97 protein-coding genes, 1 tRNA gene and 1 riboswitch (2 of these 99 cut by a window edge) are annotated in these 115,055 nt (G+C 71.9%); of the genes, 36 read left to right on the plus strand and 62 right to left on the minus strand.

Translation table 11 applies throughout. The annotated features are described in order from the left end of the window. On the minus strand, positions 1-3 hold the 5' portion of the coding sequence (locus OHT61_RS12790) for a stage II sporulation protein M (RefSeq protein ID WP_329043225.1). 1,005 nt of this gene lie to the left of the window's left edge; 3 of the gene's 1,008 nt are visible here — the first part of the coding sequence; it begins with the start codon at positions 1-3; its stop codon lies beyond the left edge, outside the window. 119 nt (positions 4-122) lie between these two features. Here OHT61_RS12790 and OHT61_RS12795 point away from each other — a divergent pair, with 119 nt between their 5' ends. Next, complete coding sequence (locus OHT61_RS12795; RefSeq protein WP_329037921.1) at positions 123-1,106, plus strand: RDD family protein; 984 nt, start codon at positions 123-125, stop codon at positions 1,104-1,106. Between the two features lie 185 nt (positions 1,107-1,291). Here the strand turns inward: OHT61_RS12795 and OHT61_RS12800 are convergent, their stop codons facing one another. The 9 genes from OHT61_RS12800 to OHT61_RS12840 form a co-directional block, all read right to left on the minus strand. Further along, positions 1,292-1,924 carry a hypothetical protein gene (locus tag OHT61_RS12800; RefSeq protein ID WP_329037923.1) on the minus strand — a complete coding sequence of 211 codons (633 nt, stop codon included), beginning with the start codon at positions 1,922-1,924 and terminating at the stop codon, positions 1,292-1,294. A 123-nt stretch (positions 1,925-2,047) separates the two neighbouring features. Continuing rightward, positions 2,048-3,505 (minus strand): adenosylhomocysteinase, encoded by a 1,458-nt coding sequence (gene ahcY / locus OHT61_RS12805; RefSeq protein WP_329037925.1) that lies wholly within the window; start codon positions 3,503-3,505, stop codon positions 2,048-2,050. A 261-nt stretch (positions 3,506-3,766) separates the two neighbouring features. Beyond that, complete coding sequence (locus OHT61_RS12810) at positions 3,767-4,759, minus strand: cation diffusion facilitator family transporter (protein WP_329037927.1); 993 nt, start codon at positions 4,757-4,759, stop codon at positions 3,767-3,769. An 87-nt stretch (positions 4,760-4,846) separates the two neighbouring features. Next, positions 4,847-6,016: a mannose-6-phosphate isomerase, class I gene (manA, locus tag OHT61_RS12815; RefSeq protein ID WP_329037929.1), complete on the minus strand. Its 1,170-nt coding sequence runs from the start codon at positions 6,014-6,016 to the stop codon at positions 4,847-4,849. A gap of 187 nt (positions 6,017-6,203) precedes the next feature. Beyond that, entirely contained in the window at positions 6,204-7,340 is a 1,137-nt protein-coding gene (locus tag OHT61_RS12820; RefSeq protein ID WP_329037931.1) for an SIS domain-containing protein, read from the minus strand. A gap of 39 nt (positions 7,341-7,379) precedes the next feature. Beyond that, positions 7,380-7,562 (minus strand): Trm112 family protein, encoded by a 183-nt coding sequence (locus tag OHT61_RS12825; protein WP_327117924.1) that lies wholly within the window; start codon positions 7,560-7,562, stop codon positions 7,380-7,382. A 188-nt stretch (positions 7,563-7,750) separates the two neighbouring features. Further along, positions 7,751-9,118 carry a phosphomannomutase/phosphoglucomutase gene (locus OHT61_RS12830; protein ID WP_329037934.1) on the minus strand — a complete coding sequence of 456 codons (1,368 nt, stop codon included), beginning with the start codon at positions 9,116-9,118 and terminating at the stop codon, positions 7,751-7,753. 62 nt (positions 9,119-9,180) lie between these two features. Next, a complete protein-coding gene (locus tag OHT61_RS12835; RefSeq protein WP_329043227.1) occupies positions 9,181-10,797 on the minus strand; it encodes an L-lactate permease in 1,617 nt (538 codons plus the stop codon). A 191-nt stretch (positions 10,798-10,988) separates the two neighbouring features. After that, the gene (locus OHT61_RS12840) at positions 10,989-11,360 is read right to left on the minus strand and encodes a DUF3499 domain-containing protein (protein WP_329037935.1); all 372 of its coding nucleotides are present in this window, start codon (positions 11,358-11,360) and stop codon (positions 10,989-10,991) included. A gap of 323 nt (positions 11,361-11,683) precedes the next feature. Between OHT61_RS12840 and OHT61_RS12845 the strand changes: the two genes are divergently transcribed. Further along, positions 11,684-12,112 carry a metallopeptidase family protein gene (locus tag OHT61_RS12845; protein ID WP_329043229.1) on the plus strand — a complete coding sequence of 143 codons (429 nt, stop codon included), beginning with the start codon at positions 11,684-11,686 and terminating at the stop codon, positions 12,110-12,112. Between the two features lie 117 nt (positions 12,113-12,229). Here the strand turns inward: OHT61_RS12845 and OHT61_RS12850 are convergent, their stop codons facing one another. The 3 genes from OHT61_RS12850 to OHT61_RS12860 all read right to left on the minus strand — a co-directional run bounded on the left by OHT61_RS12850 (position 12,230) and on the right by OHT61_RS12860 (position 18,282). Next, positions 12,230-13,831, minus strand: coding sequence for a DUF5719 family protein (locus OHT61_RS12850; protein WP_329037936.1), 1,602 nt, complete (start codon positions 13,829-13,831; stop codon positions 12,230-12,232). Further along, positions 13,828-17,763 carry a glycosyltransferase gene (locus OHT61_RS12855; protein WP_329037938.1) on the minus strand — a complete coding sequence of 1,312 codons (3,936 nt, stop codon included), beginning with the start codon at positions 17,761-17,763 and terminating at the stop codon, positions 13,828-13,830. Before OHT61_RS12855 ends, OHT61_RS12850 begins: the two co-directional genes overlap by 4 nt. A gap of 255 nt (positions 17,764-18,018) precedes the next feature. Beyond that, positions 18,019-18,282 carry a WhiB family transcriptional regulator gene (locus OHT61_RS12860; protein ID WP_031093859.1) on the minus strand — a complete coding sequence of 88 codons (264 nt, stop codon included), beginning with the start codon at positions 18,280-18,282 and terminating at the stop codon, positions 18,019-18,021. Between the two features lie 651 nt (positions 18,283-18,933). Between OHT61_RS12860 and OHT61_RS12865 the strand changes: the two genes are divergently transcribed. The 3 genes from OHT61_RS12865 (at position 18,934) to OHT61_RS12875 (ending at position 21,863) form a co-directional block, all read left to right on the plus strand. Next, positions 18,934-19,470, plus strand: a complete 537-nt coding sequence (locus OHT61_RS12865) for a cysteine dioxygenase (RefSeq protein ID WP_329037943.1) — start codon at positions 18,934-18,936, stop codon at positions 19,468-19,470. Between the two features lie 114 nt (positions 19,471-19,584). Continuing rightward, positions 19,585-20,541 (plus strand): 2-phospho-L-lactate transferase, encoded by a 957-nt coding sequence (gene cofD, locus OHT61_RS12870; RefSeq protein WP_329037945.1) that lies wholly within the window; start codon positions 19,585-19,587, stop codon positions 20,539-20,541. Further along, positions 20,538-21,863, plus strand: a complete 1,326-nt coding sequence (locus OHT61_RS12875) for a coenzyme F420-0:L-glutamate ligase (RefSeq protein ID WP_329037947.1) — start codon at positions 20,538-20,540, stop codon at positions 21,861-21,863. The genes cofD and OHT61_RS12875 overlap by 4 nt, the downstream gene beginning before the upstream one ends. Positions 21,864-21,869: 6 nt before the next feature. Here the strand turns inward: OHT61_RS12875 and OHT61_RS12880 are convergent, their stop codons facing one another. The 3 genes from OHT61_RS12880 to OHT61_RS12890 all read right to left on the minus strand — a co-directional run bounded on the left by OHT61_RS12880 (position 21,870) and on the right by OHT61_RS12890 (position 25,583). Further along, the gene (locus tag OHT61_RS12880) at positions 21,870-22,868 is read right to left on the minus strand and encodes a DNA-3-methyladenine glycosylase family protein (protein WP_329037948.1); all 999 of its coding nucleotides are present in this window, start codon (positions 22,866-22,868) and stop codon (positions 21,870-21,872) included. 80 nt (positions 22,869-22,948) lie between these two features. Then, positions 22,949-24,040 carry an NDP-sugar synthase gene (locus OHT61_RS12885; protein ID WP_329037950.1) on the minus strand — a complete coding sequence of 364 codons (1,092 nt, stop codon included), beginning with the start codon at positions 24,038-24,040 and terminating at the stop codon, positions 22,949-22,951. A 79-nt stretch (positions 24,041-24,119) separates the two neighbouring features. Next, positions 24,120-25,583, minus strand: coding sequence for an N-acetylmuramoyl-L-alanine amidase (locus tag OHT61_RS12890; protein WP_329037951.1), 1,464 nt, complete (start codon positions 25,581-25,583; stop codon positions 24,120-24,122). A gap of 139 nt (positions 25,584-25,722) precedes the next feature. Between OHT61_RS12890 and OHT61_RS12895 the strand changes: the two genes are divergently transcribed. The 4 genes from OHT61_RS12895 to OHT61_RS12910 all read left to right on the plus strand — a co-directional run bounded on the left by OHT61_RS12895 (position 25,723) and on the right by OHT61_RS12910 (position 31,653). Then, positions 25,723-26,475: a TIGR03089 family protein gene (locus OHT61_RS12895; protein WP_329037953.1), complete on the plus strand. Its 753-nt coding sequence runs from the start codon at positions 25,723-25,725 to the stop codon at positions 26,473-26,475. Positions 26,476-26,661: 186 nt separating this feature from the next. Then, positions 26,662-28,029: an LCP family protein gene (locus OHT61_RS12900; RefSeq protein ID WP_329037955.1), complete on the plus strand. Its 1,368-nt coding sequence runs from the start codon at positions 26,662-26,664 to the stop codon at positions 28,027-28,029. Positions 28,030-28,250: 221 nt separating this feature from the next. Next, the gene (locus tag OHT61_RS12905; RefSeq protein WP_329037957.1) at positions 28,251-29,948 is read left to right on the plus strand and encodes an LCP family protein; all 1,698 of its coding nucleotides are present in this window, start codon (positions 28,251-28,253) and stop codon (positions 29,946-29,948) included. Positions 29,949-29,997: 49 nt separating this feature from the next. Continuing rightward, on the plus strand, positions 29,998-31,653 hold the full coding sequence (locus OHT61_RS12910; protein ID WP_329037959.1) for an LCP family protein: 1,656 nt from the start codon (positions 29,998-30,000) through the stop codon (positions 31,651-31,653). Between the two features lie 72 nt (positions 31,654-31,725). On the opposite strand, the gene OHT61_RS12915 is transcribed toward OHT61_RS12910, so the two are convergent. Continuing rightward, positions 31,726-32,751: a glycosyltransferase family 2 protein gene (locus tag OHT61_RS12915; RefSeq protein WP_329037961.1), complete on the minus strand. Its 1,026-nt coding sequence runs from the start codon at positions 32,749-32,751 to the stop codon at positions 31,726-31,728. Between the two features lie 188 nt (positions 32,752-32,939). Between OHT61_RS12915 and OHT61_RS12920 the strand changes: the two genes are divergently transcribed. Next, entirely contained in the window at positions 32,940-34,439 is a 1,500-nt protein-coding gene (locus tag OHT61_RS12920) for an LCP family protein (RefSeq protein ID WP_443049420.1), read from the plus strand. A 132-nt stretch (positions 34,440-34,571) separates the two neighbouring features. Here the strand turns inward: OHT61_RS12920 and OHT61_RS12925 are convergent, their stop codons facing one another. Further along, entirely contained in the window at positions 34,572-35,120 is a 549-nt protein-coding gene (locus OHT61_RS12925) for an acyl-CoA thioesterase (protein WP_329037963.1), read from the minus strand. Between the two features lie 119 nt (positions 35,121-35,239). Between OHT61_RS12925 and OHT61_RS12930 the strand changes: the two genes are divergently transcribed. After that, complete coding sequence (locus OHT61_RS12930; protein ID WP_329037964.1) at positions 35,240-36,520, plus strand: LCP family protein; 1,281 nt, start codon at positions 35,240-35,242, stop codon at positions 36,518-36,520. Between the two features lie 81 nt (positions 36,521-36,601). Here the strand turns inward: OHT61_RS12930 and OHT61_RS12935 are convergent, their stop codons facing one another. Then, the gene (locus OHT61_RS12935; protein ID WP_329037966.1) at positions 36,602-36,811 is read right to left on the minus strand and encodes a DUF397 domain-containing protein; all 210 of its coding nucleotides are present in this window, start codon (positions 36,809-36,811) and stop codon (positions 36,602-36,604) included. After that, positions 36,808-37,686, minus strand: coding sequence for a helix-turn-helix domain-containing protein (locus tag OHT61_RS12940; RefSeq protein WP_329037968.1), 879 nt, complete (start codon positions 37,684-37,686; stop codon positions 36,808-36,810). The genes OHT61_RS12935 and OHT61_RS12940 overlap by 4 nt, the downstream gene beginning before the upstream one ends. A gap of 387 nt (positions 37,687-38,073) precedes the next feature. Here OHT61_RS12940 and OHT61_RS12945 point away from each other — a divergent pair, with 387 nt between their 5' ends. Next, complete coding sequence (locus tag OHT61_RS12945; protein WP_329037970.1) at positions 38,074-39,090, plus strand: helix-turn-helix domain-containing protein; 1,017 nt, start codon at positions 38,074-38,076, stop codon at positions 39,088-39,090. A 167-nt stretch (positions 39,091-39,257) separates the two neighbouring features. Here the strand turns inward: OHT61_RS12945 and OHT61_RS12950 are convergent, their stop codons facing one another. Further along, positions 39,258-40,415: an acyl-CoA dehydrogenase gene (locus tag OHT61_RS12950; protein ID WP_327122336.1), complete on the minus strand. Its 1,158-nt coding sequence runs from the start codon at positions 40,413-40,415 to the stop codon at positions 39,258-39,260. A 187-nt stretch (positions 40,416-40,602) separates the two neighbouring features. Between OHT61_RS12950 and OHT61_RS12955 the strand changes: the two genes are divergently transcribed. Then, positions 40,603-41,946 carry a UDP-glucose dehydrogenase family protein gene (locus OHT61_RS12955; RefSeq protein ID WP_329037972.1) on the plus strand — a complete coding sequence of 448 codons (1,344 nt, stop codon included), beginning with the start codon at positions 40,603-40,605 and terminating at the stop codon, positions 41,944-41,946. 60 nt (positions 41,947-42,006) lie between these two features. Here OHT61_RS12955 and OHT61_RS12960 read toward each other — a convergent pair whose 3' ends face one another. The 3 genes from OHT61_RS12960 to OHT61_RS12970 are packed head-to-tail and all read right to left on the minus strand — an operon-like array spanning position 42,007 to position 44,895. Further along, positions 42,007-43,215: a dipeptidase gene (locus tag OHT61_RS12960; RefSeq protein ID WP_329037974.1), complete on the minus strand. Its 1,209-nt coding sequence runs from the start codon at positions 43,213-43,215 to the stop codon at positions 42,007-42,009. Between the two features lie 7 nt (positions 43,216-43,222). After that, positions 43,223-43,759 (minus strand): 5-(carboxyamino)imidazole ribonucleotide mutase, encoded by a 537-nt coding sequence (gene purE / locus OHT61_RS12965; RefSeq protein ID WP_329037976.1) that lies wholly within the window; start codon positions 43,757-43,759, stop codon positions 43,223-43,225. Then, complete coding sequence (locus OHT61_RS12970) at positions 43,756-44,895, minus strand: 5-(carboxyamino)imidazole ribonucleotide synthase (RefSeq protein WP_329037978.1); 1,140 nt, start codon at positions 44,893-44,895, stop codon at positions 43,756-43,758. Before OHT61_RS12970 ends, purE begins: the two co-directional genes overlap by 4 nt. 190 nt (positions 44,896-45,085) lie before the next feature. Between OHT61_RS12970 and OHT61_RS12975 the strand changes: the two genes are divergently transcribed. Beyond that, on the plus strand, positions 45,086-45,604 hold the full coding sequence (locus OHT61_RS12975) for a GtrA family protein (protein WP_329037981.1): 519 nt from the start codon (positions 45,086-45,088) through the stop codon (positions 45,602-45,604). A gap of 69 nt (positions 45,605-45,673) precedes the next feature. On the opposite strand, the gene OHT61_RS12980 is transcribed toward OHT61_RS12975, so the two are convergent. Then, complete coding sequence (locus OHT61_RS12980) at positions 45,674-46,939, minus strand: ATP-binding protein (protein ID WP_329037983.1); 1,266 nt, start codon at positions 46,937-46,939, stop codon at positions 45,674-45,676. Between the two features lie 14 nt (positions 46,940-46,953). Next, positions 46,954-47,631, minus strand: coding sequence for a response regulator transcription factor (locus OHT61_RS12985; protein ID WP_267075308.1), 678 nt, complete (start codon positions 47,629-47,631; stop codon positions 46,954-46,956). Positions 47,632-48,126: 495 nt separating this feature from the next. On the opposite strand from OHT61_RS12985, the gene OHT61_RS12990 reads away from it, so the two are divergent. Then, a complete protein-coding gene (locus OHT61_RS12990; protein WP_329037985.1) occupies positions 48,127-49,617 on the plus strand; it encodes an oligopeptide:H+ symporter in 1,491 nt (496 codons plus the stop codon). A gap of 169 nt (positions 49,618-49,786) precedes the next feature. Here OHT61_RS12990 and OHT61_RS12995 read toward each other — a convergent pair whose 3' ends face one another. Continuing rightward, complete coding sequence (locus tag OHT61_RS12995) at positions 49,787-50,284, minus strand: ATP-binding protein (RefSeq protein WP_329037987.1); 498 nt, start codon at positions 50,282-50,284, stop codon at positions 49,787-49,789. A 198-nt stretch (positions 50,285-50,482) separates the two neighbouring features. After that, positions 50,483-50,851 carry an STAS domain-containing protein gene (locus OHT61_RS13000; protein ID WP_329037989.1) on the minus strand — a complete coding sequence of 123 codons (369 nt, stop codon included), beginning with the start codon at positions 50,849-50,851 and terminating at the stop codon, positions 50,483-50,485. Positions 50,852-51,144: 293 nt separating this feature from the next. Here OHT61_RS13000 and OHT61_RS13005 point away from each other — a divergent pair, with 293 nt between their 5' ends. Then, a complete protein-coding gene (locus OHT61_RS13005; protein ID WP_329037991.1) occupies positions 51,145-52,110 on the plus strand; it encodes an RNA polymerase sigma factor SigF in 966 nt (321 codons plus the stop codon). A gap of 144 nt (positions 52,111-52,254) precedes the next feature. On the opposite strand, the gene hutI is transcribed toward OHT61_RS13005, so the two are convergent. From hutI to hutU, 4 genes are all read right to left on the minus strand, one after another. Then, positions 52,255-53,436, minus strand: coding sequence for an imidazolonepropionase (hutI, locus tag OHT61_RS13010; protein WP_329037992.1), 1,182 nt, complete (start codon positions 53,434-53,436; stop codon positions 52,255-52,257). 110 nt (positions 53,437-53,546) lie between these two features. Further along, positions 53,547-54,917, minus strand: coding sequence for a formimidoylglutamate deiminase (locus OHT61_RS13015; protein ID WP_329037995.1), 1,371 nt, complete (start codon positions 54,915-54,917; stop codon positions 53,547-53,549). Next, positions 54,908-56,230 (minus strand): allantoate amidohydrolase, encoded by a 1,323-nt coding sequence (locus OHT61_RS13020; protein ID WP_443049423.1) that lies wholly within the window; start codon positions 56,228-56,230, stop codon positions 54,908-54,910. Before OHT61_RS13020 ends, OHT61_RS13015 begins: the two co-directional genes overlap by 10 nt. Beyond that, positions 56,227-57,891 (minus strand): urocanate hydratase, encoded by a 1,665-nt coding sequence (hutU, locus tag OHT61_RS13025; RefSeq protein WP_329037996.1) that lies wholly within the window; start codon positions 57,889-57,891, stop codon positions 56,227-56,229. The genes OHT61_RS13020 and hutU overlap by 4 nt, the downstream gene beginning before the upstream one ends. Before the next feature lie 415 nt (positions 57,892-58,306). On the opposite strand from hutU, the gene OHT61_RS13030 reads away from it, so the two are divergent. The 4 genes from OHT61_RS13030 to OHT61_RS13045 all read left to right on the plus strand — a co-directional run bounded on the left by OHT61_RS13030 (position 58,307) and on the right by OHT61_RS13045 (position 60,447). Then, positions 58,307-58,711, plus strand: a complete 405-nt coding sequence (locus tag OHT61_RS13030; RefSeq protein WP_329037998.1) for a hypothetical protein — start codon at positions 58,307-58,309, stop codon at positions 58,709-58,711. Next, positions 58,708-59,502 (plus strand): helix-turn-helix domain-containing protein, encoded by a 795-nt coding sequence (locus OHT61_RS13035; protein ID WP_329038000.1) that lies wholly within the window; start codon positions 58,708-58,710, stop codon positions 59,500-59,502. The genes OHT61_RS13030 and OHT61_RS13035 overlap by 4 nt, the downstream gene beginning before the upstream one ends. 38 nt (positions 59,503-59,540) lie before the next feature. Continuing rightward, a complete protein-coding gene (locus OHT61_RS13040) occupies positions 59,541-60,011 on the plus strand; it encodes a roadblock/LC7 domain-containing protein (RefSeq protein ID WP_329038002.1) in 471 nt (156 codons plus the stop codon). Between the two features lie 61 nt (positions 60,012-60,072). After that, positions 60,073-60,447 carry a hypothetical protein gene (locus OHT61_RS13045; RefSeq protein ID WP_329038004.1) on the plus strand — a complete coding sequence of 125 codons (375 nt, stop codon included), beginning with the start codon at positions 60,073-60,075 and terminating at the stop codon, positions 60,445-60,447. A gap of 134 nt (positions 60,448-60,581) precedes the next feature. Here the strand turns inward: OHT61_RS13045 and OHT61_RS13050 are convergent, their stop codons facing one another. After that, positions 60,582-61,430 (minus strand): MurR/RpiR family transcriptional regulator, encoded by an 849-nt coding sequence (locus OHT61_RS13050; protein ID WP_329038006.1) that lies wholly within the window; start codon positions 61,428-61,430, stop codon positions 60,582-60,584. A 148-nt stretch (positions 61,431-61,578) separates the two neighbouring features. Here OHT61_RS13050 and OHT61_RS13055 point away from each other — a divergent pair, with 148 nt between their 5' ends. Beyond that, complete coding sequence (locus tag OHT61_RS13055) at positions 61,579-62,160, plus strand: thioredoxin domain-containing protein (RefSeq protein ID WP_329038009.1); 582 nt, start codon at positions 61,579-61,581, stop codon at positions 62,158-62,160. Between the two features lie 40 nt (positions 62,161-62,200). On the opposite strand, the gene OHT61_RS13060 is transcribed toward OHT61_RS13055, so the two are convergent. Further along, entirely contained in the window at positions 62,201-63,004 is an 804-nt protein-coding gene (locus OHT61_RS13060; protein WP_329038010.1) for a maleylpyruvate isomerase family mycothiol-dependent enzyme, read from the minus strand. 123 nt (positions 63,005-63,127) lie between these two features. Between OHT61_RS13060 and OHT61_RS13065 the strand changes: the two genes are divergently transcribed. Further along, positions 63,128-63,547, plus strand: coding sequence for a hypothetical protein (locus OHT61_RS13065; RefSeq protein WP_329038012.1), 420 nt, complete (start codon positions 63,128-63,130; stop codon positions 63,545-63,547). Between the two features lie 318 nt (positions 63,548-63,865). Here the strand turns inward: OHT61_RS13065 and OHT61_RS13070 are convergent, their stop codons facing one another. Continuing rightward, positions 63,866-65,269 carry a cystathionine beta-synthase gene (locus OHT61_RS13070; protein ID WP_329043234.1) on the minus strand — a complete coding sequence of 468 codons (1,404 nt, stop codon included), beginning with the start codon at positions 65,267-65,269 and terminating at the stop codon, positions 63,866-63,868. A gap of 155 nt (positions 65,270-65,424) precedes the next feature. Here OHT61_RS13070 and OHT61_RS13075 point away from each other — a divergent pair, with 155 nt between their 5' ends. From OHT61_RS13075 to OHT61_RS13085, 3 genes are all read left to right on the plus strand, one after another. Then, positions 65,425-66,474: an SGNH/GDSL hydrolase family protein gene (locus OHT61_RS13075; protein WP_329043235.1), complete on the plus strand. Its 1,050-nt coding sequence runs from the start codon at positions 65,425-65,427 to the stop codon at positions 66,472-66,474. Between the two features lie 309 nt (positions 66,475-66,783). After that, complete coding sequence (locus OHT61_RS13080) at positions 66,784-68,004, plus strand: acetyl-CoA C-acetyltransferase (RefSeq protein WP_329038014.1); 1,221 nt, start codon at positions 66,784-66,786, stop codon at positions 68,002-68,004. 508 nt (positions 68,005-68,512) lie between these two features. After that, positions 68,513-69,361: a hypothetical protein gene (locus OHT61_RS13085; protein ID WP_329038016.1), complete on the plus strand. Its 849-nt coding sequence runs from the start codon at positions 68,513-68,515 to the stop codon at positions 69,359-69,361. Here OHT61_RS13085 and OHT61_RS13090 read toward each other — a convergent pair. Beyond that, positions 69,358-69,687 carry a hypothetical protein gene (locus OHT61_RS13090; RefSeq protein WP_329038018.1) on the minus strand — a complete coding sequence of 110 codons (330 nt, stop codon included), beginning with the start codon at positions 69,685-69,687 and terminating at the stop codon, positions 69,358-69,360. The two genes, OHT61_RS13085 and OHT61_RS13090, sit on opposite strands and share 4 nt — an antisense overlap. A 101-nt stretch (positions 69,688-69,788) precedes the next feature. Between OHT61_RS13090 and OHT61_RS13095 the strand changes: the two genes are divergently transcribed. Next, complete coding sequence (locus OHT61_RS13095) at positions 69,789-70,019, plus strand: DUF4287 domain-containing protein (RefSeq protein ID WP_329038020.1); 231 nt, start codon at positions 69,789-69,791, stop codon at positions 70,017-70,019. Positions 70,020-70,098: 79 nt separating this feature from the next. Here OHT61_RS13095 and OHT61_RS13100 read toward each other — a convergent pair whose 3' ends face one another. Next, positions 70,099-70,986: a Bax inhibitor-1/YccA family protein gene (locus OHT61_RS13100; protein WP_329038022.1), complete on the minus strand. Its 888-nt coding sequence runs from the start codon at positions 70,984-70,986 to the stop codon at positions 70,099-70,101. 145 nt (positions 70,987-71,131) lie between these two features. Continuing rightward, positions 71,132-71,218, minus strand: a tRNA-Leu gene (locus OHT61_RS13105). Between the two features lie 757 nt (positions 71,219-71,975). Between OHT61_RS13105 and OHT61_RS13110 the strand changes: the two genes are divergently transcribed. Then, positions 71,976-72,743: an ABC transporter ATP-binding protein gene (locus tag OHT61_RS13110; RefSeq protein ID WP_329038024.1), complete on the plus strand. Its 768-nt coding sequence runs from the start codon at positions 71,976-71,978 to the stop codon at positions 72,741-72,743. Positions 72,744-72,820: 77 nt separating this feature from the next. After that, on the plus strand, positions 72,821-75,352 hold the full coding sequence (locus OHT61_RS13115) for an ABC transporter permease (RefSeq protein WP_329038026.1): 2,532 nt from the start codon (positions 72,821-72,823) through the stop codon (positions 75,350-75,352). Positions 75,353-75,413: 61 nt separating this feature from the next. On the opposite strand, the gene OHT61_RS13120 is transcribed toward OHT61_RS13115, so the two are convergent. From OHT61_RS13120 to OHT61_RS13185, 14 genes are all read right to left on the minus strand, one after another. Further along, on the minus strand, positions 75,414-76,718 hold the full coding sequence (locus OHT61_RS13120) for a cyclopropane-fatty-acyl-phospholipid synthase family protein (RefSeq protein WP_329038028.1): 1,305 nt from the start codon (positions 76,716-76,718) through the stop codon (positions 75,414-75,416). 252 nt (positions 76,719-76,970) lie between these two features. Further along, on the minus strand, positions 76,971-78,371 hold the full coding sequence (locus tag OHT61_RS13125) for an NAD(P)/FAD-dependent oxidoreductase (RefSeq protein ID WP_329038029.1): 1,401 nt from the start codon (positions 78,369-78,371) through the stop codon (positions 76,971-76,973). Positions 78,372-78,820: 449 nt separating this feature from the next. Further along, positions 78,821-79,762 (minus strand): Ppx/GppA phosphatase family protein, encoded by a 942-nt coding sequence (locus OHT61_RS13130; RefSeq protein ID WP_329038031.1) that lies wholly within the window; start codon positions 79,760-79,762, stop codon positions 78,821-78,823. A gap of 34 nt (positions 79,763-79,796) precedes the next feature. Beyond that, the gene (locus OHT61_RS13135) at positions 79,797-80,330 is read right to left on the minus strand and encodes a DUF501 domain-containing protein (RefSeq protein ID WP_329043236.1); all 534 of its coding nucleotides are present in this window, start codon (positions 80,328-80,330) and stop codon (positions 79,797-79,799) included. A 94-nt stretch (positions 80,331-80,424) separates the two neighbouring features. Continuing rightward, entirely contained in the window at positions 80,425-80,895 is a 471-nt protein-coding gene (locus tag OHT61_RS13140) for an FtsB family cell division protein (RefSeq protein ID WP_329038034.1), read from the minus strand. 93 nt (positions 80,896-80,988) lie between these two features. Continuing rightward, entirely contained in the window at positions 80,989-82,275 is a 1,287-nt protein-coding gene (gene eno, locus OHT61_RS13145; RefSeq protein WP_014155837.1) for a phosphopyruvate hydratase, read from the minus strand. Between the two features lie 329 nt (positions 82,276-82,604). Continuing rightward, positions 82,605-83,279 (minus strand): transglycosylase family protein, encoded by a 675-nt coding sequence (locus tag OHT61_RS13150; protein WP_329038040.1) that lies wholly within the window; start codon positions 83,277-83,279, stop codon positions 82,605-82,607. Next, a riboswitch (cyclic di-AMP (ydaO/yuaA leader) is annotated at positions 83,280-83,451 on the minus strand. It abuts the gene before it with no gap. A gap of 289 nt (positions 83,452-83,740) precedes the next feature. Beyond that, on the minus strand, positions 83,741-84,700 hold the full coding sequence (locus tag OHT61_RS13155) for a LysM peptidoglycan-binding domain-containing protein (protein ID WP_329038042.1): 960 nt from the start codon (positions 84,698-84,700) through the stop codon (positions 83,741-83,743). A 105-nt stretch (positions 84,701-84,805) separates the two neighbouring features. After that, positions 84,806-86,113, minus strand: a complete 1,308-nt coding sequence (locus OHT61_RS13160) for a cytochrome P450 family protein (RefSeq protein ID WP_329038044.1) — start codon at positions 86,111-86,113, stop codon at positions 84,806-84,808. Continuing rightward, the gene (locus tag OHT61_RS13165) at positions 86,110-87,096 is read right to left on the minus strand and encodes a nucleoside triphosphate pyrophosphohydrolase (RefSeq protein WP_329038046.1); all 987 of its coding nucleotides are present in this window, start codon (positions 87,094-87,096) and stop codon (positions 86,110-86,112) included. The genes OHT61_RS13160 and OHT61_RS13165 overlap by 4 nt, the downstream gene beginning before the upstream one ends. Positions 87,097-87,200: 104 nt before the next feature. Next, on the minus strand, positions 87,201-87,857 hold the full coding sequence (locus OHT61_RS13170) for a SurA N-terminal domain-containing protein (RefSeq protein ID WP_329038048.1): 657 nt from the start codon (positions 87,855-87,857) through the stop codon (positions 87,201-87,203). A 170-nt stretch (positions 87,858-88,027) separates the two neighbouring features. Then, the gene (locus OHT61_RS13175; RefSeq protein ID WP_329038050.1) at positions 88,028-89,584 is read right to left on the minus strand and encodes a serine/threonine-protein kinase; all 1,557 of its coding nucleotides are present in this window, start codon (positions 89,582-89,584) and stop codon (positions 88,028-88,030) included. Continuing rightward, positions 89,581-90,246 carry a hypothetical protein gene (locus tag OHT61_RS13180; RefSeq protein WP_329038052.1) on the minus strand — a complete coding sequence of 222 codons (666 nt, stop codon included), beginning with the start codon at positions 90,244-90,246 and terminating at the stop codon, positions 89,581-89,583. Before OHT61_RS13180 ends, OHT61_RS13175 begins: the two co-directional genes overlap by 4 nt. Positions 90,247-90,344: 98 nt before the next feature. Continuing rightward, positions 90,345-92,453, minus strand: coding sequence for an N-6 DNA methylase (locus tag OHT61_RS13185; protein WP_329038054.1), 2,109 nt, complete (start codon positions 92,451-92,453; stop codon positions 90,345-90,347). Positions 92,454-92,662: 209 nt separating this feature from the next. On the opposite strand from OHT61_RS13185, the gene OHT61_RS13190 reads away from it, so the two are divergent. Continuing rightward, complete coding sequence (locus tag OHT61_RS13190; RefSeq protein ID WP_329038056.1) at positions 92,663-93,520, plus strand: DUF4190 domain-containing protein; 858 nt, start codon at positions 92,663-92,665, stop codon at positions 93,518-93,520. Positions 93,521-93,727: 207 nt separating this feature from the next. After that, a complete protein-coding gene (locus OHT61_RS13195; protein WP_329038058.1) occupies positions 93,728-94,330 on the plus strand; it encodes a HEAT repeat domain-containing protein in 603 nt (200 codons plus the stop codon). A gap of 70 nt (positions 94,331-94,400) precedes the next feature. Here OHT61_RS13195 and OHT61_RS13200 read toward each other — a convergent pair whose 3' ends face one another. From OHT61_RS13200 to OHT61_RS13215, 4 genes are all read right to left on the minus strand, one after another. After that, the gene (locus OHT61_RS13200) at positions 94,401-95,147 is read right to left on the minus strand and encodes an N-acetyltransferase (RefSeq protein WP_329038061.1); all 747 of its coding nucleotides are present in this window, start codon (positions 95,145-95,147) and stop codon (positions 94,401-94,403) included. Positions 95,148-95,252: 105 nt separating this feature from the next. After that, on the minus strand, positions 95,253-95,579 hold the full coding sequence (locus OHT61_RS13205) for a hypothetical protein (protein WP_329038063.1): 327 nt from the start codon (positions 95,577-95,579) through the stop codon (positions 95,253-95,255). A 50-nt stretch (positions 95,580-95,629) separates the two neighbouring features. Then, positions 95,630-96,367: an HNH endonuclease family protein gene (locus OHT61_RS13210; protein WP_443049425.1), complete on the minus strand. Its 738-nt coding sequence runs from the start codon at positions 96,365-96,367 to the stop codon at positions 95,630-95,632. Between the two features lie 158 nt (positions 96,368-96,525). After that, a complete protein-coding gene (locus tag OHT61_RS13215; protein ID WP_329038065.1) occupies positions 96,526-97,392 on the minus strand; it encodes an SCO6745 family protein in 867 nt (288 codons plus the stop codon). A 106-nt stretch (positions 97,393-97,498) separates the two neighbouring features. Between OHT61_RS13215 and OHT61_RS13220 the strand changes: the two genes are divergently transcribed. Then, on the plus strand, positions 97,499-98,083 hold the full coding sequence (locus OHT61_RS13220) for a TetR/AcrR family transcriptional regulator (RefSeq protein ID WP_329038067.1): 585 nt from the start codon (positions 97,499-97,501) through the stop codon (positions 98,081-98,083). A 65-nt stretch (positions 98,084-98,148) separates the two neighbouring features. Here the strand turns inward: OHT61_RS13220 and OHT61_RS13225 are convergent, their stop codons facing one another. After that, complete coding sequence (locus OHT61_RS13225; protein WP_329038069.1) at positions 98,149-99,450, minus strand: M48 family metallopeptidase; 1,302 nt, start codon at positions 99,448-99,450, stop codon at positions 98,149-98,151. A gap of 263 nt (positions 99,451-99,713) precedes the next feature. Beyond that, positions 99,714-103,244 (minus strand): transcription-repair coupling factor, encoded by a 3,531-nt coding sequence (gene mfd, locus OHT61_RS13230; protein ID WP_329038070.1) that lies wholly within the window; start codon positions 103,242-103,244, stop codon positions 99,714-99,716. A 184-nt stretch (positions 103,245-103,428) separates the two neighbouring features. On the opposite strand from mfd, the gene OHT61_RS13235 reads away from it, so the two are divergent. Then, on the plus strand, positions 103,429-103,671 hold the full coding sequence (locus OHT61_RS13235; protein WP_329038071.1) for a type II toxin-antitoxin system Phd/YefM family antitoxin: 243 nt from the start codon (positions 103,429-103,431) through the stop codon (positions 103,669-103,671). Beyond that, positions 103,671-104,045, plus strand: coding sequence for a type II toxin-antitoxin system VapC family toxin (locus OHT61_RS13240; RefSeq protein ID WP_329038073.1), 375 nt, complete (start codon positions 103,671-103,673; stop codon positions 104,043-104,045). The genes OHT61_RS13235 and OHT61_RS13240 overlap by 1 nt, the downstream gene beginning before the upstream one ends. A gap of 106 nt (positions 104,046-104,151) precedes the next feature. Here the strand turns inward: OHT61_RS13240 and OHT61_RS13245 are convergent, their stop codons facing one another. Beyond that, positions 104,152-106,734, minus strand: a complete 2,583-nt coding sequence (locus OHT61_RS13245; protein ID WP_329038075.1) for an ABC transporter permease — start codon at positions 106,732-106,734, stop codon at positions 104,152-104,154. Further along, on the minus strand, positions 106,731-107,519 hold the full coding sequence (locus OHT61_RS13250) for an ABC transporter ATP-binding protein (protein ID WP_329038078.1): 789 nt from the start codon (positions 107,517-107,519) through the stop codon (positions 106,731-106,733). Before OHT61_RS13250 ends, OHT61_RS13245 begins: the two co-directional genes overlap by 4 nt. A gap of 337 nt (positions 107,520-107,856) precedes the next feature. On the opposite strand from OHT61_RS13250, the gene OHT61_RS13255 reads away from it, so the two are divergent. From OHT61_RS13255 to OHT61_RS13265, 3 genes are all read left to right on the plus strand, one after another. Next, positions 107,857-109,473, plus strand: a complete 1,617-nt coding sequence (locus tag OHT61_RS13255; protein ID WP_329038080.1) for an MFS transporter — start codon at positions 107,857-107,859, stop codon at positions 109,471-109,473. Between the two features lie 144 nt (positions 109,474-109,617). Further along, positions 109,618-110,133 (plus strand): DUF485 domain-containing protein, encoded by a 516-nt coding sequence (locus OHT61_RS13260; protein ID WP_329038083.1) that lies wholly within the window; start codon positions 109,618-109,620, stop codon positions 110,131-110,133. Next, the gene (locus OHT61_RS13265; protein WP_443049426.1) at positions 110,130-111,737 is read left to right on the plus strand and encodes a sodium/solute symporter; all 1,608 of its coding nucleotides are present in this window, start codon (positions 110,130-110,132) and stop codon (positions 111,735-111,737) included. Before OHT61_RS13260 ends, OHT61_RS13265 begins: the two co-directional genes overlap by 4 nt. A gap of 43 nt (positions 111,738-111,780) precedes the next feature. Here the strand turns inward: OHT61_RS13265 and OHT61_RS13270 are convergent, their stop codons facing one another. Further along, on the minus strand, positions 111,781-112,680 hold the full coding sequence (locus OHT61_RS13270) for a cellulose-binding protein (protein ID WP_329038086.1): 900 nt from the start codon (positions 112,678-112,680) through the stop codon (positions 111,781-111,783). Positions 112,681-112,878: 198 nt separating this feature from the next. Then, positions 112,879-115,055: the 3' portion of an SUKH-4 family immunity protein gene (locus OHT61_RS13275; protein WP_443049427.1), read on the minus strand. It continues 211 nt past the right edge of the window; the window shows 2,177 of its 2,388 coding nt (coding positions 212-2,388); its start codon lies beyond the right edge, outside the window; its stop codon occupies positions 112,879-112,881.

Below are 115,055 nucleotides of genomic sequence, written 5' to 3' on the forward strand. Positions count from 1 at the left end.
CATGGTCGGCTTCTGCTCCATGCATGGGTGCGTACGGGTCCGTACTACTGCGGCGCGTCGCGGGTCAGCTTGGCAGACTGTGGTCCCGAGGGGCAGGGATGGGCGGCGAGGGGTGGGTGGCCATGGACGAGCTCGTGACCGGGGACGCGGTCGTACTGGGGTTGCAGCCTGCGAGGCTGCCGAGCCGGGCCCTCGCGATCGCCATCGATCTCGCGGTACTCCTGACCGTCTTCGTCCTGTTGTCCGTCGGTCTGGCCGTGGCGACCGTGACGCTCGACGAAGCGGCGACGGCCGCGATAGGCGTCGCCGCGTTCCTTCTGGTCCTGGTGGGCGGGCCCATCGCGGTCGAGACCCTCAGTCAGGGACGTTCGCTCGGGAAACTCGCATGCGGTCTTCGCGTCGTACGGGACGACGGCGGGCCGATCCGCTTCCGGCACGCTCTGGTGCGGGGCTCCATGGGCGTGGTCGAGATCCTGGGTACGTTCGGCGTCGTGGCCTGCGTGTCGTCGCTGGTGTCCGCCCGCGGCCGACGGCTCGGTGACGTGTTCGGCGGGACCCTCGTCGTACGTGAACGGGTCTCCGTCTCCCGGACGTTCGCCGTGCCCCCGCCACCGCCCTGGCTCGTGGGGCGCTTCCAGCAGGCGGACCTGTCCACCGTCCCCGACGGCCTCTGGCTCGCGATTCGGCAGTACCTGACGCGGATGCACCAACTGGACGCCGACGTGCGCCGGTCGATGGCCGAGCGGTTGTCGTCCGACCTCGCCTCGCTGACCGGGGCACCCGTGCCGCAGGGGGTCCCCGCGGCGGCGTATCTGGCGGCCGTCGTGCACGAGCGCCGGACGCGCGACACCCGGCGGGTGGCAGCCGCCGCGAACCGCGACGCACGGGCTCAGGCGCGGGTATCCCCCTCCGGGGCAGTCCTGTTCACGCCCGCGCACCAGCCCGGCGACCTGGCGCGGGGGGTGGCCGGTGACGCGCCGGTGGGCGCGCACCCGCCCCTGCCGGAAGGGGGTCGGCCCCAGGACCACCGCGGGAGCGACGAGGCGACGGTCCAGGTGGACGGCGCACAGGGGCGGCCGACGACCGGTTTCGCCCCGCCGGCCTGAATTTCCTGATTGGCCTGAATGCGGGTTGCCGTTGGCGGAGACCCAGTGGGCGGGGTTCACGTCGTTGCCACCGGACCGGTCGCCGGGGCGGGGCGCGCGGTGGCGGGACCACCTCCAGGACCGGCCCGGCGCGGTCGGCTCCTGCGTCGTCCACGCTCATCAGCAGGCGACCGGCCCCTGTCCGCCTAGCCCTCGCCCGCCCGGCGGGACATCGCCGAGGGCGGGGATTCGAGGTGTTCGAGCTCGATGCCCGGTGCGGCCAGCACCACGTCACCGGAGATGTGCACGGTGTGCCGCTCGCCCGTGTCCAGCGCGTCGACCTGGTATTCGTCCACGGTCAGCGGTCCGTTGTCAGTGGCGTGCGCTTCACTGTCGAGCAGGGACCAGGCCTGGTCGACGGTGCGGGGGGCGAGAACCGGGTCGGTGAAGGTGACCAGGCGGACGCGGGTGGCGGGGGATGCGGGGGTGAGGCGCAGGAGCCGGGCAGTGGCGACGAGGAACGCGGGGGAAGTGCCGGAGAAGGCGTGGGCGCGGACGTTGCCTTCGGTGGCGTCCGTGCCGGCCGGGTCGGTCCGCACCCATGTGACGCCGTCGATGGCGGCACCGCGGATCTGCCAGCCGCCGGCGTGCAGTTCGAGGCGGATGGGGCGGCCGAGTTCGTCCACGGCGAGATCGACGGAACCCAGGTGGGCGCCCGAGGGGTCCGTGGTCTGCGAGACGTAGCGCCAGCCGGACGGGCCGGGGGCGCAGTGGAAGTGTTCTTCACCGAGTGGGGTGTGGTCGTGGAGATCGTGGAGCGAATAACGGCCGCGGGGCATGGGGTCCTTCGGGTTCCTCGGGCTGTGCGGGCCCGGTACGGCGCAGGCCCCCGGCACGGGGGTGCGGGGGCCTGCGTTCGGACCTGCTGCTGAGGGTTCCGCCGGCCGGGGGCCGGCGGGTTCCTAGTAGCGGTAGAGGTCGGACTTGTACGGGCCCTCGACCGGGACACCGATGTAGTCGGCCTGTTCCTGGCGCAGAGTCGTGAGCTTCACGCCCAGCGCGTCGAGGTGCAGGCGGGCGACCTTCTCGTCCAGGTGCTTCGGCAGCACGTAGACGTCGGTCGGGTAGGCCTCCGGCTTGGTGAACAGCTCGATCTGGGCCAGCGTCTGGTCCGCGAACGAGTTGGACATGACGAACGACGGGTGGCCCGTGGCGTTGCCGAGGTTCAGGAGGCGGCCCTCGGACAGCACGATGAGGACCTTGCCCTCCTTGAACTTCCAGGTGTGGACCTGCGGCTTGACCTCGTCCTTGACGATGCCGTCGATCTTCGCCAGGCCGGCCATGTCGATCTCGTTGTCGAAGTGGCCGATGTTCCCGACGATGGCCTGGTGCTTCATCCGGGCCATGTCCGAGGCCATGATGATGTCCTTGTTGCCCGTCGTCGTGATGAAGATGTCCGCGGTCTCCACCACGTCGTCGAGCGTCGCGACCTGGTAGCCGTCCATGGCGGCCTGCAGGGCGCAGATCGGGTCGATCTCCGTGATGATCACGCGGGCACCCTGGCCGCGCAGGGACTCGGCACAGCCCTTGCCGACGTCGCCGTAGCCGCAGACGACGGCGGTCTTGCCGCCGATCAGGACGTCGGTGGCGCGGTTGATGCCGTCGATCAGCGAGTGGCGGCAGCCGTACTTGTTGTCGAACTTCGACTTGGTGACCGCGTCGTTGACGTTGATCGCCGGGAACAGGAGGGTGCCGTCGCGGTGCATCTCGTACAGGCGGTGCACACCGGTCGTGGTCTCCTCGGTCACGCCGCGGATCTCGGACGCAAGCTGCGTCCACTTCTGCGGGGACTCACCGAGGGTGCGGTTGAGCAGGGTGAGGATGTGGGCGAATTCCTCGCTGTCCGCGGTGGACGGGTCCGGGGCCGAGCCGGCCTTCTCGAACTCGACGCCCTTGTGGACGAGGAGGGTGGCGTCGCCACCGTCGTCGAGGATCATGTTCGGGCCGCCGGTGGAGGTGTTCGGCCAGGTCAGGGCCTGCTCCGTGCACCACCAGTACTCCTCCAGGGTCTCGCCCTTCCAGGCGAAGACCGGGACGCCCGCGGGGGCCTCCGGGGTGCCGTTCGGACCGACCGCGATGGCGGCGGCGGCGTGGTCCTGGGTGGAGAAGATGTTGCAGGAGGCCCAGCGGACCTCGGCGCCGAGGGCGACGAGGGTCTCGATGAGCACCGCGGTCTGCACGGTCATGTGCAGGGAGCCGGTGATCCTGGCGCCGGCCAGCGGCTGCGCGGCGGCGTACTCCTTGCGGATCGACATCAGGCCGGGCATCTCGTGCTCGGCGAGGGTGATCTCCTTGCGCCCGAAGGCGGCGAGGGAGAGGTCGGCGACCTTGAAGTCCTGGCGATTGGCGGCCGTCGTCATAACGGGCTGCTCCTCGTGATGGGTCGAGGGTGGACTGGCTGGCTCTGCGGCGGCCACGGGCACACGAATGCCCGGGCAATCCGCAGTGCAGTCCGTCGGAGGCCCTCTCTCCCTCGGCCGGCCCGCTCCAGCGGACCGATCGACCGCCATCAGCAGCGACGTCTGGTACTCACCCGAATCTACACCGAACGGCCCAGCGAACCCCAGCCCGCCCGGGCATCGGTGTGGGTCGCAGGGCCGTTCGGGGCCGGTCCTCAGGGGTCAGTGGCCGGATCCGGCCGGTTCGCCGGAGGGGTCCGGGCCACCCGGAGCCTTGCCCGGGTTGACGCCGGCCTCGGCCGCGGCCTCGTTGTAGATGTCCGGTTCGAGATAGATGACACGGGCGATCGGCACGGCCTCGCGGATCCGGGTCTCGGCGGCGTTGATCGCGGCGGCGACCTCGGCGGCCGTCTCGTCGTGGCGTACCGCGATCTTGGCGGCGACCAGGAGTTCCTCGGGGCCGAGGTGGAGCGTGCGCATGTGGATGATGCGGGTGACGGTGTCACCGTCGACGACCGACGCACGGATCTTCTCGACGTCCTCGATACCGGCCGACTCGCCCAGCAGGAGCGACTTCGTCTCCGCCGCGAGGACGATCGCGATGACGATCAGCAGGACGCCGATGCACAGGGTTCCGATGCCGTCCCACACACCGTCGCCGGTGCCCAGCGCCAGGCCGACCCCGGCGAGGGCGAGGACGAGGCCGACCAGTGCGCCGAAGTCCTCGAGGAGTACGACGGGGAGCTCGGGCGCCTTGGCGCGGCGCACGAACTGCGTCCAGGTGAGCTTGCCGCGGGTCTGGTTGGACTCCGCGATCGCCGTGCGGAAGGAGAAGCCCTCGGCGATGATCGCGAAGACGAGGACGCCGACGGGCCAGTACCAGGCCTCGATCGCGTGCGGGTGCTTGATCTTCTCGTAGCCCTCGTAGATCGCGAACATGCCGCCGACGGAGAACAGCACGATGGACACGAGGAAGGCGTAGATGTAGCGCTCGCGCCCGTAGCCGAACGGGTGCTCGGGCGTCGCCTCCCGTTTGGCCTTCTTGCCGCCGAGCAGCAGGAGCCCCTGATTGCCCGAGTCCGCGAGCGAGTGGACGCTCTCGGCCAGCATCGACGACGAGCCGCTGAAGAGGAACGCCACGAATTTGGCCACCGCGATCGCGAGGTTGGCGGCGAGTGCCGCCACGATCGCCTTGGTTCCGCCTGACGCGCTCATGGGTGCCTGGTGTCCCTTCCTCGGTGCTGCGGCTCGGGCGCCGCGTTACGGCCGGACATTGTTGCAGTCACTGGTGCGGGCGGTACGTCAGACGACGACGGTCGCCCGGAAGAGCGTTCCCGTACCGGACGCTTCGACCGATTCGTCCGCCGGGACGAACACGGATTCGCCGGGTGCGAGGGTGGTCTCGCCCACCTGCGGGGATCCGGCGGTGCAGAGCAGGATCTGCGGGGCGCCGGCGGCCAGTTCGACCGGAGCGCCGCCGGCGGACAGGACGTAGCGCGACAGCCGGAACTCGTCGACCGGTGTCTCGTAGAGCTCCTCACCGGCGGGCGATGCCTCGGGCCGGAGGATGCCGGGCTCGCTCGCTTCGAAGCGGACGATGCGCAGCAGTTCGGGGACGTCGATGTGCTTGGGGGTCAGTCCGCAGCGCAGCACGTTGTCGGAGTTGGCCATGATCTCGACGCCGAGACCGCCGAGGTAGGCGTGCGGCACCCCCGCCCCGAGGAACATGGCCTCGCCGGGCTGGAGCCGGACGTGATTCAGCAGCATGGCCGCGATGACGCCCGGGTCGCCCGGGTAGTGGTGGGCGATCTGGGCGTACGGGGCGTGGGCGCCGCCGAGCCGTTCCGCGGCCTCGGCGGCCTCGGCGACCGTGCCGGCCATGTCGTCCGGGTCGGCGGTGAGGATCGCCGTGAGGACCTCGCGCAGCGCCGCGTCCTCGGGGCGGGCGCGCAGCAGGTCCACGTAGGGCTTGAGGGAGTCGACGCCGAGGGCGGCTATCGCGTCCGCGGCTTCGGCGGGCCTGCGGAATCCGCAGAGGCCCTCGAAGGGGGTGAGCGCGCAGATCAGCTCGGGCTTGTGGTTGGCGTCCTTGTAGGTGCGGTGCGGCGCGTCGATGGCGATGCCCCGGCGCTCCTCGTCGGCGTATCCCTGTTGTGCCTGCGCGAGGTCGGGGTGGACCTGGAGGGAGAGCGGCGCTCCGGCGGCGAGCAGCTTCAGGAGGAAGGGGAGGCGGGGGCCGAAGGCGCGGACGGCCGCGGGGCCGAGTTCGCGCTCGGGGTCCGCCGCGATGACGTCGGTGAGGGACCGCTCCCCGGGGGCGGTGGGGCGGTCGATCCTGGAGGGGGCTCCTGGGTGGGCCCCCATCCACATCTCCGCCTGCGGTTCGCCGGTCGGGGCGGTGCCGAGCAGTTCGGGAATGGCTGTGGTGGACCCCCAGGCGTAGGGGCGCACGGTGTTGGACAGGCGGTCCATGGAGATTCGTCCTCGTGGTTGTGCGGGGGCTGTGGTGCCCCTTGGGAAGGCGGGCCGTCGGACTCCGTTGTCCTCGGCGGGCGGTCGGCCCTGCGCGGAAGCAGTGCTTTCGCGCCCTGTGGGGTGCGGGCTCTCGCGCCCTGTGCGGGAGGCTGGCGGTCGGGCCATGTCGTCTCGGGCCAGGGAGTCAGACCCTGTTGTCGGAGGCCAGGGAGAGGTAGACGGCGGCGAAGTCGGTGACCGCGAGGAGTTCGGCGAGGGCTTCGAGTTCGCTGCCCTCCTCGGGTTCGAGTTCGCTGATGGCCGTGTCGTGGCCGAGGGCCAGCTCCCGGGCCGCCGGTCCGGCGGTCAGCCCGCCCGCCGGCCGGTCGCGGAGCAGGACGACCCGGGCCCGCATGGCCTCGGGCTCGTCGACCCGGTCCCGGAAGAAGTCGTCGGGGTCGGCTCCCGCGGCGAAGGCTCCGGCGAGCAGCGCTCCGTGGGAGGGCAGGGCCTCGGGCAGCTCGGCGACCAGCGCCGGGCGTCCGGCGAGCTCCGCCAGGACGGCGGCGAACCGGCGGCCGACGGGGCCGGCGGCGGCGCCTTCCGTCCACACGAGGGGCAGGCTGTCGGCGAGCTCGGCGGCGAGGGTCTTGGCCGGGTTGCTGTACGTCGCGAGGGCGGGCCCGCAGCGCTCGGCGGTGCGGTCGAGGCGGTCGGCGACCTTCTGCAGCACGTCGGCGGGCGCGTCGACGAGGCCCACCCGGTCGAGCAGGGCCAGCAGCGGCGTGAGCAGGGCCCAGAGCGTCCCGGGGCCCGCGGCCGACGTCTCTGCGTCGTACTCGCCGTGCGGGGCTGCCGCCATCGGGACGACGAGTCCGTGGACCCCGTCGACGGCTTCGCGCAGCGGGGAGCGGACGGGGGCTACGGCCACGACGGTGCAGCCGCGGCGGTACGCCTGCTCGGCGAGGCGGGCGAGGCCGGGTTCCGATCCGTCGGCGGTGGCGATCAGCAGAAGGTCCACGGATCCGGCCCAGCCGGGAAGCGTCCAGCGCAGCGCGCCGGGGGCCGCCGCGACCCCGGTGGGGCGGATCGCGGTGACCGGCGCGGCGGCCCCGGCGAGGGCGCCGATCAGGTCGGCGACACCGGACGCCGCGGTTCCGGGCCCCGCGACGAGGACGGCGCGTGGCCGCCCTTCCGGTGCCAGCGCACCGATGCCCGCCTCGGCGGCGTGCAGGGTGGCGGTACGGACGCGGGCCCCGGCTTCGGCGGCGCCGCGGAGCAGTCCGCGCCGGTCCGCCCGGGCCAGGGCCTCCGGGGCGTCGAGCAACGACTCGTCGAGCATGTCGGTGGGCCTCCGATCACCGTGCTGATCAAGGTGCGGTTATGCGGGGCGCCGGGCCTCGTCGACGAGGAGGACCGGGATGTCGTCGCGCACGGGGTAGGCGAGACCGCAGTCCGCTCCGGTGCAGACCAGCTCGGGGCTTTCGGCGGCGGACCGGTCGTCGAGCGCGGCGTGGCAGGCCGGGCAGGCGAGGATCTCCAGAAGGCCGGCTTCGAGCGGCATGGGCGGGTCCCTTCGGGCGTGCGGTGCGGTCCGGGCCCGGTACGGGTCCGCGGAGCTCGGGGCTTGGTCAGCCTACCGCCGGGCCGACGGGGTCGCGGCCCGGCAGGACCCGCCCGACCGGGCATGCGTCGGGCGGTGGCGTCATGGGCACCGGGTGTCCACGCGGCGTGTGCCCCGATGCCCGCGGGTCACGCGCGGACGAGGGCGAGAACCTCGTCGCGCACCGCTTCCATGGTCTTCCCGTCGCGCGCCTCGACGTTGAGGCGCAGGAGCGGTTCGGTGTTGGAGGCGCGGAGGTTGAACCACCAGTCACCGCTCGTGACCGTGAGTCCGTCGAGCTCGTCGAACCGGACGTCGTCGCGGTCCCCGTAGGCGGCCCTGATCGCGTCGAGCCGTTCCGCCTGGTCGGCGACGGTGGAGTTGATCTCGCCGGACCCCGTGTAGCGGTCGTACCGGTCCAGGAGGCCCGAGAGCGGTCCGTCCTGCCCGCCGAGTGCGGCGAGGACGTGCAGGGCGGCGAGCATGCCCGTGTCGGCGTTCCAGAAGTCGCGGAAGTAGTAGTGGGCGGAGTGCTCGCCGCCGAAGATCGCCCCGTGGGCGGCCATCTCGGCCTTGATGAAGGAGTGGCCGACGCGGGTGCGGACGGGGGTGCCGCCGTTCTCGCGCACGACCTCGGGCACGGACCAGGAGGTGATCAGGTTGTGGATGACGGTGCCCTCACCACCGTTGCGGGCCAGCTCGCGGGCGGCGACGAGGGAGGTGATCGCGGACGGGGACACCCCGTCGCCGTGCTCGTCGACGACGAAGCAGCGGTCCGCGTCGCCGTCGAAGGCGAGACCGAGGTCGGCTCCCTCCGCGACGACCCGGGCCCGCAGGTCGACGATGTTCTTCGGGTCGAGGGGGTTGGCCTCGTGGTTCGGGAAGGTGCCGTCGAGTTCGAAGTACATGGGTACGAGGTCGAGGGGCAGGCCGGCGAACACGGTGGGGACGGTGTGGCCGCCCATGCCGTTGCCCGCGTCCACGACGACCTTGAGCGGACGGATCCCGGAGAGGTCGACCAGTCCCCGCAGGTGCGCCGCGTAGTCCCCGAGGGTCTCCCGCTCGGTGACGACGCCCGGGACCTCGGCGGCCGGGTCCGGGATGCCGTGCTCCGACCACTTCTCGACCAGGGTGCGGATCTCGGTGAGGCCGGTGTCCTGGCCCACGGGCGCGGCTCCCGCGCGGCACAGCTTGATGCCGTTGTACCGGGCCGGGTTGTGGGAGGCCGTGAACATCGCCCCGGGCAGGCCGAGGGCCCCGGACGCGTAGTACAGCTGGTCCGTCGAGCAGAGGCCGATGAGGGTCACGTCGGCGCCGCGTCCCGTGGCGCCGCGGGCGAAGGCTGCGGCCAGACCGGGTGACGACGGCCGCATGTCGTGACCGATCACGATCGCGTCCGCCTCGGTGACCTGGACGAAGGCCGCGCCGAAGAGTTCCGCGAGCGGCTCGTCCCACTGGTCGGGCACGACTCCGCGCACGTCGTACGCCTTCACGAGCTGCGACAGGTCAGCTACCACGGCCGGTCCTCCTGGGGGTCTGTGCGGACGGCCCAAACTACCCGGCGGCTCCGGGCCGCCCGTCAGGGGAGCATCCAGCCCAGGAGCACCGTGCTCTGCGCCGTCACCACCAGGCACATCACCAGCAGCAGGCCGAGGCTCCAGGGCAGGACCTTGCGCAGCAGGTCCCCTTCGCGGCCGGCCAGGCCGACGGCCGCGCAGGCGATGGTCAGGTTCTGCGGCGAGATCATCTTGCCGAGCACTCCCCCGGAGCTGTTCGCGGCGGCGAGCAGTTCGGGCGACAGGCCGGATTCGTGCGCGGCGGACACCTGGAGGGCTCCGAAGAGGGCGTTGGCCGAGGTGTCGGAGCCGGACACCGCGACGCCGAACCAGCCGAGCACCGGGGACAGGAAGGCGAGACCGGCGCCCGCGGCGGCGACGGACTGGCCGATGGTGGCCGCTTGGCCGGAGAGGTTCATGACGTAGGCGAGGGCGAGCACGGAGGTCACGGTGAGGATCGCGTGGCGCAGTTCGCGGACGGTGGCGAGCCACTCGCGTGCGGCGGTCCCGGCCCGCACGCCGAGCACGGCCGCGGTGAGGAGTCCGGCGAGCAGGACGAGGGTGCCGCCCGTGGCGAGGAGCGGCAGGGTGAACACGTTGGCGCCGACCGGCTGTCCGCCGGGTCCGGCGACGTCGAGGAACGGCCAGTCGAAGACGCGGGTCGCCTCGGCGAGCAGCCGCTTGACGGGCGGGACCTGGGCGAGGGAGAACACGGCCACGATCAGGGCGTACGGGGCGTAGGCGCGCAGGACCTCGCGGCGCGGGTCCTCCTCGTCGAGGTCCTCGCTGCGCGCCCCGGTGAGCACGGCCGCGCGCACGGGTGCGGCCGCGGGCCTGCGGGCGCCCGGGAGCACGATCAGGGCCCCGGCCCCCACGAGTGCGGCCGCGATGTCGGCGAGCTGCGCGGAGAAGTAGTTGGACGCGGCGAACTGGGCTGCCGCGAAGGCCACTCCGCAGACCAGGGCGGGCACCCAGGTCTCCCGGAGCCCGCGCCTGCCGTCCACCAGGAAGACCAGGATCAGGGGGACGACGAGGGCGAGCAGCGGGGTCTGGCGGCCGACGACCGAGGCGACGTCGTCCAGGGGAAGACCGGTGACCTGGGCCAGCGTCACGACCGGGGTGCCCATGGCCCCGAAGGCGACGGGCGCGGTGTTGGCGACCAGGGAGACGACTGCCGCCTTCACCGGGTCGAAACCGAGCGCGACGAGCATGACCGAGCAGATCGCGACGGGTGCGCCGAAGCCGGCCAGGGCTTCCAGGAGCGCGCCGAAGCAGAAGGCGATGACCAGCGCCTGGATGCGGGGGTCGTCGGAGACACGGCCGAAGGAGCGGCGCAGGACGTCGAAGTGCCGGGTGCGGACGGTCATCCGGTACACCCAGAGGGCGTTGACGACGATCCACATGATGGGGAAGAGGCCGAAGAGCACGCCTTGAGCCCCGGCGGAGAGCGTCTGTCCGAGGGGCATGCCGTAGGCGAGCCGGGCGACGAGCACGGCGACCGCGAGGCCGATGAGCCCGGCGAGGTGGGCCCTCATCCGGACGGCGCCCAGCAGGACCAGCACGGTGACGAGGGGCGTCGCTGCGACGAGAGCGGACAGGGCGAGCGAACCGGCGACGGGTTCGAGTTGCTGGACGAACACACAGACCTCCCCGGATTCCGTGATGCGGAAGCGATCATTCACGGGTGGGGGAATCGTCGTGTCCGCGACAAGTTCGCGTCAATGCCCCGCGCAGGGAAACTTCCCCGGACAGGCATGCGCCCGGAGATGCCGAGAGTTTGAGGGAGCGTCAGGAAATCCGATGTGGCGGAGCAATCCGACGTGACGGAACGTCAGGAGTCCGGGGAGCGCAGCACCCGCAGATGCCCTCGGCGCGCGACCTCCACCGGGTCCGCCGCACGCGGCCCACGGCCGCCGGGCTGCCGGTCCTGGGGCCGCGCCGCCTCGCGCACGGCGTTGGCGAGCGCTTCGAGATCGTCACCGCTGGGACGGGACGGAACCGAGGGGTCCGAGAGCCGGACGACCTCCCAGCCCCGTGGCGCGGTCAGCCGCTCACCGTGCTCGGCACAGAGGTCGTAGCAGTGGGGCTCGGCATAGGTGGCGAGCGGGCCGAGGACCGCGGTCGAGTCGGCATAGACGTACGTCAGTGTCGCGACGGCGGGACGGCCGCACGCGGTGCGCGAACAGCGACGTACAGGGCTCACGATGTTGGACGGTACCGCACTCTTGAGCGGGCTGCGACGACTCTCCCCCGGCTCACCCCTCGTGTCGCCCCCCGGTCCGGGGTCGGGACCGTGCCCGCGCGGCCGTTCCGACCTGCGCGGCAGCCCGCCGGATCCGGTGCCCGCCACGGCCGGCGCGCAGTCGGCGGAGAGGACACGAGCGGTCGTTCGACGGAGGGTTTCCGGTCGGTCGGAGGACCTGAAACGCACGCGCGCGAGCCCGGAACGCGCATCCGCGGACATCCGGCCCGCCCGTGCGGAAGCCGTGATCGACACGGCCGGAGGAGGGTTACGCTGCGTCGGTGATGGACAGCCCCGTACCTCCCCACCCGCAGGAGCCCCGGCCCCGCCGTCGCGACCGTCACGGCCGCGGGATGCGCGGCCCGGTCGCGCCGCCGCAGGTCCCGCTGTCGGTCAGCAGGGCCGAGAGCTTCCGCGATCTCGTCCAGGACTCGGTGGAACGGCTGGAGCGGCGCTGGCCGCAGCTGTCGGACGTGGACTTCCTGGTCCTCGACGTGCCGGGGTCCCTGGAGGACACGGTGCCGCTGGGCCGCGCACTGTCCGCGTCCAAGGGCCGGCCCGCGCAGATCGTCGTCTACCGGCGCCCGGTGGAGATCCGCGTCAAGAGCCGTGACGAGCGGGCCATGCTGGTGCACGAGGTCGTGGTGGAGCAGGTCGCCGAACTGCTCGGCCTGTCACCCGAGTCCGTCGACCCGCGCTACGGGCAGGACTGAACGGACGGGCTCGAGCTCACGGGCACCCTCGGGCCTCCACGAGCGGGACCGTCGCCACGGGGGGCGCTGCGGAGCCGGCGCCGCGGGCAGGCCGGCCCGCCCGCGGCGACGTGGACCTCAGTCGTCCAGGACCGACAGGTCCTGCCGCACGGCGGGCACCTCGACCGTGCCCCCGTCGTCCGGCATCGTCTGCACCGTGAACATGCTGATGCCGCCCTCCTTGAGCGTGAGCGTGCGGGCTGCGTGGACCGGGCCGCCGGACTCCGTCTCCACCGTCAGCGCGTAGGCGCCCTTGAGACCCGCCGGACCCTCGGGGATCACCTCGAGCGTCGTACCGCCCTTGACCGTGTAGGTCTTGGAGGTCTTCTCACCGCCCCCGCTGCCCGCCGACGCGGTCACCTTGACCTTGGCCGTCGCTCCCGGGGCCGCCAGGGAGAGCACCGAGGCCTTCGCCCGGTTGTCCGCGACGCTCGCCCGGTCGCCGACCGGCGCGGTCGCCGGGATGAACGCGACCTCCTGCCCGGCACCGCTCCCCCGCACCACGCGCAGGGCGGCGACCACCGGTGCACTGCTGCCGTCGGTCGAGGTCAGCCGGATCGAGCCGGGCTCACCCCGGGTGACGTTCTTGAGATCGACGCTCGCGGTCATCCGCGACTTGATGTGCAGGGTGTCGTTCCCGGCCGGTGAGAACGTCGTGTTCTTGCCCATGAGCTGGATCTTCATGTCGGCGTCGTCCTCGCCGGGTGCGAAGGCCACCAGGCGCACGGAGGTGGCGTCCGACGGGATGCCCGGCAGCACCAGGGTCTGAGCCGGGTCGGCGGACTTGGCCAGCCAGTCGCTGCCCACCTTGTCCTCGGCGGCGCTCACGGCGGCGCCGACCCGCCCGGTCCGCGTGGTGACGTGGACGGTGACGTTCTCGGCCGCCTCGCCGGTCAGTGTCGAGATCAGGATCGGCACGCTGGACCTGGCCGGGACGGTGATGCCCTCGCCCGCGTCGGACTTGAGGGGGCCCTCGGCGCCGTACAGCTCGATGTCGGCGACGGCGGCGCTGTCGTCGGGGTTGGTCAGGTGGACGTAGTCCTGGCGGGCGGCCGCGGTGCTCGCACCCGGGAACCAGAAGTCCGTGTCCGGGGTGGTGCAGCTGACACCGAGCAGACCGCGGGCGCCACCGGCCTCGGCCGTGGTCGTCTGCTGGGTCGTCCAGCCGGGCGCCAGCTTGCCCGTCGCGGTGCCGACCAGGGCGGGGGCTCCGGACTTGGACGTATCGACGGTGGACGGCTTGCCGAGGTCCTTCACGGAGAGGACGGGCTTGGACTCCGCCGTCTTCCCCTTCTCCGCGTCGGCCTTCTCGTCGTCGGCCTTCTCGTCGTCGGCCTTCTCGTCGTCGGCCTTCTCGTCGTCGGCCTTGTCGTCGTCCTTGGCCTTGCCCTTGCCGGCGGCAGGCGCGTCGTCCGCCGGAAGGGGCACGGCGGCCTTCAGCTCGGCCGCACCGGCCTCCCCGCCGCCGTCCCCCTCCGGGGTGAAGGAGGTGTACGTCGTGTCCGCCAGATCGGACATGCTCGGTGCGGGGCACAGGAGGCTGGAGCGCTCCACGGGGAGGTGGGCCGCCGCCGCCGGCGCGGCCGGGCCCTGGTCGCCGGGCGCGTTGAGCGCGGCGAAACCGGTGACGGCGGCGAGGGCGACGGTGCCCGCGACCAGGTACAGAGGTGTGGACTTCACTCGGACTCGCCTCGCGATGCGTTGCCGGTCGGCCACGGGCCCTGGCCCGGGGCTCTGTTCTCGTCGTGCCCGTCCTGCCCCTCGTACGGGGCGGCGTCGCCGGCACCCGTGGCGTAGGGCTGCTGCTGGGCGTAGCCGTACGGGTCGTACGCGCCCTGCTGCTGGTAGGGGTCCTGGTACGGGTCCTGCTGGTACGGGTCGGCCTGGTAGTACTGGCCCGCGTCCTGACCGGCCGGGTACGGACCGGTCTCCTGGACACCGGGGTACTGCCCCGCGCCCTGGCCCTCCGGGTACTGGCCGTAGTCCGCGCCCTGGTACTGCTGGGCGTCCCACTCCCCGTAGCCCTGCTGCGGCACCGCCGCGTAGCTGCCGGTGCCGTCCTGGTCGTCCGGAACCGTGGCGTAGGAGCCCGTGTCCTGCTGAGGCAGCGGCGCGTAGGACCCCGTGTCCTGCTGCGGCACCGCCGCGTACGAACCCGTGTCCTGCTGCGGCACCGCCGCGTACGAACCCGTGTCCTGCTGCGGCACCGCCGCGTACGAACCCGTCCCGTCCTGGTCGTCCCCGGCCGGGCCGTACGGATCGGTGTCCTGCTGCCCCGGGACGTACTGGCCGGCAGCGGCGTCCGGGCCGTCCTCGTACGCCGGCCCGTCCGCGTCCTCGGCGGCCTGGGCCGCCGCACGCAGCCTGCGCGCCCGGCGCCCTTCGCCGGCCACCGGCTCGTCCGGGACGGTGTCCGTCTCCTCGGGCAGGTCGTCGTCGATCTCCCGGCGGCGGCCCGGCAGGGCCATGACCACCAGGACGATGCCCAGCGCCACCTGCGCCCAGACCCAGGCACTGTGCGTGATCGGGGCGTCGTAGGTGAGGTCGAGCGTGCCGCCCTCGGCGGGGAGGGCGAAGCCCTGCGCCCAGCCGTCCACGGTCTTCGGAGTCAGCGCCCGGCCGTTCAGCGTGGCCTGCCAGCCCGCGTCGGCCGCGTCGGCGATCCGCAGGACCCGGTCCGTGCCGCCCTCGGGGATCTTGGTGTGCGCCTCCACGGGCAGCGAGCCGACCGGGACCGGCACCGCGTCGTCACCGGAGGGGACGATCGTGAGCCGGGAGACCTGGCGGTCCACCCGCCACAGGGCGCTGCCGTCCAGCTGGCTGAGCCGGCTGAGACCCGGGGTCGAGTCCAGGACGCGGCTCATCTGCCGGGGCGCCCCGTCCCGTACGAGGACGTAGCGGATCGCGAAGCCGCTGAGCTGGCTGCCCTGGTCGGCGCCGGAGCCCGCGACCAGGTTCGCGACGACCTTGTCGAGATGGCTGTTGCTGCCGCCGGACTCGGTCAGTTCGGCGTCGCCCAGACGGGCGCCCGAGCCGCGGACCAGGCTGTAGGAGACGGCGGCCGGGGACGTGCCGCCGAGGACCAGGGTGCGCGGCTGGTCGCGGGTGCCGCTCTCCTCCGCGACGAACGCCGGCACCTGCACCGGGTCGCGGCGCTCCAGCGGTCCGGCCGCGCCGCCGATCATCCAGCCGACGGCGGCCAGGACCGGCGCGATTCCGGCGGCCAGCGCGATGAGCGCGGCGACCGGCTGACGCCAGCCGAAGCTGAGAGCGGCGACGCGGACCCTGGCGCCGTCCGCGCCGAGCAGCGCCGCGGCGAGCAGCGCGATGCCGTAGACGAGCGTCGCGGGTCCCGCCCAGGTGGAACCGTTGGAGAGGCCGGCGAAGACCAGGCCGGCGAGCACGACCACCCAGGCGGTACGGATGGCGAACTGCCGCTCGCCGCGCAGCAGGGCGGCCAGGGCCGCCAGCACGATGCCCAGGAGCAGGACGCCGCCCGCGGCCTTGGGGCCGCCGGGGCTGATGCCCAGCAGGTCGACGGCGGACGCCGTACCCGCGCCGAGGTCGAGGCCGGCCTCCTTCAGGAAGTCCGACGGGCTGGTCAGCAGCGAGAGCGACCAGGGCGCGAGGACCAGCATCGGGGTGCCCACCACGGCCAGGAAGCGCAGGCCGTACGCCGCGATGTCCTTCCGGCGCAGGGCCAGCACCGCGATGCCGAGCACCACGGCCAGCGGCCAGAGCACCGGGGTGAAGGCGGTGGTGAAGGTGAGCAGCAGGGTGTAGGCCCAGGTGGCGCGCCAGCTGCCCCGTGCGCTCGACCCGTCACCGCGCAGTCCGTGCGCGGCCACGGCCGCGCGGGCGATCAGGGGGAGCAGCACGGCCAGGAGGGCCGTGCCGAGGCGTCCGGTGGCCAGCGCTCCGGTCGCCGCCGGCAGGAAGGCGTAGGCGACGCTCGCCCAGGCACGCAGCAGCCGGGATTCGATCAGCGGCCGCGACGCGAAGTACGCGGTGAGCCCGGCGAGCGGGACCGAGCAGACGAGCAGCACGGTGAGCGCGAAGCCGGTGGAGCCGAGGAACAGTGCCGACAGGGCGGCGATCACGGCGAGGTAGGGAGGAGCGGACTGGGTTCCGCCCGTGCCCACCGGGTGCCAGCCGTCCGCGTACCGCCCCCAGAGGTCGGAGACGTCCGCCGGGGCGGGCAGCAGCGCGCCGCCCGCGAGGGCGCCGCCGCCGAGGAGACCGCGGCAGGCCACCAGCGAGACGAGGAGGAGGAGCGCGAACAGGACGGGGCCGGGCTTGCGGCCGAGCCGCTTGAGCCGCGCGAACTGCTCGATCTGCAGGAAGTCGGCGTCGTCGCCTCCGGGGCCGGACTCGACCGCCCCGTGCCGCGAGCCGCCGGAGTCGGAGTCGGAACGGTTGCCGAAGTTGCCCGCGACCTGCTCGAACGTCGCGCGGACCGTGGCGCCGGGCGGCGGGAACAGGGACCGCAGCTCGGCCGGGTCCACCGAACCGCCGCGCCGGTCCCGGCGGGCCGCGAGGATCCGTCCGGGCCGCAGCAGGGTGCCGAAGAGTCCGGCGACCTCGTCGAGGGCCTGCCCGGGGACCTTGCCGACGAGATAGGTGAGGGTGCGCAGCACCGTACCGACGAGGAGCCGGAGCAGGGCCCAGGGCAGCTGCCTGCCACGGGCGTTGACGAGCATGGTGTAGACGGCGCCCGCCTTGTCGACCCGGTGCGGGCTGGCGACCGAGCGGCCCGCGCAGTCGATGGGGCGGCGTTCCCTCGCCGAGGCCTCGGCGTGCCGCAGGACGGCGTCCGGTGCGACGAGGACCCGGTGGCCCGCCAGATGGGCTCGCCAGCACAGGTCGACGTCGTCACGCATCAGCGGGAGCCTGCGGTCGAAGCCGCCGAGTTCCTCCCAGACGTCGCGCCGCACGAGCATGCCCGCGGAGGACACCGACAGGACGGTGCGGACCTGGTCGTGCTGGCCCTGGTCCTGTTCGCGGCGGTCCAGCCCGGTCCAGCGGCGTCCGCTGTTGGCGATGGAGACGCCGACCTCGAGGAGCTGCTTGCGGTCGTACCAGCCGCGCAGCTTGGGCCCGACGATCGCGGCGTGCTCGTCGTTGTCGACGACGCGCAGCATCTCGGCGAGCGCGTCCGGCTCGGGGGCACTGTCGTCGTGGAGCAGCCAGAGCCACTGGACGGGCTCGCCGTGCGGGAGTTCCGGGAGGTCGTAGGCGTCGTCGCGCCAGGTCCGTGTGGCCGGGTCCCAGCTGCTCGGGCGCTTCAGGTACGGCAGGTCGTCCGGAGTGAGGACGCCGGCGGAGCGGGTCGCCTCCTCGACGGCGGTGCCGAAGCCCGTGCGCCTCGCCAGGTGCAGGACGCGCTCGTCGCCCAGCGCGTCGGTGACCAGGCGGGCGGAGTCGTCGGCGCTTCCGGTGTCGGCGGCGACGACGTTCTGCACGGGACGTTCCTGCCCGAGCAGGCCGGCGAGCACTTCGGGCAGCCAGCGCGCGCCGTCGTGGGCGACGAGCACGGCGGTGACGACGTGCCGGGGGAACTCAGGGGCTGCGGCGGCCGCATTCGGCGCCGCCGAGTGGCTGTGCACGGACATCGGGGTACGGGCCCTCCGGCCGGGTCCGGAGGGGGTCCCCCCGGGGGCTGCATCGGTGTACACGCGCGCCCCGGCGGGGCGTTGACGCGTCTCTCGGACGGGGCCCCACACTAACGGTACGGATGTGCGCCCCGCGCCGAGCGGTTGACGGGCGGGACGCGGAGGCGGCCGGACGTGCCGATGGCCTGGGGGCCGCACCCCGGTGCGGGGTGCGGCCCCCAGGCCATCGTGTTCCCGGTGTCCGGGGGCGCCGCGTCAGATGGCCGCCTTCTTCAGGCGCCTGCGCTCACGCTCGGAGAGACCGCCCCAGATCCCGAACCGCTCGTCGTTGTTCAGGGCGTACTCGAGGCATTCGGAGCGGACTTCGCAGGCGAGACAGACCTTCTTGGCCTCGCGGGTGGAGCCGCCCTTCTCGGGGAAGAAGGACTCCGGATCGGTCTGGGCGCACAGCGCGCGCTCCTGCCAGCCGAGCTCCTCGTCCGCGTCCTCGACCAGCAGTTGCTGGAACAGCTCGGTCATGTGCGCCCCTCGTCCGTCTCTTGCGTCCCCGTGATGCGGCCGTTATCGGTGCGGCCGAACGACACGAGTGAAATTACAAGTGTGTAGCTTCAGGCCAGTCAAGCGAAGATCTGCTATTGGCCCCGGTATTCACTCTGCGGAACCAAGCGTATGCGGAAAGTGTTCAAATCACCAAAAACCTGACATATGCCACCGGTGCCCCTCCGTGGCCCGCCCCCAGGAAGAGGGACGAGCCGAATCGGCCCGATGTTTCGATTCGATCACCGAAGCGACCAAGATCACAGTAGGGTCACGGCCCCTCAACCGCGTGTACACACGCGGTTGATGCGCCACCTTGCCTCTGAAATGGGTGCCAAAACCTTTCTCCTCTCCTCACAACCGGATGGGGTGAAAGATTGCCGCCAAATCGGGCATTGAGTTGACAGAACGCACACCGTGCCGGTCTTCTTGACTTCATGCCAGCGACCGCAGCGACGTACGCGACCCACAGCCGTGGGTTCCGCAGCGCTGTCCAGGCCCGCTGTTGCTGTTCCAGCTGTCACAGCTGTTGAGCCGTAGTGCTCCAGCTCTGATCCAGCCTTCTCCACCGCATTCCGGTCTTCGCGACACCCCCACGTACGCGCATCCACATGCCGAGGAACCACCGCATCCATGAACAGCGACAGCGACCTCTCCATCGCCGGCGACATCCTGGAGGTCCAGCACCTCCTCCGCCCGGCCAGCCCCCACCCCTCGACCGTGGCCGAGTTCGTCGGAATGGCCCGGTCCATCGCCGCCGACCGCGACCGGTGGGCCCCGCTCGTCCGGTACGACACCACGACCCGCTGGTACCACCGGCTGCACAGCGCTCCCCCCGTGCCCGCCGCCGACGGCGGAACGGCCTTCCCCGGCTACGAGATCTGGCTGCTGAGCTGGGTACCCGGCCAGGGCAGCGGACGCCACGACCACGGCCTGTCATCCGGGGTACTCACCGTCCTGGACGGCGAGTTGACCGAACACAACACGCGCGGCGCCCGGACACTGGCCACCGGTTCCCAGCAGGTGTTCGCACCCGGTTACGTCCACGAGGTCGTCAACGACTCCCTGGAGCCCGCCGTCAGCCTGCACATCTACTTCCCGGGGCTGACCGACATGCCGATGCACTCGGCCCGTTGCGCCAACGCCGCCGAGGACGTCGTACCGGCCTGACGATCTGCGGCCCGCCCCTCAGGGCCTGCCCACGATCAGGCTCCGCCCGACAGCCCACCCGTCGCCCACCACCACCCCCACAAGGATCAGGCTCCGCCTGACAGACTGGTCCGTATGCGCATTGTGGTTCTGGCCGGCGGTATCGGTGGTGCTCGTTTCCTGCGTGGCCTCAAACAGGCCGCGCCCGACGCGGACATCACGGTGATCGGCAACACCGGCGACGACATCCATCTGTTCGGGCTGAAGGTCTGCCCCGACCTCGACACCGTGATGTACACCCTCGGCGGTGGCATCAACGAGGAGCAGGGCTGGGGGCGTACCGACGAGACCTTCCAGGTCAAGGACGAGCTCGCGGCGTACGGCGTGGGGCCCGAGTGGTTCGGCCTCGGCGACCGTGACTTCGCCACCCACATCGTCCGTACGCAGATGCTCGGCGCCGGCTACCCGCTGAGCGCCGTCACGGAGGCGCTCTGCGCCCGCTGGAAGCCCGGGGTCAGGCTGATCCCGATGTCCGACGACCGCGTCGAGACGCATGTGGCGGTGGACGTCGACGGCGAGAGCAAGGCGGTCCACTTCCAGGAGTACTGGGTCAAGCTGCGGGCCTCCGTGCCCGCGCAGGCCATCGTGCCCGTCGGCGCGGACCAGGCGAAGCCGGCGCCCGGCGTGCTGGAGGCGATCGCCGGAGCCGACGTCATCGTCTTCCCGCCGTCCAACCCCGTCGTCTCCGTCGGCACCATCCTGGCCGTACCGGGTATCCGCGAGGCCATCGCCGAGGCGGGGGTCCCCGTCGTCGGGCTCTCCCCCATCGTCGGTGACGCGCCGGTGCGGGGCATGGCCGACAAGGTGCTGGCCGCCGTGGGCGTCGAGTCCACCGCGGCCGCCGTCGCGCAGCACTACGGCTCGGGGCTGCTCGACGGCTGGCTCGTCGACACCGTGGACGCGGCGGCCGTCGACGAGGTGGAGGCCGCCGGCATCCGCTGCCGCGCCGTTCCCCTGATGATGACGGACGCGGACACCACCGCCGAGATGGCCCGCCAGGCACTCGCCCTGGCCGAGGAGGTGCGCGCGTGAGCTCCGTACCCGCGCCGAAGACACCCTCGTACCAGGTGTGGGCCCTGCCGGGGATGCCCGAGGTACGGGAGGGCGACGACCTCGCGAAGCTGATCGCCGCCACGGAGCCGGGACTGGCCGACGGCGACGTCCTGCTGGTCACCTCGAAGATCGTCTCGAAGGCGGAGGGCCGGATCGTCGAGGCCGCCGACCGTGAGGCGGCCATCGACGCCGAGACCGTCCGGGTCGTGGCCCGGCGCGGAACCCTCAGGATCGTCGAGAACCGCCAGGGGCTCGTCATGGCGGCGGCCGGTGTCGACGCCTCGAACACCCCCGCCGGGACGGTGCTGCTCCTGCCCGAGGACCCCGACGCCTCCGCCCGCGCGATCCGTGACGGCCTGCGGGACGCGCTCGGGGTGCAGATCGGGGTCGTCGTCACGGACACCTTCGGCCGTCCCTGGCGCAACGGACTCACCGACGTCGCGATCGGCGCGGCGGGCGTCAGGGTGCTGGACGACCTCCGGGGCGGCACCGACGAGCACGGCAACCCGCTGAGCGCCACGGTCGTGGCCACCGCCGACGAGCTGGCCTCGGCCGGTGACCTGGTGAAGGGCAAGGCGTCCGGGCTGCCCGTCGCGGTCGTACGCGGGCTGCCCCACGTGGTGGCCGGTACCGGGGAACCCGAGGAGGGCGCCCGCGCGATGGTGCGGGTGGCGGCCGACGACATGTTCCGGCTGGGGACCTCGGAGGCGGTGCGGGAGGCCCTCGGTCTGCGCCGCACCGTGCGGGAGTTCACGGACGAGCCCGTCGACCCCGGTGCCGTGCGGCGCGCGGTGGCGGCGGCCGTGACGGCTCCGGCCCCGCACCACACGACGCCGTGGCGGTTCGTGCTGCTGGAGTCCGCGGCCGCGCGGCACCGGCTGCTGGACGCGATGCGGGACGCGTGGATCGCCGACCTGCGGCGGGACGGGCGCGGCGAGGAGTCGATCGCCAAGCGGGTGCGCCGCGGCGACGTCCTGCGCAACGCGCCCTACCTCGCGGTGCCGTGCCTGGTGACCGACGGATCACACGCGTACGGGGACGAGCGCCGGGACACGGCGGAGCGCGAGATGTTCGTGGTCGCGGCCGGTGCGGGCGTGCAGAACTTCCTGGTGGCGCTCGCGGGTGAGCGGCTCGGTTCGGCGTGGGTGTCCTCGACCATGTTCTGCCGGTCCGTGGTGCGCGAGGTGCTGGACCTGCCGGACACCTGGGACCCGCTCGGCGCGGTGGCCGTCGGCCACCCCAGGGCGGCGGCTCCGGCACGTGCGCCGCGCGACCCGGAGGCGTTCCTCACCGTGCGCTGAACCAGGTCACAGCCGGGCGATGTCGCCCGGCTGCATCCGGGGCGCCCGGCGTGCCGGGATGCGGCCGGAGAGCATGATCAGGCGTGTCGCACGGTGGCGCTGGCCCTCGTAGGGGGCCAGGAGCGCCAGCATCGCCTCGTCGTCGGCGTCCCGGTCGTCCGCGAGGGCGTGTCCCACGATGCCGGGCAGGTGCAGGTCGCCGACCGTGACCGCGTCGGCGGCGCCGTTCGAGCGCTGAAGCGTCTCCGCCGCCGTCCACGGGCCGATGCCCGGGATCAGCTGGAGCCGGGTCATGGCCTCGGTGAGCCCCATGGCAGCGGCTTCCTCCATGCGCCGGGCCACCCGGACCGCGCGCAGGATCGTCGCGGAGCGCTTGGAGTCCACACCCGCGCGGTGCCACTCCCAGGACGGGATGAGCGACCAGGTCCGGGCGTCCGGCAGGACGTGGAGGCCGTACGCGGCGAATCCCGGGTCCGTGGGGCCGGGGGCCGGGGTGCCGTGGGTGCGGAGCAGGAGCCGCCAGGCACGGTAGGCCTCGTCGGTGGTGACCTTCTGCTCCAGGATCGACGGGATCAGGGACTCCATCACGAGCCCGGTGCGCAGCAGGCGCAGGCCGGGCCGGCGGTGCTGGGTCAGGGCGAGCAGCCGGTGGCGGGGGCGGAAGTCCTCCGGGACGTCGTCGGCGCCGAGCAGGGCCGGGAGCCCGTCCAGCAGCCACTGCGCACCCGGCCCCCAGGCCGCCCCGTGGACGGTGCCGTCGTGGGACGCCGAGACGCGCAGGGTGCCGGGGCCCGCGGGGGTGCGGGTCGCCCGCCAGAAGGTCCCGTCGGGCAGTGCGCGGTAGGCGGGGTCGGCCGGGCCCCGGCGCAGCGGGCCGAGGACCAGCCGCAGGTCCAGCGGGCCCGGCGGGGTCCAGGTCCGGGTGAGTGCGGGGCCGGACACGCCCGTGACCGCCGGCCGCCCGCGGGGTGCGGCGGCGGTGCGGGGTACGAAGCGTCCTGCCACGGGTGGGGTCCTCGGTCGTCGGGGGGTGCCTGTCGAGGGTACGGCCGACGGCGGTCGTCCGGCGTCCGGACGACCGCGGGTCACTGGTCGGAGGAGAAGCGGACCGCCGCGTCCGGGAGGACGGCACCGCACCAGACGCGGATCCCGTCACGCAGTTCGTTGTCGGCGCCGACCTGTGCTCCGTCGCCGATCACCGCCCCCGTGAGGATCGAACGGCTGCCGATCCGCGCTCCCGCCCCGACGAGGGAGTCGGTGATGACGGCGCCCGGTTCGACGACGGCGCCTGCCAGCACCGTGGAGCCGGCGATCCGGGCGCCCTCCCCGATCAGCGCGCCGTCCCCGACGACGGTGCCTCCGGTGAGTTTGGCGTCGGAGGCGACGGAGGCGGTGGGCAGGACGAGGCGTTCGCCGCACCGGCCGGGGACCGCCGGGGACGGGGCACGTCCCAGGACCAGGTCGGCGGATCCTCGTACGAACGCCTGGGGGGTGCCGAGGTCCAGCCAGTAGGTGGAGTCGACCATGCCCTGGAGGTGGGCGCCCGAGTCCAGGAGCCCGGGGAAGGTCTCGCGCTCCACGGACACCGGGCGCCCGGCGGGGATCGTGTCGATGACCGACCGGCGGAAGATGTACGCCCCCGCGTTGATCTGGTCGGTGACTATCTCCTCGGGTGTCTGCGGCTTCTCGAGGAAGGCCGTGACCCGGCCCGTGGCGTCCGTCGGCACGAGACCGAACGCGCGCGGGTCGTCCACCCTCGTCAGGTGCAGGGAGACGGCCGCCCCGGAAGCGGCGTGCGACGCGACCAGGGCCCGGATGTCGAGACCCGTCAGGATGTCGCCGTTGAAGACGAGGACGGGTTCGTCCGGGCCGGAGGCCAGCCGCGACGCCACGTTCCGGATGGCTCCGCCGGTGCCCAGCGGTTCGTCCTCGGTGACGTACTCGATGGAGAGGCCGAGCGACGAACCGTCCCCGAAGTACGGTTCGAATACCTCCGCCAGATAGGACGTCGCGAGCACGATGTGCTCCACCCCCGCGGCCCTGGCGCGCGCCAGTTGGTGGGTGAGGAACGGCACCCCCGCCGCCGGCACCATCGGCTTCGGGGTGTGCACCGTGAGGGGACGCAGCCGGGTGCCCTTGCCACCGACCAGGAGGATCGCTTCTCTTGCCTCTGTCACAGCACCGTCTCTGCTTCCTGCTGGGGCCGGGCCTCGTATCGGCTGGCCAGTGTATGCAGACCGGTCGGGGCTCTCCCGGTCAGCGGCCCTGCAGTTTGGCCGAACTGGTCCGGGCCGTGCCGAGCTTCTTGTAGAGACGGCTTCCCGGGCATTCGGTTGCGAAGCCGTCGCGGTGCCCGGAGATGACGTTGAGCTTGGCCTTCGCACCCTTCTTGTACTTGCCGCTGCCACCGGAGACCAGGGTGACCTTGCCCTTGGGGTTGCGGCCGAACAGACCGAGCTTCCAGGCGGTGAGCTTGGCGATCGCCGTGACGGCGGCGGCGGGCGGGTTCTTCGAGCTGTACGTCCCGAGGACCGCGATGCCCATGCTGTTCGTGTTGAACCCGAGCGTGTGCGCTCCGAGGACGGCCTTGGTCACACCTCCGGCACGGCCCTCGTAGATGTTCCCGCACTTGTCGACGGCGAAGTTGTAGCCGATGTCGCGCCAGCCGCTGCTCTTGACGTGGTAGCGGTAGATGCTGCGCAGGACGGAGGGTGCCTGGGAGCAGGTGTAGTTGTTCCCGGTGGCGCTGTGGTGGATGAAGGCGGCCTTGACGGTCGAGGTGTAGGCGAAGGCGCGCTCGCGCAGGCTCTCGTCGGCGCCCCAGCCCTTGCGCGTGACGATGCGCGGACGTGGTCCCACGAAGGGCTTGGCGCCGGCTCCGACGACGGCCTGCTCCTCCGATTCGGCCTTGCTCAGGGCGGTGATCTCGGCGGCGCCCAGCGGGGCGAGGTCTGCGTTGACGGCGGAGCTCTCCGCCGCGGCCGTGCTGAGGCCCGCGGCTTCCGGGAGCGCGCCGGGCTTGGGAGCGGTCGCCGGGGTCGCGACCCCCGCCGACGGGGTCCCGGTGGCCGGGGTCGCGACCCCCGCCGACGGAGTCCCGGTGGCCGGGGCGGCCCCGGCGCCGGGCAGCTCCGGGTCGTCGCCGGGATCGACGAGTTCGACGCGGAGACCGGCCGGAAGGGGGGCGGTGTCGGCGGCGCCGCTGCGCGGGCCGGCGTTCTCGGAACGTACGCGTACCTCGACCCCGTCGGAGTCGCCGACCCAGAGCGGGGCGGTGGAGCCGCGCACCCGGCCCGACAGCCGCTCGGGGCTTCCGGCGTCGGCCGCGTGGTCGGTGTTGTGGGTCTCCAGGGACTGCCAGCCGGACCACCGGGTGGTGTCGGTCGCCCGGGTGCGGACCTGGACGGTGCCGTGGAGTTCGGTGTCGGCGTCGTCCCAGACGACACCGACCAGGGAGAAGCGGCGGGAGTCCCGGCGGAGCAGCCCCTGCGCCGCTGCCGGGGTCATGGATTCGGAGGGCCGGCCGGTGGCCCGCGGGACCGCTCCGCCGAGGGGCCGGAGCGGAAGTGACTGTGTCGAACCCGCGGGTTCGACGGGGACGGCCGCGGCCGCGTGGGCGACCGGGGCGGAGACGGTGGCGGCAGGTGCGGGGGCGGCGAGCGGGAGGGTGAGTGCCGTCGCACAGGTGACGCCGATGGAAGAGGCAAGAAGTGCACGCATACAGGAAATAATTGGCAGAGTCCGGCAATCCCGGCTACTGGAGTACAAGCGGGTGCAGTTGACGCACCGTCTGCCGAACCGGTGTACGGGACACCTGTCACACCCGCCCGGCGCTCACCCGCCGCGTACCCTTGCGCGGATGAACGCCAGTGATCGCACCCCCGCCGACCTGCTGCGATCCGCGCTCGCCGCGGACCCGGCCCGTCCTCTCGTCACCTTCTACGACGACGCAACCGGAGAGCGTGTCGAACTGTCCGTGGCGACCTTCGCCAATTGGGTGGCCAAGACCGCCAATCTGCTCCAGGGGGATCTGGGCGCGGAGCCCGGCGACCGCCTCGCCCTGCTCCTCCCCGCCCACTGGCAGTCGGCCGTCTGGCTGCTCGCCTGCTCGTCGGTGGGCGTCGTGGCCGACGTGCAGGGCGATCCGGCGTCCGCCGACCTCGTCGTGAGCGGACCGGACACACTCGACCGGGCCCGCGCCTGCCGTGGCGAACGGATCGCGCTGGCGCTGCGCCCGCTCGGCGGCCGGTTCCCGCAGCCGCCCGAGGGCTTCGCGGACTACGCGGTGGAGGTCCCGGGACAGGGCGACCGCTTCGCCCCGTACGCCCCGGTGGACCCCGCGGCTCCCGCTCTGATCGTGGGCGGCGCCGAGCTGACGGCGGACCAGGTCGTCGCGCGGGCCCGCCAGGACGCGGCGGACCTGGGGCTCGCCCCGGGCTCCCGGCTGCTGACCGGCGGCGGCTACGACAGCTGGGAGGGCCTGTCCACCGGACTCCTCGCACCGCTGGCCGCGGGAGGTTCCGTCGTCCTGTGCCGCCACCTGGACCAGTTGGACGAGGCCGCGCTGGCCAGGCGCGTCGAGAGCGAGCGGATCAGCAACACGGCGGTATGACAAGCGCGGTGAACGACACCCGTCCGGCCCATGCCGGGCCGAGCCCCCGGGACTGAGCACCGACGGCGGTACATGATCAGGCGGTACGAGGCAACGTCGAGAACGCCGCCCGAATGCACAACCAAGCGTGAGGTTCAGCCGTCTACTTCTGCGACCGGCGGCCCCTCGCGCCGCCGAACATGAAGGATGGACGCAGACGTGAGCGACAGCCCCGGCCCTCCGGCCGAACCGGACCGCCCCGACCACTCGGCAGGGGACGGGCCCGAGGACGGGGCGCGCGACGCGTCGGGTCCCGCCCCGGAGAGTTCCGGCGAGGGTGACACGGGCGGGACGGCGGCCCGGAAAGGTGACGGCGGGGAAGGCGGGGAGGGCGGCGACGGGACCTGGGCCGCGCGCCCCGAGCGCGAGGGCAGGAGCCACTGGCTCCGCTGGACCGCCCTCGCCGTGTCGTTCCTCGTGCTGGTCGCGGCCGGAGTGGGCTGGTGGCTGTACAACAAGCTGGACGGCAACATCACGACGGACACCAGCGCCGCGGCCGAGCTCAAGGCGTACGAGAAGGACCGGCCGCTGCCCGTCGCGCACGACGCGCAGAACATCCTGCTGATCGGCTCCGACACCCGGTCCGGGGACAACAGCGCGTACGGCCGTGACGACGGCGGCAGCCAGCGCTCGGACACGACGATCCTGCTGCACCTCGCCGCCGACCGCCGGAGCGCGACCGCGGTGTCCATCCCCCGCGACCTGATGTCTCAGATCCCCAGTTGCCACACGGCGGACGGCAAGACCACGAAGGCGCAGTTCGCGCAGTTCAACTGGGCCTTCGAGCTCGGCGGCACGGCCTGCACGATCCGCACGGTCGAGAAGATGACGGGGATCCGCGTCGACCACCACATGGTCATCGACTTCGCGGGCTTCAAGGACATGGTCGACGCCGTGGACGGCGTCGAGGTCTGCCTCAAGAAGCCGGTCGACGACGCCGACGCCCACCTCAAGCTCCCCGCCGGGCGCCAGGAGCTCGACGGCGAGCAGGCCCTGGGGTACGTCCGGGCGCGCAAGTCGATCGGCAACGGCAGCGACACCGAGCGCATGGACCGCCAGCAGAAGTTCCTCGGGGCCCTGGTCAACAAGATGCAGAGCAACGGCGTCCTGCTGAACCCGACGCGGCTGTACCCGGTCCTGGACGCGGCGACGAAGTCGCTGACCACGGACCCGGGCCTCGACTCGCTGCGGGACCTGTACGACCTGGTACGCGGCATGCGGAACGTACCGACCGAGAAGGTGCAGTTCCTGACCGTGCCCAGGCAGGCCTACCGCGCCGACCCGAACCGGGACGAGCTCGTGCAGCCGGACGCCGACAGGCTCTTCACCCAGCTGCGGAAGGACGAGCCCGTCGCCGTGGTGCCGCCCGAGAAGAACGATTCCGGGGATTCACAGGCGGATCACAGCTCCGCGAACCCGTCCGGCGAAAAGCCGGGCACGACGGCGGACGGGAGCCCGACACCGGCTCCGACGTATTCGGGTTCGAATGCGGCCGACGACCCGTGCGGCTCGTAAAGCAATTCCCAAGCATCAGCAAGCAATCCGAGCGTAATAGGAGGAATGCCCGGTTGTAAGGGGCGTGGACTGCGTCACGCACGCCCCCTGTGGCCGATTCCGCCGGTTACGCTGACGCGATCCGGTGCTCGCGGCCATCAGGCGCCGCAGGGCCGGAAGATCAACCGAGGACCCTGCGGGGGAGGTGCCTCACGTGGCACCGACGGAGGATTCAGGTAACCGTGGACGCGCACAACCGTGGGCGGGCGGAGGAAATCGACCCCGCCGACCAGTGGGTGCTCAACCCGCAGACCGGCAATTACGAATTGCGACTGGACCACTCCGCAGCAGAGTCGCCGGGCTCCTACCGGGGTGACGGCCATTTCGCCGACGGGGGCGAATCCGGCGGATCGCCCGGCCGTGTTCCGGCGCAGCGGAGCCGCACGCACGGCCCCGGCACGGAGCCGGCGGCCGGGCGCCGCGGTCGCAGGCAGCCGCGGTCGCGCCGGCGCAAGGTCCTCCTGTGGACCGGCGGGGTCATGGCCTTCGTGACCCTCGCCGGGTCGGCGGGGGCGTACGCCCTCTACCAGAAGTTCAACGGCAACCTCGCGACCGTCGACGTGGGCACCGCGGGCAGCAGAACGGTCGCGCACGCCGACACCCCGCTCAACATCCTGATCATCGGCACGGACAAGCGGACCGGCAAGGGCAACGAGGGCTACGGCGACAAGGGCAGCACCGGCCACGCCGACACCAACATCCTCTTCCACGTCTCCGCCGACCGCACCAACGCGACGGCGCTGAGCATCCCCCGCGACCTGATAACCGACGTACCGGACTGCACCACCAAGCAGCCGGACGGCTCGGAGAAGGTCATACCCGGCACGGACGGCATCCGCTTCAACGTGAGCCTCGGCCAGGAGGGCCGCGACCCCGGCTGCACGATGCGGACGGTCGAGAAGATAACCGGCCTGCCCGTCGACCACTTCATGATGGTCGACTTCAACGCGGTCAAGACGCTCTCCACGGCCGTCGGCGGCGTCGAGGTCTGCCTGGCCAAGCCCGTCGACGACGCGGACTCCCACCTCCGCCTGCCGGCCGGACGGTCCACCGTCGAGGGTGAGCAGGCGCTGGCCTTCGTCCGCACCCGCCACAGTTTCGGCAACGAGAGCGACCTCGACCGGATCAAGATCCAGCAGCAGTTCATCGGCTCGATGATCCGCAGGATGAAGTCCGACGACACACTGACCGACCCGCGCAAGCTGTTCAAGCTGGCCGACGCCGCGACCAAGGCGCTCACCGTCGACTCCGGAATCGGATCGATCAAGAAGCTGACCTCGCTCGCCAGGGAGCTCGGCAGGATCGACACGAAGAACATCACCTTCGTGACGCTGCCGGTGGTGGACAACCCGGCGGAACCGACGCCCGTCACGGTGGTCGTGGACCAGCAGAAGGCCCCCCAGCTCTTCGGCCTGATGCGCTCCGACACGTCCCTCACCGAGGTCAAGGCGCAGGAGCGGGCTGCGCGGACCAAGCGGGAGGCGGCCCTCACCGGCAGCAGGGCGAAGCCCGCGGACATCGAGGTCACGGTCCAGAACGGCGGCGACCGCACCGGCGCGGCGGGCACGACCGTCAGCTGGTTGCAGGATCAGCAGGGTGTGTCCGGCGCCTCCAACGGGTCGAACGCCCCGGCGAAGGCCGAGAAGACCACGCTGGCGTACGTGCCGGCCCAGGCGGACCAGGCCCGCGCGCTCGCGGACATCATGGGCCTGCCCGCCACCGCGCTGAAGGAGGGCAAGCCCGCCGCCGGGGGGACTCAGGCGATGGTGCTGACCCTGGGCGCGGACTACGAGGGCGCCGGGGTGCCCCTCACCGGTCCGCGGAAGGCACCGGAGGACATTCAGAAGGCAAGCGCCGACAAGGCGGTATGCGCGAAGTGACGACGGGTCGCCGCGCCACAGCGGAAGTCTGAGCAGCAGGGGGGTCCTGGTGGGACGGAACAGCACGCGCGGGGCGGAATCGCGTCCTCGCGGACGGCACGACGGCCCCGCCGGGGGCGACGCGGGGGGCCACGGAGGGCACGGCAGATCGAGGCGGTCGGCCCCGGCCGCGGGCGGGCAGGGCCCCGGCGGGCCGAACCGCCGTTCACGGCGGGCGGCCAAAGGGGGCAAGCGGCGCGTACTGCGCTGGGTGGCGTCCGTCCTCGCCCTGCTGATACTCGGCACCGGCGCCGCCGGTTACCTCTATTACCGACACCTCAACGGCAACATCAAGAAGGAGGACCTGACGCTCGGCGACAAGAAGATGGCCGACCACAAGGCCAACGCCGCAGGTCAGACCCCCCTGAACATTCTTCTCATCGGCTCCGACGCCCGGGACACCAAGGCCAACCAGAAGCTCGGCGGGGCCAAGGAGAACTTCGGCGGTCCCGCCCTCGCCGACGTGCAGATGCTGCTGCACCTCTCCGCCGACCGCAGCAACATCTCGGTCGTCAGCATGCCGCGCGACACGATGCTGAAGATGCCCAAGTGCACGGACCCCGACTCCGGCAAGGTCTTCCCCGCCAGCACGGTCCCCGTCCAGACGAACGAGAGCCTGGAGCGCGGCGGCCCCGGGTGCACGGTGGCCGCCTGGTACGAGCTCACCGGCATCACCATCGACCACTTCATGATGATCGACTTCTCGGGCGTGGTCTCGATGGCCGACGCCGTGGGCGGCGTCCCGGTCTGTGTCGACGCCAACGTGTACTCCCACACCAGGGACGGCAAGGGGTCCGGCCTGAAACTGGAGAAGGGGACGACCTCCGTCAAGGGCAAGCAGGCCCTCCAGTGGCTGCGCACGCGGTACGGCTTCGAGGACAACACGGACCTCGGCCGCACCAAGGCCCAGCACCAGTACCTCAACTCGATGGTGCGCGAACTGCGCAAGGGCACCAAGCTCACCGATCCCGGGAAGCTGACGGGTCTCGCCGAGGCGGCGACCACGGCGCTGACGGTCGACAAGGGGCTCGACAGCGTCAAGAAGCTCTACGACCTGGCCTCGGAGCTCCAGAAGGCGCCGACCGACCGCATCACCATGACGACCATGCCGAACGTCTACGGCACCGGAAACCTGAGCGGTCGCGTCTTCCCGAAGCCGGAGGAGGCCGAACAGGTCTTCCGGATGGTCCGGGAGGACGTTCCGCTGGACGGCAAGGCCTCCAAGCGCAAGGCGCCTGTCGTGAAGGACCCGGCGGACGCGCCCGCCGACATCGCCGTCAGCGTGCGCAACGCGACCGGCACGGACACCCTCGGCCCGGCACAGGGACGTGCGGGCACGGTCAAGGGCCTGCTGAAGGACTCGGGCTTCACCAGGGCCCTGGTCGACTCGCAGAACGTCGAGGGCGCCGCCAGGACGGGCGTCCTCTTCCCGAGCGCGGACCTGGAGGGTGACGCCCAGGCCGTCGCCAAGGCGCTCGGGATCCCGGTGTCGCAGGTCAAGAAGTCGACCGACGTGTCGGGGATCGTCCTGGCGGTCGGCGCCGACTGGCGCGAGGACGGGGCCTACCCGGCCAAGGCCGAGGACGAGAAGACACCCGAGTCGGCGAACCCGCTGAACGGCGCGGAGAAGAAGTGCATGAAGGTGAACCCGGGCTTCACCTTCTGAGTCCGTCGTCACGTCGCATGGGAGAGGGCCCCGCCGGACGGCGGGGCCCTCTCCCATGCGACGTGACGACGGTCAGACCGTCTGCTGCTCGCCGACGGCCGGACGGCGGCTGGCGATGACCCGCTTCGCGAGCGAGCGCGGGCTGGTCAGGAAGCCGTATCCCCACGACATGTGCATGGTCGCGAGGGCGACGGGAATCTGCGCCCGGGCCTTCAGCGGGAGGCCCTTGCCCGCGGGGAGCGACCCGGCGACGATCGCCGCGGCGTATCCGGCCGGGACCACGAAGGCCCACGGGGTGACGGCTGCGCCGACGACGATGCCCGCGGCTATGGCGCACACGGCCGTCGGCGGGGCCAGGTAGCGCAGGTTGATGGAGCCCGAGTGGTAGCGGGCGACGACGTGGCGCCAGCGGCCGTAGTCCTTGTACTGCTTGGCGAGCGCCCGGACGCTGGGCCGCGGGCGGTACTGGACCTTCAGCTCCGGCGAGAACCAGATGACACCGCCCGCCTCGCGGATGCGGAAGTTCAGCTCCCAGTCCTGGGCGCGGATGAACTCGACGTTGTAGCCGTCCGCCCGCTCCAGCGCCTCGCGGCGGAAGACGCCGAGGTAGACCGTCTCGGCCGGGCCGGCCTTCCCGCCGGTGTGGAAGGCCGCGTTGCCGACGCCGATCTTCGAGGTCATCGCGGCGGCGACGGCCTCCTCCCAGGCGTTCTCGCCCTCGGCGTGCATGATGCCGCCGACGTTCTGGGCACCGGTCTCCTCCAGGAGCCGGACCGCGGTCGCGATGTAGTTCGGCGAGAGCATGCCGTGGCCGTCCACGCGTACCACGATCGGGTGGCTCGACGCCTTGATCGCGGCGTTGAGCGCGGCGGGCGTGCGACCGGTGGGGTTGGGCACCGTGTGGACCCGGGAGTCCTCCCTGACCAGCTCGGCTGCGATCTCGTCCGTACGGTCCTTCGAGGGGCCGAGGGCGATCACGACCTCCATCTCACCGGCGTACTCCTGCTCCAGGATGTGCCGGACCGAGTTCCTGAGATGGCGTTCCTCGTCGAGTACCGGCATGATCACGGAGACGGCGGGGTGCTGCGCGGCAGACATGTGGTCCTCGGGGGTCCTCGGGGGTGCCAGGGCTTCCGGAGGTTTCGCACCCCAGGAGCCGGCGTGATTCGGCCGCCACGTTACCGCGAACGGGGGACTGCGGCGCGCGCCGCCGGGTCTGCTACCGGTCTGCAGATCGTATGGGCCTACCGTGCGAAAGTCCCACTCGCACCGCGGAGGTGTCCCCCGTGCCCACGCCGCACCGATCGCCCCGTCCACCGCACCCCCGCACCGCTCCACCGCAGCGCCGCCCCGCCCGGCAGCCCCGGGCCGGCGGCCGCGGGCGCAAGCGCGGCGGGCGGAAGACCGCGCCCCGGTGGGGCATGCGGGTCGTCACCGGGCTGTCCGTGCTGGTGCTCGGCGCCGGCGGGATCGGCCATGCCGTGGTGAGCGGTCTGGAGACGGGGATCGACCGTGTCGACCCCTTCAAGGACATGAAGAACCGGCCGCAGGGCGGACACGGGCTGAATCTGCTGCTCGTCGGCACCGACGGCCGCGACAGGATCAGCAAGGCGGAGAAGAAGAAGTACAGGCTGGGCGGCGCCCCCTGCCACTGCACCGACACCCTCATGCTCGTCCACCTGTCCGCCGACAAGCAGCGTGCCAGCGTCGTCAGCCTCCCGCGTGACAGCTACGCCGAGCTCCCTGCGCACACCGACGGGACCACCGGCAAGCAGCACTCGGCGCACCCGGTGAAACTCAACGCGGCCTACGCCGAGGGCGGGCCGCAGCTCACCGTGCGAACCGTCGAGGACATGACCGGGGTCAAGATCGACCACTACCTGGAGGTCGACTTCACCAGCTTCATGAAGACCGTCGACACCCTGGGCGGTGTGGAGATCTGCACGGCCAAGCCGCTCAAGGACGCGTACACCGGGCTGGACCTGACGGCCGGCACCCACCGGCTGGACGGTGGCAGGGCCCTGCAGTACGTGCGCTCCCGGCACCTGGACGGAGCCGCCGACCTGGGCCGGATGCAGCGCCAGCAGAAGTTCATGGCGGCGCTGATCAAGCAGACGACCAGCAGCGGGGTGCTGATGAACCCGGTGAAGTTCCAGCAGGTCGCCTCGTCGATGCTCGCATCGGTGCGCGCCGACAAGGGCTTCGGGACGGAGCAGATGCTTCAGCTGGGCAAGGCCATGCGCGGCTTCACCCCTGCCTCGTCCGAGTTCGCCTCGGTGCCCCTCCAGGAGAAGGGGTTCCAGGTCAAGGGCATCGGCTCCACCGTGCGGTGGGACGCGCAGAAGTCGAGGAAGCTGTTCCGGGCCCTGCGTGAGGACCGGCCGCTCGCGCCCGCGCTGCCGAAGCAGCCCGGGGCGACGGTCGTCGACGTGGCCCCGGAGCAGATCCGGGTGCAGGTCTACAACGGCACGCGCAAGGACGGCCTCGGCCAGGACGTCGACACGGCCCTGCGCGGCACCGGCTTCAACACGACCCGGGCACCGCTGGGCGGCAGCACCAGCGATCTGGCGCGGACCATCGTCAGCTACGACCCGCGGTGGGACCGGTCGGCCAGGTCCCTGGCCACCGCCCTGCCCGGATGCGAGCTGAGGGCGGTGACCGGGCAGGGCGGGACCATGAAGGTCATCGCCGGTACGGACTTCACCAAGGTGCACCGGGTCAAGGCCGAGGATCCCCAGCGGGGCGAGTTCGGCACGGTCACGGGCGACCAGGTGGTCTGCCCGTGACGCTGCGACGGCCCGGCCCGGCGGGGCGGCCGGAACCCGGCACGCGAAGGGCCCGGCACCCCCTGGGGATGCCGGGCCTCCGGCGTCCGTACGGGGCCGCCCCCGCGGAAGGGGTGCGGAGCGCGGGCGCCCTCAGTCGTCGATGCCCTCGGCGGCGCGCTGCTCGCGCAGCTCCTTGATCGCGCGCCTCCTGGCGAGGCGGTGCGTACGCCGGATCTGCGCCTCCTGGTAGCGCCGCTTGTCCCGCTCGGTCTCCGGAAGCACCGGGGGCACCTGCCTCGGCTTGCCGTCCTCGTCGACCGCGGCGAACACCAGGTACGCGCTGCCGACCTGCTGTGCGGGGGTGGACTCGTTCCACCGCTCGGCCATGACGCGGACGCCGACCTCCATGGAGGAGCGCCCGGTCCAGTTCACCTGCGCGCGGACGTGGACGAGGTCACCCACCCGGACCGGCTCCAGGAACACCATCTCGTCCATCGACGCCGTCACCGCCGGGCCGCCGGAGTGCCGGCCTGCGACCGCGCCGGCCGCGTCGTCGACCAGTTTCATGATCACGCCACCGTGCACCGTGCCCAGGAGATTGGTGTCGCTGCCGGTCATGATGTGGCTGAGAGTGGTCCGGGAGGCCGCGGTCGGCTTGGCCGGAACCGCACCCTCGGATGGCTGGGGCTGATCTGTCATGCCGTCCACCTTATGCGGGGGCTTGCACCCGGTTGCATTGCATCAGCTTGGCAACAGCCGTGACCCGATCCCACGTACACCCTGTAAGAGCCACAGGTCGAGGCGGCACACTTGTCCGCATGAGCGATTGGCCCGAAGGACGTAACGGCGGACCCGGCGACGGCTACGGGCGTGGCAGTGGCAGCCCGCAGCCCGAGGGCGCCCGCGCCATGCCGCACGTCCGGCGGCGCCCCGCACCCCCGCAGTCCCCGCCCCGCATCCCGCCGCAGCAGGGACAGGGGTACGACGACGGCCCCGGTTACGACAGCGGCTACAACACGGGCCAGGTCTACGGCGGCGGTCACGGTGGAGGCGGCCACGGAGGCGGCCACGGAGGTGGCGGTTACGGCGGCGACGGCGGCTACGTCCAGCCCCGCGCCGCCCCGGACTGGGGCCGCCGCATCAAGGTCGGCGTACTGACCCTCGTCGTCGTGGTCCTCGCCGTCTCCGTCGGCACGTACTTCTGGGCCGACGGCAAGCTCAAGCGCGACGTCGACCTCTCCAAGGTCATCGACCGCCCCTCCGAGGGCGACGGCACGAACTACCTGATCGTGGGCTCCGACAGCCGCGAGGGTCTGACCGCCGAGGACAAGAAGAAGCTGCACACGGGCTCGGCCGAGGGCAAGCGCACCGACTCGATGATGATCCTGCACGACGGCTCCAACGGCCCGACGCTGATCTCCCTGCCCCGCGACTCGAACGTCGAGATCCCCAGCTTCGTGGGATCGGAGTCCGGCAAGACCTTCAAGGGCACCGGCCGCCAGGTGAAGCTGAACGCGGCGTACGCGGAGGACGGCCCGGAGCTGCTGGTCCGCACGGTCGAGTTCAACACCGGGCTGCGCATCGACCACTACGTCGAGATCGGCTTCGGCGGCTTCGCCAAGATCGTGGACGCGATCGGCGGGGTCGAGCTGGACATCCCCAAGGCGTTCAAGGACAAGAACTCCGGCGCCGACTTCCAGGCCGGCAAGCAGACGCTCAACGGCGAGCAGTCGCTCGCCTTCGTCCGCACCCGGTACGCCTTCGCGGGCAGTGACCTGGACCGCACGAAGAACCAGCAGAAGTTCCTCGCGGCCCTGGCCTCCCAGACGGCGACGCCGTCCACGATCCTCAACCCGTTCAAGCTGTACCCGACGATGGGCGCCGGCCTGGACACGCTGGTCGTGGACAAGGACATGTCGCTCTGGTCGCTCGGCAAGATGTTCTTCGCGATGAAGGGCGTCACCGGCGGTGAGGGCACGTCGATGAACATGCCGATCTCGGGCAGCGTGGGCGGCAACCTGGTCTGGGACAAGGCCAAGGTCAAGCAGCTCGTGGAGCAGCTGAAGAACGACGAGAAGGTCACGGTCAAGGGCAACTGACCGGCGGTACACAGCGGTACACAGAAGATCCGGACGGTCCTCCGTCCGGATCTTCCTGTTTCCCGGCCCGGCGCGAGCCGGTCAGTCGCCGCCCGTGTGCGCCACGAAGTCCGCCCACGCGGACGGCCCGAAGCCGACCTGCGGACCGGGCACGTGCTTGGAGTCGCGAACGTGCACCCGGCCCGACCCCACGGCGACCTCGACGCAGTCGTTCCCGTTGCTGGTGTCGCTGTAGCTGCTCTTGAACCAGACGAGCGAACCGGGGCCCTCAGCAGGTTTCTTGCGAATCATGTCTCTCCCAGCACTTCATCGATGAGAGCCAGGGACTCCCCCGGCGGGAGAGCCTGGGCCCTGATAATGCCGTACCGCAGCTCAAGCACCCGAAGTTGTTTCGGGTCGGAGATGGGCCGCCCTCCGTACTCGTCGTCGGTACGACCCATTGCTGAGCCGTCACCGAACTTGAGCACCTGGATCCTTCCGCCCGTGCCCGGGTGATCCCAGCGGATCGTCGGCATCACCTGGATCTCGACGTTCCGCATCTCCCCTACTTCCAACAGGCGTTCGAGCTGTTGGCGTTGGACCATTGTGCCCCCGGTAGGACGGCGGAGCGTCGCTTCTTCCAGGACGAAGCTGAGATCCAAAGCGGCTGGCTGGTCGAGGACGCGCTGCCGAGCCATCCGCGCCGCCAGCATGCGCTCCAGCTCATCGGCGGAGTAGGCAGGTCGCCGAGTCCGCAGAAGGGCATGGGCATGGGCGTTCGTCTGCAACAGACCGTGCAGTGCGTGGCTCCCGTACGACAGCAGTTCGACTGCTTTGGCTTCCAGTTTCGCCAGGTCCCGCACCTTCCTCGGGTACCGGACCTCTGCCACCTCCCGCTTCATCATGGCCAGCTTCCCGCCCGCCCCCAGCACCTCGTCCGCGCGGTCCAGGAACTCCGGCCGGGGGATGCGCCGACCTCCCTCGACCTTGTAGACCAGGTCCTCGCCGTACCCGATCGCCGCCCCGAACTCGCCGGCCCGCATCCCGGCCGCCTCGCGCCAGGCCTTGATCTGGCGGCCGACGGCGGCGACCACGGCCGCCCCCGATTCGTCGTCGGGGTCGACGTCCCAGCCGGGCTCGTCCGCTCCACCGCACACACGCTGTGTACCGGCCTCATCCACGCTCATCCGTGCCCCACTTCCGACGTGCATGCCATTTCTGCTCAACCCTGTGCGTCCCCGGTCCGTCACCCTGGACAGCCGGGACAGCGCTGTGACCACGGCCACCGGGTCGTGGAGACCTGCGACCCGGTGAACCGCGACCCGGTGCTCCAGGACGCGGTGCTCCACGACGCATAAGGCTTTGAAGAAACTGGGGAAATCACCTTCCCCAACCCAACCCGACCCACGCGCCGTTCACGTCACTCGCGCGGGTGACATATGGCAACTGGGCTGGATTTGAGACGGGTTGCCGGGCATATGCTCGCCCCGACCACCACAGACATGCGACGGCCCCCGGCCGGGACTACGAATCCCGATCGAGGGCCTGACCACCGAGGAAGAGAAAGCTTCCCGATGGCTACTCAGCAGGCTATCGCGCCCCCGTGCGCCCCGCCCCCGTCATCCGGGGACGCCGTCACACCGTCCTCCGGTGTCGTCCACCTCAACGTCCGGCATTCCGCCGGTTTCACCGTCGTCGGCAACCACCTCGCCCAGCATCGCGGCCTCTCACTCGTCGCGATCGGGCTGGCCCTGCACATCCAGTCACTGCCCGCCGGAGCGAAGATCGGCATCAAGCGCCTCGCCGAGCGCTTCCCGGAGAGCGAGACCCGCATCGCCTCCGCCCTGCGGGAGTTGGAGGCCACCGGCTATCTCCACCGCAGCCGTGTACGCCTGGCCGACGGCCGCATCGTGACCCGCACGGTCTCGTGCAACCAGCCAGGCGCGGACGCGGTCGCCGGCTCAGTGGCAGCCGTTCCAGGGCCCCGGACCCGACGACACCCGGTCGCACCTCCGCGACAGAGCCCGGCCGCACCGCCCCAGGACCAGCCGCCCTCACCGCGGGTGTCACCGCAGCCGCCCGCACCCGTACCCGTTCCCGTACAGCAGCCCACCCCGGCCCGCGTACCGCCGCCCACTGCGCGCACGACACCACCCGCACCGCTTCCGCAGCCGAGCACGCTCACCCCGGAACTCCAGCGAACAGCCGCAGCGGTCCTCGCCGACCTGCGCCGCCACGCTCCTCAACTCGGGCTGACCGAGGCCGACATCCGCACCCTCACCCCGGGCGTCGCCGCCTGGCTCGAACGCGACGCCCACCCCGACTCCGTCCGGCACGCCCTCACGGCCGACCTGCCGGTTCCCGTGAAGCACCCGGCGAAGTTCCTTCGGCACCGCATCACCACGCTCCTGCCGCCGCCGCTCCCCGGAGCCAAGGATCTCGCGCCACCAGCCCGCCCCGGCGCGATCGTCATCCCGCTCCAGAACTGCGACCACTGCGACCGCGCCTTCCGGTCACGCCACCCGGGCCACTGCCGCGACTGCCGCACCGACGCCGAAGCCGCTCATGCGCACCGGGCCCGGGCGAGCTGACACCGGCACGGAAGCCCGCGTGGGCTGCACCAGCTCATCAGCCCGCGAGCCGACAACAACGCAGAGTGACTCCGAGGCGAAGCAGAACACCCCCTCCCCTACGCCCTGAGGCCCCCGGCATACCGCCGGGGGCCTCAGGATTCTCCGCGCACGGGCCGGCGCGCGGGTTACGGCAGGTTGCGCGCCATGACGATGCGCTGGACCTGGTTGGTGCCCTCGTAGATCTGCGTGATCTTGGCGTCGCGCATCATGCGCTCGACCGGGTAGTCACGGGTGTAGCCGTAGCCGCCGAGCAGCTGGACGGCGTCCGTGGTGACCTCCATCGCGACGTCGGAGGCGAAGCACTTGGCTGCGGCGCCGAAGAAGGTCAGGTCGCCGTCGAGGCGCTCGGACTTCGCGGCCGCCGCGTAGGTGAGCTGGCGGGCGGCCTCCAGCTTCATGGCCATGTCGGCGAGCATGAACTGGATGCCCTGGAAGTCGGCGATCGGCTTGCCGAACTGCTTGCGCTCCTGGACGTAGCCCTTGGCGTAGTCGAGGGCGCCCTGCGCGATCCCGAGCGCCTGGGCCGCGATCGTGATGCGGGTGTGGTCCAGGGTCTTCATCGCGGTGGCGAAGCCGGTGCCCTCCTCGCCGATCATGCGGTCGGCGGGGATGCGGACGTTGTCGAGATACACCTCGCGCGTCGGGGAGCCCTTGATGCCGAGCTTCTTCTCCGGAGCGCCGAAGGAGACGCCCTCGTCGGACTTCTCGACGACGAACGCCGAGATGCCCTTGGAGCGCTTCGTCGGGTCGGTGACGGCCATCACCGTGTAGTACTCGGACTCGCCCGCGTTGGTGATCCAGCGCTTCACACCGTTGAGGATCCAGAAGTCGCCGTCACGCACCGCCTTGGTCTTCATGCCGGCCGCGTCGGAGCCCGCGTCCGGCTCGGACAGGGCGTACGAGAACATCGCGTCGCCCTTGGCCAGCGGGCCGAGGTACTTCTTCTTGAGCGCCTCGGAGCCGGAGAGGATGACCGGGAGCGAGCCCAGCTTGTTCACGGCAGGGATCAGGGACGAGGACGCGCAGACGCGGGCGACCTCCTCGATCACGATGACCGTGGCGAGCGCGTCGGCGCCCGCGCCGCCGTACTCCTCGGGGACGTGGACCGCGTGCAGGTCGGACGCGACCAGGGCGTCCAGCGCCTCGCGGGGGAAGCGCCCCTCCTCGTCCACCTCGGCGGCGAACGGGCCGATCTTCGCCTCGGCCAGCGAACGGATCGTCTCGCGGAGCATGTCGTGCTCCTCGGCCGGACGGTACAGGTCGAAGTCGGTCGAACCCGCCAAGACGTTCACTCCCCAAGGATGCTAACTACCGTTAAGTAACCCCGATTTTAGTGGCCGCGCCCGGCGGAGGCATACGGGCGGGACACGTGAGCTTGCCGACAGCCCCCGGGGCCCTGCGGGATCAGGCCCTCCACGGGCCCCGGATATGCTCGGTCCGCACGTCTGTCCGCATCGTTCAGGAGCACCCATGGCCCTCAGGATCACCGTGATCGGCACCGGCTACCTCGGCGCCACCCATGCCGCGGCCATGGCGGAGCTGGGCTTCGAAGTGCTCGGGCTCGACGTCGTCCCCGAGAAGATCGAGATGCTCTCGGCGGGCAGGGTGCCGATGTACGAGCCGGGGCTCGAGGAGATCCTGCAGAAGCACGTCGCGGGTATCGAGGGCTCGACCGGGCGGCTGAGGTTCACCACCTCCTGGGAGGAGATCGGCGCCTTCGGCGACGTCCACTTCGTCTGCGTGAACACTCCGCAGAAGCACGGCGAGTACGCCTGCGACATGAGCTATGTGGACAGCGCCTTCGAATCGCTCGCCCCGCAGCTGACCCGCCCCGCCCTGGTCGTCGGCAAGTCCACCGTGCCGGTGGGCTCCGCCGCCCGGCTGGCGGAGCGGCTGGCCGAACTGGCCCCGGTGGGCACCGACGCCGAGCTGGCCTGGAACCCCGAGTTCCTCCGCGAGGGCTTCGCCGTCAAGGACACGCTGCACCCGGACCGGATCGTCGTGGGTGTGGAGAGCGAGCGGGCCGAGAAGCTGCTGCGCGAGGTGTACGCGGTCCCCGTCGCCGAGGGCTCCCCCTTCGTGGTGACGGACTTCCCGACGGCCGAACTGGTGAAGACCTCGGCCAACTCCTTCCTGGCGACCAAGATCTCGTTCATCAACGCCATGGCGGAGGTCTGCGAGGCCGCCGACGGCGACGTGGTGAAGCTCGCCGAGGCCATCGGCCACGACGAGCGGATCGGGAAGAAGTTCCTGCGGGCCGGCATCGGCTTCGGCGGGGGCTGTCTGCCCAAGGACATCCGCGCCTTCATGGCCCGCGCCGGTGAGCTGGGCGCGGACCAGGCGCTGACCTTCCTGCGGGAGGTCGACTCCATCAACATGCGCCGCCGCGGCCACATGGTCGAGCTGGCCCGCGAGGCCGTGGGCGGCGGGTCGTTCCTCGGGACGCGGGTCGCCGTGCTGGGCGCCACGTTCAAGCCGGACTCCGACGACGTACGCGACTCCCCGGCCCTGAACGTCGCCGGGCAGATCCACCTGCAGGGCGGCCAGGTCACCGTCTTCGACCCCAAGGGCATGGACAACGCCCGCCGCCTCTTCCCGACGCTGGGCTACGCCGACACGGCGCTGGACGCGGTGCGCGGTGCGGACGTGGTGCTGCACCTGACCGAGTGGCGCGAGTTCCGGGAGCTGGACGCGGCGGCGCTGGGCGAGGCCGCCGGGCGGCGGATCATCCTGGACGGCCGCAACGCGCTGGACCCGGCGGTGTGGCGTGACGCCGGATGGACCTACCGGGCGATGGGACGCCCGAAGGCCTGACACGCGGGAGGGGGCGGCCGCAGCGGCCGCCCCCTCCTCGCTTTCCTCGACGCCGTGCGGTCAGTACGAGTGACCCTGGCCGTCGAGCGCGTCGATCGTCGCGTGCGACGGGCCGACGCGGGCGCCGAGGTCGGCCGCGACCGATTCCGCGTCACGCAGCACCCTGACCGCGTTCCGCCAGGTCAGCTTGGCCACGTCCTGGTCCGACCAGCCGCGCGTGAGCAGCTCGGCGATCAGGTGCGGGTAGCCCGACACGTCCTCCAGCTCCAGCGGCAGGAAGGCCGTTCCGTCGTAGTCACCGCCGATGCCGACGTGATCGATCCCGGCGACCTCGCGCATGTGGTCGAGGTGGTCGGCGATCGTGGCGACGGTGGCCATCGGGCGCGGGTTGACCGCCTCGAAGTCCGCGTGGATCCGCATGGCCGCCGGAGTGGTGTCCAGGTGGTGCAGACCGTGCTCCCGCATGTTGCGGTCGGCGGCCAGGGTCCACTCCACGGCAGCGGGCAGGACGAACTTCGGCACGAAGGTCGCCATGGCCACACCACCGTTGGCCGCGAGCATCCGCAGGACGTCGTCCGGGATGTTCCTCGGGTGGTCGCAGACCGCCCGGGCGGAGGAGTGCGAGAAGATCACCGGCGCCACGGACGTGGCGAGGGCGTCCCGCATCGTGGTGGCCGCGACGTGCGAGAGGTCGACCAGCATGCCGATGCGGTTCATCTCCCGCACGACCTCGCGGCCGAACTCAGACAGGCCGCCGACGCGCGGGGAGTCCGTCGCCGAGTCCGCCCAGTCGGTGTTGTCGTTGTGCGTCAGCGTCATGTAGCGGACGCCGAGCGTGTGCAGGGCGCGCAGGGTGCCCAGCGAGTTGTTGATGGAGTGGCCGCCCTCGGCACCCATCAGGGAGGCGATGCGGCCCTCGGCACGGGCCTTCTCCATGTCGTCGGCCGTCAGGGCGCGCCGCAGGTCGGCCGGGTAGCGCGCGAGCATCTCCGTGACGACGTCGATCTGCTCCAGCGTGGCACTGACCGCGTCGTCGCCGGCCAGACTCGGCGCGACGTAGACGGACCAGAACTGGGCCCCGACGCCGCCGGCCCGCAGGCGCGGGATGTCGGTGTGCAGGCTGCCGGTCTGGTCGGAGGCGATGTCACGGGCGTCCAGGTCGTAGCCGACCTGTTCACGCAGGGCCCACGGCAGGTCGTTGTGACCGTCGACCACGGGGTGGTCGGCGAGCAGCAGGCGGGCGCGTTCGAGGGTGCCGGGAAGGCTCATGGCGCGCCTACTTCCCGAAACCGAAGGAGTCCGCGCCCTGGGTCTTGGCGCGCAGCCGCTTGCCCTTCTCGGTCGCCTGCTCCTTGAGCTCCTGCTGGAACTCCTTCATCCGCGCGAGCAGTTCGCCGTCGTGGGCGGCCAGGATGCGGGCGGCGAGCAGACCGGCGTTGCGGGCGCCGCCGACGGACACCGTGGCGACGGGGACGCCCGCCGGCATCTGGACGATGGACAGCAGGCTGTCCATGCCGTCGAGGTACTTGAGCGGGACCGGCACGCCGATCACGGGCAGCGGGGTCACCGAGGCGAGCATGCCGGGGAGGTGGGCCGCCCCGCCCGCCCCCGCGATGATCGCCTTGAGACCGCGGTCCGCCGCCTCCTCGCCGTACGCGATCATCTCGTGCGGCATGCGGTGGGCCGAGACGACGTCGACCTCGTAGGGGATCTGGAACTCGTCGAGGGCCTTGGCGGCGGCTTCCATCACGGGCCAGTCGGAGTCCGAGCCCATGACGATCCCGACGACGGGTCCGGAGGCGGTGGCGCTCATTCGGTGATCGTTCCTCGCAGGTAGTCGGCCGCGTGCCGGGCGCGCTCCCGCACGTCCGCCAGATCGTCGCCGTAGGTGTTGACGTGGCCGACCTTGCGGCCCGGCTTCACGTCCTTGCCGTACATGTGGATCTTGAGCTGCGGGTCGCGGGCCATGCAGTGCAGGTACGCCTGGTACATGTCCGGGTAGTCGCCGCCGAGGACGTTGCACATGACCGTCCAGGGGGCGCGCGGGCGCGGGTCGCCGAGCGGGAGGTCGAGGACGGCCCGCACGTGGTTGGCGAACTGCGAGGTGACCGCGCCGTCCTGGGTCCAGTGGCCGGAGTTGTGCGGGCGCATCGCCAGCTCGTTCACGAGGATGCGTCCGTCACGCGTCTCGAAGAGCTCGACCGCGAGGTGGCCCACCACGCCGAGCTCGGCGGCGATGCGCAGCGCGAGCTGCTGGGCCTCGCCCGCGAGGTGCTCGTCCAGATCCGGCGCCGGGGCGATGACGGTGTCGCAGACCCCGTCGACCTGGACGGACTCGACGACCGGGTAGGCGACGGCCTGGCCGTGCGGGGAGCGGACGATGTTGGCCGCCAGCTCCCTGACGAAGTCGACCTTCTCCTCGGCGAGGACGGCGACCCCGGCCCGGAACGGCTCGGCGGCGTCCGCCTCGGAGCGCACCACCCACACGCCCTTGCCGTCGTAACCGCCGCGGACCGTCTTCAGGATGACCGGGAAGCCGCCCACCTCCTCGGCGAAGGCGGCGGCGTCGGCCGCGTCCTCGACGATGCGGTGGCGGGGGCAGGGCGCGCCGATCTCCATGAGCTTCGCGCGCATCACCCCCTTGTCCTGGGCGTGCACCAGGGCGTCGGGGCCGGGGCGTACGGGGATGCCGTCCGCCTCCAGGGCCCGCAGGTGCTCGGTGGGCACCTGCTCGTGATCGAAGGTGATCACGTCGCAGCCGCGCGCGAAGGCGCGCAGCGTCTCCAGGTCGCGATAGTCGCCGACGACGACCTCGCTCACCACCTGGGCCGCAGAGTCCTGAGGGGTGTCGCTGAGAAGCTTGAACTTGAGGCCGAGGGGGATGCCCGCCTCGTGGGTCATACGGGCGAGCTGACCGCCGCCGACCATGCCGACTACAGGGAACGTCACGACTCCAGGGTATCGGGCGTGCGGGAGGTCCCCTCACCCTGACCGGGGACCCCCTGCCCGCAGCGTGTGCCGCCCGCCGGGCGGGAGCCCCCTCGGGCGGGCGGGCCCACGGGCTCACGGGCATCACACGGGAGGGCTGGTTAGCATGGCCCGGTTGACGAAAACGACCGGACGGGGCTGAGCCATCACCATGAGCGAACCGGGCGCACTGCGGACCCGGCTTGAGCTGCTGGCCCGGGAGGTCGCCAAGTTCGGCGCGGTCGGCGCGCTCGGGCTGGTCGTCAACATCGCCGTGTCCAACCTGATCTGGCGCACCACCGACATCCCGGTGGTGCGCGCCGGGCTGATGGGGACGATCGTCGCCATCCTCTTCAACTACGTGGGCTTCCGCTACTGGACCTACCGGGACCGCGACAAGACCGGCCGGACCCGGGAACTGATGCTGTTCCTGCTGTTCAGTGCCGTCGGCGCGGTCATCGAGACGGGCCTGCTCTACACGGCGACGTACGGCTTCGGGTGGAACAGCCCGGTCCAGAGCAACGTCTTCAAGATCCTCGGCATCGGGATCGCCACCCTGTTCCGCTTCTGGTCCTACCGCACCTGGGTGTTCAAGGCGCTGCCCGCCGAGGAGGCCGTGCTCGACACGGACCGGTTTCTGGGGCAGCGGCGGCCCACCGACGAGGTAGCGCCGGGGACCGTGGCCCACTGAGCCACGGCCGGTCGCCCGCGGCCGGGTGCGGCGGTCCGGTCCCGCACCGGCCGCCGGGGCGAAGGCCGGTCAGCGCACCGGCCGTGCCGAATCCCTGCGGGTCGGCGCGACCCGGCTGAGGAAGAGGGCGAAGACCGGGGGCTGCTGCTGGAGCAGTTCGAGCCGCCCCCCGTCGGCCTCGGCGAGGTCACGGGCCACCGCGAGGCCGATGCCGGTGGAGTTGCGGCCGCTGATGGTGCGCTCGAAGATCCGCGCGCCGAGGTCGGCGGGGACGCCGGGCCCCTCGTCGGTCACCTCGACGACGACCTGGTTGCCGGCCACACGCGTGCGCAGGGCGACCGTCCCGCCCCCGTGCATGAGCGAGTTCTCGATCAGGGCGGCGAGCACCTGGGCCACCGCGCCGGGGGTGCCGACCGCGGTCAGTCCGTGCTTGCCCGAGCAGACGACGGCGCGGCCCGCGCTCCGGTAGGCGGGGCGCCACTCCTCGATCTGCTGCTTGACGACCTCGTCGAGGTCGAAGACGACGGCGGAGCCGGTGCGCGGGTCACGCGAATTGGTCAGCAGCCGCTGCACGACGTCCGTGAGGCGCTCGACCTGCGTGAGCGCGATGTTCGCCTCCTCCTTCACCGTGTCCGGGTCGTCGGTGACCGAGATCTCCTCGATGCGCATGGACAGAGCCGTGAGCGGTGTACGGAGCTGATGCGAGGCGTCCGCGGCGAGGCGCCGCTCGGCCGTCAGCATCCGGGCGATGCGTTCCGCCGAGGAGTCGAGGACGTCGGCGACCCGGTCCAGCTCCGTCACCCCGTACCGCTTGTGCCGGGGACGCGGATCACCCGAGCCGAGCCGCTCCGCCGTCTCGGCGAGGTCGATGAGCGGCGAGGTCAGCCGGTTCGCCTGGCGTACGGCGAGGAGCACCGCGGAGACGATGGCGAGCAGGGCCACCGCCCCGATGATCAGCAGGGTCCTGCCGACCTCGCGGGTCACGGCGGAGCGCGACTCCTCGACGGTGACCTTCTCGCCCTGCTCCCCCGTCTCGGTGCTGCGGATGGCACCGCCGCCCGGCCGCTCGCCGACCTCGATCGGGGCGCGGCCCGGGATCTCGACACGGGCGTAGCGGCTGGGGTCCACCTGCTCGGACAGCACTCCGGGGGTGATGCGCTCGGCGCCGAGCAGACGGCTCTCGACGACGCTGATCAGCCGGAAGGCCTCGGAATCGACGCTCTCCTGGGCACTGTTGCTGATGGTGCGGGTCTCGACGATGACGAGGGAGACGCCGAAGACGGCGATCACGACGAGGACCACGGCGAGCGTGGAGTTGATCAGTCGGCGGCGCATGACGTCTCTGTACGTCAGCTCTTCTCGAACCGGAAGCCGACGCCCCGCACGGTGGCGATGTAGCGCGGGTTGGCCGCGTCGTCGCCGAGCTTCTTGCGCAGCCAGGAGATGTGCATGTCGAGGGTCTTGGTCGAGGACCACCAGGTGGTGTCCCAGACCTCCCGCATCAGCTGGTCGCGGGTGACGACCCGGCCGGCGTCCCTGACGAGGACCCGCAGGAGGTCGAACTCCTTCGCGGTGAGCTGGAGTTCCTCCTCACCCATCCACGCGCGGTGGGACTCGACGTCGATCCTGACACCGTGGGTGGCGGGCTGCGGGGCGGGCTCGGTGGCGCCGCGGCGCAGCAGGGCGCGGACCCGGGCGAGGAGCTCGGCGAGCCGGAAGGGCTTGGTGACGTAGTCGTCGGCCCCCGCGTCCAGGCCGACCACGGTGTCGACCTCGTCGGCCCGGGCGGTCAGCACCAGGATCGGCACGGCGTGGCCGTCGGCCCGCAGCCGCCTCGCGACCTCCAGGCCGTCCATGCCGGGCAGCCCCAGATCGAGGACGACCAGGTCGACGCCTCCCTGGAGTCCGGCGTCGAGCGCGGTCGGACCGTCCTCGCGGACCTCGACCTCGTAACCCTCCCGGCGCAGGGCACGGGCCAGTGGCTCCGAGATGGATGCGTCGTCCTCGGCGAGCAGTACACGGGTCATGGGGTGATGGTAGTCCGCGCGGCACCGCCGAGGTGCGGCACCGAACGGCCCCTGGGGGTTGGGGCCACGAATCGGTCATAGACCTTTGAATGTGGGACCTTGGTTCCATCAGAACCTGTGATCCATGTCTCAAGTCCTTTCATATCGTCCTGTGTCATGCCGTATGGTGTCCCAACGCCTGTTGCACCACCGAAGGACCTTTGGGCAGCTTTCAGCACCAAGGGTCGCTTTTGTGTACGGGCCGGTCCCCGCCGGCCCGGATTCAGTGAATGACCTGTGGGCCGGGCCCGGAGCGCGAGGAAGCGCACCGGGTGTGGATCCCGGAGCGGTCTGTCCCCCCACGACTCCGCCCCCGAACTCCTCCACGGAGCGGGCGACCGGATCGGATCCCCTCGAGGCGTCGGGGGGCGGGGCATGTCCGCGACGGTGCCGGCTACCCCCCACCGGGCGCGTACCGCCTTGACGGCGACGCGTCCCGACCAGCAAGGATCGACCATGGCGTCCAGCCTGACGAAGGACTCTGCCAGTACCACCGGTTCGGAGAAGACCTTCTTCGGCCACCCCCGCGGCCTGGCCACCCTCTTCATGACGGAGATGTGGGAGCGCTTCAGCTACTACGGCATGCGCGCCCTTCTCCCGCTCTACCTGATCGCCCCCAACGGGCTTCACATGAACCCCGCCACGGCCACGGCGATCTACTCGGTCTACCTGTCGCTGGTGTACCTGCTCGCCATGCCCGGCGGCTGGTTCGGCGACCGCGTCTGGGGCCCCCGCAAGACCGTCGCCATCGCGGGCGGCGTCATCATGCTCGGCCACCTGACGCTGGCCCTGCCGACCGAGGGCACGTTCTTCGCCGGGCTCGGCCTGGTGGCGATCGGCTCCGGCCTGCTGAAGTCCAACATCTCCACGATGGTCGGCCACCTCTACGACGGCCCGGACGACCCGCGCCGTGACGGTGGCTTCACGATCTTCTACATGGGCATCAACATGGGTGCCTTCGCCGCCCCGCTGATCATCGGCACCGTCGGCGAGAAGGTCAACTGGCACTTCGGCTTCGCCCTGGCGGCCCTCGGCATGGGACTCGGCGTGGCCCAGTTCCTGCTCGGCACCCGTCACCTGGACAAGCGCAGCCTCGTCGTGCCCAAGCCGCTGTCCGCCGACGAGCGCGCCTCCACGCTGCGCAAGTCGATGATCTGGCTGGGCATCGCGGCCGTCTTCTACATCGGCACGGTCGTCACCGGCGTCTACACGCTCAACTGGCTGCTGGTCCCGATCACCGTCGCCGGCCTCGTCATCCCGGTCGTGGTCCTGGCGCGCATCAAGCGCGACAAGGAGCTCAGCACCAGCGAGCAGAAGAAGATGTCCGGCTACATCTGGTTCTTCGTGGCGGCCGCCATCTTCTGGATGATCTACGACCAGGGCGGTTCGACCCTGGCGATCTTCGCCGACACCTCGGCCGAGAACTCCGTCCTCGGCTGGGACTTCCCGGTCTCCTGGTACCAGTCGGTCAACCCGGTCCTGATCATGGCGCTGGCCCCGCTGTTCGCCGCCTTCTGGCTCGCCCTGAACCGGCGCGGCAAGGAGCCGAGCACGGTCGTGAAGTTCAGCTCCGGTCTGGTGCTGGTCGGTGCGTCGTTCTTCCTCTTCCTGGCGCCGCTGACCATCGCGGGCGACGGCCACAAGGCCGCCGCGATGTGGCTGGTCGCGATCTACTTCGTGCAGACCGTCGGTGAGCTGACGCTCTCCCCGGTCGGCCTCTCGGTCACCACGAAGATGGCCCCGGCCAAGTACGCCAGCCAGATGATGGGTGTCTGGTTCCTGGCCGTGACCGCGGGCGACTGCACCACCGGTCTGCTGTCCATCGCGGGAGTCGACCTGAACGGCATGGGGATCGTGGCACTCCAGGCCGCCCTCGCGGTGGCCGCCGGATTCGCGGTCTTCATGTACCGCGGCAAGGTCAAGACCCTCATGGGCGACGTCCGCTGACGTCGGCCCGCCCGGGCACACGACAGGGCCGCCGCACCGATCCGGTGCGGCGGCCCTTGCTCGTGTCCGGGCCATCGTTCCGCGGGGATTCGCCGGGGGGGGGATCCGTTCGGCGGGGATTCGCTCGCGGGGGCCGTCCGTTCGCCGTGTACGGGAGGACGGCCGAGGACTAGGCGGGCGGTGCGGCGAGTTCCGCCCAGACGGTCTTGCCCGGCGCGTCCGGAGTGCGCGTCACACCCCAGTCCAGGCACAGCCGCTGCACGATGAACATGCCGTGCCCGCCCGGCCGGCCGGCCCGGTGCGGGGTACGCGGCGCGGGCTGGCCCGCGCCGCCGTCGACGACCTCGACCCTGAGGGCCTTGGGCGAGTGGCCGAGCCGGAGTTCCTCGGGACCGTCCGCGTGCAGGCAGGCGTTCGTCACGAGCTCGGAGACGACCAGCAGGACGTCCTCGGCGGCGGCCCGCCTGTCCGCGCCCGTCGCCGGCAGCCAGCCCCAGTCGTGGAGCGCCTGCCGGGCGAAGTCACGGGCCGTGGGCACGATGCCGCTGGCGTCCCTCAGCGAGAGCGTGCGCCACTGCCGGTCGGCCGGGGCGGCAGAGGCAGTGGTGCCCGTACCGTCCGGCTCGCGGCCGAGGCCGCCCGGCGGATGCTGCCGGGTGGTGCTCATCAGCGCTTCACCTCACCGATCACCGTGTTGCCACGAACAGATATTGACCAGATACAGAATGTGCGGGCTTCCTGACCCCGACGGGGTCTCTCCTGCCCTGCCGAATGGTGACAACACCCACTTCGCCTACGCCATCAGCGTGACTCGGGCGACAGCCGGGGCCACAGAGATCCGCGCGGGCCATGAGAAGCGGCCGTCTCAGCCGTTCAGAGCGTCTTCGAGCGAGGCGTGCACGGTGAAGACCGCTTCCGCTCCCGTGATCTCGAAGACGCGGGCGACCACGGGCTGCATTCCGGCCAGGTGGACCCCACCGCCGGCGGCCTCGGCCTTGAGGCGCGCGCCGAGCAGCACGTTCAGCCCCGTGGAGTCACAGAAGTCGAGCCGCGTGCAGTCGACCACAAGGCGCGTGCGGCCTTGTTCGATCGCGTTCTCCAGGGGCTCCCTGAGCAGATCGGCGGTGTGGTGATCGAGCTCACCCGCCGGCGTCACGACTTCGCTGCGCCCTTCGGTGCGGACCTCGACATTCAGCCGACCCCGGTTCGCGCTCCCGACCGTCCCGCGGTCCATTGCTGTCCCTCTTCGCCGTCCGTCACTACCCGCGGCACCCACTGTGCGCGGCTTCATCGTGGCTACCCCCGACGTGCGGGGAACATTACGCGTTTCCCTCGCCACACGGTAGTCGAAGAACTCCATAATCCGGACATACGGGCGCATTTGGAGCTTGTCACTCACGGCCTGGACCGGGTAAGGGTAGAGGGACATCACCACCTGGAAACCCGATCGGCTTCGGAGGCGCCGCTTCACCGCACGAACACGTATGGGCATCGGCAGCCATATGCCGAGAACGATGGAGGAGAACCATGTCACCCCGGCTCGACGTATCGCGTACCCGTGACGCGACGTCGGCATGTCCTCAGGGACCGACCGATTCCGACTCCGCTGCAGCGAGCGCCGTACCCGGCCCGCGCACCAGCACCAGCACCAGCACCACCGAGGACGACCGCCCGGTCGAAGGGTTCGAGGACTTCCCCGAGATCCCGCACTACGCCGAGATCGGCGCTGTCGACGCCAGGGCACTGTCCAAGACCCTCTTCGCGCGGCTCGAAGCCCTCGAGGAGGGCACGCACGAGCACGCGTACGTCCGCAACACCCTCGTCGAACTCAACCTCGCCCTGGTCAAGTTCGCCGCCGCCCGGTTCCGCTCCCGCAGCGAGCCGATGGAGGACATCGTCCAGGTCGGCACGATCGGCCTGATCAAGGCGATCGACCGCTTCGAGCTCAGCCGGGGCGTCGAGTTCCCGACGTTCGCGATGCCCACCATCGTGGGCGAGATCAAGCGCTTCTTCCGTGACACCAGTTGGTCCGTGCGCGTCCCGCGCCGGCTCCAGGAACTGCGGCTCGACCTCGCCAAGGCCGGCGACGAACTGGCCCAGAAGCTGGACCGCGCGCCCACGGTCGCCGAACTCGCCGAGCGTCTCGGCATCGGCCGGGACGAGGTCGTCGAGGGCATGGCCGCGAGCAACGCGTACACGGCCAGCTCCCTGGACGCGAAGCACGACGACCACGACGACGGCAGCGAAGGCGCCCTCGCGGACCGCATCGGCTACGAGGACAACGGCCTCGAAGGCATCGTGTACGTCGAGTCCCTCAAGCCGCTCATCGCCTCCCTGCCGTCCCGCGACCGCACGATCCTGTCGCTGCGCTTCGTCGCCAACATGACGCAGTCGGAGATCGGTGAGGAGCTGGGCATCTCCCAGATGCACGTCTCCCGGCTGCTCTCCCGGACCCTCGTCAAGCTCAGGAAGGGCCTGACCATCGACGAGTGACCGCTGCTCCCGTCACCGCGGAACAGCCTTGCGGAAGGACCCGACCCGAAGGACCCGACCCGGTCGACGGGCGGGTCCTTCCGCATGTCCGGCACCGCGCGACCCCCCTCGGGGCCCGCCCCGGGCACCCGTGGGCCCGGCCGGTCAGACCACCCGCCTGCCGCTGCGCCACACCGCGTGGACCAGGGGCACACCGGGCCGGTAGGCGAGATGGACGTGGCTCGGCGCGTCGAGGAGCACGAGGTCGGCGCGGGCACCCGGCGTGATGCGGCCGACATCGGTGCGGCGCAGCGCGGCCGCGCCCCCGGCGGTGGCGGACCACAGCGCCTCGTCGGGCGTCATCCCCATGTCGCGTACGGCGAGTGCGATGCAGAACGGCATGGACGAGGTGAAGGAGGAGCCCGGGTTGCAGTCCGTGGACAGCGCCACGGTGGCGCCCGCGCCGAGGATGCGACGGGCGTCCGGCCAGGCGGCACGGGTCGAGAACTCCGCACCCGGCAGCAGCGTGGCGACCGTGTCGCCCTGCCCCAGCGCTTCGAGGTCGGCGTCGGTCAGGTGCGTGCAGTGGTCCGCGGACGCGGCGCCGAGTTCGACGGCGAGCCGGACCCCGGGGCCGTGGCCGAGCTGGTTGGCGTGGACCCGGGGCTGCAGGCCCTTGGCCAGCCCCGCGGTGAGGACCGTGCGTGCCTGGTCCTCGTCGAAGGCGCCCCGCTCGCAGAAGACGTCGATCCAGCGGGCGTGCGGGGCACAGGCGTCCAGCATCGGGCCGGTGACCAGGTCCACGTAACCGGCGGGGTCGTCGGCGTAGTCGGGGGACACGATGTGGGCGCCGAGGTAGGTGACCTCGTCCGTGTGACGGGCGGCGATGCGCAGGGCGCGGGCCTCGTCCTCGACGGTCAGGCCGTAACCGGACTTGGTCTCGAACGTGGTGGTGCCCTGCCGGAGTGCCTCGGCCAGGTAGCGGGCGACGTTGGCGGACAGCTCCTCGTCGGAGGCGGCGCGGGTGGCGGCCACGGTGGTGCGGATGCCGCCGGCGGAGTAGGCGCGGCCCGACATGCGGGCGTTGAACTCGGCGGTGCGGTCCCCGGCGAAGACCAGATGGGAGTGGGAGTCGACGAAGCCGGGGATCGCGGCCCGGCCCTCGGCGTCGACGGCGTTGTCGGTGGCGGGTGTTCTGCTCGACTCGCCGGTCCACACGACGCGGTCGCCCTCGATGACGACGGCCGCGTCCTGGATCAGGCCCAGGGGGGTCCCGTCGCCGAGGGAGGGGTCGTTGGTGACCAGGTTCGCGATGTGGGTGATGGCGGTCGTCGTGCTCGTCGTCATCCGGAGGCAGCTTTCGTCGTGTTCGCCCGGCGGGACCGCCGGGGAGTCCCGGCCGGGCCGGGTGGTGGACCGGGTGGCCGGGGCCGGGCGCGAGGGGCGCGCCCGGCGGCTCAGCCGTGCAGGGCCGCGACGGCCGAGGCGAGCGCTCCCGGTACGTCGTCGACCAGGGTGTGCCGGCCGTCCCGGACGATGTGCCGCCCCGCCACCACGGTGTGCCGTACGTCCGCTGCGGAGGCGGCGAACACGGCTGTCTCCGCGGCCAGCCGGGGCACCGGCCCCGCCGTCCTGACAGAGTCCAGCGCCACCGTCGCGAGGTCGGCGGGCGCCCCCGGTTCGAGCGTGCCCGCCTCCGGGCGGCCCAGCGCGGCGTGGCCGTCGGCGGACGCCGCCCTGAGCAGGGCGGCCGCCGTCCAGTGGCCGCGCACATGGGTGCGCAGGCGCTCGTCGAGTTCCATCGCCCTGGCCTCCTCGAAGAGGTCGATCACGGCGTGGCTGTCGCTGCCCAGCGACAGCGGGGAGCCCGCCTTCTGGAGGGCGGTGGCGGGTCCGATGCCGTCGGCGAGGTCGCGTTCGGTGGTGGGGCACATGCACGTGCCGGTGCGCGAGGCGCCGAGCAGCACGATGTCCTCGGCCGTCAGGTGCGTGTTGTGGATGCCGGTGGTCCGCGGGCCGAGGACGCCGTGGTCGGCGAGGAGCCGGGTGGGCGTCACGCCGTGTGCCGCGAGGCATGCCTCGTTCTCCGCCGTCTGCTCGGAGAGGTGGACGTGGAGTGGTGCGTCCCGGTCCCGGGCCCACTGCGCGACGGTGGCGAGCTGTCCGGCGGGGACCGCGCGCACCGAGTGGATCGCCGCGCCGATCAGCGCGTGCTCGTCGCCCTTGAGGAGGGAGGCCCGTTCGGCCCACGCGTCGGCCGTCCCGTCGGCGAAGCGCAGCTGGTGACGGCTGGGCTTCTCGCCGAATCCGGCGGCGAGATAGGCCGTGTCGAGCAGGGTGATGCGGATGCCCGCCTCGGCCGCCGCCGCGATCAGTGCCTCGCCCATCGCGTTCGGGTTGTCGTAGGGCGTGCCCCCGGGGGCGTGGTGCAGGTAGTGGAACTCGCCCACAGCGGTGATGCCGGCCAGCACCATCTCCGCGTACGTCGCACGCGCGAGGTCGTAGTAGGTGTCCGGGGTCAGCCGGGCCGCCGTGCGGTACATCGTCTCGCGCCAGGTCCAGAAGGTGCCGGAGCCCACCTGGACCGTGGAGCGCAGGGCGCGGTGGAAGGCGTGCGAGTGGGTGTTGGCCAGTCCGGGGAGGGTCAGCCCGCGGAGCACGGTGGCACCGGGCGGCGGGGCCGCGATGCCCGTGCGCACACCGGCGATGCGCCCGTGGGCGACGTCCAGGAGGACGTCCGGCTCGACGTGGGTGCCGAGCCAGGCGTGCGACAGCCAGTACGTCGCGGTGACCGGTGTGCCCGTCGTCGGTTGCGCCGTCAGCTGCACGCGAGACCCTCCAGTACGTCGGCGAGTGCCCTCACCCCGGCCGCGCAGTCGTCCTCCGCGGCGTGCTCGGCGGGCGAGTGCGAGACCCCGGTGGGGTTCCGTACGAACAGCATGGCGGTCGGCACGGAGGCGGACAAAATACCCGCGTCGTGTCCCGCGCCGGTTCCCAGGACGGGCACGGTCCGTCCCTTCCCGTCCGGACCGCGCTCCCCGAGGATCCGGCCGATCTCGTCGCGCAGCGCGTGCTGGAACTCCACGACCGGGGTGAACGACTCGCGGACGACGTCGAGATCGACACCGGCCCGCTCGGCGTGCTCCCGCGCCGCGCGCTCCACACCGGCGACCACCGCGTCGAGGGTGGCCTGGTCGGCCGCGCGTGAGTCGAGCCAGCCGCGCACGAGCGACGGGATCGCGTTGACCCCGTTGGGCTCGACGGCGACCTTGCCGAAGGTCGCGAGACCTCCGGCGAGTTCGGCCTCGCGCCGGGCCGCCAGGACGGTCTCGGCGTAGGTGAGCATCGGGTCGCGCCGGTCGGCGAGCCGCGTGGTGCCCGCGTGGTTGGCCTCACCCCGGAAGTCGAACCGCCAGCGGCCGTGCGGCCAGATCGCCGAGGCGATGCCGACCGGGTCCCCGCTCAGGTCGAGGGCGCGGCCCTGCTCCACGTGGAGCTCCACGAACGCGCCGATACGGGCGAGGCGTTCCGGGTCGGGCCCGATGGCGTCGGGGTCGTACCCGGCCGCCTCCATGGCCTGCGGGAGGAGGACGCCGTCTCCGTCGCGGAGCCGGTGCGCGTCCCGGCGGGTCAGCTGCCCGGCGGCGAGCCGGGACCCGACGCAGGCGAGCCCGAAGCGGGCGCCCTCCTCGTCACCGAAGTTGGTCACGGCGACGGGCCTGGCGAACTCCACTCCCCTGTGGCGGAGTTCGTCCAGGGCCGCGAACGCGGACACCACACCGAGCGGCCCGTCGAAGGCTCCTCCGTCGGGCACCGAGTCCAGGTGGGACCCGGTGACGACGGCGTCGCCGGCGAGCGGGTCGCCGAGCCATGCCCACTGGTTGCCGTTGCGGTCGGTCTCGTGGACCAGCCCGCGCGACTCCGCCTGGGCGCGGAACCACCCCCGGCACTCCAGGTCGGCTCCGGTCCAGGCGTAGCGGCGGTAGCCGCCGCTCCCGGGGTCCCGCCCGAGGGGCGCGAGGCCGCGCCACATCGCCTGGAACGACTCGCCCTCGCCGGTCCGGGGCGGCGCATCCGCCGCCGGTCCGTTCGCCGAGGGGTCCCCCGGCGCGACCGGGCCGCCGCCCACCGTCCCGGTCACCGGCCGTCGTCCTCCGTCATCGGGACGCGCACGCCCTTGTCCGAGGCGACGGACTCCGCGATGTCGTACCCGGCGTCCACGTGCCGGATGACGCCCATCCCCGGGTCGTTGGTGAGGACGCGCCGGATCTTCTCGCCCGCGAGCTCCGTGCCGTCGGCGACCGTCACCTGTCCCGCGTGGATCGAGCGGCCCATGCCCACACCGCCGCCGTGGTGGAGGGACACCCAGGAGGCGCCCGAGGCCACGTTGACCATGGCGTTCAGCAGCGGCCAGTCGGCGATCGCGTCCGAGCCGTCCAGCATGGCCTCGGTCTCACGGTAGGGGGAGGCGACCGAACCGCAGTCGAGGTGGTCGCGTCCGATGGCCAGCGGCGCGGCGAGTTCACCGCTCGCCACCATGTCGTTGAACCGCTCCCCGGCCTTGTCGCGTTCGCCGTAGCCGAGCCAGCAGATCCGGGCCGGCAGGCCCTGGAAGTGGACGCGCTCACCGGCCATCCTGATCCAGCGGTGCAGCGACTCGTTCTCCGGGAAGAGTTCGAGGAGCGCCTTGTCGGTCTTGTGGATGTCCGACGCCTCGCCCGACAGGGCCGCCCACCGGAAGGGGCCCTTGCCCTCGCAGAAGAGCGGCCGGATGTAGGCGGGCACGAAGCCGGGGAAGTCGAACGCCCGGGCGTAGCCGGCGAGCTGGGCCTCGCCGCGGATCGAGTTGCCGTAGTCGAAGACCTCGGCGCCCGCGTCCATGAAGCCGACCATCGCCTCGACGTGCGCGGCCATGGACTCCCTGGCGCGCCGGGTGAAGTCGGCGGGCTTCTCGGCCGCGTACGAGGCCATGTCGTCGAAGTCCACACCGACGGGGAGGTAGGCGAGCGGGTCGTGTGCGCTGGTCTGGTCGGTGACGATGTCGACGGGGGCGCCCTCGGCAAGCATGCGGGGCAGCAGTTCCGCGGCGTTGCCGAGCAGGCCGATGGAGAGCGGGCGCCGTGCGTCGCGGGCCTCGACGGCCAGCTGGAGCGCGTGGTCGAGGGAGTCGGCCCGGACGTCCAGGAAGCGGTGCTCGATCCGGCGCTCGATGGCGCGCGGGTCGCAGTCGATGACGAGGGCGACACCGTCGTTCATGGTGACGGCCAGCGGCTGGGCGCCGCCCATGCCGCCGAGTCCGGCGGTCAGCGTGATGGTCCCGGCGAGCGTCCCGCCGAACCGCTTGGCGGCGACGGCGGCGAACGTCTCGTACGTGCCCTGGAGGATGCCCTGGGTCCCGATGTAGATCCAGGAGCCGGCGGTCATCTGGCCGTACATCGTCAGCCCGAGGGCCTCCAGGCGGCGGAACTCCTCCCAGTTGGCCCAGTCGCCCACCAGGTTGGAGTTGGCGATCAGGACCCGCGGCGCCCATTCGTGGGTCTGCATGACGCCCACCGGCCGGCCGGACTGGACGAGCATCGTCTCGTCCTGCTTGAGCGTGCGCAGCGTACGGACCATGGCGTCGAAGGACCGCCAGTCGCGGGCGGCCTTGCCGGTGCCGCCGTAGACGACGAGCTTGTCGGGGTGTTCGGCGACCTCGGGGTCGAGGTTGTTCTGCAGCATGCGGAGGGCTGCTTCCTGCTGCCATCCCAGGGCGCTCAGTTCCGTACCGCGCGGTGCCCGTACGGGGCGGGGTCCTGACATGGCAATGCCTCCTCGCGAATGTGACTCACCTATTCACATCCTGGACGTCTGAATAGACCTAGTCAACAAGGCGGGGTGCATCCCGCCCGGCAGCGGACGTACCGCCCCGGCGGCCCGGCGGCCCGCACTGAACGCCCCCATCGATCGGAATCGGTCACCGAGGGGGCAAAAAGCGGTCGACGCGGGAGTCGTGTCGCACCCGGAAGAGGCCCTCCGGACGGCGCCGGCCGACTGCATCCGCCCGGAAAAGGCTGGTCGGGGGACCGTTTCCGACCGAGTGCCAGGTCACCATCTCCCGTCCTTTACACCGGCGTTCGCATGTACCGGTGGAAAATGCCAGAACACCCACCAGCCGCAAGCACGTTGCGTAGCCTCTCCATTACACCCGTACGCCGCGTCGGGAGGGGAGTCCGCGTTGCCCGGAATCGACGAGTGCCTGCTCGAAGTCATGAGGCTGCCCGGTGCCCGGGGCGCCGCAGTGGTCGACTGGACGAGTGGACTCGCGCTCGGCACCATCGGCGAGTCGCCCAACGGCGACCACGAGGCCACCGCCGCCGAGACGGCCGAGGTCGCGCGGATGGCGGCCGAGCAACCGGTCTTCGCCGAGTCGGGCGCGTTCGCCGGCGCGCAGGGGCCGCCGTCCTCCGCGGTCGAGGACGTCATCGTCACCACGGCGCCCGGCTACCACATCCTGCGTTTCGTCGAGACGGCCTTCGACAGCAGCGTCTTCCTCCACCTGTGGCTGGACCGCTCGGAGGGCAACCTCGCCATGGCCCGCATACGGCTGGGCGAGATAGCGGAGCGGCTGGTCCTGGCATGAGACCCACCGCCACAGCGGCGCCCGGCCTCCTCGAACGGGCCACGCCCTCCCCCATGCTCCAGCGGCTCGCGGACGAGCGCGCGACCGGAGCGCTGATGCGCGACCGGGGCACCCTCTACCTCGCCGACGGCCAGGTGGTGCACGCCGAGAGCCCCGCGACGCCCGGCATCGACGTCCTGCTCACCACCGGCGGGGCCCTCCGCTCGGAAGGCTGGTGGGACGCGGTCGAGCAGGCGGGCGCCGGACAACGCGTCGGCCGCTACCTCGTGGACAGCGGTTCCGTGCCGGGCGGCGCCCTGGAGCTCTGCCACCTGGGCGCACTCTACGACGCCGCCTTCTTCGCCCTGGCCCCCACGAACACCCCGGCCCGCTTCCGCTACGGGGTGTCCCACTGGATAGGCCCGGTACGCCCCGTACCCGTGGACGCCGTGCAGCGCGAGACGCTCCGGCGCCGGGAACTCCTGGACCGGATCTGGCCGGACGCACTCACCGACAGCGCCCCGCTGGTCCCCACGACCCACCCGGTCGACGCCCCGGTCCCCCCGCGCCAGCGGCGCGTCCTGGACCTGGTGAACGGCGAACGCACGGCCACGGACATCGCCCAGGAGCTGGGCCGCTCGGCCTTCCACATCCTGATCGACCTGCGACGGCTCGCCGCCGCGGGTCTGGTCGAAGCGGTCCGCGCGGCCGCGAACGCGCCGACAGCCGAACGGATCACGCTGCCGGAGGTCACGAACGACCCCGACGTCGCCCTGTTGCGCCGGCTCAGAGACGCATTGGAGGCCCTGTGATTCGCGCGCTCAGACAGCGTGCCGGGAGGAGACAGCTGATGGTGCCCGAGGCCGAAGTGCAGGATGTCCTCGACGAGCTCCAGCGGTTACGCGCCCGGGTCCCGCTCCTGACCGGCGCACTCGCCGCCAGCACGGACGGCCTCATCGTCGCCCAGGACACCCCGGGCGTGGAGGCCGAGGGCGTCGCGGCGCTGACCGCCGCCGCACTCGGCGTGTCGATCCGGATGACCGACGCCACCGGGCGCGGGGGCTTCCGCGAACTCCTCATCCGCGGCGAGTCCGGCTACATCGCCACCTACGCGGCGGGCGCCTCCGCCGTCCTCACCCTGCTGGCCGAGGACCGCATCAACGTCGGCCGCCTCCACCTGGAGGGCCGCCGGGCCGGCGCGCGCATCGGAGAGATGGTCGACGCCACGCAGGAGCGCGTCGAGCGCCCCGTGCCGCCGCCGCGGCCCCCGCAGTCCCGGGCCCTCCCCCGGCGCCCCACCTCACCACCAGATGCCACGTGACACCCGAAGCACGTCATCGACGGCCCGGCCCGAGCGCCGGCCACGGAAAGGAACCAGCACTATGGCCAACACCGAAGCGTCACTGAAGGATGCGATGGCGTCGATCGAGGGGACCCTCGGTGTCGCACTCGTCGACTACACCAGCGGCATGGCCCTCGGCACCCTCGGGGGTGGCAAGGACTTCAACCTGGACGTCGCCGCGGCGGGGAACACGGACGTCGTACGGGCGAAACTGCGGACCATGGAACACCTGGGCATCAAGGAGGAGATCGAGGACATCCTCATCACCCTGAGCGGTCAGTACCACCTGATCCGCCTGCTCAAGACCCGTGGCAGCAACGGCCTGTTCCTCTACCTCGTGCTGGACTCCAACCGCGCCAACCTCGCGATGGCCCGGCACCAGCTGAAGAAGATCGAGGCCGAACTGGAGGTCTGACCCGCCCGTGCTCAGTGGTGGCGACGCCGCGCCCGGTGGGCGCGGCGTCCCGCCCCCGCCGGGGAACGCCCGGCCGCACGGGCCGCCGCCGAATCGCCCGGCCGTACGGGCGCGCCGCCGCCCGGGGGGCGCGGCTACTCGACGAACAGCCCCCGTGCCGCCGCCCGCGCGTCGAACTCCTCCAGCCGGGCCTGCGCCTCGGGCAGCCCGTCACACATGGCCTCCAGCAGCACCCGCCCCAGCAGCATCGGCGCACACACGGTGTCGAAGGCGAGCCCGGTGCCCACGGCGCCCGGGATGAGCAGGTCGCTGTGGGCGGCCACCGGCGCGAAGGCCGAGTCGGCGACGGTGACGACGGTCAGCCCCTGCTCCCGGGCGTACGCCAGCGCATCGACGCCCTCGCGGGGGTGGCGCGGCAGCGCGAAACACAGCAGGGCGCTCGCGCCCGCCCGCCGGGCCGCGTCGATCCGGTCGTGCAGCATGCTGCCGCCCTCGTCGAGCACCCGCACGTCCGGATGGACCTTGGCGGCGAAGTAGCCGAACCCCCGGGCCTGCGAGGACGCGGCCCGCAGACCGAGGACCAGCAGGGGCCTCGACGCGGCGAGCAGCCGGCCCGCCCGCTCGACCGGCGCGGGGTCGGCGAGCAGTTCGGACAGCTGACGGAGATTGTCGATCTCGGCGAGGACGGCCTGCTGGTACTCGTTGACGTGCTCCTCCGCCGTGTCGGGCCCGTCCGCCCCGGAGGGCGTGACGGCCCTCAGGTGTCTGCGCAGGGCGGGGTATCCGTCGAAGCCGAGTGCCACGGCGAAGCGGGTGACGGACGGCTGGCTGACCCCGGCCAGCTCGGCCAGTTCCACACTCGAGAGGAACGGGGCGTCGGCGGCCCGCCGGACCATGGAGTGCGCGATCCGCCGCTGGGTGGGTGTGAGCCGCTGCCCCTCGAAGAGCCGCTGCAACCGCGCAGCCGGGCTGCTCCCGCTCATGCTGTCCCCTTCGGAGTTCGGCCGTGCCGTCCGGCACCGGGGAATCCATTCAGCCAGCAAGCGCTCTGCATGTCCATATACAGGACCCCGGCGGGGGGCGGGTGCCCCTCGCATTGCGGGACGGCCCCCGACTGCGGACCCTGGGACCATGATCCCAGCGAACACGACGGGTCCCGGCGGCATCATCGTCCGCTACGGCGACACCGATGCCGCGCACGTGCTGAGCGTCTACGCCGACCTGCGCTGCCCGTTCTGCAAACGGATGGAGCTCGGTCTCGGGGCCGTCATGGAGCGGGCCGCCGACGAGGGCGCCTTCGCGATCGACCACCACTTCGGCACCTTCCTCGACGACTCCGCGGGCGGCAGCGGGTCCCTGGAGGCGCTGGCCGCCCTGGGCGCCGCGGTGGACGAGGGACAGAAGCCGTTCATGCAGTACCTGCGGGCGCTGTACGCCGATCAGCCCAGTGAGGACGTGGACGCCTTCGCCGACCGGGACTTCCTGCTGCGGCTGTCCGGCGAGGTCGAGGCGCTGCACACCGACGCCTTCCGCCAGAAGGTCATGGAGCGCACGTACCTGCCCTGGGCGGCGCAGGTGTCGGCGGCCTTCGAGGCGAGCGGGGTCAGCTCCACCCCCACGGTACTGATCGACGGGGCGCCGGTGGCCGTCATCAACTCCCTGGGATACGCGGTGACCCCCGAGACGTTCCTCGCCGAGGTGACACCCCGCTGAGGCGGGGCCGGCCGGCCCTCACGGCACGGCCCCCGGGGCCTCAGAACACGACACGCGCCGCCATGAGCACCGGCCGCGCGCCGGGGTCGCCCTCCACCTCCAGGGTGCCGCGCACGCGCCGCCCCGACAGGTGCCGGGCGAGGTCGACGGCGTCGGCACGGACGACCGCCGCCGGGGCCCCGCTGCCCAGCAGGTGGCTGCCTCCCGCGGGCCCGTGGAGATCGAGCTCCGCGGCGGGTCCGGTCCAGGTCAGGGCCAGGTCGAGGACCACCTGGTCCATGACCTCCCGGTCGTGCGCACCCAGCACCGGGTCCGCCCCGGTGGCATCGCCGAGGTCGATCCGGTGCATCCAGGTGTCCCGGACCATGAGGACGCCGTAGAGGTACTCCACCGAGTCCTCGGGCAGCGCCTTCGCCTCCGGGTACAGCAGACTCGGCCGGACCCTGCGGCGCAGGGCCGCGGGCAGGCGGCGCATGGCGATGATGGCCTGGGGGGCGTAGCGGGCGAGCGCGCCGATGAGTTCGCGCCCCGGGACGGCCTGCCGGTCCTCGATCTGGATCTCGTTGTGCCCGTCGAGCGGGCCGAGGCCGGGGTGGGTCCGCCGGGCCCTGCGGATCCGCCGCAACGCCACCCACGGGCGCGGAATCTCCTCGTACTGGCCGACGGTGTGCGCGAGCATGTCCCGCACCGTCCAGCCCGCGCACGGACTGGGCCGCCGCCAGTCCTCGTCGGACACCTCACGGTACGTCGACAGCGTCGCCCGGAGCTCCGCCTCGTTGACCTCGCGGGCCCGGGCTCCCGACGTGCGCCGGATCGCGCGGGTGACCGGTGCGGTGACGGACATGGCACGCCTCCCAGGTCCCCGCACCCACGCTACGCCGACGGCGGGCGGCCCGCCTCGTGCCGGAGCCGGAACAGGGGGGCTAACCCCACTGACCGGGGCGGGCCGGCTTCGTACGGTAGGCGTATGGAAGCCCGTGATCCCGAGCTGAGACGAGAGCTCGACGCGACCCTGCACGCCCGTGGCGAGTTGGGGCAGGAGTACGAGCCCGCACTCGTCGACTCCTTCCTCGGGAAGGTCGAGCAGCGGCTCGACGAGACGATCGACCGGCGGGTGCGGCGGCACCTCGCCGAGCAGCGGACGTCGGTGGCCCGGGGCGGGCTCCCGTCCGCCCGCCCGGACGGGACCTTCGGCGAGCGGTTCGGCTTCGGGGTCGTCTCGCTGGTGCTGGCCGTCCCGCTGTCCGCGATCGGCGTCGTGAACGCGGGGATGGGCGGCCTCGTGGTGGCCTGGCTGGGGATCGTCGGGGTCAACGCCGTCCACGCCGCCCGCACGTGGCCGTGGTTCCGGGGCGAGCGGCGGGCCGCGTCGGACTGGGACGACTGAGCGGCCGAGCCGGGCGGGACGGAGCACGTATGCCCGCCGGTGTCCGCGCGGGGGTATGTCGCGGGGACCGCCGCACCCCCGGTTGCCCGGAGGGCGGGACGACGGCGGTCCCCGCGAGGGACGCGGTCCCGGGTCAGGGCCGGGTGGCGCGTCCTGGCGACGGTGGAGGTCCGGGAGCCGCTCCGTAGTCCGTGTCGCCGTATGCGGTGCCGGCGGGTCTCCCCGCCGACACCCATGACTCTGCCGGAGCCGTGTTAAGCCGGTGCTGCGCCGACGTGTCGCGCTCGTACCGATTCCGCGAACCCGGAGAACCCGGCGTTACGGCTTCGGGGCCGCGTCCTTCGCGAGGAAGGCCAGCACGTCCTGCCGGCTCACCACGCCCTTCGGCTTGCCCTCGACGAGGACGATCGCCGCATCCGCACCGTCCGTACCGCTGAGCACGGCCATCAGGTCCTCGACCGGCTCGCCGGAGCCGACCTGGGGCAGCGGGGCCGACATGTGCCTCTCCAGCGCGTCGGACAGCGTCGCCCGCTGGGTGAACAGGGCGTCCAGCAGCTGCCGCTCCACCACGGAGCCGATGACCTCGGCGGCCATCACGTCCGGGTGACCCGCGCCGGGCTTCACGATCGGCATCTGGGAGACGCCGTACTCCCGGAGCACGTCGATGGCCTCGCCGACCGTCTCCTCCGGGTGCATGTGGACGAGCGAGGGGAGCGGCCCCTCCTTGAAGTCGAGCACGGCGCCGACCCGGGCCGACGGGCCCGCGTCCTCCAGGAACCCGTAGTCGGCCATCCACTCGTCGTTGAAGATCTTGCTCATGTAACCGCGTCCGCTGTCCGGGAGCAGCACGACCACGACGTCGTCGGGACCGAGGCGCGAGGCCACCTCCAGCGCCGCGACGACGGCCATGCCGCAGGAACCGCCGACGAGGAGGCCCTCCTCCTTGGCGAGGCGGCGCGTCATCTGGAACGAGTCCTTGTCCGAGACGGCGACGATCTCGTCGGTGACCGTGCGGTCGTAGGCGCTCGGCCAGAAGTCCTCGCCGACACCCTCCACGAGGTACGGGCGCCCGGAGCCGCCGGAGTAGACCGAGCCCTCCGGGTCGGCGCCGACGACCCGCACACGGCCGTCGCTGATCTCCTTGAGGTAGCGGCCCGTGCCGGAGATCGTGCCGCCGGTGCCGACGCCCGCGACGAAGTGGGTGATCCGCCCCTCCGTCTGCTCCCAGAGCTCGGGACCCGTGGTCTCGTAGTGCGAGCGCGGGTTGTTCGGGTTGGAGTACTGGTCGGGCTTCCACGCCCCCGGCGTCTCACGGACCAGCCGGTCGGACACGTTGTAGTACGAGTCCGGGTGCTCCGGGTCGACGGCGGTGGGGCAGACGACGACCTCGGCACCGTACGCGCGCAGCACGTTGATCTTGTCGGTGGACACCTTGTCCGGGCAGACGAAGATGCACTTGTAGCCCTTCTGCTGGGCGACGATCGCGAGGCCCACACCGGTGTTGCCACTGGTGGGCTCGACGATCGTGCCGCCGGGCTTCAGCTCACCGCTCTGCTCGGCGGCCTCGATCATGCGCAGCGCGATGCGGTCCTTCACCGACCCGCCGGGGTTGAAGTACTCGACCTTGGCCAGGACCGTCGCCTGAATGCCTGCCGTCACATTGCGCAGCCTGACCAGCGGGGTGTTGCCGACAAGACTGATCATCGAATCGTGGAATTGCACCGTGTACTCCGGGATCTCCGAGATGGTCAAGCAAGACTATGCGTACGTGCGGGACATTGGACCAGGCGATTGGGCCGGGCCCCCTACGGGGCAGTTAGTCCTGTGTACGGCTGTGCGGCATGGAGGAGGTGGACCGGACTGTGTCAAGAGCGAGGGTGGCACGGCGGATCGCGGCGGGTGCGGCCTACGGCGGCGGGAGCGTCGGGCTGATCGGTGCGGCGACGGTGGGTCTGGTGCTGGCGGAGGTCCAACTGGCGAAACGGCGGGTGGGCGGCGGGATCGCGCCCGTCCCGCCGAGCGCGGACGGGCGGTACGGGGTGGCGTTCGCGGGCCCCACCGATCCGCTGCGGTTCGTCATGCTCGGCGACTCGACGGCGGCCGGGCAGGGGGTGCGCAGAGCGGGCCAGACACCCGGCGCGCTCCTCGCGTCGGGACTCGCCGCGGTGGCCGAACGGCCGGTCGACCTGCGGAACGCCGCCCTACCGGGTGCGCGGTCGGACGACCTGGAGCGTCAGGTGTCGCTCGTGCTCGCGGATCCGTCCGGTGTACCGGACGTGTGCGCGATCATGATCGGCGCGAACGACGTGACCCACCGGATGCCGGCGACGCAGTCGGTGCGCTTCCTGAGCATCGCGGTGCGCAGACTGCGCACCGCGGGCGCGGAAGTGGTCGTCGGGACCTGCCCCGACCTGGGCACCATCGAGCCGGTCTACCAGCCGCTGCGCTGGCTGGCCCGGCGGGTCAGCCGGCAGCTCGCGGCGGCCCAGACGATCGGCGCGGTGGAACAGGGCGGCCGGACGGTCTCGCTGGGCGACCTGCTCGGTCCCGAGTTCGAGGCGAACCCGCGGGAACTCTTCGGTCCCGACAACTACCACCCCTCCGCCGAGGGCTACGCGACCGCGGCGATGGCGATGCTGCCCACCCTGTGCGCGGCGCTGGGCCTGTGGCCCGAGTCCGACCACCTCGACGGCTCGCGCCGGGAGGGCATGCTGCCGGTGGCGAAGGCGGCGTCGAGGGCGGCCCGGGAGGCCGGTACCGAGGTGACGGGGGCACGCGCGCCCTGGGCCCTGCTCAAGCACCGCCGGCGCCGGCGCCTTCCCGCCCACACCGAACCGGTGCGGCACGAGGGCACGGGCAAAGGGCCGGACGCCCTGGGGAAATGGATGCCCGGACACGGCTCCGGTGCCACATGGCGCCGGGCCTGAACCCTCGGCCCTGAGCGAGCGGTACGGGTGCCGGTGCCGCGACCCGTGGCACCGGCACCGTCCACCGGCCGGTTTCGGGGCCGTGCCGCCACCGGCCGACGGGGTCACAGGACACCGGCCGGCCGGGGCACCGGCACCAGCCGACCGGGGTACCGGCACCGGGCGGCCGGGAACATTGCGGGCGACTGAGCGGTTGCTTAGAAAAGAGGCCCGCATCACATCGCCTGTCGGGTGACCTCAGCTGTACGTCCGGGTAACTTCCAAGGCAGCCCAGCCTTTCCTGCCTTCCAGCCCTCATGGAGCCGCGTGATGCCCGAAGCCGTGATCGTCTCTGCTGCCCGTTCACCCATCGGCCGGGCCTTCAAGGGGTCCCTGAAGGATCTGCGCGCGGACGACCTGACCGCGACCATCATCCAGACCGCGCTGGCCAAGGTCCCGGAGCTGGACCCGAAGGACATCGACGACCTGATGCTCGGCTGCGGCCTCCCCGGCGGCGAGCAGGGCAACAACCTGGGCCGCATCATCGCCGTGCAGATGGGGATGGACCACCTCCCCGGATGTACGGTCACCCGCTACTGCTCCTCCTCGCTGCAGACGAGCCGCATGGCGCTGCACGCCATCAAGGCCGGCGAGGGCGACGTCTTCATCTCCGCCGGCGTCGAGATGGTGTCCCGCTTCGTGAAGGGCAACTCCGACAGCCTCCCGGACACGCACAACCCGCTGTTCGCCGACGCCGAGGCCCGCACCGCGGCCCGCGCCGAGGAGTCCGGGGCGAGCTGGACCGATCCGCGCGAGGAGGGCCTGGTCCCGGACGCGTACATCTCGATGGGGCAGACCGCCGAGAACCTGGCCAGGACCAAGGGCGTCACCCGTCAGGACATGGACGAGTTCGGCGTGCGCTCGCAGAACCTCGCCGAGGAAGCCATCAAGAACGGCTTCTGGGAGCGCGAGATCACCCCCGTGACCACGCCGGACGGCACGGTCGTCTCCAAGGACGACGGCCCGCGCGCCGGGGTCACCCTGGAGGGCGTGCAGGGCCTCAAGCCGGTGTTCCGTCCCGACGGACTCGTCACCGCGGGGAACTGCTGCCCCCTCAACGACGGCGCCGCCGCCCTGGTGATCATGTCCGACACCAAGGCGCGCGAGCTGGGTCTGACCCCGCTGGCCCGCATCGTCTCGACCGGCGTCTCGGGCCTGTCCCCCGAGATCATGGGCTACGGCCCCGTCGAGGCCAGCAAGCAGGCGCTCAAGCGGGCCGGCCTGACGATCGACGACATCGACCTGGCCGAGATCAACGAGGCCTTCGCCGCCCAGGTCATCCCGTCCTACCGGGACCTCGGCCTGCCGCTGGACAAGGTCAACGTCAACGGCGGCGCGATCGCCGTGGGCCACCCCTTCGGCATGACGGGCGCCAGGATCACGGGCACGCTGATCAACAGCCTGCAGTTCCACGACAAGCAGTTCGGCCTGGAGACGATGTGCGTGGGCGGCGGCCAGGGCATGGCCATGGTCATCGAGCGGCTGAGCTGAGCCGTAGCGGAGGGCAGGGGCGCCCGAGGTACGAGGGCGGCACCTGCCCGCAGCGCAGGCGAAGCCCAGCGCGACCACGGACACCCAGCGGCTGAGCTGAGCCGTAGCGGAGGGCAGGGCCGCCCGAGGTACGAGGGCGGCACCTGCCCGCAGCGCAGGCGAAGCCCAGCGCGACCACGGACACCCAGCGGCTGAGCTGAGCCGTAGCGGAGGGCAGGGCCGCCCCGGCGTCGACGCCGGGGCGGCCCTTTCGCGGGCACCGCTTGCCGCGTGGGGGCCCGTCCGAATCGGCGCGAGCCCCGATCGTGACCGAATCTCCCCCAGGATGTGATCTGCGTCCCGGGGGAGAACCGTTTACCCAGGTCACACCAGCCCCAGGCCTAAACATCGGGCCCAAAGACCTGTCCATTTCGTGACGTAATGCACTGACAGCAGGCACAGGTGCAGGACAAGCTGATGTAGGAAGTCGGGGGTGTCGATTGAATCCGGGAGTATGTCAGTGAGCGCCATGCCGTTTGCCCTGTTGCTGACCACCGCCGCTGCCACGGCCGTCGGCGCCGCCGCTCTGCACGCTGCTCACGGGCTGCGCAAGCAGGTGACGGCCCTGCGCACCGAGCTCGCGGAGGGGCGGGCACTCCACGCCTCCCTGCCCGGGCAGCAGGACCGCAGCAGCAGCACCCCCGCCGAGGAGATACGCACCGCCGTCGCGGAGGCGCTCGCCGAGGAGCGCGAGCGCGAGCTCGCCGAGGCCCGTGCCTTCTGGGCCGCGCAGGAGGCCCGTGACGCGGCCGACGCCCCGTCCCTGCTGGGCGGGCTCGGCGACGACATCCCGTTCTTCATGCCCCGGCAGACCGACTTCGTGGGCCTGGAGGCGATGGACCTCGACGCCGACGACGCCATGGACGAGCTGGCCGGACTGGCCGGCCTCACCGATCTGCCCGGGACCGCCGGTGTCGCCGAGTACGCGGAGTTCGCCGAGGACTCCCCCGAACTGGCCGCGGCCCGTCGCCGCCATCCCTCGCACCCGGACTTCGTCCCCGTGCAGACACCCGTCGTCACCGATCATGAGCGTACCGTGAACCGCCTGGAGCGGCTGGCCGATACCGGCACCGAGCTCACCGACGTGCGGCCCGGCCCCCTCGGGACCCTCGACGTGTACGTCTTCGCCGACGGCACCACGCTGTGCATGACCCCCGGCCACCGGGAGACCGCGGAACGGCTCGCCGACTCGCTGCGCTCCGGCGAGCAGCCGGTGCTGCTGGGCGGTTCCGGTGTGTCCGGCGCCTACGCGCTGACCTTCTCGTGCGGCGAGGAGAACGTCTACATCCTGGCCGACCGCGTCATCGCCTCGTTCTAGCGGGGCACGGGTGGGAACGCCCGCGCCGATGCCTCCTCGACACGGCTCACGGCCTCGTCCAGCTCCTGGGACGGGGCCGTTTCCAGTGCCACCGCCAGGTCCCGGCCGGCGACCGCGAGCTGGTCCCCCACGGTGAATATCCCCGCGTCGGGCATGACCCGGGCCTCACGGTCCGGCGCCTCGGTGCGCTGCGCCCACGCGGACAGTTCCCTGGCCGTGGCCAGGGCTTCGGCGGCCACACCCTGCTGCAGCCGGCTCTGCGGAGTGCTCCGCAGGCGGTCGGCGAAGCGGTCCACGGCGGTGATCAGAGGAGTCGTATCGAGCACGCCGTGACCCTACGCGCCCCCACCGGATGGTTGCCAACACGGCGTCGCTCGGGCACGGTGTCGGGCAAGGACCAGCTACGCGCACTGCGTCGGAGGCGCCGATGTCCCAAGTCTTCTCCGAAGAGACCCACCGCAACCTGCTCTCCCGGATCCCTCACTGCACCGGTCGTGACATCGCCGACTGGCTCCGCACCGTCGAAGAAGGCCCCTCCCTCGTCCGGTTCGAGGAGAAGGTCAGCTGGCTGCGGAGCGAACACGACCTCACCTACGGCCACGCCAAGGCGATCATCCATGAGTACGACCTGAGACGAGCGGCCAGGAACCTCCGCTGAGGCCCCGCCGCTCGCCCGTGACGGCGGACGGCCCGCAGGCATGTCGCCTGCGGGCCGTCCGTCGTCGTGCGTCTGCGGGTCAGTCGTTCCCGTTGAGGATGGAGAGCAGGCGCAGCATCTCCAGGTAGATCCACACCAGGGTCAGCGTGAGCCCGAAGGCCGCCAGCCAGGACTCCTCGCGCGGTGCGCCGTAGGCGATGCCGTCCTCGACCTGCTTGAAGTCGAGGGCCAGGAAGCACGCGCCGAGGATGATGCCGACGACCCCGAAGAGGATGCCGAGACCGCCGCTGCGGAAGCCCAGGCCGTCACCGCCGCCGAAGACGGTGAACAGCAGGTTGATCACCATGAGGAACAGGAAGCCCATGGCCGCGGCCATGACGAAGCCGTAGAAGCGGCGGGTGACGCGGATCCAGCGCATCTTGTAGGCGATCAGGACGCCGGCGAAGACACACATGGTGCCGATCACCGCCTGGATCACCGTGCCGGGGCTGATGTAGGTGCTGACCGTGCTGGAGATCACTCCGAGGAAGACACCCTCGAAGGCCGCGTAGGCCAGGATCAGCGCCGGGGACGCCTTGCGCTTGAAGGACTGGATGATCGCGAAGACGAACGCCACCAGGGCGGCGCCGATCGCGATGCCGTACGACTTGCCGAGGTTGGCCTCGTCGACGGGCAGCAGGGCCCAGGAGAGCGCGGCGGTGAGCACCACGGTGCCCAGCGTCATCGCGGTTCGCGTGACGACGTCGTCGATCGTCATCACGCCGGGGGCCGGCGGCGCCTGCGGCGTGCCGTGCTGGGTGTCCTGCTGGGCGTAGGGGTTCGTGGCGTACGGGTTGGCGGCCGTGCCCTGCGCGTACGGGTTGGCACCCGCTGCGGGGGCCCCGGCCTGCGGTGCCGCGTTGAAGCCCGCGTAACCGTTGTCGCGGCTGAAGCCCCGTCGCGAGAAGACCGGGTTGCTGCTCCTCATCTCACTCCTCCATGGCCACCCTGCGTGGCCTTGCCACAAGAGTAATGGGTAGGCAAAACAAAGGCCCTAGTGCCAGAGGAGGATCTTTCGGGAAAGTTTAGAAGTGAAGTGTCGCGCGGTCACCCGGGTCCCACCGGCGATGCCGTGGTGCCCGGAGCCGGACTCGAACCGGCACGCCCCCGAGGAGGCAGCGAGGTTTAAGCTCGCCGTGTCTGCATTCCACCACCCGGGCGTGGGCGCGCGGCTCCGCGTTGGCACAAGACCCTATCCGGGGGTGTCCCTCGAACAGCGGAACATCCGCTCGATGTTGTCTTATTTTATTGATCTTTTGAGGGTCCGTCAGACACCGCTCACCGCATCAGCACACGCCTGGACCGGGCGAGCGGTACGAACCCCGCCAAACGGGAATGACGGAAACTCGCCGCACCCGTACGGCCCACGCGCCACGGGCGCGCGCCACCGTTCGCCAGGGCTCGCCACCTCACCTCCGCGGGAGGTCGCCCGGATACCTCACGACCGGCGGCCACCGCGGCTGTTCCGGGCTCCCCGGCATCGCACCAGGCTGCGGAGAACAGCCCTCCCGCCCCGGCGGCGGAGCGAGCGGGCCCGTCGCCCCAGACCGCCGGGCCGGCCGGCGGGCGGACGACAGGCAGGACGGGAAGCAGGCGCCGCGCACGCGTCCCAAGGCGGTAGCCGACGCGCACCTCGTCACCCTGGGTGACCGGATCGGCCGGGCGGACGGGGCGGGAACAGGCCCGTCCGGGCACGCCGGGCCCCTCCTCGCACCGCACCGGCGGACCGCTCCTCCCCCGCCGGGAGGGCGACGCCGGTCAGGGTCCGTCTCCTACCTCAGGAGTACGCCGCCGGGCGGTGGATGCGACTCAAGAGGGCCCCGGGAACGGGCACGGGGACTGACGACCCGGCCCGGTCCGGCGGTGAGGATAGGGGGGTCCCCCGCGAACAAGCCGTCCCGAACATGGAGTACCCCTGTGACCACCACCAGCGTTCACCGCACCACCGCGGTCGCCGCCCGCGCCACGGAGCTGTCGAAGGTCTACGGCGAGGGTGAGACCCAGGTGATCGCCCTGGACCGGGTGACCGTGGACTTCCCGCAGGGCGAGTTCACGGCGATCATGGGCCCCTCCGGTTCCGGTAAGTCCACGCTGATGCACTGCGTGGCCGGCCTCGACAGCTTCAGCAGCGGATCCGTGCGGATCGGCGAGACCGAGCTCGGCACCCTGAAGGACAAGCAGCTCACCCAGCTGCGCCGGGACAAGATCGGCTTCATCTTCCAGGCGTTCAACCTGCTGCCCACGCTGACCGCGCTGGAGAACATCACCCTCCCGATGGACATCGCGGGCCGTAAGCCCGACGCGGCCTGGCTGCAGAAGGTCATCGACATGGTCGGCCTCTCCGACCGGCTCAAGCACCGCCCCACGGAGCTCTCCGGCGGTCAGCAGCAGCGCGTCGCGGTCGCCCGCGCCCTGGCCTCCCAGCCCGAGATCATCTTCGGCGACGAACCGACCGGCAACCTCGACTCCCGCTCCGGCGCCGAGGTGCTCGGCTTCCTGCGCAACTCGGTGCGCGAACTCGGCCAGACCGTCGTGATGGTGACCCACGACCCGGTCGCCGCCTCCTACGCGGACCGCGTGGTGTTCCTCGCGGACGGCGCCGTCGTCGACCAGATGCTGAAGCCCACGGCCGACGGCGTCCTCGACCGGATGAAGGCGTTCGACGCGAAGGGCCGGACCAGCTGAGCCGGGCGGCGCCGCGTCACGGCCGCCGCTCCCCCCGCCCCGACTCCCTTCCGGCACCCATCCCAGGACACCCAGACATGTTCCGAACCGCCCTGCGCAACGTGCTCGCGCACAAGGCCAGGCTGCTGATGACCGTGCTCGCCGTCATGCTCGGCGTAGCGTTCGTCTCCGGCACCCTCGTCTTCACCGACACCCTCGGCAACGCCTTCCGCAACCAGTCGGCCAAGAGTTACGACGACGTCGCCGTCGCGGTCTCCACCTATGCCGACGGCGACGACGACACCCCCGGCATCGACGACGCCACCCTGGAGAAGATCCGGGCGCTGGACGGCGTCGCCTCCGCGACCGGGCGGGTCTCCGGCTTCGCCGGCGTCGCCGACCCCGACGGCAAGCTCATCGGCAACGGCTGGTCCAACACCGGCGCCAACTTCTCCCCCGGCAAGGGCGGCAAGGACGGCGCGTACACCTTCACCGACGGCACGGGCCCGCTGAAGAGCGGCCAGGTCGCCCTCGACCAGGAGACCGCGGACAAGGGCGAGTACCGCGTCGGCGACCCCGTGCGGGTGGCCACGAACGGTCCGGTGAAGCAGTACACCCTCTCCGGTGTCTTCACGACCGAGGACGGCGCGGTCAACGCGGGCGGCAGCCTGGTTCTGTTCGACACGGCGACCGCCCAGACGCTCTACCTCAAGCCCGGGGTCTTCAAGGACGCCACCGTGACCGCCACCGCGGGCAGCTCCGACAGGGCGATCCTGGACGCGATCGAGCCGCTGCTCCCCAAGGACGCGACCGCGCAGACCGGCAAGGCCCTCGCCGACGAGCAGGCCGAGCAGATCGAGAGCGGGCTGTCCGGCCTGAACGCCATGCTCCTGGCCTTCGCGGGCATCGCGCTGTTCGTCGGCGTGTTCCTCATCGCCAACACCTTCACCATGCTGGTCGCCCAGCGGACCCGTGAACTCGCCCTGATGCGTGCCATCGGCGCCTCGCGCCGTCAGATCAAGCGCTCGGTCCTGATCGAGGCGGCCGTCGTGGGCACGCTGGCCTCCGTCATCGGATTCGTCCTCGGCATCGGTCTCGCCACCGGGCTGCGCTCCGCGACGAGCCTCATCGGCGGCAAGATCCCGGCGGGTCCGCTCATCATCTCGCCCGTGGCGGTCGGTGCCGCCTTCGGCGTCGGCATCCTGATCACCGTGCTGGCGGCCTGGCTGCCCGCCCGCCGGGCCGCGAAGATCGCCCCGGTCGCGGCGATGAGCAGCGTGCACGCCGTCGCCACCACCAAGTCCCTGATCGTGCGGAACTCGATCGGCGCGGTCATCGCCCTGATCGGCGCGGCAGGGATCGTCGGCGGCGCCGCGACCGGCGGCGAGGACGGCCGCTACCTCGTCGCGGCCGGCGCCTTCCTCGCCCTCATCGGCATCATCGTGCTGATCCCGCTCCTGTCCCGCCCGGCCGTCGCCGCGGTACGCCCCCTGCTGAGGAAGCTGTTCGGGGTGTCCGGGAAGCTGGCCGCGCAGAACGCGGTCCGCAACCCCCGCCGTACCGGCGCCACCGCCTCCGCGCTCGCCATCGGCCTGACCCTGGTCACCGGCATCTCGGTGCTCGGCGTGACGCTCGGCCAGGCGATCGACAAGATGACGACGGATAACATCAGGGCCGACTACATGGTCTCGATGGCCAGTGGCGACTCGCTCGACGAGTCGGCGCTCACCGCCCTGTCGAAGGCCGACGGCGTCACCGCCCTGTCACCTCAGCAGTCGGTGTACTTCCAGATCGACGGGGAGTTCCACTCCGCCTCCGGCGTCACCCCGGGCGACGTGGAGAAGGTCTTCTCGCTGAAGACGGTGTCCGGCTCGCTCAGCTCGCTGAAGGACGGCGAGGTCGCGGTCGGCTCAAAGACCGCGAAGTCGAACGGGTGGAAGACCGGGGACACCCTGCCGGTGACCTTCGACGACGAGAAGAAGGCCACGGTCAAGGTCGGCGCCCTCTACGAGGAGAACGAGTTCCTCTCGCCCTTCGTGGTCCCGAAGGCGTTCGCCGACGCGCACAGCTCCACGTCCCGCCCCGACATCCGCGAGATCTGGATCAAGACGGACGGCGGCGCGAGCAAGGCCAACGAGCAGGCCGTCGTGAACGCGCTCGGGGACAACCCGGCGATGAGCGTCATGGACCAGCAGGACATCCGCGACACCTTCGGCGGCTTCGTGAACACCGCCCTGAACATCATGTACGGGCTGCTCGCCATGGCCCTCCTCATCGCGGTGCTCGGCGTCGTCAACACCCTCGCGATGTCGGTCTTCGAGCGGCAGCAGGAGATCGGGATGCTCCGCGCCATCGGCCTGGACCGTGGGCGCGTGAAGCGGATGATCCGCCTGGAGGCCGTCGTCATCTCGGTCTTCGGCGCGGTGATCGGGGTCGGGCTCGGCGTCTTCCTCGGCTGGGCGATCGGCCGGACGCTGGCCGACCAGATCCCCGGCTACGCCCTGGTCGTCCCGTGGGACCGCATCGCGCTCTTCCTGGTGCTCGCCGGGCTGGTGGGTGTGCTGGCCTCGCTCTGGCCGGCCCGCAGCGGCGCGAAGCTCAACATGCTGACCGCGATCAAGACGGAGTAGGCGCGGAGCGAGGAGGGCCGGTACCCGCGGACGCGGGTACCGGCCCTCCTCGCGTTCCGGGTCAGCCGTTGGCGGACGCCGTCCAGTCGCGGGCCCGCAGCGGCATGGCGGACCCGCCGCCCTCCCGCGGTCGTACGGCGAGGATCTGGTTGACGCCGATCTTGTTGCGCTCGAAGGACAGCGCGGAGGCGGCCATGTAGAGCCGCCACACCCGGGCCCGACCGGGCGAGGTGGCCCGGACGGCCTCCTTCCAGTGCTTCTCCAGGTTGGCCACCCACTGACGCAGCGTCAGTGCGTAGTGCTCGCGGATCGCCTCGACGTCGCGGGCCTCGAAGCCGGCCTGCTCCAGTGTGTCGACCGTGCGGCCCACCGGGGCGAGTTCGCCGTCGGGGAAGACGTAGGCGTCGATGAACTCGTCGATGCGGTAGGCCGACTCGTCCTTCTCCGGGCGCCGGGCGATCTGGTGGTTCAGCAGCCGGCCGCCGGGCTTGAGAAGGGCGTAGAGGTCGTCGGCGTACTCCCGGAACCGCACGGAGCCCACGTGCTCGGCCATGCCGATCGAGGAGATCGCGTCGTACGGGCCGTCCCTGACGTCCCGGTAGTCCTGGACCCGGATCTCGATCAGGTCGGCGAGGCCCTCCTCCGCGATGCGCTTGCGGGCGAAGGCGGCCTGCTCGGTGGAGAGCGTCACGCCCGTGACCCGGGCGCCGTACTCGCGGGCGGCGTGGATGGCCATCGAGCCCCAGCCGCAGCCGACGTCGAGGAGCCGGTCGCCCTCCTTCAGGGCCAGCTTGCGGCAGACGAGGTCGAGCTTGTCGCGCTGGGCCTCCTCCAGCGGGACGCCGTCGCGCCAGTAGGCGCAGGAGTACACCATGGACGGGCCGAGGACCAGCGCGTAGAAGTCGTTGCCCACGTCGTAGTGGTGGCTGATCGCCTCCTTGTCGCGGCGCCTGGTGTGCAGCGCGCCGGCGCGGCGGCGGACCTCCTCGGCGGGCGGGGGCGGCGGCGGCCAGGGACCGGCCAGCTGGACGAGGCCCCGTGCGAAGGCCCGCACCCTGGCGTCCCGGACGGGGTGGACACCGTCCTTCGCGTCCGCGCCGCGCTCCCAGAGCAGTGAGGCCACGGCGCCCAGGACGGCGTACAGGTCACCGTCGACGTCGATCTCGCCGGCCACCCAGGCGCGGGCCAGACCCAGTTCGCCCGGCTTCCAGAGGAGCCTGCGCAGGGCGCGGCGGTGGCGCAGGACGAGTGCGGGCGCGCCCGGCGGCCCGGATTCGCTGCCGTCCCACGCCCGGATGCGGACGGGCAGGGGTTCACCCAGGAACTCTTCGGCGAGAGCGGTCAGCCGCGACGCGGCATCGGCCATGGCGCACACCTCCGTGGTGGTGTTTCCGACGTGCCTAAATTCGCATATACGCACCCGAACCGGGCCGCGACACCTCGGGGCCGCGGCGAGGTACACCGGCGTCAACGCCGCGCGGCCCTCACGCCATCCCTGCCCGGGGCAACGGAACGGCAAAATACCTGCACCCACCATCTACCTGGCGGGCGACCGGGCACGCCGAAGGGGCCGCCCGCACCACGGATGGCGGACGGCCCCTTCGGTTTCCCGCAGGCGTCAGGAGGCCTTGGCCTTCTCACCCTCGGACTTGTTCTTGTCGCCGTCGGCCTTGGCGGCCACGGGCGTCGGCTTGGCGGCCTCGTAGAACTCCTCGCGGGGAGTCTCCATGGCGCCGAGCGAGACGACCTCGCGCTTCAGGAACATCGCCAGCGTCCAGTCGGCGAAGATCCGGATCTTGCGGTTCCAGGTCGGCATGGCCATGCCGTGGTAGCCGCGGTGCATGTACCAGGCGAGACGGCCCTTGACCTTGATCTTCACCTTGCCCATGACGATCATCGCGACGCCCTTGTGCAGGCCCAGACCGGCGACCGCACCCTTGTTGGCGTGGCTGTACTCCTTCTGCGGGAAGCCCCGCATGCCGGAGATGACGTTGTCGCCGAGGACCTTCGCCTGACGCAGCGCGTGCTGGGCGTTCGGCGGGCACCAGGCGTTCGGGTTGCCGGCGCGGCGGCCGACCATGTCCGGCACCTGTGCGTTGTCGCCCGCGGCCCAGATGTAGTCGGTGCCCTGCACCTGGAGCTTCTCCGAGGTGTCCACGTGCCCACGCGGGCCGAGCGGCAGGCCGAAGCGGGCCAGCGCCGGGTTCGGCTTCACGCCGGCCGTCCACACGATCGTGCTGGAGTCGACCTCGAGGCCGTTCTTCAGGACGACGTGACCGTCGACGCAGGAGTCCATCGAGGTCGAGAGGTAGACCTCGACACCGCGGCTCTCCAGGTGCTCCTTGCCGTACGCGCCCAGCTTCGGGCCGACCTCGGGAAGGATCTTGTCCGCGGCGTCGACCAGGATGAAGCGCATGTCCTCGCGCTTCACGCTGGAGTAGTACTTCGCGGCGTCCCGGGCCATGTCCTCGACCTCGCCGATGGTCTCCGCGCCGGCGAAGCCGCCGCCCACGAAGACGAACGTCAGCGCCTTGCGGCGGACGTCCTCGTCGGTCGTCGAGTCGGCCTTGTCCAGCTGCTCGAGGACGTGGTTGCGCAGCCCGATGGACTCCTCGATGCCCTTCATGCCGATGCCCTGCTCGGCGAGGCCGGGGATCGGGAAGGTCCGGGAGACCGCGCCCATCGCGATGACCAGGTAGTCGAAGGGCAGCTCGTAGGCCTCGCCGACGAGCGGCGCGACCGTGGCGACCTTGCGGTCCTGATCGATGGTCGTGACTCGGCCGGTGAGGACCTCGGCCTTGGGCAGAACGCGTCGCAGCGGGACGACGACATGCCGAGGCGAGATGCTGCCGGCAGCAGCTTCGGGGAGGAAGGGCTGGTACGTCATGTACGAGCGAGGGTCGACGACCGTGACGGTCGCCTCTCCATACCGCATCTTCTTCAGAATGCGACGAGCTGCGTACAGGCCTACGTACCCACCGCCTACAACGAGGATCCTGGGACGCTCCGTGGTGCTCATGCCATCGAGTATCCACCCCCCTCGGGGGGCATGCTCGTGAGCCCCTTCACAAGGTATGCGCGACCCTCTGCTACACTGCGCCGCCCACGTGACCCAGGTCATGGTCCACCCGGGGAACCAGAGGGCGCGGGCGAACGTTGGGCACCGCTTGTGAGCTGGCCCTTGAGCCGTCGGACGCGGGCGGACACCCGCCCCGGACACACCCCGGCCACACCCTCGCAACACCCCCGTCCCGCGCGCACGGGGGCCTCGGCGGGGCCCGTACGGCCCCCTGGAGGAAGAACTTGGCCCAGTGGAGCCGAATTCCTTGTGAAGAAGTTCACGAACTTCGTCGTGGCGCTGCGGAAAAGGCCCCTCCGGACCGGGTCCGGAGGGGCCTTCAGGGCCTCAAAGGTGCAGGCGGGAATGCGTATGAGCAGCATCTCACCGCGCCTGCGGCGCTGCTGTGATCACGCGGCCGACCAGGCGATCCCGTCCAGGATGTCGTGTTCGCTGACGACGACCTCGGCGGCACCGCTGCGTTCCATCACCGCGAGCAGCGCGAGCGCGCCCGAGGCGATCACGTCGACCCGGCCGGGATGCATCGCGGGGATCGCCGCGCGCTCCTCGTGCGTCGAGGCGAGCAGCCGTTCCGTGATCTCCCGGACCTGCGCGGCCGACACCCGGGAGTGGTGGATGGCCTCGGAGTCGTACTCCTCCAGGCCGAGCGCGATCGCCGCGACCGTGGTCACCGTCCCCGCCAGGCCCACCAGCGTCGCCGCCGAGGCGATCGGCACCGTCTCCTCGACCAGGTCCAGGGCGGCGTCGAGATCGGCCCGGATCGCGGCGACCCGGTCCGGCGTGGGCGGGTCCACGACCGCCCCGTCCACGACGAGATGACGCTCGGTCATACGCACGCAGCCGATGTCCACGGACCGGGCCGCGCGGACCTCGTCGTCACCGACCACGAACTCCGTGGAGCCGCCGCCGATGTCCACCACGAGGTACGGCCTGTCCAGGTGGTCACTGCCCGTCAGTTCCTTCGTGGCGCCGTCGAAGGAGAGCTGCGCCTCCTGGTCACCGCTGATGACCTCGGGCTCGATGCCGAGGATGTCCAGGACGCCCCGGACGAACACGTCGCTGTTCTCCGCGTCGCGGGACGCGGACGTGGCGACGAAGCGGGTCCGCTCGGCACCGAGCTCCTTGATCACGGCCGCGTACTCGCGGCACGCGTCGAAGGTGCGCTCCAGGGCTTCGGGGGCCAGCCGCCCGGTGCGGTCGACACCCTGCCCGAGCCGGACGATCCGCATGCGCCGGTCTAGCTCGGTGAACCGCCCGGTGGACGGCTCCACGTCGGCGACGAGCAGGCGGATGGAGTTGGTACCGCAGTCGATGGCGGCAACGCGGGTCATGGGGCTCCTGTGGTTGGACGGGTACCGCGCGGGATCAGGACGCGTCGGTGTCGCCGCACGGCGTGACGCAGGGGCCCTTCGCCCACCACTCCGGCAGCATCGCGATCGCCTCGTCGCCCAGCGGGTTGACGCCGGGGCCGGCCGCCAGCGAGTGGCCGACCAGGACGTGCAGGCACTTCACGCGGTCGGGCATGCCGCCCGCGCTCGGGAAGCCCTCCAGGACCTCGATGGCGTCACGCCGGGCGAGGTAGTCCTCGTGGGCCGCGCGGTAGGCGGCGGCCAGCTCGGGGTCCTCCGCCAGGCGCGCGGTCATCTCCTTCATGACCCCGTTGGCCTCCAGCGTGCCGATCGCGGAAGCCGCACGCGGGCACGACAGGTAGTACGTCGTCGGGAACGGCGTGCCGTCCTCCAGACGGGGCTGGGTCTCGACCACGTCCGGATTGCCGCAGGGGCAGCGGTGCGCGATGGCGCGCAGCCCGCGCGGCGGGCGGCCGAGCTGGAGCTCGAACGCGGCGATGTCCGCGGCGGTGGGCGTGGTGGATTCGGTCTGCGGAGGGGGCGTGTCCATGCCTGCCTTGAATGTCATCGGTCGGTCTGTATGTGTCGGCGCGGGAGCGGGGCACGGTGCGTGCCCCCGGTCCAGGGCCGCCGCGGGGGCGGGGTCATTCGCGGTCGGCGCTGTCGACGCCGTCCCAGAGGTTGGTGTGCCAGGGCCGCCCGGTGGCCCCCGGATCGCCGCGGCGCACCTCGGCCGCGTCGGGGTCGATCACCGTGAAGGCGGTCTCCCCCGGCATCACGTAGTGGAGGTGCTCCCGGGCCAGACGGCGGATGTACGCGTCGTCCTTGAGCCGCGCCTTCTCGTCGCGCAGTTCCTCGGTCCGCTCGCGCGCCTGCCTCGACAGCCTCTCCTGGTCGGCGATCTGGTCGCGCTGGGAGATGTACTGCCGCATCGGGTACGCCAGCGCCACCACCAGGGAGCAGACGATCAGCGCCAGGAACGCCGCCCGCCCGGTGAGCCTGGAGCGGCGGGCCTGGCGGCGGTTCTGGGACCGGTAGACACGGGCCGCCGTCTGCTCACCGAGCAGCCGCAGCCTGGTCGCGGTGGAGAACCGGTCGCGGTCCTTCCCGGCCATGTCTCACGCCTCCCGTTACGCACGTCCGTCCCCGCACACGGTACGGGACCGGATGCGGGGACGGACGGAGGCTGGTGCTCCGGACTCGGGCCGTCAGCCCTCGAAGCGGAACCGCGGGAACGCCGAACGGCCCGCGTACACCGCGGCGTCGTCGAGGATCTCCTCGATGCGCAGCAGCTGGTTGTACTTGGCGACGCGGTCCGAGCGGGCCGGGGCGCCGGTCTTGATCTGGCCGCAGTTCACCGCGACCGCGAGGTCGGCGATGGTGACGTCCTCGGTCTCACCGGAGCGGTGGGACATCATGCACTTGAAGCCGTTGCGCTGCGCGAGCTCGACGGCGTCCAGGGTCTCGGTCAGCGAACCGATCTGGTTGACCTTGACGAGCAGGGCGTTGGCCGAGCCCTCCTCGATGCCGCGGGCGAGGCGCTCCGGGTTGGTCACGAACAGGTCGTCGCCGACGATCTGCACCTTGGAGCCCAGCTTGTCGGTGATGACCTTCCAGCCGGCCCAGTCGTCCTCGTACAGCGGGTCCTCGATGGAGACCAGCGGGTACGCGGAGACGAGCTCCTCGTAGTACTCGGTCATCTCGGCGGCCGAGCGGGACTTGCCCTCGAACTCGTAGACGCCGTCCTTGTAGAACTCGGACGCGGCGACGTCGAGCGCGAGCGCGATGTCGCGGCCCGGGACGTAACCGGCCTCCTTGACGGCCTCGAGGATGAGGTCGAGGGCGGCGCGGTTGGACTCGAGGTTGGGAGCGAAGCCGCCCTCGTCACCGAGACCGGTGGAGAGGCCCTTGGTCTTCAGGACCTTCTTCAGCGTGTGGTAGATCTCCGCGCCCCAGCGAAGGGCCTCGGAGAAGGACTCGGCGCCGATCGGCGCGATCATGAACTCCTGGATGTCCACGTTGGAGTCGGCGTGCGAGCCGCCGTTCAGGATGTTCATCATCGGAACGGGCAGCAGGTGCGCGTTCGGGCCGCCGAGGTAGCGGAACAGCGGGAGGTCGGAGGCCTCGGACGCGGCGTGCGCCACGGCCAGCGAGACGCCGAGGATCGCGTTGGCGCCGAGGGAGCCCTTGTTCTCGGTGGCGTCCAGGTCGAACATCGCCTGGTCGATGAGGCGCTGCTCGGTGGCGTCGTAACCGACGAGCTCCGGGCCGATCTGCTCGATCACGGCGAGGACGGCCTTCTCGACGCCCTTGCCCTGGTAGCGGTTGGGGTCGCCGTCGCGAAGCTCAATGGCCTCGAACGCACCGGTGGAGGCGCCGGACGGAACAGCAGCACGTCCCGTGCTGCCGTCGTCGAGGCCAACCTCGACCTCGACCGTGGGGTTGCCCCGGGAGTCGAGGATTTCCCTGGCTACGACGACGTCGATGGACGGCACGAGGCATCTCCTTCTGGGATATGACACTGGATGTGCAGGGTCACTGTGGCCTTGCGCCACGAGCCTAACCGGCTCGGCCCGCTCCGTCGGCCGTCCGCCCGTCCCCTGGGACGAAAAAGGACCCAAGGACCTGCATTACGGGCAAATCTCCAGATATTTACTGGCTAGTAACTACAACAGTTGAACGCGCGCCCCCGCAGGAGTCCTCCACGGGGCCCCGCCCGGGAGCCCTCCGGGATCCCCTGAGCACGGCCCCGGCCCGGCACACAGGGGGGTGGGCGCGCCGGGCCGGGCCGTCGGGGCGGAGGAGGACCCCGTACCGCTCGTGACTACTTCAGGTGGAGCTGCTGCCCCGGGAAGATCAGGTCGGCCTTCTGGACGATGTCGTCGTTCAGCTTGAACAGCTTCTGCCAGCCGCCCTTGACCTTCTTCGCCTCGGCGATCTTGCTGAGGGTGTCGCCGGCCTTCACCTTGTACTCGCCGTCCCCCTTCTCGACCTTCTGGCCGGTCGGGGTGGTGACGGTCTCGCGCTTCTCGCTGCGCGAGGCGGGCTGCTCGGCCTTGCGCTCCGGCTGCGCCTTCGTCTCGGCCTTCGGCGCGGAGCCGGTGTCCACACCCGGGTCGACACCGTCGTTCGTCAGGCCGCCGGCACCGGCGCAGGCCCAGGCGCCCGGGCCCTGCAGGTCGAGGAGCTTCTCGGCGGCGGCGATCTGCTGGCCCTTGGTGGCCAGGTCGGCGCGGGCCGCGTACTGCGTACCGCCGGCGGCCGCCCAGCTGGAGGCCGAGAACTGCAGGCCGCCGTAGTAGCCGTTGCCGGTGTTGATGGACCAGTTGCCACCGGACTCGCACTGGGCGACGGCGTCCCAGGTCTCGACGGAGGCCGCGGAAGCACCGGTCGCGCCCATCAGCGGGACGGCGACGGCCGCACCGGTGACGCCAGCCAGGGTGGCTATGCGGACGGCCTTGGACGGGCGGCGGTGCTTGCCCTTGCTGGAAAGCAGCATGGTTCTCCTCACCGATGCCTACGAGGTGAGCTGTCGGGTTCGGGCCTGTGAGTTGCCCGGCCGACCGCACTCGCGGACGACTTCACCCCCAGCCGGTCCTCAGCCGTCCTCGGACGGCCGGGTCCCGGCACTTACCTGGGTCCCCCGCTCCTGCCTACGGCGCTTTACGCGTCGTTCCCCCCGACCGACGGCAGGATTCGGCGTGACGGTCGAAGGTGCCCGCGGTGCGAGCGGCTCCGACCGTAATCACACACAACCCCTACATTCAAAAATGGGCATAACGGTCAATCAGCGCCTTAGCGAGCAGCGCGGCCGGCCGTTCACGCAGGTCGGAGCGGATATGGACAGACCGGGCGTACATGACACCCCAGTTGAAGCAAAGAGACCCATGTCTCACTTACGCATAAGTGGACATAGGCCTCTGAACTACCCCTGATTTCGGGGTGTTTTCGTGCTTTTGATCAGTTGGCGGCCGGGACCTCCGCCGGCGCCTCCGCCGACGTCCCGCTCGCGTCCCCGCCCAGGCCGAGACCGAGGTCCAGGCTCTGGCCGGGGAGGATCAGGTCGGGGTCCGAGCCGAGCTCGGCCTTGTTGGCCTCGTAGAGGGCGGGCCACCCACCGGGCAGGTCCTCCGTGTCGGCGATCGCCCAGAGGTTGTCACCCTCCTGGACGGTGTACGTCCCCTCCGCACCCTGACGCCCCTCGGTGGCGCCGCGCGAGGCGTGCCTGCCCGACTCGCGCGCCTCGGCGGCCGAGGACGACTCCTCGGTCGCCTCCGGGGCGGGGGCACCCCGGTGCTTGCCGGCCTTGGACCCCTCGGCCTTCGGCGCGCCGGACGCCTCGGCCGACGGCGTCGCGGAGGGCGAGGAGCCGGACGTGTCCGCCTTCTCACCCTTGTCCGCCTTACCGGCGGACGCGCTCTTGCCGGCCTCGCCCTTCGCGTCCGCGCCGTCCTTCTCCTCCGCGGAGGAGGTGGCGGACGGGGTCGCGGTCTCCGTCGGCTCGGCGGACGGCTCGTTGCCCGGATCGATGCCCGGCAGCGCCCCGTCGAGCGCCAGCCCGGAGATCACCGCGCAGCTGGGCCACGCCTGGGGGCCCTTGTCCTCCAGCACCTTCTCGGCGACGGCGATCTGCTGCGAGCGGCTCGCGAGGTCGGCCCGCGCCGCGTAGGCCGCGCCGCCGTAGGCCGACCATGTGGCCTCGGAGAACTGCAGGCCTCCGTAGTAGCCGTTGCCGAGGTCGGCGCTCCATATGCCGCCGCTCTCGCACTCGGCGACGCGGTCCCACGTCGAGGCGTCTGCGGCCTGCGCGCCACCGGCGCCGAGCAGCGGGATGGCAATCGCCGATCCTGTGACGCCTGCGGCGACGACGATGGCGGGTGCCTGACGAGGGCGACGGTGTCTGCCGTTCGCGGAGCCCATGGGATTGCCTTCCGTGTGACTGACATGTGACGGGTGAGTCGAACGGTGAACCTAGCCCTACTCGAACGTGTGTCACAAGTCGATGCAGCGGAGATCACGTGAAAGTCACAGAGTTGACAGAATGTCACCTTCCGCCGGTGTATGACCGGGACCGAACTCCACGGGAAGCGTGCGCAGTCCACGCATGATGAGGCCGCCACGCCACCGCAAATCGGCATGATCGACGGCGAGCCGCAGGTCAGGGAGCCGTCTCAGCAGGGTCGCCAGAGCCACCTGCCCTTCCAGGCGGGCCAGCGGCGCCCCCAGGCAGTAGTGGATGCCGTGACCGTAACCGAGGTGCTGGTTGTCACTCCGAGCGAGATCCAGGGTGTCCGCATGCTGGAATCGCCCTGGGTCGCGGTCGGCCGCCGCGAGCACCACGAGGACGGGGTCGCCCGTCGCGATGACCTGCCCTCCCAGCGCCACGGGTTCGGTGGCGTAGCGCCATGTGGCGAGCTCCACGGGCCCGTCGTAGCGCAGCAGCTCCTCGATACCGGTGGCGAGCAGTCCGGTCTCCCCCGCCGCGAGCGAGAGCTCCAGGCGCTCGCGCTGCGACGGGTTGCGCAGCAGCGCGTGGATCCCGTTGCCGATCAGGTTGACGGTTGTCTCGAAACCGGCGAAGAGGAGGATGAAGGCCATCGCCGCGGCCTCGTTCTCGGTGAGGTGCTCACCATGGTCGCTGGCCTTGATCAGGCCGGAGATGAGGTCGTCGCCGGGATTCTCCCTCTTGCGGTGGATGAGTTCGGCGAGGTAACCGCGCATCTTCTTGACGGACCTGGCCACCCCGCCCCGCGGGCCGCCACCGTGGCGGATCATCATGCCCGCCCAGTCCCGGAAGTCGTCCTGGTCCTCCCGGGGGACCCCCAGCAGGTCGCAGATCGCGTAGATGGGAAGCGGGAAGGCGAAGTCGTGGATCAGGTCCGCCTTGCCCTCCTCGATGAACGAGTCGATCAGGCCGTCCGTCAGTTCCTGCACGCGGGGCGCGAACTCGGCGACCCGGCGCGGGGTGAAGGCCTTGGACACGAGCCGGCGCAGCCGGGTGTGGTCCGGCGGATCGATGTTCAGCAGATGCGTCATCAGCTCGGCCTTGCGCTCGCCCGGGATGCCCGTCTTCCCCTTGGCGTTCGCGGACCCCGCGTGGTGGGCCGGGTTCTTGGAGAGCCGGGTGTCCGCGAGGGCCTGCCGGGCATCGGCGTACCGGGTCACCAGCCACGCCTCCACCCCGCTGGGCAGGGCGGTGCGGTGCACGGGGCTGTTCTCACGCAGCCAGGCGTAGGCGGGGTACGGGTCGGTGGCGAACTCCCAGGTGAAGAGCTCCGGTCCGGCCTCGGGAGCGGCATCGGAGGCGGAGGGCGTCGCGGGGCTGTCGTTCACTCCTGGACGCCGTCCGTCGCGCCGTCGAGCCCTTCGGCGGCCCTGATGGCGTCACGGTAGGCGCGCGCGGCGGCACGGAGGGCGGCCTCCGGGTCGACGCCGTCGCGCTCGGCCTCGACGGCGAGGGCGAGCAGTTGGTAGCCGATCCCGTCGCCTTCGGGGACCGCGGTTCCGAGGCCCGCCGCACGGACCCTGCTGCCGAGCTTGGCGGCGAGCGCCAGGCCGGGCTGGCCGAGCGGCACCCCGTCGGTGACGGAGGCGCGCCGCTTCTCGATCGCCTTCGTACGCAGCCAGTGCGCGTGGACGTCCTCCGGCGTCTCGGCGGTCTCGTCGCCGAACACGTGCGGATGGCGGTGGATCAGCTTCTCGACGATCGTCGCCGCGACGTCGTCGACGCCGAACGGTTCCTCGGCGTCCTCCTCGGCGATGCGCGCGTGGAAGACGACCTGGAGCAGTACGTCGCCGAGCTCCTCGCGGAGCTCCGTCCGGTCACCGTCCTCGATGGCCTCGACCAGCTCGTACGCCTCCTCGATCGCGTACTTCGCCAGGCCCTCGTGCGTCTTCTGCGAGGTCCAGGGGCATTCGAGCCGGATCCGGTCCATGACCTGGACCAGGTCCAGGAGCCGGGCGCCGGGGAGGTCGTACGAACCGGGCAGGAGCTCCAGGTCGGGCATCCGCACCCGCCCGGAACCGCCGAGCCGGGCGAGTCCGTCGGTGAGCGCCTGATCGCCCTCGCCGCCGACCAGCACCACCACGGTCCGGCCGCCGGCGCAGTCGTCCACCAGTTCCCCGGCCGACGCCGAGGAGCGCTCGGCGGCCACCCCCGCCTCCCGCAGGTACGGCAGCTGCGGGTGGTCGGGCTCCGCGCACAGCACCCTGTCGGCGGCCCGCAGGGTCTGCCAGGCGGGCCAGGACAGCAGACCGGGGGCGACCCGGTGGCTGGCGGTGAGCAGGACGATACGGCCGGGGTCTTCAGCGTTCACACGTCGAACCTACCCCCGGCCGGGAGGCACCCTCCGTCCGGATCGGGCGCGGCCGTCCGGCCGGGCGCCGGAGCCGCCCGACACGGGAGGACGTGCCCCGGGCGTCAGGCGCCTGCCTCGGGCTCTTGGCCCGGGAAGGTGGTGACCTGCTTGATCCACGCGGTCCTGTAGGTGCTGAGCTGGACCTTCTTGTCGTCCCAGCTGCCGTAGCGCGGGTTGACGTCGATGTGCAGCGACGTGGACGCCTCGGTGAGGGCCTTGCTCACGGCCTGCTGGCCCGCGGGGGTCTGCAGGTCGGCCCCGAGCGCCCGGGCCAGCTTCGGGAGCTGGACCTCCTTGCGCAGGTCGTCCTCGATCTGGCCGGGCGCGACCCAGCGCTGCTCCAGCATCACCGTACGCAGCCCCTTGTCCCCGCCGGACTGTGCCGCCGCCGCCGCGCGGATCTCCTGGATCTCCTTGCGGCTGACCGTCACCCCCGCGTCCTTCGCGGCCCGGTCCAGGACCCGCCCGAAGATGAGGCTGTGCAGCTTGGCGCGGTTCAGCTGCCCGGTCTTCTTGACCAGTTCCTCGGACTGCCCGGCACTCTCCTGGGCCGTGCGTACGTCGGCCGCCTCGGCCTGGACGGTCGCCACGTCGATCCGGTCGCCCCCCACGACGGCCGCGGCGCCCGGATGGGCCTCGCTGCCGCAGGCGGTCAGGAGCGGTGCCGCGAGGAGCGTTGCGGCGGAAAGGACGAGCGCGGTGCGACGGCGGCGGTGCAAAGGAGCCTCCCGGGGAGAGTTTGTGCATCAGTGCACAAAGCCTTGCGGTGATCGATGTTAGGCAGTGGACGTGATTCGGGCCACTGCTTCGACCAACGATTTCCGGACCGGTCAGTGTGGGGTCGGGGACGAAAACCCGTCCGCGCCGCCGCTTCGGACCACGGCACGCCTCAGAACGACCCGCGCACGTCCTGATGGTGGGTGAGTTGCCGGCGGAGCTCCACGGGCAGCGGGTGGTGCGGGCCGTAGGCGCGCTCCGTGTCGTACAGGAGGGCCTGCAGCTGGGCGCGGCCCGCCGAGTGGTCCCCCATGCCGAGCAGCAGGTGGCCGATGCGCTGCCGGATGTCGAACGCCCGCCCGGGACCCGTGGAGTTGGCGTAGCCGTCCTCGTAGTACGGCAGGAGGGCCCGGTATTCGGCGAGCGCCGCGGCTGCCTCGCCCAGCTGCTCCAGGCACTGTGCCGCGTCGTAACGGAACTGCAGTGTCCCGGCGTCGCCGGGGCCGGCCTCCGCCGTGCGGTCGTCGGCCAGGCGGCGCAGCTCGGGCAGGGCGCGGCGGTACTGCCCGTCGTCCATCAGCGTCGCGGCGTACTGCTTGCGCAGGATGCGCACGACCGGGGAGTGCTCGCCGTGCTCCGCCGCGGCGGCCGGGAGGATACCGCCGAGGATGTCGACGGCCTGGGTGATCCGGCCCTCGCCGAGGAGCCGCTTCACCTCGTCGACGGCCTGCGCGACGTCCGGCCGCGAGGGCGGCTCGAAGGTCGTCGGGGGCGCCTGCCGCGCCGGTACGGGCGCCGGGGCCGGGGTGGCCGCCCGGTCGGGCCAGGGGGCGTGCGGGCGGAGGAACGGGCGGGTCGGGTCGAGCGGCCCCGAGGGCTGCCCGCCCGAGGGCAGCAGGGGCCGCAGGGCCTCGTAGACCTCCTGGGCGGAGGCGGGGCGGTGCTGCGGGTCCTTGGAGAGCAGCCGCAGGACCAGGGCTTCCAGTGCCTCGGGGACCTCGGGCCTGAGCCGGCGGACCGGGAGCGGCGGCTCGTAGAGATGGCGGTGCAGCACCCCGAGGGCGGTGGAACCGGCGAACGGTACGTCACCGCTGAGGAGTTCGTGGAGGAGCGCGCCGAGGGCGTACAGGTCGGTGTACGGGCCGACGGCGCCGCCCATCGCCTGCTCGGGGGCCATGTAGGCCGGGGAGCCGATGGGTGAACCCGTGTGCGTGAGACGGGTGGTGTCGGTGTCCATGACGGAGGCGATGCCGAGGTCGAGCACCGTGAGGGTGCCGTCGGGCTTGATCATGGCGTTCCGCGGCTTCAGGTCGCGGTGCACGATCGGTACCGCGTGCACGGCCGAGAGCACCGCGCAGAGCTGGGCCGCGACGGCGACCGCCCAGGTCCACGGGTAGGGGTCGTGCTCGGCGAGGTGGTCGGCGAGGTCGGCGCCCTCGACGTACTGCATGACGAGGTAGAGGTCGTCGCCGTCGCTCCCCGCGTCGTGGACCGTGACGAGACCCGGGTGGTCGACCTGTGCGGTGACCCGGCACTCGCGGACGAACCTGCGCCGCAGGTCGTCGGCGGCCTCGCTGCCGGAGGGCCCGGCGACGCGGTCGGGGCGCAGCAGTTTCACCGCGACCCTGCGGTCGAGCCGCTGATCGTACGCCGTCCACACCTGGCCCATGCCGCCCTGGCCGAGAATGGTCGCCAGCTCGTAACGGCCCGCGATGACACGGCCGTTCACCTGCTGTCACCCTCCTTGCGAAGGTAGTCGCTGAGCTCGTCGAGCTCGGCGCGCACCTGGTCGAGGCGTGGCGGGGTGGCGAGCCTCGGCGGATCGGCCAGAGGCGGCGGAACGGCGGAGGGCCGCTGCTGCGGACCGGACGGGGCAGGCGGAACCGGGGCGGTCCCCTGCGGCGGGGCGGGCGGGCGTACGGAGCCGGCCGGGGACGGCGGGTAGCCGTACCCGGGGGCGGGCCTCGCGGGCGGGACGGCGGGGGCGTGCGGCACGCCGTGAGCCGCGTACGGCGACGGGCCGCCGGGGATTGCCGGCTGGGGGCCGTAGTGCCGGATCTCCGCGTACAGGTAGTAGGTGATCGTGCCGATCACGGTGCAGAGCAGCCAGCCGAGGAACACGAGCGCCTGCGCGTCCGTCAGTTCCTCCTCGCTGTCGGGCGTGGAGACGATGTACGCGAACATGCCCGCGTTGAGCGCGACGACCACCGCCATCAGCGTCCAGTCCAGTCCCTTGCGGGTGACGGTGGCCAGCCGCAGCAGCGACGCCCAGGACAGGAACCCGCAGCTCATGAGCGTGAGTGCCACGAAGAGCACGCGCAGCGCGGTGAGCGTCGCCGAGGCCGGCCGCCGCTTCGGTAGCTGCGGCGGCGGATAGCCGTAGCCATGCATGTGCTGCTCCCGGGAGGGTCTGTGTCGGACGTTGCTGCGAGCGTATACACCGACACGGACAAGCGGTCCCGGGTTGTGCACAACCATTGTGCTTCAGGTCACTTCGGCGCCACTGTGCCGTCCGTGAGTCCGTCGTACATCCCCTGCACCAGTTGCCCGCCGAGGCGCCCCGCCGTGCGCAGCGCGTCCTCGAAGGCGGCCAGGGCGCTGAACTGTTCGCCGTACCGCCGCTGTTCGTCCAGCGGAAGGCGCGGCACCTGGAGGCGCCGTGCGTCGAGGCGGGTCGCCGTGGAGGCGTAGCTGCTGGCCTGGCGGTTGTTGGCGGTCCCGCGCAGGAAGCCGGCGAGGAACCAGGGGTCCAGGGCGGCCGGATCGGGGCGCAGCAGCTGGAGGTTGCGGCCGAGCGCGGACCCCGCCGTGGCGTCGTCGACGACCCTGGCCACCGCGCCGCCGCCGAGCACGGGCACCACCACGTCGCCGGTCTCCAGCAGCAGCGGCTCGTCCTGGGGGGAGCTCGCGGGGGCCGTGGGCGTCCCGCTGGGCGCCGTTCCGGCGAGGACGTCGTGCTCGGTGAGGACCGCCACCCGACCGGTCGCCGCACCGGTGCCCGTACGCAGTTGCAGGGCGCCGGCCCGGGCCAGTTCGCCGACCGTGGTGTGGGGCCGCCTGACCGCCTCGCCGGGCACGGCGGGCGCCGGAGCGAGCCGGGAGGCCAGCTTCAGGGTGTCCTGCAGCCCCTCCCGCACAGCCGTCAGTTCCGCGGCGCCGCCGCCGGAGGCCGCGGGCGGGAGATGGCGGGCGGGGGTCAGGTCCACGTCGTCGTCGAGCAGTTCGATGACGGGGACGGCGCGGCTCACCCCCGGCCGCTCCTCGACGGGCTCCCGGCGGCCCACCACGTCGAAGGGGGTCCAGGCGTCGAGGACCGCGGCGTGCAGCGCGGGCCAGTCGAGCCGCTCACGGCCCGACGCGGCACCGGCCGATTCGGGGTCGGCGGTGTCCACGACCAGCAGTTCGGGCGCCAGCCGCGACTCGGCACCCGGCTTGCGGAGCACCCAGAGGTGGAGGGGGATGCCGTACGGGGGCGCGGCGCCGGCCGGGAGGGCGATCACGGCGCGCAGGGCTCCGCGGCGCAGCAGATCGGCGCGGATGCGGCGGCCCGAGCGGCGGGACGCCGAGGCGGGGGGCATCAGCAGCACGGCGGTGCCGCCCTCGCGCAGGCGGGCGAGGGCGTGCTGCACCCAGGCGAGTTCCGACTCCGTGCGGGCCGGGAAGCCGTACTCCCAGCGCGGGTCGTAGGCGAGTTCGTCGTGGCCCCAGTTGCGCTCGTTGAACGGCGGGTGGCAGAGGACCGCGTCCACCGTCAGCTGCGTGAACGCGTCCGTGCGCAGGGTGTCGCCGGTCCGCACCTCGATGGCGGGCTCGTCGGCGCCGCTCGTCGTCGCCTGCAGGGCGAGCCGGAGCGCGGTGAGCGCCGCGAGGTCGGCGTCCGACTCCTGCGCGTACAGAGCCGTCGGCCTGCCGACCGCGCGCAGGAGGGCGCCCGTTCCGGCGGCGGGGTCGAGGACCGTGCGCGGGGGGCGCTTCCCCCCGTGGCCGCCGTGGGGCTTCGCCGCTTCGGCGAGGGTAGCCATGAGGTCGGCGAGACCCGGAGGGGTGAGCGTGTACTGACGCGGGTTGGCGTCGAGCTGGCGGCCGAACAGGAAGTCGAAGGCCTGCCGGACGCCGGTCTCCGCAGCGAGTTCGGCGACGCCCCGCAGGAGCGGGACGGACGGCAGGAGCGCGGAGGCCGTGGGGGTGGGGACGACGCGTTCCGGCCCGAAGCGGTCGGCCAGCACCCGGTCCAGGGCGCCGGAGAGCACTCCCGCCATACGGGCGTCCGAGACCGCGGTGATCTCCAGCCAGGCGGTGGGCCTGTCCCGGACCAGGATCAGGGCGCTGCCGGCGTGGACGAGCGCGGTGACGGCGCCGCCGGGGTGCCCGGCCATCTGCTGCCAGACCTTCTCGCGGAGCGGGACCTGGGCGAGTTTGCCCTGGTCCCGTAGCCACTGCTCGACCTGGTGAAGGGCGAACGAAGGACTCGCCTCGGTGCCGCCGACGGGCTTCGGGAAGTCGTCGTGGCGGCGGCGCCAGTTGCTGACGGCGGCGCGGCCCACACCCGCGAGCCGGGCGATTCCGGCCGCGGTCACCTCTGTCGAGCTCTCCGGCACTGGCCTGTCTCCCGTTCCACGCGCGTCGGTGTCGCCCGTTGTGGCTGAGCATACCGATCACGCGCACACAGCGGTTCACGCATGAGGCGACTCGAAACAATGGATTGCGTGTTGACCCGGTTCACAGGCTCTGCTCTTATTGACCCATCGCACAACGGGGCGGCTCTTCTCGCCGCTCACATCCCCGTCATTCGCCGAAGGGCACACCCATGTCTCAGTACACGCAGTCGCCTCAGCCTCAGCAGCCGTACGCCCCCACCCAGCCTCCCGGCACACGGCCCGCCCGCAACGGACTCGGTGTCGCCGCTCTCGTCCTCGGCATCATCGGGACGGTCTCCGGACTGGTGCCGCTGCTCTTCTGGCTGGCGGGCATCCTCGGAGTCATCGCCCTGATCCTGGGCCTGGCGGCACGGGGCCGCGCCAAGCGCGGGGAGGCGACCAACAAGGGCGTGGCCACCTTCGGCGCGGTACTCGGCCTGGTCTCGCTCATCCTGTCGGTGGTCGGAGCCGTCCTGACGTACAAGGCCGTGGACGACGTGGTGAAGGACATCAACAAGGAGGTGGCGGGGAGTTCGGCCTCGGCGAAGCCGGGGGCGGCCACGGGCGGCGCGGCGAAGGGCACCGCCGACGACAAGGCTGCGGACGGCACGGCGGAGGACGCCCCGGACGACAAGGCCGTCAGTCTCGACGAAGCGGACACCGCCGTGTACGACGACGGCCTGGAGGTCACGGTCGGTCCCGCGAGCGCGTACACGCCGGACCAGTTCGCCTCCGGACACACCAAGGGCAACAGCGCGTACAAGGTCACGGTCGTCCTGGAGAACAAGGGCAAGGAGAAGTTCGACGCGTCCCTGGCCACCGTGGACGCCCGCGCGGGCAAGGACGGCGTGAACGCCGAGCAGATCTTCGACGGCAAGGTCGGCGACGGCTTCAGCGGAACGGTCCTCCCGGGCAAGAAGATCACCGCGCAGTTCGCCTTCGACGCACCGGCCGACGCGAAGAACCTCACCGTCGAGGTCAGCCCGGGCATCGAATGGGACGCCGACCAGTGGGACCTGAAGCTCTGACGCACCACGGCCCGCGCACGACGGCCCGCGCACGACGGCGCACGGTCCACGGCTCCACGAGGCAGGCAGGCGCCCGGAGATGCGGGCGCCTCCCCGGGGGAGGGCACCATGTCTCTTCCGGAGCACGACACCAGGCCGCGGCGGCAGGTCGGCAGGTCGGCAGGTCGGCAGGTCGGCAGGTCCAACCTCAGGAGAGCAGGAAAGACGTTGTCGCTTCCCAGGGAGACAGTGGTCGCGCAGCTGGGCGACAAGGCATCGGCCAAGCGCCGTTCCGCCGCGAGGCGACTGGGCAGGTCGCCGGACGTGACGGCCGGCCCGGCGCTGCTCGACGCGCTCCGCCGCGAGACCGGCGACCCCCGCACCTGGGAAACGCAGTACGAGATGGTCATGGCCCTCGGGGCGTGCGCCTACGGGCCCGCCGTCGGATTCCTGTCGGAACTGGCCCGGCGGCCCACCGAACACACCGCACTGCACGTGGCCCTCGGCGATGCGCTCGTCCGGCTGCGCGGCCCTGGAGAAGGCGCCGCCGCACTGGAATGGTGCCTGGGACACCGGAACCCCGCGCTCGCCGACGGTGCCTTTCGGGCCGTCGCCGCCCTCGCACCGCCCCTGGACGCCACGACCGTCGACCGGGTCCTGGACTTCCTCGACCCGCTCGATCGGTTCGACGGCCTGCGCTACTGGGCCGCGGTCGCCGCGCGGGACTGGCCCGGTGACCGGGTCCGCGCGTTCCTCGACTCGTGCGCGGCAGGCCCCAGGGCGGACGTGGCCGACGCCGCGGCCGCCTCCCTGGAGCGGCGGCGGCGATGACCCTCGGGCGACCGCGTGAACGGGTCCCCGGACCGCCGCCGTGCCGGCCTCGGCAGGTCCGCCCCCGGGCTCACGTCCGGTGCCGCACCCACACGTTCGGTTCGACGTACACCGCGTAACCGTGCCGGACCGAGCACAGCACCGGCACCAGGGCGCCCGGCACATCCACGGGGCCCTCGGTGTCGAACGGCAGCCCCGTCCAGGCGCGCCACCGGTCGAGCGGGGCGCTCACGGTCATCGAGGCCGGCGCGACCGAGTCGACGACGCCGCCCGCCCGCACGTGGACCCGCAGCCAGGGGTCCACCGGCAGGCCGTCCGCGTCGCGGGTCAGCCGGGCGTACTCCTCCATCGGCGTCGCCGGGTCCGTGTGCTTGGCGCTCGGCCGTACCGGGGCCACGACCTCGCGGAAGCCGAGCCGCCGGGCGTTCTCCCGCATGGCGGCCAGCATCTGCCCGGACACGCCCCGGCCTTGAAGGCCCGTCGCCACCGCCACCTCGATCGCGCTGACCGTGTCCGGGGTGCGCCCGTGCCGCAGGTCGGAGAACGCCCACAGCAGCACCCGGTCCCAGCCGCTCGCGGGCAGGGAACCCCGCCCCGGGACGTCGAGGGCGAAGGGCACGCTGTAAGCCCGGGCCACCACGGCGCCGTCCGGGCCGGTCGCGACCAGCACGTACTCGGGGAAATCGACGGCCAGGCGCGGGAAGTTCGCCCAGCCCACCAGGTCGTCGAGCACGAAGGGCGGCCAGGTGACGGGCATGTCGTCGATCGCGCCCGCCAGCTCGGGACGCTCGGCGAGCGAGGTGATCTTCAGGTCCATGGGCGTCACGGTAGGGGCGGGTCACCGGCCGGCCAAGCGGATTACCCGGGCAGGACCCGGCACCCGGCTCGGGAGCCGGCCCCGTCGCCGAGGGCCCGGACCAGGTCAGACGTAGCTGCCGACGATGAGCGCGGCGGTGGGCGCGAGCGTCAGCAGCACCCCGGCCGGCCAGTACAGGCGCGGGCCGAGCGCCGCCCTCCGGCGCAGGGGGGTGTTCGCGAGCCACCAGATGATCCCGAAGGCCGCGACCACCGGGACGACGATGACCAGCCAGAGCGCCATGCCGTCGTTCTCCGTCGGCTCCCGCGACGCCCATCCGGCCGCTGCGAAGGGGCCGTTCGCCAGGACGTACCACACCAGCCACACCGGCACGATTCCCGGCACGCCCAGGGCGAGGTTGACCCCCGCGGCCGTCAGCCGCCATCCCCACATGGGACCCAGTATCCCCACACCGGATTCCGGGTCCGCCGTGCGGAGACGGCTCAACGCGCCGGGGCGTCCGTCGGGTTGCCGCCCGCGAGCAGCTTCTCCTCGGGGCAGGTCCGCAGCACGTCCGTCATGGCGTCCTGTTCCGCCCGCGTCACCCACAGCCCGTACTTCTTCTTCACCGAGACCTGCCCCGCGACGTACGCGCAGCGGTAGTCCTTGTTCGGGGGCAGCCAGGTCGCGGTGTCCCCGTCGCCCTTGCGGCGGTTGGTGGAGGAGTCGGCCGCGACGAGGTTCAGCGGGTCGTTGGCGAACGCCCGCCGTTTGCCGTCGCTCCACTTCTGGGCCCCCTTCTGCCAGGCGTCGGACAGGGCGACGAGGTGGTCTATGTCCACCTTGCTGCGGCCCCGCCGGAACGTGATGCGGGTCCCGGTGTACGGGTCCGGGTCGAGGACCCCGCTCAGCACCTTGCAGCCGTCGGCGTCCCGGGAGACGTCGTCGAGCTGGTCCGCGAGGATGTCGTCCCGGGTGCCGCAGCCGTTGCGGTCGGTGTCGGCCCAGGCGGATCCGAACTCGTCGCGGTCGTAACCGGTCTTCGGGGCCCGGCCCTTGACCGTGAGGCCCTCGGCCGCCTGCAGCGCGCTGCCACCGGGGGCCGGAGCCGCTTCGGACCGCGCGGGATCGGGCAGTTCGTCGAGGGAGTCGCACCCGGTCAGGACCAGAGAACCCGTCAGGGCCACGGTCACAAGGGCGAGGAGGCGGTTTCGGGGGCTCACTGCGTCAGATGGCTTCACAGCCGACCAGGTTAGGCGCCGGGCCGGAATCGCGGCACGGGGCGGGGGCCGGCAACGCCCCGGGGGGATCGGGCGGTGCCGGGCGGGGGCCGGTAGCGCCCCGGGGAATCGGGCGGTGCGGTCGCCCTAGGACGGCGGGTGGGCCACGGCCGGCGCACTCACACCTTTCCGATTCCCAGCGTCGTCTCGGACGGCAACAGCCCCGAGCCGAGCACCCCCACCCACACCGGCCCCAGCAGCTCCACGAGCCGCTCCCGCTCCTCGGCTGCGAGCGCCTCCCAGGGCTGCGCCGCGCTCTCGTCCGTACGGCGCTCGACCTCGGCGCGCAGCGCGCGGCCCTCGACCGTCGCCGTGCCGTCCGCCTCCACCAGCCCTCGCGCGGCGAGACGACCACGGGCCGACTCCCACTCCCCGGCGCTCCATCCCCGGCTCGCGAACACCTCGGGCCGGGCGGCGCCGACGGCCGCGAAGGAGACCAGCGACTCCACCGGATCGAGCCCCGCCGCGACGAGCGCCGCCACGTGGCCGTCGCCCCGGTGCTCCCGCAGGATCGTCGCCGCGTGCCAGAGCACCAGGTGGGGCTCCTCCGGCCACGGCAGGGCGGCGGCCGCCGCCGCGAGGGGGCGTCCGGTCACGTCGGCGGCCAGCGCGGCCCGGCGGGCGAGCGCGGCGGCTCCGGCGAACCCGGAGCCGTCAACTGCGTCCCCGAACAGCGCCCGGTACGCACGGTCGACGGCCCTCTCCCTGGCCGCGAGCACCGCGTCCGGGGTGGCGACGGACCAGCCGGCCGGCACGTACGCGCCGATCATCCGGGGGCTGAAGCTGTGGAAGGTCTCCGCCACCCGCTCGGCGCCCGCCGCTCCGAGCGGCGCGGCGCGCCACGCGAAGTAGGACGGCCACCGCTCGTCCGTCGCGTACCCCAGCGCGGCGGCCTCCTCGAAGGCCTGGGGTGCGTAGTAGACGACGGCGTGCAAGGGCTCCAGCAGGTGCCACATCTGACGCACCCGACCCGATTCGTCGGACATCTCCCGACCTCCCGCTCCCCGGTCCATCTTGTCAGTGACTAGATGTTCAGGGTGCACCTCTCCCCTTGAACTTGTCAATGACTAGATTGCGCGTACCGTACGTCCCATGACCAGCGAACGCGCCTACCACCACGGCGACCTGCGACGGACCCTCCTCGCCGCCGCCCTCGACGCCATCGCCGAGGACGGCCCCGACGCCCTGTCCCTGCGCGACCTGGCCCGCCGGGCGGGCGTCTCGCACGCCGCACCGGCCCACCACTTCAAGGACCGGACCGGCCTCCTCACCGCCGTCGCCGCCGAGGGCTACGCGCTGTTCGCCGACGCCCTGGCCGGTGCCCCGGACCTGCGGGAGCGCGGGGTCGCGTACGTGCGCTTCGCCGCGGAGCACCCCGCGCACTTCCAGGTCATGTTCCGCCCCGAACTCCACCGCGCCGACGACCCCGCCCTGCTCGCCGCCAAGGCCCGTGCCACCGACGAACTGCGCGCGGGGGTCGGCGAGCTGCCCGACGCCGCCCGGGGCGAGGACGCCCGGCTCGCGGGCATCGCCGCCTGGTCCCTCGCCCACGGCTTCGCCACGCTGCTGCTGAGCGGCAATCTGGACGGACCGCTCGACGGACGGGACCCCGAGGCCATGTTCCGGTCCGTCGCCGGATTCCTCTTCGACCGCCCCGCACTCCCAGGGGCGTCGTGAGCGGCCCTGTGGGCAACCCGTGATCCCTAGCGGGCGCGCGGCGACGGATCACGGGACAGCAGTCCTCAGCCGGGGAAACCGTCCGTCAGGATCCGGCGGGCGAGCAGACGGCGCGCGTCGGCGAGCTCTTCGGAGATCCGCTGCTCCCGCTCGTCGTCCATGACGACAGCCGCAGGCACGGGCGTGAGTGAGAGGAGCCGTTCCCGCCGCAGATGGGTGGGCGGGTGCGTCGCGTCGACGCAGTGCCCCCTGATGGCACTGACCCGGCGGCTCCGCTCGTACTCGTGCTCCGGGACCGACGCCGCGTCCGCGGCCAGCGACGCCCACAGCCGCTCCGCCCGTTCCTCGACCCCGCCGGCCCCGCCGGCCCCGCGGCGGGCGGCGCGCGGATCGTTGGACGCACGCTGGAGCGTGACGACCACCGAGTCCAGGACGAGGAGCCGGTCCATGAGCTCCGCGGCCGCCACCGACGATCCGGCCTCCGCCGCGAACGAGTCCGCGAGATACTCCGCATGCCGGGTGGAACGCATGGTCAGCTTGTCCAGCGTCCTCAACACGACGACGATCAGTGCACGCGGCACGAGACAGAGCAGGTTGAGCACCATCTCGAGCGGAGACGGGTTCCTCGTCGGCGCGGTGTATTCCCACCAGGCGACCAGTGAGCGGTAGGCGGTCGCAGGGATGATTCCCCGGCGGGTGTCACCGTTTCCGTAGTGACCCAGTTCGTGGCCGAGCAGGGCGATCCGTTGCTGCGGCGTGAGGACCTCCCAGAGCGGAAGCCCCAGTGTCAGCAGACGACGTCCCCGTACCCCGCAGCTCATCACACCCGCGTTCACGTCCGTGTCGACCGCGATCACGTCCACGCCGCGCGTACCGGCCACCCTGGCGATCTCGTCGACCAGCCCGTACAGCGCGGGTGCGTCGTCACGCCGCAGCAGGGGCCCCTCCTCGGGCAGGCGCGGCAGTCGCGGCCTGAGGTTCCATGCCACGAACAGCAGGATCAAGCCGAGCAGCACGCCGAAGCCGCCCCATCCCGCGACGACGCACCAGACTCCGAGGGCAGCCAGGACCACCGTCACGCCGTGCACCGCACACGCGATGGCGTAGGCCAGGACGACGGACAGGTCCCCTGCACGGCGCCCGGAGCCGTCCCCGCTCACCCGGGCATGCAACAGTTCGCCGTGCCGGCGGGCCGTGGCGCGCCTCATCCGCTCCAGCGGGCCGTGACTCCGCTCCGGCTCCGCGTCGCCCACCGGGTCCACGTTCCAGTCGCAGGCACTGCACCAGGTGGTGAACCGGGAGTCCGTCCGGATCTCCGTGCCGCACTGCGGACACGGCCGCACCCGCTCCTCATCGACGACCTGCATCGCGTGTCTCCCCTGCCCCGGCCCCTCCCCAGAGGCCTCTCCTGTATGACAGCGCAAAGCTGATCATGTGCGTCGGCCTGCGTAAAGTCCGGCAACCCGCCGTGCGATCGGGACGTCAGGCAGTACGTCGGCCACCACTCCGTCCCACGCGACGGCCCGGGGCGCCTTCGCGCACTCCGCCGCCCCGCCACCCGGCCGCCCCGGGAAGCGGAGCGGGCCCCGCCGGACAGTCCGGCGGGGCCCGCTCATGGCCGTACCCGGCCCTACGACCCCAGGATCGTCGTGAGGAACTCCCCGGTCCACGACAGGAGTTCGCGGCCCACCACCGGCTTGCCGCCGATCCGGCCCGCCGTCGGGCGCGGGACCAGGATCTGCCGCGTGGCCGGCTTGAAGATCGTCTTGGGGTGCAGCCGCTTCAGCCGCAGCTCCTGCGACTCGCGCAACTCCACCGGCGCGAAGCGGATGTTCGGGCCCTGGAGCACGATCTCGCCCACCCCGCAGGCCCGGGCGAGCATCCGCAGGCCCGCCACCAGCAGCAGGTTCTCCACCGGCTCGGGCAGCTTGCCGTAGCGGTCGGTGAGCTCCTCGCGCACCGCCCGGATGTCCTCCTCCGAGTTCGCGGAGGCGATGGAGCGGTAGGCCTGCAGGCGCAGCCGCTCCCCCGGGGCGTAGTCGTGCGGGATGTGCGCGTCCACCGGCAGCTCGATCTTGACCTCGAGCGGCGGCTCCTCCTCGGCCCCGCCGTCCACGGCGGCCCGGTAGTCGGCCACCGCCTCGCCGACCATCCGGATGTACAGGTCGAAGCCGACCCCCGCGATGTGCCCGGACTGCTCGCCGCCCAGGAGGTTTCCGGCGCCGCGGATCTCCAGGTCCTTCATGGCCACGTACATGCCCGCACCCATCTCGGTGTGCTGGGCGATCGTCGCCAGCCGCTCGTGCGCGGTCTCCGTCAGCGGCTTCTCCGGCGGGTACAGGAAGTACGAGTAGCCGCGGTCCCGGCCACGGCCGACACGGCCGCGCAACTGGTGCAGCTGGGACAGGCCGAAGTTGTCGCCGCGCTCCACGATCAGCGTGTTGGCGTTGGAGATGTCGATGCCCGACTCGACGATCGTCGTGGAGACGAGGACGTCGAACCGCTTCTCCCAGAAGTCGACGACGACCTGCTCCAGCTGGCTCTCGCCCATCTGCCCGTGCGCCGTCGCGATCCGCGCCTCGGGCACGATCTCGCGCAGCCTGGCCGCGGCCCGGTCGATGGACTCGACCCGGTTGTGGATGTAGAACACCTGCCCCTCACGCAGGAGTTCACGCCGCACGGCCGCACCGATCTGCTTCTCCTCGTACGGCCCGACGAACGTGAGGACCGGGTGCCGCTCCTCCGGGGGCGTCGTGATCGTCGACATCTCGCGGATGCCCGTGACAGCCATTTCGAGCGTACGGGGGATGGGCGTCGCCGACATGGTGAGCACGTCCACGTTGGCCCGGAGCTTCTTCAGCTGCTCCTTGTGCTCGACGCCGAAGCGCTGCTCCTCGTCGACGATGACCAGGCCCAGGTCCTTGAACTTCGTCTCCGACGAGAACAGCCGGTGCGTACCGATGACCAGGTCCACGGACCCGTCCTTCAGCCCCTCCAGCGTCGCCTTCGACTCGGTGTCCGACTGGAATCGGCTCAGCGCCCGCACGTTGACGGGGAACTGGGCGTACCGCTCGGTGAACGTGCCGAAGTGCTGCTGGACCAGGAGCGTCGTCGGCACGAGCACGGCGACCTGCTTGCCGTCCTGGACCGCCTTGAAGGCCGCCCGCACCGCGATCTCCGTCTTGCCGTAACCGACGTCGCCGCAGATCAGCCGGTCCATCGGGACGGACTTCTCCATGTCCTCCTTGACCTCGGCGATCGTGGAGAGCTGGTCGGGCGTCTCGGCGTACGGGAAGGCGTCCTCCAGTTCGCGCTGCCACGGGGTGTCCGGGGCGAACGCGTGCCCGGGAGCCGCCATGCGCGCCGAGTACAGCTTGATCAGGTCGGCGGCGATCTCCTTGACCGCCTTCTTCGCGCGCTGCTTCGTCTTCGTCCAGTCGGCGCCGCCGAGCCGGTGCAGGGTGGGCGCCTCCCCGCCGACGTACTTCGTGACCTGCTCCAGCTGGTCGGTCGGGATGTACAGCCGGTCGCCGGGCTGCCCGCGCTTGGCGGGGGCGTACTCGACGAGGAGGTACTCGCGGGTCGCGCCCTGCACGGCGCGCTGCACCATCTCGATGTACCGGCCCACGCCGTGCTGCTCGTGGACGATGTAGTCGCCGGTCTGCAGGGTCAGCGGGTCGACGGACTTGCGGCGCCTCGCCGGCATCCGCCCCAGGTCCTTGGTGGCCGTGCGCTGCCCGGTCAGGTCCGTCTCCGTCAGCACGGCGAGCTTCAGACCGGGGTCGACGAAACCGTGGTCGATGGCACCGCAGCTGACGTGGACGAGCGAGGGCGCGATCTCGGTCAGGTTCGCGTCGAGCCGGGCCGCGATCCCCTCCCCGCCGAGAACCTCGACCGTGCGGGAGGCGGGGCCCTGGCCCTCGGTGACGTACACCGTGCGCCAGCCGTCGGCCAGCCAGCCCTTGGTGTCGGCGAGCGCCCGGGCGGTGTCGCCCCGGTACGCCTCCGGGGCGTGCATCCCGAGCTTCAGGGTGTCCCCGTCCAGCTCCTCGTCGGCGGCGAAGGGGGACGTCGACCACCACATCATGCCCAGCTCGCGGGCCCGTTCCCGGACGTCCGCGATGCCCCGCAGCGAGGCCGCGCCGACGTCGATCGGGGCCTCGCCGCCGCCCGCCGTGGCCGCCCAGGACGCCTGGAGGAACTCCTGGCTGGTCGCCACGAGGTCCGCGGCCCGGGTCCGGACCCGCTCGGGGTCGCAGACCAGTGCCATCGAGCCCTTCGGCAGGACGTCGATCAGCAGCTCCATCTCGTCCACGAGCACCGGGGCCAGGGACTCCATGCCTTCGACGGCGATCCCCTCGGCGATCTTCCCCAGCAGCTCGCCCAGCTCCGGGTGCGCCTCCGCGAGGGCTGCCGCCCGCTCGCGTACGTCGTCGGTGAGCAGCAGCTCCCGGCACGGCGGGGCCCACAGCCCGTGCTCGGCGACCTCCAGGGAGCGCTGGTCGGCGATCTTGAAGTAGCGGATCTCCTCGACGTCGTCGCCCCAGAACTCCACCCGCAGGGGGTGCTCCTCGGTCGGCGGGAAGACGTCCAGGATGCCGCCGCGCACGGCGAACTCGCCCCGCTTCTCGACCAGCTCGACACGGGCGTACGCCGCCGCCGCGAGCGCCTCCACGACCTCGCCCAGATCCGCGCTCTGTCCGTTGCGCAGCGCCACCGGTTCCAGGTCGCCGAGCCCCTTGACCTGCGGCTGGAGCACGGACCGGACCGGTGCGACGATCACCTTGACGGGGCCGGTCTCCGGGTCGTCCGCCCGGGGGTGCGCCAGTCGGCGCAGCACGGCGATACGGCGGCCCACGGTGTCCGAGCGGGGCGAGAGCCGCTCGTGGGGCAGGGTCTCCCAGGAGGGGAACTCCGCCACGCTGTCGGGGGGCAGCAGGGTCCGCAGGGCGGCGGCCAGGTCCTCGGCCTCGCGGCCGGTGGCGGTCACGGCCAGCACGGTCCGCCCGGCCTCGCGCGCCAGCGCGGCGACGGCGAAGGGGCGGGCGGCGGGCGGGCCGACGAGGTCGACATGGGCCCGGTGGCCGTCGGAGGCGGCCTTCACCGCTTCGGAGAGCGCCGGGTCGGTGACGACGACGTCCAGCAGACCGTGCAGGCTCATGAAGGGATTCCGTCCGGTGTGGCGAGTGAGCAACGCGAAGGACCCGACACGTGGGACGGGCCGGGGTCTCCAGCGTACGACGCCGGTGTGTCACCCGCGCGAGGGAACGCGGTTGTCCGTACGGCGGCAGCGGGGCTAGCCTTAGTCCAGCAGCTAGTCCACTTCTGGCCCGAGCGAGGCGGTCATGGAAGCAGCCCGGCAGTACAACGTGCACGAGGCGAAGACGCATTTCTCCCGGATACTGCAGCAGGTCGAGACCGGTGAGGAGGTCGTCATCAGCCGGGCCGGTGAGCCCATCGCGAAGGTCGTGCCCCTCCATCCGAAAGTACGGCGGACCGGTCGCGGCTCCCTCCGGGGACGGATTCACATCCCCGATGACTTCGACGAGCTCCCGGACGACATCGCCGAAGCGTTCGGGATGCGCTGATGCGCCTTCTGCTCGACACCCATGTCGCCCTGTGGTGGCTCGACGACTCCCCCGAACTCTCCGACGAGATCAAGGACCTGATCGACACGGAACCCGCCGTGTACCTCAGTGCCGCGACTCCGTGGGAGATCGCCATCAAGCAGTCCGCCGGAAAACTCGCAGGACCCGATGATCTCGCGGAGCGAGTGCGGGACTGTCAGCTGACAAGCCTCGCGATCACCGCAGGGCACGGCGTCAAGGCAGGCCGCCTCCCCCCGCTCCATCGCGACCCCTTCGACCGCATCCTCGTCGCCCAGGCCCAGACCGAGGGACTGACGGTCGTCACCCGCGACAAGTGGATCCCCCAGTACGACGTGCCCGTCATGCACGCCTGACCGGTCGTGCCCGCCCGGCCGCGGCTCCGCACCCGGACGCGCACCGGCCCCGGGACGTCTGGAGGGACGTCCCGGGGCCGGTGCGGTCAGCCTGCGGCGGGCTGCGTCACCCGTCCGTGGCGATGGCGTTCAGGACGTTCATCCGGCCGGCCCGGAAGGCCGGGACCAGGGCGGCGAACAGTCCGACGAAGGCCGAGGCGACGAACACCGTGAGGATCGTCGGCCAGGGGATCTCCAGGACCCCGAGGCCTTCGAGGGCGAGCAGCTTCTGGGCCGAGGTTCCCCAGCCCATGCCCAGGCCGAGTCCGAGCAGGGCGCCGAAGAGGGCGATCACCACGGACTCCAGCCGGATCATCCGGCGCAGCTGGCGGCGGGAGAGGCCGATCGCCCGCATCAGGCCGATCTCCCGGGTCCGCTCGACGACCGACAGGGCCAGGGTGTTCACGACACCCAGCACCGCCACGATGATCGCCAGGGCGAGCAGGCCGTACACGATGTTCAGCAGCTGGCCGATCTGGTCCTTCAGGTCCTCCTTGAAGTCGGCCTGGTTCTGCACCTTGTACTGCGGGTACGGGGCGAGGGCGCTCTTGAGCGCGGCGTACGCCTCCTTCTCCTTGCCGTCCTCGGCCGAGGCGAACATGATCATGTTCGTGGGCATCCTGTCGGCGGAGACGTAGCGCTCGGCGGTCGTGACGTTGATGTACATCGCGCCCTTGTCGACGTTCGTCTCGTCCGAGGTGATCGCGGCGACCTTGAGCTTCGCGGTCTCACCGGCCTTGAACGCGACGGTGATCTCGTCCCCGGCCTTGATCTTGTGGAGGGCGGCGTAGTCCGAGCCGACCGACATCGAGTCCGCGCCGTAGGCCTTCGCGAGGTCCCCGGCGACGGTCTTGCGCCGCAGGTCCTGCGGGTAGGTCGGGTCGGCCGCGGTGACGTCCTCGTCGACGGTCGAGCCGTCGGGGTTGGTGAGCTTCGCGGAGAGGACCTTGTAGTCGGTGACGCGCGCGATGCCCGGCACCTTCTCCATGGCCTGCGCGGCCTGCGGCACGATCAGCTGGCCCGTGTTCGACTGGACGATGAAGTCCGTGCCGACCGACTTGTCGAGCTCGTCGGTGGCCGAGGCGACCATGGAGGAGCCGACGACCGAGAGGCAGGCGACCAGGGCCAGGCCGATCATCAGGGCGGCGCCCGTCGCTCCCGTACGGCGCGGGTTGCGCAGTGCGTTGCGCTCCGCCAGCCGGCCTACGGGCCCGAACAGCCGCAGGACGACGGCACCGAGGACCCGCACGATCCCCCCGGCGAGCAGCGGGCCGATCACGATGAAGCCGATCAGGGTGAGGACCACGCCGAGGCCCAGGTAGAGCGAACCCTCGGTCGCGTCGTCCACCCGGGTCGTCGCCCAGAGGCCGGCGGCGCCCGCACCGGTCAGGACGAGCCCCAGGGCAGCCCGGACCCAGCCGGACCTGGCGTCGGCGGGGGTACCGGCGTCGCGCAGCGCTGCCATCGGGGAGACCTTGCCGGCCCGGCGGGCCGGGATGTACGCGGCGAGGACGGTGACGACGATGCCGAGCACCAGCCCGATCACCGGCGTCGTCCAGGCGATGGTGAGGTCCCTGGTCGACAGTTCCATGCCCATGGCACCCATGAGCTTCATCAGCCCGACGGCGAGGCCGATGCCCGCCCCGACACCCAGGACCGATCCGACGATGCCCAGCAGGACCGCCTCGATGAGCACGGACCGGTTGACCTGCTTGCGGCTGGAGCCGATGGCCCGCATCAGGCCGATCTCACGGGTGCGCTGGGCGACGAGCATCGAGAAGGTGTTGACGATCAGGAAGATGCCGACGAGGAACGCGATCCCGGCGAACCCGAGCATCGCGTACTTCATGACGTCCAGGAACGAGCCCATGGAGTCCTTGTTGTCCGCCGCGCTCTCCTTCTGGGTCCGGAGCTTGTACGCCCCCTGGTCGCCCAGGACCGCGCCGACGTTCCGCTTCAACTGCGCATCGCTCACGCCGGGTTCGGCGGTGACGGCGATGTGCGTGAACACGCCGGGGGCGCCCAGGAGCTTCTGCTGGGCGGTGGCGGTGTCGAGGTAGACGACGGCCGCACCGGGGTTGGTCACGGTGAACGAGGCGATACCGGTGACCTTCGCCCGGATGTCCCCGGTGACGGCGATGGTGCGCACCTCGTCACCGATCTTCAGGTGGTGCTTCTCCGCCGTGTCCGCGTCGATCATCGCCTCGGTGGGGCCGCGCGGGGCGTGGCCGGAGGTGATCTCCATGGACCGCAGGTCGTTCTCGGTCCAGTTGCCCGCGATGGTCGGGGCACCGGTGTCCGAACCGAGGTTCTTGTCGTGGCTGTCGACCAGTGTGACGGCCATGCTCGTGACGGCGCCCTCGGCCTTCTTCACACCGTCGGCGCCCGCGACCTCGGACACGACGGACTGCGGCAGTGCCGCGGGCTTGCCGTTCTCCGGGATGTCGTCGGCGCCGCCGGCCGCCTTGGGACTGACCGTCACGTCGGCGGAGGTCGCGGCGAAGAGCTTGTCGAAGGTGGTGTTCATGGTGTCCGTGAAGACGAGCGTGCCGCACACGAACGCCACCGACAGCAGGACCGCGACGGCGGACAGCGCCATCCGCCCCTTGTGCGCCAGGAAGTTGCGCATCGAGGTCTTCCACACGGTCATGACGTCCGCCCGCGCGCGTCGAAGTCCTTCATGCGGTCGAGGACCTGCTCGGCCGTGGGGTTCTGCATCTCGTCGACGATCGATCCGTCCGCGAGGTACAGCACCCGGTCCGCGTACGAGGCGGCCACCGGGTCGTGCGTGACCATGACGATGGTCTGGCCCAGCTCGTCCACGGACTTGCGGAGGAAGGACAGCACCTCGGCGCCGGCCCGCGAGTCGAGGTTCCCGGTCGGCTCGTCGCCGAAGATGATCTCGGGCCGGGCCGCGAGCGCCCTGGCCACCGCGACGCGCTGCTGCTGACCGCCGGAGAGCTGGGTGGGCCGGTGCTTCAGCCGGTCGGCGAGACCGACGGTCTCCACGACCTGGCGCAGCCAGGCGGCGTCGGGCTTGCGGCCGGCGATGTCCATCGGCAGCGTGATGTTCTCGATCGCGTTGAGCGTCGGGAGCAGGTTGAACGCCTGGAAGATGAACCCGATCCGGTCCCGGCGCAGCTGGGTGAGCTTCTTGTCCTTGAGACCGGTGATCTCGGTGTCGGCCAGGTGGATGTGACCGGAGGTCACCGTGTCCAGGCCGGCGAGGCAGTGCATCAGGGTCGACTTGCCCGACCCGGACGGGCCCATGATCGCGGTGAACTGCCCGCGGGCGATGTCCACGTCGACGTGGTCGAGGGCCACCACCCTGGTCTCCCCCGCCCCGTACGCCTTGACGACCTGCCGCGCCCGCGCAGCGACGGCTGTACGCCCTCCGGTGTCCCCGTGCCTGGGAATGGTCACAGCCGTTGTCACGGTTTCTCTCCTATGTCGGTCAATGCCTGGACGTCTCGGTGTACGTGTCGAGTCTCGTGTGCGAGGGGCCTCACGCGCCCTGGTGCCCGGCGCAGTCTTCGCCTGGGGTTTTCCCCACCCCTCCCCCTGCGGCGGGCCGCATCGGCGACGTAGGACCACGGTAAGGAGCGGGGCCCGCCGCTCTCGTCCTCCGGCGGGAGGAACGATCCCTGGGCCGTACTACGGAGCTCCCCCTAGGGGTCCGGGCCCCGGGGAGGGCCCCGGGTAGGGGTCTCACCCCTCGGCCCGCGTCTGCCCTTCCCGTGCCGCTGGTGGGACAGTGGCCCCCAGGAAATAGATGCATAGGGAAGGGACCCCGGTGGGCGGCACGGAGAGCGTCGGCGGTACGGACCGTCCGGAAGCGGTACGCGCAACGGCCCCCCGGGGCACGGCGCCGGACGCCGACCGGGCCCGAAGACCGGTCGCCGCGGCCCTGATGCTGGGCATGGGTCTCGCCGCCATCGACGGCACCATCGTCGCCACCGCCGTCCCGCAGATCGTCGGCGACCTCGGCGGTTTCTCCGTCTTCTCCTGGCTCTTCTCCGGCTACCTGCTGGCGGTGACCGTCACCCTGCCGGTGTACGGGAAACTCTCCGACACCTTCGGCCGCAAGCCCGTCCTGATCGCCGGCATCGTCCTGTTCCTCACCGGTTCCCTGCTCTGCGCCGCGGCGTGGAACATGGCGGCCCTGATCGCCTTCCGCGTCGTCCAGGGTCTGGGCGGCGGCGCCCTCCAGGGCACGGTGCAGACCATCGCGGCGGACCTGTACCCGCTCAAGGAACGCCCGAAGATCCAGGCGAAGCTGTCCACGGTCTGGGCCACGTCCGCCGTGGCGGGACCGGCCGCCGGCGGACTGCTCGCCGCGTACGCCGACTGGCGCTGGATCTTCCTGATCAACCTGCCGGTCGGCGCCGTCGCCCTGTGGCTGGTGGCCCGTCACCTCCACGAACCGGCCCGGCCGCGCCCCGCCGTCCGCCCCCGCGTCGACTGGGCGGGCGCCCTCGCCGTCTTCGCCACCGGTGCGCTCCTGCTGACCGCCCTCGTCCAGGGAGGGGTCGCCTGGCCGTGGCTCTCGGCGCCGTCACTGGGGCTGCTGGCCGGGACCGCCGCACTGGCCGCCCTGACCGTCGCCATCGAGCGGCGGGCCGCCGAACCGGTCATCCCCGGCTGGGTCTGGCGGCGCCGCACCATCGCCTCGGTCAACCTCGCCCTCGGCGCGATGGGCCTGCTGATGGTCGCCCCGACCGTCTTCCTGCCGACCTACGCCCAGTCGGTCCTCGGACTCGGCCCGATCGCCGCGGGGTTCGTGCTGTCCGTGATGACGCTGAGCTGGCCGGTCTCCGCCGCCCTGTCCGACCGGGTCTACAACCGCATCGGCTTCCGCCGTACCGCGATCATCGGCATCTCCGGCGCCCTGCTCGTCCTTCTCTGCTTCCCGCTGCTCCCCTACCCCGGCTCCGCCTGGCAGCCCGCGCTGCTGATGCTGCTGCTCGGGGCGACGCTCGGCCTGTTCCAGCTGCCCCTGATCGTCGGCGTCCAGTCGACGGTCGGATGGGCGGAGCGCGGGACGACGACGGCGTCCGTGCTCTTCTGCCGGCAGGTCGGCCAGAGCGTGGGCGCCGCCCTCTTCGGCGCCGTCGCGAACGGGGTGCTCGCCTCCCGGCTGTCCGACGCACCCGTCCCGGGCCTGCCCGGCGACCTGGACGCCGTCTCGCACGCCCTGGAGGACCCGGCCGCCCTCTCCGCCGCCGCGACGGACTATCTGCGCAGGGCCGTCGACACCGCCGTCGACCACGTGTTCACCGGTGCCGCGGTCGCCGCGGCCCTCGCCCTGCTGGTGCTCGTCGTGGTCGCCCCGCGCCGCTTTCCCGTGCTGGACGAGCACGAGAGCGCTCCCCCGGCGCCCAAGGACTAGACAACTGGCGAGTTACCTACGGTAGTTCGACCGTAACCCTCCCCCTTCGCGATACCCGCGAGTAACGTACGCGCTCCCGACAGCGCACCCGCGCGTCTGCCTTGCAGCCCGTCCCCGGGCCCGAGCCATGCAAGGAGCACCGCCTTGCCGTACGACTCGCAGCCGCCCCCGTACCCGCACCACCCCCCGCCGCCCCGGCAGCCCCCACGCCCCCACCGGCCGCCACCGCCGCCCTACCCCGGCGACTACCTGCTGCCCTGGCAGAGCTCCCCGCCGCCGGGACCGCCCCGCCCCCGGCCACCGGCCCCGCGCCGGGCCTCCGCACCCGGCCACCACGGCGACCTCCGCCGGCTCCGCACCGCCTACCGCCTGCTGCGCCGCGTATCGACCCTCACCGCGCTCGGCTACTTCACCCTCTTCCTCCTCCTCTCCGGCTACGCCCCCGCCCTCATGACCCGCCCCGTGGGCGACAGCGGGCTCACCACCGGCCTCCTCCTCGGCCTGTGCCAGCTCCCCGTCACCCTCACGGCCATCGCCCTGTACGAGTGGACGGCCCGGCGCACCGTCGACCCGCTCTGCGCGGGACTGCGCGACCGGGCCGCCGGCGGGGTCACGGACACCCGGCGGACCACGGACCGCGGGACGGGAGCGGGCCGGTGAACGGGTTCGACGAGTCGGCCCAGACCATGTCCCTGACCGCGTTCATCGCCGTGGCCAGCGTCACCCTGCTGCTCTGCGTGATGACCGGCCCCGACCGCGACGACCTCGACGAGTACTACACCGGCTACCGCTCGCTCGGCCCCCTGCGCAACGGCCTCGCCGTCGCCGGTGACTACCTCTCCGCCGCCACGGTCCTCGGCACCACCGGGGTCATCGCCCTCACCGGCCACGACGGCGTCGTCCTCGCCCTCAGCACGGCGCTCTCCCTCGTCCTGCTGATGTTCCTGCTGGCCGAACCCCTGCGCAACGCGGGCCGGTTCACCATGGGCGACATGCTCACCCGCCGGGCCCCCGGCCGGGCCGCCCGCATCGCCTCCTGCACGGTCACCCTCGCCGCCCTGCTGCCGCTGATGGTCGTCCAGCTCGCCGGCAGCGGGAACCTGCTCTCCTTCATCCTCGGCTTCGACAGCTCCGGGTTCCGCACCGGATCGATCATCACCCTCGGCGTCGTCATGACCGGCTACGCGGCCATCGGCGGCATGAAGGGCACCGCCCTCATCCAGATCGTCAAGACCGTCGTCCTGCTCGGCGCCGGGCTCCTCGTCTCCGTCCTCGTCCTCGACCGCTTCGACTGGGACACCGGCGCACTCCTGCGCGCCGCGGAGACCGGCAGCGGCGCGGGCGTCGCCTACCTGCACGCGGGACTGCAGTTCGGCGGCAACGACCTCGACATGATCAGCTCCGAACTGACCGTCGTCCTCGGCGCCGCCTGCCTGCCCCACATCACCATGCGGATGACGGGGGTCCGCGACGCCCGGGCCGTGCGCCGCTCCATGTCCTGGGCGGTCTGCGTCGTCGTCGGCCTCTGCCTGCTGCTCACCGTCATCGGCTTCGGAGCCGCAGCCCTCGTCGGGCACGACCGCATCACCGCCGCGGGCGCCCAGGGGAACAGCGCGATCCTCGAGGTCTCGGGAGCCGTCGCGGGCGGCGGCGAGATCGGGGCGCTGATCGTCACGACCATGACCACCGCCATCTTCCTGACCCTGCTGGCCTCCGTCGCCGGAATGATCCTGGCCTGCGCCAACTCCCTCGCCCACGACCTGTTCCACCACGGGCTGCGCGCCCGCGCCGCCATGGACCCCCGCACCGAACTGGTCACCGCACGCGGCTCGGCCGTCGCCGTGGGCACCCTCGCCGTCACCCTGGCCGTCCTCGCCCGCCACTGGAACGTGCAGGCCCTGGTGACCCTGTCCTTCTGCATCGGGGCGTCCGCCATCGCCCCGGCACTCGTCTACAGCATGTTCTGGCGCCGCTACACCCGCACCGGGCTGCTCTGGACCCTCCTCGGCGGCACGGCGTGCGTCCTCGTCCTCATCACCGGCACCGACCTGGTCTCCGGGTCACCCGGATCCGTCTTCCCCCACCGCGACTTCAACTGGTTCCCGCTCACCACGACCGGGCTGGTCTCCATCCCCTTCGGCTTCCTCGCCGGATGGCTGGGCAGCGTTCGGGGCGGCGACGACGACAGTGCCGCGCAGCGCCGCCGGTACGAAGCCGTCGAGCCCTGGATCCTGGCCGGAGCCCCGCCCGCCGGACGCCGGTGAAGTCACCGGCCCCGGGCCGCCACCGGCCCCGGACACCCCGGCGTCAGCCCCCCGCCGGACCCGCCGGGACGCGCCCGGTCAGCGCCGCCAGCGAGTTCCGCACGTGCGTCATGTGCGCCTGCAACTCCTCGCGGCTCTCCAGGTGTTCCCGCAGGATCCGGTCCGTCTCCCGGCCCACCCGCTCCTCGGCCGCCCTCGCCTCCGACAGCAGCTCGGCGGCCCGCGCCTCCGCGTCCTCCTGACGGTGCCGGGCCGCCTCCTCCGCCTCCGCGGACCGCTTCCGCCCCTGGGCGAGCAGCGCCTCCCCGCGAGCGGCCAGCTCGGCCTCGCGCTCCGCCATGGCGGACTCCGCGGCGGCGGTCTCGGCGTCCACCGCCTTGCCCCGCTCGGTGTGCTCCTGCTCCTGGTGCGTCAGCACACCGGCCGTACGGCGGCGCGTCTCGGCCATCTCCGCGTCCGCCGCCCCGCGCGTCTCGCCGGCCTCCCGGCGCGCGTCCTCCACCAGCGACCCGGCACGGTCCCGCGCCGCGGCCAGCTCCTTCTCCGCGGCTGCGTCCGCCGCCGCCCGGACCTCACCGGAACGTTCCCTCGCCGCCTCACGCGCCGCCCGGCCCGCCTCGTCCGCCGCGTCCCGCAGCGCCTGCGCCTCCTCCAGCGCCGCACCGCGCGCCGCCTCCGCCTCGGCCTCCGCCAGGGCCAGGATCCGCTGCGCCCGCTCCCCCAGCGACACGTACGTCTGCGGTGCCAGCGAGGCCACCACCCCGGCCAGCCGCGCGGACTCGGCGGCCAGTTCCTCCCCCAGTGCGGTCAGCCGGGAGATCCGGTCCAGAGCCGCGTCCCGCTCCGCCGACAGCGAGGACACCGCCCGGTCCACCTGCTCAGGGCTGTAGCCACGCCCCCGTACGCCGACAAAACCGTGCGCGGACACCGGTCCACCACTCATCCCTGAAGCCCTCTTCCCGCTCTCCGACTCCCCGACCATGAAGCAATACGTCAAGGATGCGGTAATTGGCCCGGAAGTCGGAATCGATCAGCTGTATTCAGGACGGAAGCGGCCGACATCACAAAGCGCACACGAAAGGCGCCCGTCCCCGAAAGGGGCCGGACGCCTCACGCGCACAACAGACCAGAACCGATCAGATCACAGCAGGCCGTCCCACATCTGCTCCAGCAGGACCGACCACCAGCTCTCCGGAGACGCCAGCGCCGCCGGATCCAGCGCCACCAACTGCGCCTGGAAATCGACCGTCCAGCGGCCCGCCTGCTCCGGATTCAAGCCGAACCGCAACCGCCACATCCGCCCCAGCAGCGCCATCGACCGCACGAACTCCGGCAGCCCCGTGTTCACGAACTGCGGCGGCACCGGCTGACCGCCCGGACCCGCCTCCACCGGAACGGCCACGATGTTCGCCGTCCCGTACTGCACACAGACCGCCCGGCCGAAGTCCGACCCCATCACCAGATACGAACCCGCGTCCGACGCGGGCTGCACCTGCCGCTGCGCCGCGAGCTCCGCCAGCGTCGGCACCACCGGATGACCCGGCTGCGCCCAGAAGAACGGCCCGAAGTCGACGGGCAGCCCCGCCCAGACCAGCGTCCGCGCCACGACCTCCGGCACACCCTGACGGGACACGGCACGCTGGTCGAACCGCAGCACACCGTTCGGTCCGAACGCCCCGTGCATCTCCTCCGCCAGCGCCTCCGGCGGCAGCGCCGGGGCCGGCGGCACCTGCGGCAGCGGCGCCCGCACCGGAGCGGGCCGCGCGGGCCCGTCCGCCACCTGGTGCAACTCGCCCTGATGCGTCAGCAGATGCTGCATCCCCTGCTGCCGGCTCGCATGATCGGTGCCGTACGGGGCGACACTCGTGATCCGCACCTGCGGCCACGTCTCACGGATCATCCGCGCGCAGTAACCACCCGGCAGCTCACAGGACTCCAGCTCCGTGTGCAGCTCGATGACTTGCTGCGGCGGCACGTTCATGCCGCGCAGCTCGTGCAGCATCCGCCACTCCGGATGCGGAGTACCCGGCTCCGAGCGCCGGATCAGCTGCTGCTCGCTGCCGTCGGCCGCGCGGAACCTCAGCACGGCCTGGTACCCAGGGCCGACCGTCGGCCGACCCGACGGCTGCTGCGGATGGCCGTACGCCCCGGGCGGTGGCGTGTGCGCACCGGGCGGCGGCACCGTCCCGGAAGCACCCGGAACACCGGGAGGGCCCGGAGGCTGCGGAGCACCGGGGCCCGCCAGCATCGTCGCAGCGTGGTGCACCCCGCCACCCGGAGGCGGCGTGGGACCGGGAGGGGGCCCGGGCGGCCCCGGAGGCGTCACACCCGGCTGCGGAGCACCCGGCGGTCCCGGAGGCCCCGGCGGACGCGGCGCGCCCGGGCCGCCCGTGCCCGCGAACACCGTCGCGTCATGGTGCGCCGCACCGTCCGCGGGCGGCGTGGAACCGGGCGGCCCCGGGGGCCCGGGAGGAGCAGGCGGCTGCGGCACACCCGGAGGCGGCGGCCCGGCGGGCGGGCCCAGCTGCGAGACCAGTTGCGTCGGCACGTAACCGCCCGCGGGCCCACCAGGCGCACCCGGCGGCATCCCGGGCGTACCCGGCGCCCCGGGAGGCGGCGGAGTCGTCGGCCCCGCACCCCGCGCACCCCTGGGAGGCACCACGGCCCTGCTCGTCGAGGCGTCCGCGATGTCCCCGGCACCCGGCGCCGGAGCACCCGGAACAGCCGGGGCACCCGGCGCCGCGAGAGCCCCCGGACCGGCCGGTCCCGGCCGCGGACCCTGAGGATCGAGCCCCGGGACCACCGCCGTCGCAGGCAGCCCGCTGCCCCCCGACATCAACGCCGTCGGCGCCTCCGCCGGGACGACCGGAGGCGGAGTCCCGTCGTCGTCCGAACCCGACAGCGGCGGCGCGAACACCGTCGCCGGCAGCGGCACCCCGGCCCCCTCGTGCGCGTTCGTGTCCGTACCCGCCCACGGAGTACCCCCGGCCGGCACACCGTCCGAAGCCGTCGGCTCGTGGTCCTCCTCGTCGGCGGCAGCCGGCCACGCGGCCCCGCCGGCCACGCCGGCCGCGGCTCCCGGACCGGAGCCCGCCGAAGGAGCGGCGGGAGCGGCAGCGGTCCGCGAGGACTCCCCCGCACCCGGACGCCGGTCCGGGATCCCCAGCTTGTCCGCCGCCTCCTGAAGCCACTCCGGCGGACTCAGCAGGAACGACGTCTGGTTCAGATCGATGCGCTGCGGCGGCTCCGCCACGTCCTGCGCCCCGGCCGAGACCCCGTACTCCTCCTCGTACCGCCGTATCACCTCACCCACCGGCA

The sequence above is a fragment of the Streptomyces sp. NBC_00178 genome (genome assembly GCF_036206005.1).
Lineage (GTDB): Bacteria > Actinomycetota > Actinomycetes > Streptomycetales > Streptomycetaceae > Streptomyces.

Excerpts from the sequence above, each read along its gene's own strand:
- OHT61_RS12795 (WP_329037921.1), top strand. The coding sequence starts at position 123 with ATGGACGAGCTCGTGACCGGGGACGCGGTCGTACTGGGGTTGCAGCCT.
- OHT61_RS12800 (WP_329037923.1), bottom strand. The coding sequence starts at position 1,924 with ATGCCCCGCGGCCGTTATTCGCTCCACGATCTCCACGACCACACCCCA.
- ahcY (WP_329037925.1), bottom strand. The coding sequence starts at position 3,505 with ATGACGACGGCCGCCAATCGCCAGGACTTCAAGGTCGCCGACCTCTCC.
- OHT61_RS12810 (WP_329037927.1), bottom strand. The coding sequence starts at position 4,759 with ATGAGCGCGTCAGGCGGAACCAAGGCGATCGTGGCGGCACTCGCCGCC.
- manA (WP_329037929.1), bottom strand. The coding sequence starts at position 6,016 with ATGGACCGCCTGTCCAACACCGTGCGCCCCTACGCCTGGGGGTCCACC.
- OHT61_RS12820 (WP_329037931.1), bottom strand. The coding sequence starts at position 7,340 with ATGCTCGACGAGTCGTTGCTCGACGCCCCGGAGGCCCTGGCCCGGGCG.
- OHT61_RS12825 (WP_327117924.1), bottom strand. The coding sequence starts at position 7,562 with ATGCCGCTCGAAGCCGGCCTTCTGGAGATCCTCGCCTGCCCGGCCTGC.
- OHT61_RS12845 (WP_329043229.1), top strand. The coding sequence starts at position 11,684 with ATGGACAGCCCCGTACCTCCCCACCCGCAGGAGCCCCGGCCCCGCCGT.
- OHT61_RS12855 (WP_329037938.1), bottom strand. The coding sequence starts at position 17,763 with ATGTCCGTGCACAGCCACTCGGCGGCGCCGAATGCGGCCGCCGCAGCC.
- OHT61_RS12860 (WP_031093859.1), bottom strand. The coding sequence starts at position 18,282 with ATGACCGAGCTGTTCCAGCAACTGCTGGTCGAGGACGCGGACGAGGAG.
- OHT61_RS12865 (WP_329037943.1), top strand. The coding sequence starts at position 18,934 with ATGAACAGCGACAGCGACCTCTCCATCGCCGGCGACATCCTGGAGGTC.
- cofD (WP_329037945.1), top strand. The coding sequence starts at position 19,585 with ATGCGCATTGTGGTTCTGGCCGGCGGTATCGGTGGTGCTCGTTTCCTG.
- OHT61_RS12890 (WP_329037951.1), bottom strand. The coding sequence starts at position 25,583 with ATGCGTGCACTTCTTGCCTCTTCCATCGGCGTCACCTGTGCGACGGCA.
- OHT61_RS12895 (WP_329037953.1), top strand. The coding sequence starts at position 25,723 with ATGAACGCCAGTGATCGCACCCCCGCCGACCTGCTGCGATCCGCGCTC.
- OHT61_RS12900 (WP_329037955.1), top strand. The coding sequence starts at position 26,662 with ATGGACGCAGACGTGAGCGACAGCCCCGGCCCTCCGGCCGAACCGGAC.
- OHT61_RS12915 (WP_329037961.1), bottom strand. The coding sequence starts at position 32,751 with ATGTCTGCCGCGCAGCACCCCGCCGTCTCCGTGATCATGCCGGTACTC.
- OHT61_RS12925 (WP_329037963.1), bottom strand. The coding sequence starts at position 35,120 with ATGACAGATCAGCCCCAGCCATCCGAGGGTGCGGTTCCGGCCAAGCCG.
- OHT61_RS12930 (WP_329037964.1), top strand. The coding sequence starts at position 35,240 with ATGAGCGATTGGCCCGAAGGACGTAACGGCGGACCCGGCGACGGCTAC.
- OHT61_RS12935 (WP_329037966.1), bottom strand. The coding sequence starts at position 36,811 with ATGATTCGCAAGAAACCTGCTGAGGGCCCCGGTTCGCTCGTCTGGTTC.
- OHT61_RS12940 (WP_329037968.1), bottom strand. The coding sequence starts at position 37,686 with ATGAGCGTGGATGAGGCCGGTACACAGCGTGTGTGCGGTGGAGCGGAC.
- OHT61_RS12945 (WP_329037970.1), top strand. The coding sequence starts at position 38,074 with ATGGCTACTCAGCAGGCTATCGCGCCCCCGTGCGCCCCGCCCCCGTCA.
- OHT61_RS12955 (WP_329037972.1), top strand. The coding sequence starts at position 40,603 with ATGGCCCTCAGGATCACCGTGATCGGCACCGGCTACCTCGGCGCCACC.
- OHT61_RS12960 (WP_329037974.1), bottom strand. The coding sequence starts at position 43,215 with ATGAGCCTTCCCGGCACCCTCGAACGCGCCCGCCTGCTGCTCGCCGAC.
- purE (WP_329037976.1), bottom strand. The coding sequence starts at position 43,759 with ATGAGCGCCACCGCCTCCGGACCCGTCGTCGGGATCGTCATGGGCTCG.
- OHT61_RS12975 (WP_329037981.1), top strand. The coding sequence starts at position 45,086 with ATGAGCGAACCGGGCGCACTGCGGACCCGGCTTGAGCTGCTGGCCCGG.
- OHT61_RS12980 (WP_329037983.1), bottom strand. The coding sequence starts at position 46,939 with ATGCGCCGCCGACTGATCAACTCCACGCTCGCCGTGGTCCTCGTCGTG.
- OHT61_RS12985 (WP_267075308.1), bottom strand. The coding sequence starts at position 47,631 with ATGACCCGTGTACTGCTCGCCGAGGACGACGCATCCATCTCGGAGCCA.
- OHT61_RS12990 (WP_329037985.1), top strand. The coding sequence starts at position 48,127 with ATGGCGTCCAGCCTGACGAAGGACTCTGCCAGTACCACCGGTTCGGAG.
- OHT61_RS12995 (WP_329037987.1), bottom strand. The coding sequence starts at position 50,284 with ATGAGCACCACCCGGCAGCATCCGCCGGGCGGCCTCGGCCGCGAGCCG.
- OHT61_RS13000 (WP_329037989.1), bottom strand. The coding sequence starts at position 50,851 with ATGGACCGCGGGACGGTCGGGAGCGCGAACCGGGGTCGGCTGAATGTC.
- OHT61_RS13005 (WP_329037991.1), top strand. The coding sequence starts at position 51,145 with ATGTCACCCCGGCTCGACGTATCGCGTACCCGTGACGCGACGTCGGCA.
- hutI (WP_329037992.1), bottom strand. The coding sequence starts at position 53,436 with ATGACGACGAGCACGACGACCGCCATCACCCACATCGCGAACCTGGTC.
- hutU (WP_329037996.1), bottom strand. The coding sequence starts at position 57,891 with ATGTCAGGACCCCGCCCCGTACGGGCACCGCGCGGTACGGAACTGAGC.
- OHT61_RS13035 (WP_329038000.1), top strand. The coding sequence starts at position 58,708 with ATGAGACCCACCGCCACAGCGGCGCCCGGCCTCCTCGAACGGGCCACG.
- OHT61_RS13040 (WP_329038002.1), top strand. The coding sequence starts at position 59,541 with ATGGTGCCCGAGGCCGAAGTGCAGGATGTCCTCGACGAGCTCCAGCGG.
- OHT61_RS13045 (WP_329038004.1), top strand. The coding sequence starts at position 60,073 with ATGGCCAACACCGAAGCGTCACTGAAGGATGCGATGGCGTCGATCGAG.
- OHT61_RS13050 (WP_329038006.1), bottom strand. The coding sequence starts at position 61,430 with ATGAGCGGGAGCAGCCCGGCTGCGCGGTTGCAGCGGCTCTTCGAGGGG.
- OHT61_RS13055 (WP_329038009.1), top strand. The coding sequence starts at position 61,579 with ATGATCCCAGCGAACACGACGGGTCCCGGCGGCATCATCGTCCGCTAC.
- OHT61_RS13060 (WP_329038010.1), bottom strand. The coding sequence starts at position 63,004 with ATGTCCGTCACCGCACCGGTCACCCGCGCGATCCGGCGCACGTCGGGA.
- OHT61_RS13065 (WP_329038012.1), top strand. The coding sequence starts at position 63,128 with ATGGAAGCCCGTGATCCCGAGCTGAGACGAGAGCTCGACGCGACCCTG.
- OHT61_RS13080 (WP_329038014.1), top strand. The coding sequence starts at position 66,784 with ATGCCCGAAGCCGTGATCGTCTCTGCTGCCCGTTCACCCATCGGCCGG.
- OHT61_RS13085 (WP_329038016.1), top strand. The coding sequence starts at position 68,513 with ATGCCGTTTGCCCTGTTGCTGACCACCGCCGCTGCCACGGCCGTCGGC.
- OHT61_RS13095 (WP_329038020.1), top strand. The coding sequence starts at position 69,789 with ATGTCCCAAGTCTTCTCCGAAGAGACCCACCGCAACCTGCTCTCCCGG.
- OHT61_RS13100 (WP_329038022.1), bottom strand. The coding sequence starts at position 70,986 with ATGAGGAGCAGCAACCCGGTCTTCTCGCGACGGGGCTTCAGCCGCGAC.
- OHT61_RS13115 (WP_329038026.1), top strand. The coding sequence starts at position 72,821 with ATGTTCCGAACCGCCCTGCGCAACGTGCTCGCGCACAAGGCCAGGCTG.
- OHT61_RS13120 (WP_329038028.1), bottom strand. The coding sequence starts at position 76,718 with ATGGCCGATGCCGCGTCGCGGCTGACCGCTCTCGCCGAAGAGTTCCTG.
- OHT61_RS13125 (WP_329038029.1), bottom strand. The coding sequence starts at position 78,371 with ATGAGCACCACGGAGCGTCCCAGGATCCTCGTTGTAGGCGGTGGGTAC.
- OHT61_RS13130 (WP_329038031.1), bottom strand. The coding sequence starts at position 79,762 with ATGACCCGCGTTGCCGCCATCGACTGCGGTACCAACTCCATCCGCCTG.
- OHT61_RS13135 (WP_329043236.1), bottom strand. The coding sequence starts at position 80,330 with ATGGACACGCCCCCTCCGCAGACCGAATCCACCACGCCCACCGCCGCG.
- OHT61_RS13140 (WP_329038034.1), bottom strand. The coding sequence starts at position 80,895 with ATGGCCGGGAAGGACCGCGACCGGTTCTCCACCGCGACCAGGCTGCGG.
- OHT61_RS13150 (WP_329038040.1), bottom strand. The coding sequence starts at position 83,279 with ATGCTGCTTTCCAGCAAGGGCAAGCACCGCCGCCCGTCCAAGGCCGTC.
- OHT61_RS13155 (WP_329038042.1), bottom strand. The coding sequence starts at position 84,700 with ATGGGCTCCGCGAACGGCAGACACCGTCGCCCTCGTCAGGCACCCGCC.
- OHT61_RS13180 (WP_329038052.1), bottom strand. The coding sequence starts at position 90,246 with ATGCATGGCTACGGCTATCCGCCGCCGCAGCTACCGAAGCGGCGGCCG.
- OHT61_RS13190 (WP_329038056.1), top strand. The coding sequence starts at position 92,663 with ATGTCTCAGTACACGCAGTCGCCTCAGCCTCAGCAGCCGTACGCCCCC.
- OHT61_RS13200 (WP_329038061.1), bottom strand. The coding sequence starts at position 95,147 with ATGGACCTGAAGATCACCTCGCTCGCCGAGCGTCCCGAGCTGGCGGGC.
- OHT61_RS13205 (WP_329038063.1), bottom strand. The coding sequence starts at position 95,579 with ATGTGGGGATGGCGGCTGACGGCCGCGGGGGTCAACCTCGCCCTGGGC.
- OHT61_RS13215 (WP_329038065.1), bottom strand. The coding sequence starts at position 97,392 with ATGTCCGACGAATCGGGTCGGGTGCGTCAGATGTGGCACCTGCTGGAG.
- OHT61_RS13220 (WP_329038067.1), top strand. The coding sequence starts at position 97,499 with ATGACCAGCGAACGCGCCTACCACCACGGCGACCTGCGACGGACCCTC.
- OHT61_RS13225 (WP_329038069.1), bottom strand. The coding sequence starts at position 99,450 with ATGCAGGTCGTCGATGAGGAGCGGGTGCGGCCGTGTCCGCAGTGCGGC.
- mfd (WP_329038070.1), bottom strand. The coding sequence starts at position 103,244 with ATGAGCCTGCACGGTCTGCTGGACGTCGTCGTCACCGACCCGGCGCTC.
- OHT61_RS13235 (WP_329038071.1), top strand. The coding sequence starts at position 103,429 with ATGGAAGCAGCCCGGCAGTACAACGTGCACGAGGCGAAGACGCATTTC.
- OHT61_RS13240 (WP_329038073.1), top strand. The coding sequence starts at position 103,671 with ATGCGCCTTCTGCTCGACACCCATGTCGCCCTGTGGTGGCTCGACGAC.
- OHT61_RS13245 (WP_329038075.1), bottom strand. The coding sequence starts at position 106,734 with ATGACCGTGTGGAAGACCTCGATGCGCAACTTCCTGGCGCACAAGGGG.
- OHT61_RS13255 (WP_329038080.1), top strand. The coding sequence starts at position 107,857 with ATGCATAGGGAAGGGACCCCGGTGGGCGGCACGGAGAGCGTCGGCGGT.
- OHT61_RS13270 (WP_329038086.1), bottom strand. The coding sequence starts at position 112,680 with ATGAGTGGTGGACCGGTGTCCGCGCACGGTTTTGTCGGCGTACGGGGG.